The sequence below is a fragment of the Sphingomonas sp. AAP5 genome, assembly GCF_004354345.1.
GTDB lineage: Bacteria > Pseudomonadota > Alphaproteobacteria > Sphingomonadales > Sphingomonadaceae > Sphingomonas > Sphingomonas glacialis.
The window spans coordinates 3,511,730-3,627,072 of the sequence record NZ_CP037913.1 but is presented as its reverse complement, the minus strand read 5'-3'; the positions used below and the strand labels follow the sequence as shown (position 1 = coordinate 3,627,072).

Here is a 115,343-nt window from a genome sequence, read left to right as displayed (position 1 = left end):
AGCTCGACGACGGACGCCGTATCGACGGCGATCTGTTCGTCGATTGCTCGGGCTTTCGCGGGCTGCTGATCGAGCAGACGCTCAACGCCGGCTATGAGGATTGGAGCCACTGGCTGCCGACCAACCGCGCGCTCGCGGTACAGACCAAGGCCGTCGCGCCGCCCCGACCCTACACACGCGCCATCGCGCATGAGGCAGGCTGGCAGTGGCAGATCCCGCTCCAGCACCGCGTCGGCAACGGGCTGGTCTATTGCAGCGACTATCTGTCGGACGACGCCGCGCGCGAGAAACTGCTCGCGCAGGTCGACGGCGAGACGATCACCGAGCCGCGGGCGATCCGCTACGTCACCGGGCGGCGCAAGCGCGTGTGGGACAAGAACTGCGTCGCGCTCGGGCTCGCCAGCGGCTTTGTCGAACCGCTCGAATCGACCAGCATCCATCTCATCATGATCGGCATCACGCGGCTGATCCAATCCTTCCCCTTTGCCGGGATCAAGGATTCGGTCGTGCGCCGCTACAACGATCTGGCGGAGACCGAACTCGAGCGCGTGCGCGACTTCATTATCCTGCATTATCATCTGAACGAACGGCGCGAGCCGTTCTGGCAGCGCTGCGCGACGATGGAGATTCCCGATACGCTCGCGCAGCGGATCGCGCTGTTCGCCGAATCCGCGCTCACGCCGCAGACCGCCGACGATCTGTTCCAGGCGGATTCGTGGTTGCAAGTGATGCTCGGCCAGCGGCTCGAGCCCGGCGGCTATCACCATATGGGGCATGTGCTGAGCGACGCGCATCTCGCGCGCGCCTTTGCCGATCTCAAGTGCAATATCGCAGGGGCGGTCGGCCGGATGCCGACGCATCAGGCGTTTCTCGACGGCTATTGCGCACGCTGAGCGCAAGCGCCGTCGCGATGCGACGGTTCGAGCTCAAGCAGCGCCAACTGTGCTAAAGGCGTGCGCATCGGCACACTTCGAACAGGGGCTTTCGCATGAGCACGATCGACACGCGTCAGGCACAGGCCTTCCCGGTGCTCACCCCGGCGCAAGTCGAAACCGCGTCGCGCTTCGCCAGCGGCCCGGCGCAAAGCTTCGCGCCCGGCTCGCCGATCTTCGCGATCGGCGACGAGCATGCCCCGACCTGGCTCGTCCTCAGCGGCGGGATCGCGGTGCACCGCCGCGACGGGTTGAGCGATGAAGCGCCTGTCACGGTCCACGGCCCCGGCCAGTTCAGCGGCGAAGTCAGCCAGCTTGCCGGGCGCCCATCGCTCGCCGGCGGCACGGCGGGCGAAGCCGGATGCACCGCGCTGCCGTTCGATTCGGCGCATCTGCGCGCGCTGATGGTCGGATCGGCCGATGTCGGCGAAGTCGTGATGCGCGCGCTGATCCTGCGCCGCGTCGGCTTGATCGAGGCGGGCGGATCGGGCTCGGTGCTGATCGGCGATCCCGGCAGCAAGGCGGTGCTCGCGCTGCAGGGCTTCCTGACGCGCAGCGGCTATCCCAACCTCGTGCTCGATGCCGCGGTCGACGGCGAAGGCCACGACGTGGTCGAACGGCTCGGCGTGCTCCCCGCCGAACTGCCGCTGCTGATCTGCCCCAACGGCACCGTGCTGCGCAATCCGAGCACGAGCGAAGTCGCGGCCTGTCTCGGCATGGTCGCCGAGCTCGACCCGGCCAAGGTCTATGACGTCGCGATCGTCGGCGCTGGGCCGGCGGGCCTCGCCGCCTCGGTCTATGCCGCGTCCGAGGGGCTCGGCGTGATCGTGCTCGACGAAGTGGCGATGGGCGGCCAGGCGGGCCAGTCGAACCGGATCGAGAATTACCTTGGCTTCCCGACCGGCATTTCGGGCCAAGCGCTGGCCGGCCGCGCGTTCAACCAGGCGCTCAAGTTCGGCGCCGAGGTTGCGATCCCGCTATGCGCAGAGCGGCTCGAGTGCGCCGTCGAGGAACGAAGCGCGCCCCTGTCGCTCCACTTGTCCGAGGGCCGGCAGCTGCGCACGCGCAGCGTGGTGATCGCCTCGGGCGCGCGCTATCGCCGCCCCGACGTGCCCGATCTTGCCACGTTCGAAGGCGCGGGCATCTCCTATTGGGCGTCGCCGATCGAGGCCAAATTGTGCGCGGGCGAGCAGGTCGCGCTGGTCGGCGGTGGCAATTCGGCGGGGCAGGCGGTGGTGTTCCTCGCGCCGCACGTTGACCGGCTGCATCTGATCGTGCGGCGGCCGCTCGAGGCGACGATGTCGCGTTATCTGATCGATCGGATCGCCGCGCTCCCCAATGTCGAGCTGCATGTCGGCAGCGAGATCGTCGCGCTCGATGGCGATGCGCAGGGCTCGCTCGCCGGGGCGACGTTCCGCAACCGGGCGGATGGCGCGCAATCGCATTGCGAGATGCGGCATCTGTTTCTGTTCATCGGCGCCGATCCCAATACGGCATGGCTCGACGGCTGCGTCGCGACCGATGCCAAGGGCTTCGTGCTGACCGGCGACGACTTCATCGACGAGGCCAAAGGCTATGGCCGTACCGCGCTGCCGCTGGAGACGAGCCGGCCTGGGGTGTTCGCGATCGGCGACGTCCGCGCGGGCTCGACCAAGCGCGTCGCCGCCGCGGTCGGCGAAGGCGCGGCGGTGGTCGCGCAGATTCATACCGCGCTGGCGCATCTGGCGGAGGCATAGGCTCCGATCCTCCCCGGCACGGGGGTGTGGCAGCCGAAGGCTGACGGAGGGGCTAGCCGCAAGCGTTGTCCTTCCGGCGAGCCCCTCCACCGTTCGCTTAACGCTCACGGTCCCCCTCCCCGTGCCGGGGAGGATAATTACGCGTTCAAGACCAGCGGCGGGTCGCCGGGCGTCCAGGGGGCGAAACGCAGCATCGCCTGCGCGAACAGAGGCGACGCGACATGGCGTGCGAGCCACCCCTGCACCCGCGCGATCGGCTGCGCGGCGAACCCGTCAGGGTCGACCGCCGCGAACTGCCGGACGAACGGGAAGATCGCAATGTCGCTCAGCCCGCGCTGCGCCCCGCACAGATTCGCGCTGTCCGACAGTCGCGCTTCGAGCAGCCCGAGCATCGCCACACCGGCGTCGCGATGCACGATCGGATCGGCATCGTGGCGCTCGGGATATTTGTAGCGGTCGAGATGGTGCTTGAACTGCGCGTCGAACGTCTCGACCAGCGCCGCGTCATACCCCGCCAGCCAGCCTTCTGGATCGTTCCGCCCGAGCGCCCACAGCATGATCTCGAGGCTCTCGTCGATCACGCGCCCGTCGGCGCACACCAATACCGGCACCGTGCCCTTCGGCGACGCCGCCAGCATCGCCGCGGGCTTGTCGCGCAGCACGATCTCGCGAAGCTCGAACGGCTCCCCGCTCGCCAGCAACGCCAGCCGCGCCCGCATCGCATAGGGGCAGCGGCGGAAGCTGTAGAGCAGTGTCACCGCGCCCGCGCGCGCTCCAGCGCGATCCCGGCAAGGTTCTGCGTACGCTTGATGTAGCGCAGATTGGGCATCGCGCCGTCGGCGAAGAGCGCGCGGAACGCCGCGAGATGCGGGACGCTGTCGCCGCGGCATTTGGTGCGGCCATTGGCCATGTCGATCACCGCCACCGAATCGCCGAGCAGGACGAAGTCGGTGAGGCCAAGCGCCTGTGCCCCCTTCAGCGCGGCGATCAGCGCGAGCCATTCCGAATCCATGCTCGAGCCTATGCCCGCGTCGAGCTCGGCATGCGCCACGCCGGCGATGACATAGGCATATTCCATCTTGCCCGGATTGGGGCGGCAACCGCCGTCGAAATAGACTTTTACCCGGTCGGTCATCGTAGCATCCTTTTCATGCCGCCCACGCGGCCAGATCATCCTGCTGACCGATCAAGGCCAGCCCGTGCGCGATCGAGGTCAGTTCACCGCCCGTCGCGATCCGCTCCGCGCCGAAGCGTTCGTCGAACAGCCGACGAATGCGCGGGGTGAGCGAGGTACCGCCGGTCAGGAAGACGCGGTCGATCGCGCTCGCCGGCGTTGCCGCCGTCGCCAGCGCGCGGTCGACCGCGTCGCCGATCCGCGCGATGTCGGGCGCGATCCACGTCTCGAACTCGGCGCGCGTGACATCGGCCTCGACCGTCAGCCCCGCACCGGCAAAGTGGAAATGCGCGTCCTCGCTGCTCGACAGCGCGCGCTTCACTTGCCCGACCGCGTCGTACAATTGGTAGCCGAGCTCCTGCTCGATCACCGCGATCATCCGCGTGATCGCATCCGGCTCGACCGCGTTGCGGCGCAATTTGTCGAGTTCGGCGAGCGTGCGGCGGTTGCGCATCAGCGCGAGCCGCGACCAGTCGCTGAAATCGTTGAAATAGCCCCCCGGAATATCGAGCACCTTGCCCATCGAGCGATACGACCCGCCCTTGCCGAGCAACGGCATGACGAGATGATCGACGATCCGATAGTCGAAGCGGTCGCCCGCAATCCCGACGCCCGCCGCGCCGAGCGGGGTACAGCGCCGCGCCGCGCCGGGTGCTGCGATGTGGACCACCGAGAAATCGCTCGTCCCGCCGCCGAAATCGGCGACGAGGATCGTCGCCGGGTCGCTGATCCGCGACGCATAGCTGAACGCCGCGCCGATCGGCTCATAGACATAGTGAATCTCGGCACCGAGCCCGGCGAACATCGCGTCGTAGCGCGTCCGCGCGAGCGTCTCGTTCGGGCGGCTGCCCGCAAACTCGACGGGCCGCCCCACGACGACGCGCGCCGCCTGCCCGTCGAGCGCGCCGCCGGCGCGTGCAGCGAGCTTGGCGAGGAACAACTGGCCGAGCTCCTCGAAGCGCAAGCGGCGTTCGAACACGTTGGCGAATTCGAAGCTCGCGCTCGCCACCACCGACTTGAACGATTGCAGGAAGCGGCTGTCCTGCGGGAATTCGAGATATTCGCGGATCGCCCATGGCCCGGCATCGGCGGCGAGCCCGCTCGGCACGCCGGGATGGCGCCCGTCGTCTTCCCAGAAGCACAAGGCCGAGCGGAAGACGGGGTCGCGCGCGTCGGGCGCATCGAGCGCGACAAGTTCGGCAGCATTATCCCGCGACAGCGCGACCACCGAGTTGGTGGTGCCAAAATCGAGGCCGATCGCGGTGGGGGAAGATATGGACATGACGCGAGGCGCTCTAGTCGCAAAGTCCGGGCGGCGCAAAACTCCCGCAAGAGGTGCGACTCGCACAGATCAGGCATCAGCAACGCCGATGCGCGCACGAGAGCAGCGCATGACAAGACGCCGCTGTGTGACAAGTTAGCCGCACTTGGGTAAATACGTAAATAATCGTTTCCCGAAAGGCGCGCGTAAGAGCCGGTACAGTGGCGCGCTTGCGCCGCATTTTACGCGACGTAACGATCCCGCGCGGCGGCGCCATCGATCGAAGCGCGGTTTATGACGCGAAAATGATATTTTGGTAATACGCCGATTGCAGCGAATGTAACATTCCTGACCCAATCGAGCGCTAGCCGAGCCGGACCGGGGCTAAACGGCCCGACTGGTTCAGGGGATATCACAATGATCGTTCGTTCGGGCTTCCGCCTGCAGCTGCTCATGGGCGGCGCGCTAATCGCTCTCACCGCTTCGCCAGCCCTGGCGCAGACCGCTCCGGCCACCGACGCCGCGGCCACCGCACCGGTCGCCGACACGCAGGCGACGACGCCCGCCGCAGCTCCCGAAGAGCAGGGCGCCGGCATCGGCGACATCGTCGTCACCGCGACCCGTCGTGAAACCAACCTGCAGAAGACGCCGATCTCGATCAGCGTGCTCAGCGCACAGGGCATCGCTGATCGCCACGTGCTCAGCCTGTTCAACCTCGCCGACGGCTCGATCCCGTCGCTCCGCGTCGCGACCTTCGAAGCGCGCCAGTCGGCGCTGACGATCGGTATCCGCGGTATCGTCCCCTACGATCAGAACCAGACCGCGCGCGACGGCGGCGTCGGCGTCTATATCGACGGCGTCGCGCTGGGTAAGACCCAGGGCCTGAACGCTGCGCTGTTCGACATCGAGCGCATCGAAGTGCTGAAGGGTCCGCAGGGCACGCTGTTCGGCCGCAACACCGAAGGCGGCGCGCTGTCGCTCGTCTCGAAGGCCCCGACCGGCGTGTTCGACGCGCGCGTCACCGCTGGCATCGGCAATTACGGCGCCCGCAACACCGACCTGCACCTCGACCTGCCGAGCTTCTACAACATCTCGCTCAAGTTCGACGGCGTGTATCAGCATCAGGATCCGACGGTGAAGAACCGGCTCCAGGGTGCGACCGGCTGGAATTATTACGACCGCAAGGGCGGCCGCGTCGCAGCCCGCTGGCAGCCGATCGACGGCTTCACCGCTGACCTCGCTTATGATTATGCGAAGGACGAGAACAGCCCGAACTTCAGCCAGCTGCTCAACTACAACCCCGGCAAATATGCGGTCGGCTCCTACACCAACGGCGCGACCGGCGTCCTTGGCACCTCGCTGTTCGTGCCCGGCACCGGCACTGCTTGCGGCGGCACGATCACCGCAGCGCAGTCGGCGGCCGGGCGCCCGATCTGCGTCGCGCCCAAGGCGCCGCTCGTCGGCGTCCATCCCGAGCGCCAGTACATCTCCGATGTCGGCGTCCCGCAGCAGCCGAGCGTCGACATCACGCACGGTTTCTCGGCCAATCTGAAGTATAAGCTCGCACCGTGGATCGAGTTGCGCTCGATCACCGCATGGCGCGGCGTCAAGACCGATCAGTGGGACAACTCCGGCGGCCCAGAGCGCAGCTCGTTCTCGCCGTTCGTCGTCAACACCGCGAACCCGACCGCGATCAACACGACCGGCACGTTCAGCCGCTACAGCCTCTCGTTCCTCAAGCAGAACCAGTTCAGCCAGGAATTCCAGGCGGTCGGCAGCGTACCGCAGTTCGACTATGTCGTCGGCGCGTATTACTACACCGAACAGGCGAGCGAATATGCCGCCACCCCACTGACCAACCAGTGGAACGCCGATGGCACCGCCTATACGATCCGCAGCCCGATCCCGGGCAATTCGAGCGCGATCACGGGGGCGAACTCAGGCCTTCAGCGCTATGATGCATCGTGCAACAACACGCTGGCGGCCACCGCACCGCAATTCGCCAACAGCTGCCAGTTCATCACGCGCGCCAGCGCCGCGACCGACCACAACTATTCGGTGTTCGGCAATCTGACCTTCTCGCCCGAGGCGCTCGGCAACGTGCTGCACATCACGGCAGGCGGTCGCTGGACCAAGGACGACCGTCACGGCAGCCTCTACGTCATCAACAACCGTACCGATCTTGCCGGTGCGACCGGCGTCGTTGCACCGTTCGGCTTCAAGAACAGCATCAGCCGCTTCGATCCGATGTTCAACATCGCGTTCGACGCGACGCGCGACATCCACTTCTACGCAAAATATGCGACCGGCTTCCGCGCCGGTGGTGCGAACGACCGCTCGCTGCAGTTCAACGCCTTCGGTCCGGAAGCGGTCAAGTCGTACGAAATCGGCGCCAAGGCCGACTTCTGGGATCACCGCGCGCGCCTCAACGTCGCAGGCTACATCATGGATCGTAGCAACACGCAGTTCGACTTCGACTATTTCGACACCAACGGCTCGAGCCCGACCAACGGCGCGCATATCGAGCAGACCACCAATGCCGGCAAATCGAAGATCCGCGGCGTCGAGATCGACCTGACGGTGAAGCCGATCCCGCAGCTGACGCTGACCGGTTCGTATGCCTACACCTATTGGAAGGCACCTTCGGCCGTGAACCCGCTGACGCCGGGTGCGCCGCCGCAGCAGCTCTACATCGTCTACACGCCGAAGAATGCGGCCTCCGCCGCGCTCGACTATGTGCTTCCGGTGAATATCGGGGATGCCAGCGTCCGTCTTCACCTCGACGGCAACTATTCGAGCAGCCAGTACAGCTTCCAGCTCGAGAGCACCAAGACCGACGCCAGCTTCGTGATGAACGGGCGCCTCGCGCTCGCCGACATCGCGGTGAACGACCATAACAAGGTCACCGTCTCGGTCTGGGCGCGCAACCTGCTCGACACGACCTACGTCTATCGTCGCTCGTCGGCGAACTCGACGCCGGTGCAGAACTACAGCGCGACCGGTGCGCTGATTTCGACCGCATACGGCGGCATCCTCGGCGACTATGGCAATTTCAACGCGCCGCGCACCTACGGCTTCGAACTCTCCGCCAAGTTCTGATCCTGCGGGACTAGGCGGGAAGACCCGGTCCGAGCATTGCTCGGGCCGGATTTTTCTTTGCCTGCGCGGTTCAGCCGTGATCGACCAGCATATAGCCGACGCCGCGGATCGTCTCGATCGGGTCTGGCTCGCCGGCAGCATTCAAATGCCCGCGCAAGCGCCGGATGTAGGATTCGACGACATTGGTCGCGGGTTCGCCGTCGTAGCGCCACACGTTGCGATAGAACATCGCGCGCGTGACGATCGCATTCTTGTTGCGGATCAGTTCGCACAGCATTTGGAACTCGAGCTTGGGCAAAGCGAGCACACGCCCGCCGCGTTGTGCGCGATACTTGATTTCGTTCACTTCGATGTCGCCAGCGCGCATCACGCCGTGCCCCCCGCTGCGCGTCGCCCGCCGCAGGATCGCGCGCAACCGCGCCTCGATCTCGACCGCGGCGATCGGCTTGACGAGATAGTCGTCGGCGCCGCCATCGAGCCCGGCGAGCCGGTCGGGCAAATCGCCATGCACGCTCAGCAGCACGATCGGCAGATCGAGCCCGCGCTCGCGCAGCGTACGCGTGATCTCGACCCCGCCGACATAGGGCAGCACCAGTTCGAGCAGCACCGCGTCGAACGTTTCCTGCGTCGCCCGTGCGAGCGCGGTCCGGCCATCGCCGACGATCACGACTTCGTGCGCCAGCGCGCAGAGATCGCTCGCGAGCTGGCGCGGCGCGCGCGCATCGTCATCGGCAATCAGGAGACGCACCGCTAGACTCCCGCTCGAGGGTTCGTTTCTGCCCAGCGACCATAACCGAACCGCGCCGCATTGCACGGGCGGCGTAGCGCGACCGCGCGAGCTGATCCAGGTGATTGACCCGTTTCCGTCCCCCCGCTACGCGCCGTCCTGCGACAGGTTCCCCGGCGACGGGGATGAAAAGGGAACGGGAAAACCCCGGCTGCCCCTGCAACTGTAAGCGGCGAGTTGCCCGGCCATTTGCCATTGGGACCTTCGGGTCCTGAGAAGGCGGCCGGAACGACGGTGACCCGTGAGCCAGGAGACCTGCCCGTCGCAGTCGTCTTTCGACCGGCCAGGGTGCGCCGAGCGAACGGGGAAGACCCCGCGTGACGACATCGCCGACCTGCATCGTGCAGGCGGGATGGTTCGCGCCCTCCCCCTTGCGCGCTTCAGGTCTCCGACTGTCTACAAGCGGGGACTGCCATGAAACGATTCCACCCATCGACCTCGGGCCTGCTACTCGGCCTGCTGATCGCGACGCCGGCCTTCGCCGACACGCCGCCACGCCCCGACGATGCCCAGCAAGCGCCACGCCCCGATGCGGCGAGCGACATTCCGACCGACGCGAGCGCCGACATCGTCGTTACGGCGACACGCGTGCCGACCGCGATCGACCGCGTCGCAGCTTCGGTCACCGTGCTCGACAAGGCCGCGATCGACCGCAGCCAGGACATCGGCGTCACCGAAATCCTGGTCCGCACGCCCGGCGTCAGCATGTCGCGCAACGGCGGCTATGGCACCAACACCTCGCTGCGCATCCGCGGCGCCGAGACCGACCAGACCGTCGTCGTCATCGACGGGGTCAAGCTCAACGATCCCTCGTCGCCGGGCGGCGGCTATAATTTCGCAAATCTCCTCACCGGCGACGCGAGCCGGATCGAAGTGCTGCGCGGGCCGCAATCGATCCTGTGGGGCAGCCAGGCGATCGGCGGCGTCGTCAACATCGTCACCGCGCTGCCGCAAAAGCCGATCGAGGGGAGCTTCGACGTCGAGGCGGGATCGCGCGAGACGGTCAGCGCGCGCGCGGCGATCGGCGGCAAGACCGGGCCGCTGACCTTCCGAATCGGCGCGCAGAGCTTCACCACCGCCGGCATCTCCGCGATCGCGCCGGCGTTCGGCGGCACCGAGACCGACGGCTATACCAACCAGAGCGTGACCGGACGCGCCGAACTCAAGCTCGCCGACGGGATCAGCGCCGACGTGCGCGGCTATTATGCGCGCGGCCGCGTCGAGCTCGATGGCTTTGCCGGCGATTCGGCGGACTATTCGGTCGATACGCAATTCGTCGGCTATGCCGGGCTCAACGTCGATCTGTTCGGCGGGCGGCTGCGCAATCGCGTCGCCTATGGCTATACCGATATCCAGCGTGACAATTACAGCCCCGAGTTGCCACAACCGCTGACCTTCGCCGCGAACGGCCGCAACTCGCGGCTCGAATATCAAGGCAGCCTCGGCATCGCGACCGGCTGGGACGCGGTGTTCGGCGTCGAACACGAGGTTTCGCGCTTCCGCACCGTGTCGCCCGACGGCACGCTCGGCACGCCGATCCCGGCGCCCGACCGGGCCCGCGCCGCACTGACCGGCGTCTATGCCAAGCTCACCGCGACGGTGGCCGACGGGCTGACGCTCAGCGGCGGGGTGCGCAACGACGATCATAGCCGCTACGGCAGCAAGACGCTGTTCGAGGCGGGCGCGGTGTGGGCGCTGCGCAGCGGCACGACGCTGCGCGCGAGCTATGGCGAGGGCTTCAAGGCACCGACGCTGTACCAGCTCTTTTCCGAATACGGGAACCAGACGCTCCGGCCCGAACAGGCCAAGGGTTGGCAAGCCGGCGTCGAACAGCGGCTGCTCGGTGGCGCACTGACGCTCGGCGGCAGCTATTTCGAGCGCCGCTCGACCAACCTGATCACTTTTGCCAGCTGCCCTGACGTTCCGACGACGGCGGTGTGCTTTCAGCCCGGCACGACGATTGCGCGCTTTGGCTATTACGCCAACGTGTCGCGCGCACTCGCCCGCGGCGTCGAGGCGCAAGGCGCGCTGCGGCTCGGGCAGCGCCTGCTGATCGACGGCAATTACACCTATTCGCTCTCGGAAGACCGGTCGCCGGGCGCGACCTATGGCCTGCAACTCGCACGGCGCCAGCGCAATGCGGCGAACGGATCGGCGACCTATACGCTGCCGAGCGGGATTTCGGGCGGCGTTGCGGTCCGCTGGTCGGGCGAGACCTTCAACGACGCGGCGCACTTCACGCGGCTTGCCCCCTACACGCTGGTCGATTTGCGCGCCGAGCTGCCGGTCACCCAGCATGTCGCGCTGTTCGGGCGGATCGAGAACCTGTTCGATGCGCAGTATCAGACGATCTATCGCTACGGCACGCTCGGCCGCAGCGTCTATGCCGGCTTCCGTGGCCGGTTTTGAGGGGGAGATGCCGATGACCACCGACCTTCACGCGCGTCAGGCCGATCTGCTGTGGATCCTGCTCTTCACCATCGCGAGCACGCTCACCACGCTGATCTTCGCTTGCGCCACGCCCTTTCCCGCACTCGCCGCCTTGGCGGCGGTGCATCTCGACCGCCGCGACGGCGTCGCGCTGATGGTTGCCGCCTGGGCGGTGAGCCAGGCGGTCGGGTTTTGCGTGTTGGGCTATCCGTGGGACGCCGCGACCGCGCTGACCGGCGTCGCGATCGGCACCGCTGCGGTGGCGGGCGCGATCGTATCGAGCCTCGTCGATAACCGCGTTCCGGCGCGCTCGACCGTCGCGCGGCTCGCGATCGCCTATGTCGCGGCCTTCGCCGTGTTCAAGCTGGCGATCCTGCTCTGGGCCCCGGTGATCGGCCATGCCGATGTCGCGCTGTCGCTGCCGATCCTGCAACGCCAGTTCGTGCGCTACGCCGCGATCCTCGCTGCGTTCTACGCGCTCTACCGCGTGCTGACCGCGGCGGGCGTGCCAGCCCCGGCGGCCGCGCCGCAGCCGGTGACGGCATGACCTTGCGCGAAGTGACCGACGGCCCAGCGGTCGTCGCGTGCAACACGTGCCGCTTTTCCGCCGACGCCCGCGACGATGCCGCCAATGTGCGCGGCGGGGCGCGGCTGGTCGAGGCGTTGCGCGCGGTCCAGGCCGAGCCCGGCTATGACGGCGTCGCGGTGCAGGAAATGCCGTGCCTGTTCGCCTGCCAGGATTTCTGCACGGTGCATCTGCGCGCGCCGGGCAAGGTCGGCTATGTGCTCGGGCGCTTCGAGCCGAGCGCAGAGGCCGCGCGCGCGATCCTCGATTATGCGCTGCTCTATGCCGAGAGCGACGCGGGCCAGGTGCCCTATCGCAGCTGGCCCGCAGGGGTGAAGGGGCATTTCATCACGCGCACGCCGCCGGCCGGCTTCGTCGTCGAATGACCGGATTCGAGTCGGTCGCCGCGTTCGAGGCCGCGCTCGCCGCGCTGCCCGGGCCCGATCGTAGCGCGCAAGCCGAAGCGGCCGAACGGCAGGGACAATTGACCAAGCCGCCGGGTTCGCTCGGGCGGCTCGAAGATCTCGCCGTGTTCGTTGCCGGGTGGCAGGGCCTCGGCGCGCCGCGGATCGCGCATGGGCGCGTCGCGGTGTTCGCGGGCAATCACGGAATCGTCGCGCACGGGGTCAGCGCGTTCCCGGCGGCAGTGACGGCGGAAATGGTCCGGAACTTCCGGAACGGCGGCGCTGCGATCAACGCGCTGGCCGCGGCGGCGGGGCTCGAACTGGTCGTCGTTCCGCTCGACCTCGACCGACCGACCGCCGACTTCACCCGCGCACCCGCAATGTCGGCCGACGAATGCCTCGCCGCGCTCAACGCCGGCGCGGCGGTGGTGCGCGACGACGTCGATCTGCTCGTGCTCGGCGAGATGGGGATCGGCAATTCGACCGCTGCCGCGGCGCTATGCGCGCGCAGCTTCGGCGGGGCGGCTGCCGACTGGGTCGGGCCCGGGACGGGGGTCGATGCCGCGGGCGTCGCGCGCAAGGTCGCGGTGGTCGAGGCCGCGCTCGCCTGTCATGCGGATGCCCCGACGACCGCGTTCGAGACGCTCCGCCGTGTCGGCGGGCGCGAGATTGCGGCGATCGCCGGCGCGGTCGTCGCCGCGCGGCTGGCGGGCGTGGTGGTGGTGCTCGACGGGTTTATCTGCAGCGCAGCACTCGCGCCGATCGCTGCGGCGCATCCCACGATTACCGACCATTGCATCGCCGGGCATTGCTCGGCCGAGCCGGGGCATGCGCGCTTGCTCGCGCGGCTGGGGCTTACGCCGCTGCTCACTCTGGGCATGCGGCTCGGCGAGGCGAGTGGTGCCGCCGTGGCCGCGGGCGTGATCCGCGCTGCACTTGCCGCGCATGCCGAGATGGCGACCTTTGCCGAAGCCGGCGTCTCGGGCGCGTGAGCGCGCCGGTCCTGCTCCACCTGCTGCGCCACGGCGCACCCGAGTTGACGGGCACGCTGCTCGGGCGGATCGACAGCGCGGTGACGGCGCAAGGCCTTGCAGACTGCGTGGGCCGGGCCGTCGGACTCGATGTCGCGACCGTCGTAAGCTCCGACCTGATCCGCGCGCGCGCCTGTGCGGAAACGATTGCGCGCGACCACGGGCTTGGCGTGTCGGTCGACCCGCGCTGGCGCGAGCTCGATTTCGGCGCGTGGGACGGGCAAGCGCCCGCGACGATCGACCCCGCCGCGCTCTCCGCCTTCTGGGATGATCCCGACGCCAATCCGCCGCCCGAAGGCGAGCGCTGGTCGAGCCTCGCCGCGCGCGTCGGCTCGGCGTGCCGCGACATCACCGTGCCGACCTTGGTGGTGACGCATGCCGGCGCGATGCGCGCCGCGCTCGCCACGCTGTGCGGGTTTTCGCAAGCGCAGACCTGGTCGATCGACCTTCCCTACGCCGCCCTGCTGTCGCTGCGGGTATGGCGCGAACCCAGCCTTGCCGCGCAGATCGTCGGACTGTCGGCATGAAGCGGCTGATCGTCGCATTCGGTTTCCTGACTCGCCTGCCGGTGCCGCAGGTCTCCGCCGACGGAAACGATTTTGCCGCGGCGATCCGCGCTTATCCGATCGTAGGACTGGCGATCGGCGGGCTCGTCGCGGCGAGCGGCTGGGCGGGAAGCCAGATCGATCCGTGGGTCGGCGCGCTCGCCGCGCTGGTCGCTTGGGTGGCGGTGACCGGCGCGCTGCATCTCGATGGGCTTGGCGATCTCGCGGATGGGCTCGGCGCGGCGCATCGCGACCGGACGCGGCTGCTCGCGGTGATGGCCGATCCGCATATCGGGAGCTTCGGGGTCGTCACGATCGGGCTGCAGCTGCTTGCCAAGCTCGTCCTGCTCCATGCGCTCGCGGGCATCGCGTGGTGGCCCGTGATCTTCGTGCCGTTTGCGGCGCGGATCGGGCCGCTTGCCTGGGCGCGCTGGCTGCCGCCGCTGCGTGATGGGCTCGGCGCGCGCGTCGCCACCGCAGTGCGATCGCGCGATCTGATCGGCTGGGCGCTCGTGCTTGGCGCCACGGCGGTCGCGCTCCCCGCTGTGCTCGTCACGCCAGTCCTGATCCTCGGTTTCGGCCTGTGGCTGCGCTGGCGCGTCGGCGGGGTGAGTGGCGATTGCCACGGCGCGGGGATCGAACTGGTCGAGACCGGGCTATTGCTCGCGATCGTCGCGTGCGGTCTTCGATAGCGCGATCAGCGCGTCGATATCGACATGGCGCTCGAGCGTCGCGGCGATCGCATCGAGCGCGGCATCGATCGACGCGCGGTGATCGGGCCCGGCACCGTCGACACCGATCCGCGCGAGCCACGCCGCGCGCTGGCGCGCATCGCCGAGCAAGCCGTGGACATAGCTGCCGCACACCAGCCCGTCGGCGCTCATCGCCCCCTCGGCGCGGCCATCGCCGAACTGGCCGACAGGCCGAGCGGTATCGGGGCCGGTGGTGCGCCCCATATGGATCTCATAGCCATCGAACGCCGCACCGAGCGCCGTCCCGCTGACCGCGCCGACGGTCTTGGCGCGCCCGATCTCGGTCTCGACGTCGAGCAGGCCGAGCCCCGCGACCGCGCCGACCGGCCCCTCGATCCCGTGCGGATCGGATACGACGCGCCCGAGCATCTGATACCCGCCGCACAGCCCGAGCACCGGCCGCCCGCGCCGATGGTGCGCGAGGATGTCGATATCCCACCCTTGCGCGCGCACGAACGCGAGGTCGGCGATCGTCGCCTTCGATCCGGCGAGCACGATCAGCGCCGCATCGGGAATCGGCTGACCGGGCGGCACCATCACCAGTTCGACATCGGGCTCGAGCCGCAACGGATCGAGATCGTCGAAATTGGCGATGCGCGCGGTGATCGGACACGCGATGACGATCCGCCCGTCGCCACTGACACTGCGGCGTTCGAGCACGACTGCATCCTCGCTCGGCAAGCGCACCGCTTCGGGCAGCCACGGCACCACGCCGAACCCGCGCCACTCGCTGCACGCTTCGATCGCGCGATAGCCGTCGTCGAACAGCGCGGGATCGCCGCGAAACTTGTTGACCAGAAAGCCGTGGATCATCGCCGCGTCTGCTGGGTCTATCACCGCGCGCGTACCGACCAGGGAGGCGATCACCCCGCCGCGATCGATATCGCCGACGAGCACCACCGGCACACCGGCGGCGCGCGCAAACCCCATATTGGCGATGTCGCCGCTGCGCAGGTTGATCTCGGCGGGGCTCCCGGCGCCTTCGATCACGACGATATCGGCCTGCGCGCGCAAGCGGTGATAGCTGGCGAGCACATCGTCCAGCAGCCCGGCACGCCCCTCGCGCCAGTTCGCCGAGCCGAGCGTCCCGCGCACGCGCCCGTGAACGATGACCTGCGAGGTGCGGTCGCCCTGCGGCTTGAGCAGCACCGGGTTCATGTCGACATGCGGCGCGACGCGCGCGGCGAACGCCTGCGTCGCCTGCGCGCGGCCGATCTCGCCGCCATCGGCCGTGACCGCGGCATTGTTCGACATGTTCTGCGGTTTGAACGGCCGGACGACGAGCCCGCGATTGGCGAGCGCGCGACACAGGCCGGCGACCAGCACCGACTTGCCGACGTCCGACCCCGTCCCCTGCAGCATCACAGCACCCATGCGATGCCCCCTGCCACGATCCACAGCAGCGCGCACCCCCGCCGATAGACGCCGAGCGCGCGACGGATCTCGCGCGCGCCGATCACCACGGCGCCAGTCCCGATCCACGGCTTTTCGGCGACCACGCCATCATAGGCGATCGGCCCGGCGAGCCGGACGTCGAGCACCCCCGCCATCGCCGCCTCGGGCCAGCCGGCGTTGGGCGAGGCGTGCTTCCCCGCATCGCGCCACAGCGTCGCCCAGCCGCCCCCGCCGACCGCGCACAGGATCATCCCGGCGAGGCGCGCGGGCACCAGGTTCGCCACGTCATCGCTCCGCGCCGCGCCCCAGCCGAACATCCGCCAGCGCGGCTCACGGTGGCCGATCATGCTGTCGGCGGTGTTGAGCGCCTTGTAGATCCACAGCCCCGGCAGTCCCCCCAGCAGCAGCCAGAAGAACGGCGCGACGACGCCGTCGCAGAAGCTTTCGGCGAGACTCTCGATCGCGGCGCGCGCGACGCCGGCTTCGTCGAGCGCGGCGGTGTCGCGCCCGACGATCATCGCCACCGCACGCCGCGCCGCAGGAAGATCGCCCGCCTCGAGCGCCGCCGCGACGGGGCGGACGTGATCGTCGAGGCTGCGCTGCGCCAGCCCCGGCCAGGCAAGCACCGCAATCCCGATCCATGCCCAACCGCCTAGCAGCGCCCGCAGCGCCAGCGTCGTTCCCCAGGTGATGCCGCCCACGCTGCCGACCAGCAGCAGCACCGTCAAAATTCCGCCAATCCACCGCGCCTGCGGCGACCGCGTTGCACCATTCCAGCGCGCCTCGCACGCCGCGATCAGCCGCGCGCACCACCCGACCGGATGGCCGATCCGCGCATACAGCCCGCCCGGCCAGCCGAGCAGCGCGTCGAGCGTGAGCGCGCCGAGCGCTATGGGCTCAACCACCAGCCAGCGCCCGATCGAGCCTTGCCAAGGCAGCCGCGCTCCCCGGCAAACCGATCCGCAGCCAGTCGGGGGCGTAATCGAAGGGCCGCGTCAGTATCCCCGCCGTCGCGAGCCGCTCGAACACCACCGCAGCATCATGCGTCTCAACTAACCGGAACAGTGGGCAATCCCCCCGCGGCGTGAGGCCGTGCCTGCGCAACACCTGGTCGAGCGCAGCAGCAGCTGCAGCAAGATCGATCCGCATCGCGTCGCGCCACTGCGTATCGCGATATGCGCCGATGCCGAGCTCGATCGCGGCCGATGAAACCGGCCAGCTTCCGAGCCGCTCGCGATACCCCGCAACGATCGCCTCGGCCCCGCAAACGAAGCCGAGCCGCACCCCGGCGAGACCGTAGAATTTCCCGAACGAGCGAAACACCAGCACGCGGTCGTCGTCGCGCAGCAGCGGCAGCACGCTCGCCCCAGCGACACAATCGGCGAACGCCTCGTCGATCACCAGCCAGCCGCCATCCGCAGTGCGCGAGCGAGCAAGGTCGAGCAGCGTTTCGGGCGCGATCACCCGCCCGTCGGGATTGTTGGGATTGGCAAGCAATGCGCTGCGCCAGTCCGCGTCGGCCAGCGCCTCGCTCTTAACCGGCGTGGCGAGGGGCAAAGCGGCAAAGTGCGAGCCATAGCTCGGCGCAACGACACAGGTCGGCCCCGGCAACCCCATCGTCGCGAGCAAGCGCAGCCCGATCTCGCTCCCCGGCAGCGCGGCGATCGCCCCGCACGGCATGCCGAACGCCGCCGCCGCCGCATCCTCGAGCGCTGCCAGCCGGCTCGGCGAGGGCAGCACGCGCGGATCGGCCAGCGTCAGCGCCGCAGGGTCATAGCCGTTCGGATTGATCCCGGTCGACAGATCGAGCCACGGCAAGGGCGCCGCCGGATAGCGCAGCGCCGCGGCATCGATGCGGCCGCCATGGATCGTCAATGCGGACACGGCTCTAGCTCTCGACTTGCGGCATGCCGGGTGCCATCGCCAATCCGCTTGCCGCGCGCAAGCCGCGATAAGGACGCTGCCAATGCCGACCTTTACCAAAAGCCTGTTGGTGCTCGGCGGCGCGCGTTCGGGCAAGAGCCGCCATGCGCAGGCGATTGCCGAGGCGAGCGGCGGCGACCTCGTCTTCATCGCGACGGCGCAAGCCTTTGACGGCGAGATGACCGACCGCATCGCGCGCCACCGCGCCGACCGCGACGCGCGCTGGCGCACCATCGAAGCGCCGCTCGATCTCGCCGAGACGATTGCGGCGGAGGACCGGCCGGGCGCGACGATCCTCGTCGATTGCCTGACGCTATGGGCGTCGAACCTGCTCCTCGCCGACGCCGATACCGATGCCGCGGCGCAAACGCTTGTCGCGACACTCGCGCGGGCCAGCGCGCGAATCGTCTTGGTCTCGAACGAGGTCGGCTTCGGCATCGTCCCCGACAACGCGCTCGCCCGCCGCTTCCGCGACGTAGCGGGGCTGCTCAACCAGCGCGTCGCGGCGGTGGTGAGCGAGGTCGATTTCGTGATCGCCGGGCTACCGCAACGGCTCAAGGGCTAGCGCGTCGGCGCGGTTACGCGCCGTTCCCGACCGCGCCCTCGCCCCCCGTCCCGAGCAAGTCGCGGATCCGCGCGCTCATCACGTCCATCGGAAACGGCTTGGTCAGGATGTGCATCCCGGGATCGAGATGGCCATTCCCGATCACCGCATTCTCGGCATAGCCGGTGATGAACAGGATCTTGAGATCGGGCCGCTTCTGCCGCGCCGCATCGGCGAGCTGACGCCCATTCATCCCCTTGGGCAGCCCGACATCGGTGATCAACAAGTCGATCCGCACGGGTGAATCGAGGATCGCGAGCCCCGCCGGACCATCGGCCGCCTCGAGATAGTTGCAGCCGATATCGGCGAGCAAATCGGTCACCAGCATCCGCACGGCATCCTCGTCATCGACGACGAGGACGGTCTCGCCACTCGCCAGCGGCAAGGTCGCTTCGGTCGGCAGCGCCACTTCGTCGATCGCGTGCTGGCCGACGACGCGCGGAAAATAGAGGCACATCGTCGTGCCCTGCCCGAGCTCGGAATAGATCCGCACTTGCCCGCCCGACTGGCGGACGAAGCCGTAGATCATCGAGAGGCCGAGCCCAGTCCCCTCACCGAGCGGCTTGGTGGTGAAGAACGGGTCGAATGCGCGCTCGATCGTCTCGGCGCTCATCCCCGAACCGGTATCGGTGACGCATAGCGAGACATATTGGCCCGGTGGCAATTGCCGCTCGGCAGCCGCCTTCTCGTCGAGCCATTTGTTTGCGGTCTCGATCGTGATCCGCCCGCCTTCGGGCATCGCGTCGCGCGCGTTGATGCACAGATTGAGCACTGCGTTCTCGAGCTGGTTGGGATCGATCAACGCGGTCCACAATCCGCCCGCGCCGACGACTTCGAGCTCGATCGTCGGCCCGACCGAACGGCGCAGCAGATCGTCGAGGCTGACGATCAGCCGATTGATGTCGGTCGGCCGCGGATCGAGCGTCTGGCGGCGCGAGAAAGCGAGCAAGCGGTGCGTCAGCGCCGCCGCGCGCTTGGCCGCCTGCTGTGCTGCCTCGACATAGCGCTCGACATCGCCCGACCGGCCCTGGCGCACGCGGATCTGCATCAGCTCGAGGCTGCCCGAGATCGCGGTCAGCAGATTGTTGAAATCATGCGCGATGCCGCCGGTCAGCTGTCCGACCGCCTCCATCTTCTGCGCTTGCCGCAATTGCGCCTGCGCCGCCTCGAGCTCGAGCCGCGCTTCCTTCTCGGCGGTAACGTGGCGCCCGCTGGCATAGATCAGCCCGTCGCCCGACGACGCCACCCACGACACCCAGCGATAGCTGCCATCGCGGTGGCGGATGCGGTTCTCGAACTGGCGCAAGGGTTCGACCTGCGCCTGGCGATACGCGGCTTGCGAAGCGAGCGCATCGTCGGGATGGACGAAGTCGTCATAGGCTCGCCCTTCCATCTCGCGCGGATACCAGCCGAGGATTTCGGTCCAGGCGGGATTGACCGCGACGAACCGCCCGTGCGTGTCGATCACGCCGAGCAGGTCCTGCGAATTCTGCCAGGTGCGGTCGCGCTCGCGTGTTCGCACTTCGACCTCGCGCTCGAGCGAATCCGCGAGGTCCGCAAGCGCCGTCTCGGCGTTGCGGCGTTCGATCGCCGATTGCGTGCGGTTCGCCACATCGCGGATGAACGCGATGTCCTCGGCCGACCAGGGGCGGACCTCGGCATGGTTGAGATAGAGCAAGGCGACGAACTGGCCGTTGTCGACGATCGGCATGTTGATGAACGCGCGCGCCGAAATCGCCTCGAGCGCGCTCGCGCCGCCGGCGGTGCGCGGGTCGAGCCGGGCGTCGGCGATCGCCGCGGTATCGCCACGCTTGAGATCCTCGATGTACGATCCGTAGTCGCGGAAATGGAGCGTGCCGGCGAGGCTCTCGATCCCCGGCATGTTCCAGTCGCGCTTGACGGTGATCGTCTCGCGCACCGGGTCGATCGTGCCGTACCCCGCGCGGCTGACCCCCATCGTCTCGCCGAGGATGCGCGCGGCGAGGAACGACATCTTGTCGGCATCGGTCATATGCCGCAACGCGTCGCCGAGTTCGAGCAGCGCTCGCTGGCGCAGTTCGTCCTGCCGCCGCTCGGTGATCTCGTGCGACACCCCGACCAGTCGCACGATCGCGCCCGACGGATCGCGTTCGACGCGGCCGTTGATCTGTACCCAGTGGAGCGACGCATCGCGCCACAGGCAGCGCGCTTCGAGATCGAAATCGACCCCCATCGCGACCGACTCCGCCAGCGCGTCCTCGAGGAGTGCGCGATCCTTCGGATGGACGGTGTCGATAAGGTCTTCGAAATCGAAGCGATCGTCGGCCCCGCGCCCGAAATGCGCCTTGCTTTCGGGCGCGGCGCTGAGCGTTCGCGCCGGCATCGCCAGCGTCCAGGTCCCGAGCCCGCCGGCCGACAGCGCGAGCTTGAGGCTCGCTTGCCCGTCATTGATTTCCTCGAGCCGCGCGCGCGCTTGATATTGCCGGATGCGCGCACGCGACGCGGCCTTGGCGAGGCTGACGAGCGTCGTCGGATGAAACGGCCGTTCGAGAAAGGTGACGTTACCGAGCGTCTCGAGCAACCGCACCGCACCCGGATTGCGCTCGAGCCCGCCGCCACGCTCGGTCAACAGGATAAACGGAAAGTCCGACCATTCCTGCTGATCGGCCAGGAATGCGGCAAGCTCGCGCAGATCGGCGTTGCGCAGCGCCTCCTCGGTGATGATCGCAAAGCCGGCGCCGCGTCGCAGCGCCGCCACCAACGCCGCAAGGTCGGGCACCGTCTCGGCGACGAGCCCCGCTTCCGCCAGCATCGCTCGCGCGATCGCACCATCGCGACCACGCGGCGCAAGCACAACGGCACCTTCTGCAAACGTACGGTTCAACGGTCGTTCAAGCCTTCGTGCCAAGGAGCCCTTCGTCGTCCCCCAGCAAGGTCGGCACGCCCCGCAACACGCCCTGAAAGCCCGTCAACGGCTCACCGAGCGTGATCCCGTTGTCGCCGATCATGAACTCGCGGATCGTGTCCTCGTGGGGACCGGTCCGCTTCTTAACGACCGAAATCGCTCTTCGGACCCGTCCGCGCGCTTCGAAATATCGCAGCAAAATAACGGTATCGGCGAGGTAGGTGACATCGACCGGCGACTTCATGTCGCCGACCAGCCCGTGCTGCGCGACCGTCAGGAAGGTCATCACGCCCTGCCGGTTCAGATATTGCAGAAGCTCGTGCATGTGCAGGATCAGCGCCTGCTCTTCGGGCATCGCCGCCTGATAGCCGTTGAGACTGTCGACGATCACGGTGCGCGCGGCATGCGTCTCGACACAGGCGCGGACGCGTTCGGAAAATTCGCCCGGCGTCAGTTCGGCAGCGTCGATCTGTTCGATCACCAGATTGCCCGCCGCGACCATCGCCGGCAGATCGATGTCGAGCCCCTTGGCGCGTTCGAACAGCAGACCGAGCTCTTCGTCGAAGATGAACATCGCCGCGCGTTCGCCGCGCGCGACCGCAGCCTTGACGAATCCGAGCGTCAGCAGCGACTTGCCGGTCCCGGCCGGGCCGAGGATCAAGGTGCTCGCGCCGCGCTCGAACCCGCCACCGACCAGCGCGTTGAAGGCGGGATCATCGACCCCGACGGTCTCGCGCGTGAAAGCGGTCTTGTGCTCGGCCGCAACCAGCCGCGGAAACACGCGGATCCCGCCGGTCCCGATAACGAAATCGTGATAGCCACCAAGATATTTGCGGCCGCGATATTTGAGCACGCGCAGGCGGCGGCGCTCGGCGCCGTAATTCGGCGACAGCTCCTCGAGCCGGATCACCGCATGCGCGACGCTGTGGACGCTCTTGTCGCCGACATCGGCGGTGAGATCGTCGAGCATCAGGACCGTCGCGTCGGCCTTGGCGAAATAATGCTTCAGCGCGAGGATCTGGCGACGATAGCGCAGCGAGCTTTGCGCCAGCAGACGGATTTCGGACAAGCTGTCGAGCACGACGCGCACAGGCCCGATCCGCTCGAACGATTCGAAGATCCGCTTGGTCGTCTCGCCAAGCTCGAGATCGGAGGAATAGAGCAAGCTCTGTTGCTGATCGGCGTCGAGCAGGCTTTCGGGCGGCACGAGTTCATAGATATTGAACCCGTCGGCGAAGCTCCAGCCATGCGATGCAGCGCCATCGCGCAACTCTTCCTCGGTCTCCGATAAGGTGATGTAGAGCGCGCGCTCTCCCGCCGCGACGCCCGCCATCAGGAATTGCGTGGCGATCGTCGTCTTGCCCGTACCGGGGCTTCCTTCGAGGAGAAACAACCGCCCGCGCGAAAGGCCGCCGGCCAGAATGTCATCGAGGCCCGTCACCCCGGTCGCGCAATTGTCCATCAAGCCTCACTACACCATCGTCGCTTCGCTTCGTGCCACGCGCCGACGTCTTCGATCCCTACCAAACCGTCGCCGGGGAGAGAACCACGTTCGCACTCGCGCGCGGGTCACTCAGCGGCTAGGGATAGCGCTACTATAAGAGAGGAAATCCCGATGACCGATCCTGTTCCAAGCACTGGCCTCCAATTGCTGTCGCGCGTCACCAAGGACGCGCATCTCGAGGTCTCGCTGATCGACCAGCCGGTTCCCGCGCCACGCGACGATCAAGTCGTCGTCAAGGTGCTGGCAACGCCGATCAATCCGTCCGATCTGGGATTGCTGTTCGGCGCCGCCGACATGAGCAGCGCTGTCGCGACGACGCGCGACGGCCATCCGCTCGTCACCGCCGATGTGCCGCCAGGCGGAATGCGCGCGATGGCGGGCCGGCTCGATGAAGCGATGCCGGTCGGCAACGAAGGCTCGGGGATCGTCGTCGCGGCCGGCGCCTCGCCCGCCGCGCAGGCGCTGCTCGGCAAGACCGTCGCGATGCTCGGTGGCGCGATGTACGCGCAATATCGCGTTCTGCGCGTCGCCGAGTGCATGGTGCTCCCCGACGGCACCGCGCCCGCCGATGGCGCATCGTGCTTCGTCAATCCGCTGACCTCGCTCGCGATGACCGAAGTGATGCGGCGCGAAGGCCACACCGCACTGGTCCACACCGCCGCGGCATCGAACCTCGGCCAAATGCTCGTCAAGATCTGCCTCAAGGACGGGATCCCGCTCGTCAACGTCGTCCGCAGCCCGGCGCAGGCCGAGTTGCTGCGCGGGATCGGCGCGGTGCATGTCGCCGATTCGAGCCAGCCCGACTTCCTCGAGACGCTGACCGCGATGATGGTCGAGACCGGCGCGACGCTCGCCTTCGACGCGATCGGCGGCGGCAAGCTGGCCGGGCAGTTGCTCAGCTGCATGGAGGCAGCCGCAGTCAAGCGGATGACGACCTATAGCCGCTACGGATCGGACACCTTCAAGCAAGTCTATATCTATGGCGGGCTCGACGTCGCGCCGACCACGCTCAACCGCAACAGCTTCGGGTTTAGCTGGTCGCTCAGCGGCTTCCTGCTGACGCCATTCCTCGTCAAGATCGGCGCCGAGGCGGTCCAGGCGCTCAAGGATCGCGTCGTTGCCGAGCTGACGACGACCTTTGCGAGCCACTACACGCACGAAATCTCGTTGGTCGAGGCGCTTCAGCCAGACGTGATCGAAGCGTATAATCGCCGCGCGACGGGGACGAAGTATCTGATCTGCCCGCACAAGGCTGGCTGATCGCCGCAGGGCGAACGTCAGGCACCCTCAACGGGATACACCCGCCTGACGTTCGCCCGGGCCAACCGCTGCGCATTGAGGAACCGACCTGCACGGCAAAGCGTTCGAGTGGATTAAACCCGCTCGAGGTGGAATCCGTGGCCCGACACCGAATGTCCCTGGAGTGTGCCCCCTTTGCCGAGACCGCCGGCTTGCGCGCCGATTTGGCGGAGGTGAAAGCACAGCTCCGCGCGGCACGATCCGCGCTCGACGACGAGCGCGACCGCGCGGCCCAGCTGATCACGACGATTCGATCGATCGTCTCGCAAAGCCCTGCCTCGGGCGGGCCGGCCGATACCATTGCGGACCACTTTGCCGCACGGCTCGACGTCCTGGCACGCTATCACCGCCATCCCAGCGAATCGCACGACCTGGAAATGCTGATTCGCGATGAACTGCGCGAATTCCAATTCGGATGGGATCCGCGGATCACGATCGGTGGCCAGATCACATGGGTCCAGCCCGCACAAGCGCAAGCGCTGGCGCTCGCGTTCCACGAACTGATCATCAATGCGCTCAAGTTCGGTGCCTTGTCGCACCCTGGCGGCAAGCTGCAGATCGCCTGGGTGGCGACGACCAGAGAGCTGCGGCTCGATTGGACCGAAACCGGCGGCGCCGTCGAGCAAAACGACGCCCACCATCACGGCTTCGGGCGCGAACTGATCGAGCAGGCGCTGCCCGATCAACTCGGTGCGCGCACGCACTTCGCGTTGCGCGCGGACGGACTCCATTGCCGAATCGGATTGCCGCTCGGTTCGCGCCACGCCTTCACGCACCGCATCGTCGCGAACATCCTATCGCAGAGCACCGCATTACAATAAATTTGGTTGGGGCGGTTCCGCGTCGCTGACATAGATACGGCACAGTATTGTCGAACTATTTGACGCGATTGATCTACATTATTGCCATTCTTACAGGCTTTCCGCAGTATCGGGTGTCAGCGAGTACGCCATGCCTATGGCGCTGGAGTGTTCACCCCAAATTACTCGGGCTATCATGGACCAGCAGACTGCTCCGCACGACTTCGACCAGGCGAAACGGGGGGCACACGTGCTCGAAGACCCGTTTGTACCGCTGTTGGCCAAATTACAGCGCGTCTCGCACCTCGACGAAGACGACCTCCTGGCGATTCGGGCGTGGCCGATTCGTATGCAGAACGTGCGCGGCAACGGCTACCTCCTGCGCGATGGGCAAATGGTGCGCGACTGCAGCTTGGTCCTTGAAGGGCACGCCTTTCGCAGCAAACTGACCGGCGTCGGGCAACGCCAGATCCTGTCCTTCCACCGCCGCGGCGATATCGTCGATCTCCACCATCTCGAACTGCGCACCGCCGACCATAATGTCCAGGCGCTCAACGAGGCGCGGATCGCCTGGATTCCGATCGATGCGATCCGCGCGACGATCGACGCGCGCCCGAACGTCGCGCGCGCGTTGTGGCGCGACAGCTTGATCGACGGATCGATCCAGCGCGAATGGATCCTCAACGTCGGTCGGCGCGACGCGCGGACGCGGATCGCGCATTTGCTGTGCGAGCTGATCTATCGGCGCGAAGGGCCGCCGCTCGACGACGCGCAACGCCGTTTCGAACTGCCAATGAGCCAGGAGCAGATCGCCGACGCGACCGCGCTCACCCCAGTGCACGTCAACCGCATGCTGCAAAATCTCGAGGCCGAGCAGCTGATCGCCCGCGAGCGCCGGATGTTCGTGGTGCAGGATTGGGACGCATTGTGCCGCGTCGCCGATTTCGACCCGGCGTATCTGCACTTCGATTGATCCGCGCTTAGCTCGGCGGCACGCCACCACCCGCTGCCTGGAACAAGGCGACGGTATCACTAAGCCGAGCGGCGCGTGCCTGGATGACGAGCGAGCGCGCCTGCGCATCGGTCGCGGTCGCGTTGAGCAAGGCGAGCGTCCCGACATCGCCGAGCGCGAGCTGCCGCCGGATGAAGCCGAGCGCACGCGCCGACGAATCGCCCGCGCGCGACGCCGCGTCATAAGCGTCGGCATCGGTCCGGAGCCCGGTGAGCGCATCCGACACGTCGCCGAACGCCTGGAGCACGGTCGCGCGATATTGCGCCTTGGCCGCATCGAGTGCCGCCTCGGCGGCGCGTTGCTGATGCCGCAGGGCGCCGGCGTGGAAGATCGGTTGCGTCACACCGCCGAACACCGACCAGAACGGATTGCCGCTTTTGAACATGTCGAACAAATGCTGCGCGGTGCCGCCACCGGTGGCCTCGAGCTGGATGCTCGGCAGTCGCGCCGCGATCGCCGTCCCGACATCGGCCGCAGCGCCCTCGAGCTGCGCACGCGCCGCGCCCACGTCGGGCCGTCGCGCGACCAGGTCTGATGGCAGCAGCACCGGCAGATCCTGCGGCAGCGCGAGCGCGGCCAGCGACGGCAGCGCCGGGAGCGTGCTGCCAGGGGTACGCCCGATCAGCGTGGCGATGACGACGCGCTGATGCGCCTCGGCGCGCACCAGCGCCGGCAGCGCGCTTTGCGCGGTCGCGAGCGCCGCCTGTTGCGTCGCCACATCCGCCGCGCCGACCGCGCCGAGCTGCTGCCGCTTCAGCAATTGCGCGAGGATGTCGCGATTGACCGAGACGCTCGTCTGGAGCGCCGCGATCTGGTCGGCAAGCGATGCGCGCTGGATCACCGCCTGCACGAGATTGGCGAGCACCGTGGTGCGCGCGGCATCGAGCCGGTGGCGCTGCACCTCGGCGAGCGCACGCGCCGAGCGGATCCGCGTCTTGATGCCGCCGAATAGATCGGGATTGTAGCTGACGTTGAGCTGCGCGGTGTGGAGCGTGTAGAGCTGCTGGTTCGAATCGATCACCGCGGGCGAGAGCGCATTCGACACGCGCGTGCGCTGGCCCTGGTAACTGGCATCGACCTGGGGCAGCGCGCTGCCCGCGGCGGCGGATGCCTGCTCGCGCGCCTGGCGCAAGGTCGCATCGGCGACCGCGATATCCGTGGCGTGCGCCAGTGCTTCGCCAACGAGCGTATCGAGCTCGCTGCTGCCGAAGGCGCGCCACCATTCGCGCGGAACTTCGGCAAGCCGGGTGGCCTGGGTCGGCCCCTGCGGCGGCGCAAAGCTCTGCAGCGCCGTTGCCGGGGGCAGCGCAACCGGCGGCACCACCGCGCGCGGCCCCATTGCGCAGGCGCTCACGCCAAGCGCGAGCAGGCTGATTGCGATCCGCTTCATGCCAGCGTCTCCCCCTCGGCCGCGGGATGCGGATGATGCCCGACATCGCGGCCATGCGCGCCGCGATCCTCGGGCGCGACACGATGCGAGAACAGGTCGATCAGCACCGGCAGCACGAGCAGGATCAGGATCGGCGCGAGCGTCATCCCACCGACCACGACCAGAGCGAGCGGCTTCTGAACCTGGCTGCCGATCCCGTTCGACAAGGCCGCCGGCAGCAAACCGATCGCCGCGACGAGGCAGGTCATCACCACCGGACGCAGGCTGTGCCGCACCGTCGTCGCGATCGCGCCTGAGCGCGCGACGCCCTCGTCGATCGCGTGATTGAAGGTGGTGACGACGAGGATGCCGTCCATCACCGCGATCCCGAACAGCGCGACGAAGCCGATCGCCGACGAAATGCTGAACGCCGTCCCCGACACCGCGAGCGCGAGCACGCCGCCGATGATCGCCATCGGGATCGCCGAAAAAGCCAGCAGGCTGTCGCGGATCGAGCCGAAATTGGCGTAGAGCAGCAGCAGGATCAGCAGCAGGCTGATCGGCACGACGACTTCCAGCCGCGCGACGGCATTGTTGAGATTGTCGAGCTCGCCCGCCCATTCGAGATGATAGCCCGGCGGCAGATGGACGCTCCGCGTGATCTCCGCGCGCGCCTGATCGACCGCGCCACCGAGATCGCGCCCGCGGACCGAGAATTTGATCGGGATGTAGCGCTCTTGATGCTCGCGATAGATGAACGACGCGCCCGAGGTCAGCTTCACGTCGGCGACTTCCGACAGCGGCACCTGGATCGTCCCCGTCCCGTTCGGCGAAGGCGCACCGACGGTGATGCGGCGGATCGAATCGATGCTGTCGCGCTGTTCGGCGCGGAGGCGAACGATGATCGGGAAGTGGCGGTCGGTGCCCTTCTCGTACAGATCGGCGCTCGATTGCCCGCCGATCGCCGCGGCGACGGTGGCGTTGATGTCGTCGGGGGTCAGGCCGTAACGCGACGCGCGCGCGCGATCAACGTCGATCCGCACGGTCGGCTGCCCGAGCGACTGGAACACGCCGAGATCGACGATGCCGGGGACCTTGGCCATCTTGTCCTTGATCTGATCGGCATACTTTTCGAGCGTCGCGAGGTCGGGGCCGAACAGCTTGATCGAATTGGCGCCCTTCACCCCCGAGGCGGCTTCCTCGACATTGTCCTCGATATATTGCGAGAAGGAGAAGTCGACGCCCGGGTATTTCGCCTGCAGCTTCTTCGACAGTTCCGCCGTCAGTGTCTCCTTGGTGACCCCCGCGGGCCAGGTGCCGAACGGCTTCAACGGCACGAAGAATTCGGCGTTGAAGAAGCCCGTCGAATCGGTCCCGTCATCGGGCCGGCCATGCGCCGAGAGCACCGATTCGACCTCGGGATAGGCCGCGATCATCCGCCGCACGCCGTCGACGACGGGCTCCCCGGCCTCGAGGCTGATCGATGCGGGCAAGCTCGCGCGGATGTACATATTGCCTTCCTCGAGATGCGGCAGGAATTCGATCCCGAGCGAGCGCACGCCGACCATCGCCGCGGCGAGCAGCAGCAACGCGCCCCCGACCGCGAGCACGCGGTTGCCGAGCGCGAAGGCGGCGGCGGGTTCGTAGGCGCGGCGCAGCTTGCCGACGATCCACGTCTCGACCTCGGACAGTTTGTCGGGGAGCAGCAGCGTCGCGAGCACCGGCGCGACCGTGAAGGTCGCGATCAGCCCGCCGGTGATGGCATAGGCATAGGTCTTCGCCATCGGCCCGAAGATATGCCCCTCGACTCCGGTCAGCGTGAACAGCGGCAGGAAGCTCGCGATGATGATCGCCGCCGCAAAGAAGATCCCGCGGCTGACCTCATGGCTCGCGCCGAGCACCGCCGAGAAGCGGCTCGCCAGCGTATAGTGCCCGCGCCCGTTTTCGACATGCGCCGAACGCTCGACCATGTGGCGAAAGACGTTCTCGACCATGATCACGCTCGCATCGACGACCAGCCCGAAATCGAGCGCGCCGACCGACAGCAGGTTCGCGCTTTCACCCTGAAGCACGAGGATCAGGATCGCGAAGGCGAGCGCGAACGGGATCGTCGCCGCGACGATGATCGCGCTGCGCAGGTTCCCGAGGAACGCCCATTGCAGGAAGAAGATCAGCGCGATGCCGGCGACGAGATTTTCGAGCACGGTGTGGATCGTCAGCTTGATCAGATCGGAGCGATCATAGACGCGGTCGAGATGCACGCCCGGCGGCAGCAGCCCCGAGGCGTTGATGTCGGACACTTCCTTCTGCACCGCCTGGATCGTCGGCATCGACTGCGCGCCGCGCTGCATCAGCACGATGCCCTGCACGATGTCGTCTTCATTGTTGTATCCGGCGATGCCGAGCCGCGGCTCGTTGCCGATCTGGACGCGCGCGACGTCCTTCAACAGGATCGGCTGGCCGTTGGCACTGCCGACCAGCACGTTCTCGATGCCGCCGACCGACTGGATCAGCCCGACGCCGCGCACGATTGCCGCCTGCGCGCCGAAGTTGATCGTCTGCCCGCCGACATTGCCGTCGCTCTTGGAGAGCGCCGCCAGCACCTGCGACACCGTGACGCCGTGCGCCGCGAGCCGGTCATTGTCGATCACCACGTCATAGGCGCGCAGCTTGCCGCCCCAGCCCGTCACGTCGATCACGCCCGGAATGCGCTTGAAGCGGCGTTGCAGCACCCAGTCCTGCAGCGTCTTCAAATCCATCACCGAATAGCCGGGCGGCGCGGTGATCTTGTAGCGATAGATCTCGCCCACGGGGCTGGTCGGCGACAGCGTCGGCTGCGCCCCGCCGGATAGCGGCGGCAGCTGCGACAGGCGGTTGATCACCTGCTGCTTGGCGGCCTCGTTGGTGAGATCGTAGCTGAACTGGATCTTGATGTCGGACAGGCCGAACAGCGAGATCGCGCGGATCGCGGTGAGGTGCGGGATGCCCGCCATGCCGACTTCGATCGGGATGGTGACGTTGCGCTCCATCTCCTCGGCCGACAGGCCTTGCGTCTGCGTGATGACCTCGACCATCGGGGGGACGGGATCGGGATAGGCCTCGATATTAAGGTTCCAGAAGCCGATCGCCCCCGCCACCAGCATGGCGGCGAAGATACCGACGATCAGCAGCCGCTGGCGCAGCGAGAATTCGACGATTCTGTTCATTCGCCCAGACCAGCCTCGTTGACGAACAACGCGCCCGCCGTGACGATCCGCTCGCCCGGCTTGAGCCCGCTCAGGATGACGACCTGGCCGTCCTGCTCGTCGCCGGCGGTGACGGTGCGCGCCTGCAACAGCCCATCGGGCCGGACAACCCAGACGCGCGCGCTATCGCCTTCATGGATCACCGCCGCGACCGGAACGCGCAGCGCCGCGCTCTGCTGCGCCCGCTGGATCGAGAAGCTGGCGAACATCTGCGGTTTCAGCGCGCCGTCGGGATTGGCGATCGTCGCGCGCACCGGTAAGCGGTGCGTCTGCGGATCGAGCGCGGCGCCGACCAGGTCGATTGTCGCGTGGAAGCTGCGCCCCGGCAGCGCGGGGGTGGTGACCGTCACGCTATCGCCGACATGCACTGCGCTCGCATCGCCCTCGGCGAGTTGCGCGATCAGCCAGACGTGCGACGGATCGGTGATCGTCATCACCGGCTTGTCGCCGCCTTGCGCGACATATTGCCCCGCCGCCACGTCGCGCGACGCAATCAGACCGCCGACAGGGGCGTGGAGCGTCGTGCGATCGTGGATGCCCGACACCTCGCCGACACGTTCGAGCGCGCCGATCTCGCCCGCCGACTTGCCGAGGATCGCGAGCTTGTCGCGCGCCGCGCCGAGCGCCGCCGCCGCGGTGCGCGCCGTCGCTTGCGCGGCGATCAGGTCGGTCTGTGCCTGTTGATAATCCTTTTGCGCGCCGCCTGCGGTTTCGAAGATCTGCTTCTGACGCTCGGCGTTGCGGGTCGCAGTGGCGAGTTGTGCTTGCGCGTTCTGGAACGCCGCGCGTGCGCTGAACAGGCCGCTGCGCGCATCGACGAAATCGCTCGTCTGGATCAGGAGCAGTGGCTGGCCCGGCTTCACATATTGCCCGGCATCGGCGAGCACTTTCACGACTTGCCCGGCATAGGGCAGCAGTACCGGCGTGCTGCGATCGCCGTCGACGGTGATCGCCCCGCTCGCGAGCGTGCGATGATCCGATTCGCCGACGCCGACGCGCAGCGTTTGGAGCCCCGCCATTTGCTCGCGCGTCAGCCGGAGCATGCCGGGCGGCGTCGTCGGCGGCGGTGCCGCATCGTGGTGGAACAGCGCGGCGAGCGCGCTCCACAACAGCGCCAAGCCGATCGCCACCCCTCCAACGATACCGAGCCAGCGCATTTGCGTCGCGCGCGACAGGCTACGGGTGGGGGGCAGCGCCTGGGGGGGAACGGTCGTGTGCATCGAAGGACCTGCTGTGATTTGGCTGTCAGCCCTAGGCGCGCTCGCTTACAGTCGGCTTACAGATGCCGCAGTGCACACAGAAAAGGTCCGATGCGCGTACTATTGGTCGATGATGAGCCCGCGGTCGCGACGGCGCTGGCGGATGCGCTGGTCCGGCGCGGCGTCGCGATCGACCATGCGTCGACGATCGAAGCCGCCGAAGCCTATCTCGAAGCAAGCGACTATGCCGCGGTGCTGCTCGATCTCGGCCTGCCCGATGGCGACGGGATGGGCCTGCTCACGCGAATGCGCGCGCGCGGCGATACGCGTCCCGTCCTCGTGCTGACCGCACGCGGGGCGATCGACGCGCGGATTCTCGGGCTCAACGCCGGCGCCGACGAATATATGGTCAAGCCGTTCGACCTCGACGAACTCCATGCCCGGCTGCTCGCGATCCTGCGGCGGCGCGACGGGCATGTCGGACGCGCGCTGCAATGCGGTGCGCTCAGCTTCGCGGTCGAGACGCGCGTCGCCTCGGTCGGCGAGCGCGTGCTCGGCCTGTCGGCGCGCGAGACCGAATTGCTCGAGCTGCTGCTGCGCCGCGTCGGCAAGGTCGTTCCCAAGCGGATCGCCGAGGATCATCTGTTCGGGCTCGACGGCGATCTCGGGTCGAATGCGATCGAGGTCTATGTCCACCGCTTGCGCAAGCGGCTCGACGAGGCGGCGACGGGTGCGCGAATCGAGACGGTGCGCGGCGTCGGCTATATGCTGCTCGCCACGCCGGCATGATGCGCGCGCCGCGCTCGCTGCTCGGACAATTCGTCGTGCTGCACATCGCGGTCGCACTGATCGCGACGCTGGTGTTGCTGTGGAGCGCGACCACGCTGCTCCACCAGACCGCCGATCGTTTCCAGCGCAGCTTGCTCGTTCGGCAGGCACAGGTCGTCGCGGCGGCGCGCGCGGACGGCGCTGGCACGATGGCGGCCATCCCGCTGATCAACGGCATGGCGGTCGCCACCTTCGGCAGCGATCGGCGGATCGACCGCAGCAGCGGCCCCGCGCGGCGCGCCGTGCTTGCCGCGGCACCGCTCGACAGTCGCGCGCATTTCTTCCGTCGGGGCGCGGTCGAGGGGTATAGCCTGCCGACGCGCGGCGGCTGGATCGTCGTGTCGCAGGACGACACCGACCCCGAGGTCATCACCGACGATATCGTACGGACCTTCCTCAAGCGCTTCGCCTTGCTGACGCTGCCGATCGCCGCGCTGGTGCCGTTGATCGGCGTGCTGCTCGCGCGGCGGCTGACGCTGCGGATGCGCGCGGTGTCGGCGATCGCGGCGACGATCGGCCCACAGTCGTTCGACACGCGCTTGCCGCGCGGGGTGCTTCCCACCGAGGCCGAGCCGCTCGCCGAGGCGACCAATGCCGCGCTCGACCGGCTGGTCGCCGCGCTGCACATCCAGAGCGCATTCGCCGCCGATGTGTCGCATGAACTCCGCACCCCGTTAGCCGCGATCCGGCTGCGCGCCGACGCGGTCGCCGATGCGGGCGTGCGCGCCGACCTGATGGCGTCGGTCGACCGCGCGGCGCGCGTCATCGGGCAGTTGCTCGCGCTCGCCGAGCTCGAGCAGCCGCAGGTCGCCGGAGCCGAGGCGTTCGATCTGGTGGCGCTCGCCACGCAGGTGGTCGCGGATCGGGCACCGGGCATCGTTACCGCGGGCCGGTCGATCGCATTCGAGACTGCAACCGATGTCGCCCCGGTCCACGGCTACCCCGACGCGATCATCCTCGCGCTCGAGAACCTGGTCGACAATGCCGCGAAATACACGCCCGTCGGCACGGCGATCATCGTCCGGGCGGGCCCCGGCGCGCGGCTGAGCGTGATCGATGACGGAATCGGCGTGCCAGCCGCGCAGCTTGCTCGGCTAAAGGACCGCCTCTGGCGCGGCGCCGATCGCGGCATCGAAGGATCGGGCATCGGCCTGTCGCTGGTCGAGCGGATCGCACGCGCGCATGGCGGCACGCTGACGATCACGCCCGGCCCCGCGGGGCGCGGCCTGGTGTTCGAGATCGTGCTGCGCGACCGAGCCACGCCGCACTGACCAGCCTCAGAGCAACGGCGCCGTTACCGCGTCCAGCGTGCGAAGATCGCGGTCGGCAGCAACAGCCCGCGCGCTTCCTCGCGCACCGCCATCTCGCCGACTTCGACCGTCCCGCCGAGATCGGAGAGCGCCTGGCGCAACACCTCGCCGATCGCCAATGCCGACATCCGCACGGCATAAACGGTGAGGACGAGGAACTTGCTGTCCTTGTCGAGCAAGCGGCGACAATCGGCGATCAGGCCGGGCAGGCCCTCCTCGAGCTTCCACACTTCGCCGTCTGGCCCGCGTCCGAACTTGGGCGGATCGAGGAAGATCCCGTCATAGCGCTTCTCGCGCCGCACTTCGCGCGCGGCGAACTTGGCGGCGTCGTCGACCATCCAGCGGATCGGCCGATCCGACATGTCCGACAGGAAGGCGTTGGCCTTGCCGGCATCGACCGATTTCTTCGAGGCATCGACATGCGTCATCGCCGCCCCCTTGGCGGCGAGCGCGAGCGTGCCGACGCCGGTATAGCCGAACAGGTTGAGCACTTGATCGCCCTCGGCGACCTTGCCGCGCATCCATTCCCATTGCGGCGCCATGTCGGGGAAGAACGCCAAATGGCGGAACGGCGTGTTCTGCGCGGTGAACAGCACTTCGTTCCAGCGGACATGCCAGCCGCCGCGCGGCACGTCGCGCGAGAGGTGCCAGCGGCCGCCGCCATCCTCGTCCGACGCGCCGATGAAGTCGCCATCGGCTTCCCAGCTGTCCGACGCGGGCGCCCACATCGCCTGCGGTTCGGGGCGGATGAAGCGGAAGCGGCCGTAGCGCTCGAGCTTGCGGCCGTGACCGGAGTCGACGAGGCCGTAATCCTGCCAGGGTTCGGCGATGAGCGTGAGCAAAGGGCCCATTACCGTGCGCTCGCCCGCTCGGCGATATACGCCGTCACCGCCTCGAACGTGCCCGGCAGCGAGGCGTAGCGTTCCTCGCGCTCGAACAGGTCGCCCATTCGCGCCGGCAGCACCGGGCGTTGCCCGGTCGCGCGCTCGACCGCGTCGCGGAACTTGGCGGGGTGCGCGGTCGCCAGCGTCACGATCGGCACATCGGCGGGCAGATCGGCACGGCGCGCAGCAGCAAGGCCGATCGCGGTGTGCGGGTCGATCACTTGGCCGCTCGCCTCGCACGCCCAGCGCATCGCCAGCGCCATGTCGTCGAGATCGATCCGGTCGCTCGCAAACAGTGCAGCCGCGCCCTCGCGCTGCGCGTTCGTCAGGCGCATCGCCTTCGACGTTTCGAACCCGCGCATCTGATCGGCGAGTGCATGACCGTCGCGCCCGCCGAGATCGAACAACAACCGCTCGAAATTGCTCGAAACCTGGATGTCCATCGACGGGCTCGGCGTCGGCACGACGGTGCCTTGCGAATAGTCGCCGGCGCTCAGCGCACGGTGGAGAATGTCGTTGACGTTGGTCGCGACGATCAGCTTGGCGACCGGCAGCCCCATCTTGGCGGCAACGTATCCCGCAAACACGTCGCCGAAATTGCCCGTCGGCACCGAGAAGGCGACCGGTCGCTCGGGCGCGCCGAGCCGGACGGCGGCGTAGAAATAATAGACGATCTGCGCCATCAGCCGCGCCCAGTTGATCGAATTGACCGCCGACAGCGCGAACTTGCCCGAGAAGGCCGGATCGGTCAACATCGCCTTCACCAGCGCTTGCGCGTCGTCGAAGCTCGCATCCTCGAGCGCGATGTTGTGGATGTTGGGCGCGATCACTGTCGTCATCTGACGGCGCTGAACGTCCGACACGCGGCCCTTGGGGTGGAGCATGAAGACATCGACCCCGGCGCGCCCCGCAAGCGCGTCGATCGCCGCCGATCCCGTATCGCCCGAGGTCGCGCCGACCACGGTGACCTGCTGCGTCGATCCGGTGAGGAAGCGTTCGAACAGCAGGCCCAGGAGCTGCAGCGCGACGTCCTTGAAGGCGAGCGTCGGGCCGTGGAAGAGCTCGAGCAGCCAATTGCGTTCGTCGAGTTGCGCGAGCGGTACCACCGCAGCGTGCGCGAAGCGGCCATAGGCCTGGGTGCACAGCGTGCGCAGATCGTCTTCGCTCAGCGTGCCCTCGACGAAGGGCAGCATCACCGCGACCGCGGTCTCGACATAGGACAGCCCCTGCATCGCGGCGATCTGCGCGGCCGAGAAGCTCGGCCAGCTTTCGGGCAGATAGAGTCCGCCATCCTTGGCAAGGCCCGCGAGCGTTACGTCGCGAAAGTCGAGGGTCGGCGCGGAGCCGCGCGTGCTGATATAGCGCATGGCGGTAGCGGTTAGCGGGGTGGAGGCGACTCGGCAACAGTTCGCCGCCGCAAGGCCACGGCATAGATAATTGCGGCAAGGCTCGCGAACACGAACCATTGTACCGCATAGGCGAGGTGATTGTTGGGCACCGCGTCGAGATCGGGGCCGGGATTGGGGTCGAGCCCAGCCGCCGGCGGATCGGCGACAAGCATCAGAACTTTGGGAGCGCCCTCCCCGACCATCCCGGCGATCAGCGCCGCATGGTCGGGCGCGTAGGTCAGATATCCGGTGACGGGCCCGCCCTTCCAGACGGGCTTGGCATGCGGATCGGTGCCGAATCCGAGCTGGACCGTGAAGCCCGGTCCTTCGGCACCCGTGCGACACCTTGCGATCTGGCGCCAGCCAGTGCCGCCGCGCGCGTTGCGGCCACCTTCGATCGCGAAGCTGGTCGGCTGCAGGCACAGCGCGCTCGCCCGGCGGAAAAGGAGCTTTGCGTCGGTCGGGTCGCGCGGGAATGCCATCGGTGGCAACGTCACGTTCCGCGCATAGCGGGCGAGCAGCGCGGCCTTCTCGCTGCGGCGCTCGAGCTGCCAGATGCCGAGCCCGATCATCGCGACGATCGCGAGGCCGACGATCAGTGTCGGGATCAGCGGGACACGTTTCACGGCAGCGTCTCGGGCGGCGCGATCCGCCCCTCGTGCGCGGCGGTGCGATATTCGGAGCCGAGCAACGCCGCTTTCGCGATCCGCAGCGATCCGACCACACTGACGACGGTGATCGGCAGCCAGATCAGCATCTGCAGCCAGATCGGCGGCCCGTAAGCCAGCTGGATCGTGATCGCGAGCCCGACGACGATCGCGCCGAGCACCAGCGTCAGGATCGCCGCTGGCCCGTCACCGACATTGAAGGTGGTGAAATCGAGCCCGCAGACTTTGCAGCGATCGCCGAAGTCGAGCACGCCCTTGAACAGCCCGGGCGCGCCGCAGCGCGGGCACAGGCCCTTCAGCGCTGCGGCAACGGGCGTCGGCGCCACGGCCTTCGCCCGCTGCTCGGTCACAGGCTCACCCTGCGTGGACCGGTGCGCCCCAGCCACCCCAGACATAGATCGAGACGAACAGGAACAGCCACACGACGTCGACGAAGTGCCAGTACCAGGCCGCCGCTTCGAAGCCGAAATGCTGCTTGGGGGTGAAATCGCCGCGATAGACGCGGATCTGGCAGACGATCAGGAAGACCGTGCCGATCATCACGTGGAAGCCGTGGAAGCCAGTCGCCATGAAGAACGACGCACCATAATTGAGCCCCTTGAAGGGGAACGGCGCGTCGGCATATTCGTACGCCTGGATGCAGCTGAAGATCAGCCCGAGCACGATCGTGCACCACAGGCCCTTCTTGAGCCCGTCGCGGTCGCCGTGGATCAGCGCATGGTGCGCCCAGGTGATCGTCGTACCGCTGGTCAGTAGGATCAGCGTGTTGAGCAGCGGGAAGCGGAAGGCATTGATGACCTCGAGCCCCTTCGGCGGCCAGGTGCCCGCCGTGTCGGTGACGACACTGACGGTCTTGGCGACCGAATCGTACGCGATGTGCGCGGGGAAGAGCGAGAAGTCGAAGAACGCCCAGAACCAGCCGACGAAGAACATCACTTCGGAGGCAATGAACAGGATCATGCCATAGCGCAGGTGGAGCTGGACGACCGGGGTATGGTCGCCGGCATGCGCCTCGACGATAACCTGGCGCCACCAGCCGTACATCACTGCGAGCACGCCCGCCAAACCGGCGTAGAACACCAGACCACCGCCAGCGGACGAATGCATCCACATGATCCCGCCAGCTGCCATCACGAGCGCAGCCATCGATCCGGCGAACGGCCAAATGCTCGGTGGTAGAATATGGTAATCGTGGTTCTTCGCACCGGCCATGGGTTTTCCTCTGCTCTGGTCTCTATCTCGTCCCGTGACCCTGCTCTAGCCTTCGGCCTTCGCGGAATCCACCGGGTAAAACGTGTAGCTCAACGTGATCGTCTGGACGTCGCTTGCGTCGGGATCCTGGAGGATCTTGGGGTCGACGAAGAAGATCACCGGCATCCGCGCGGTCTCGCCGGGCTTCAAGGTCTGCTGTGTGAAGCAGAAGCACTGGATCTTGGTGAAATATTTGCCCGCCTGCGACGGCGTCACGTTGAACGTCGCGGTGCCCGTGATCGGCTTGTCCGACGTGTTGGTCGCGGTGAAGAACGCCATGTCGCGCGCGCCGATATCGACCGTCTCGGACGGGTTCTCGGGCGCGAACTTCCACGGCATGTGCGGCGCGACATTGGTGTCGAAATCGATGCGGATCTGCTGGTTGACCGCACCGGGCGCGCGCAGCGCGCGCTGCGTCGTGCCGTTGAGCCCCGTCGCCTGGCAGAACATCCGGTAAAGCGGGATGCTCGCCCAGCCGAGCCCGGTCATGAAGCAAATGCCCAGAACGGCAAAGAGCGCGGTACGAAGCTTGCCGTCGAGCACCATCAGTGCGGCATCCCCGCCTTGATCTTGGCGATGGTGATTGCGAACACCAGGACGACGAACGCACCGAGAATCACGCCCAGCACCGCTGCGCGCGTGCGCTGGCGCTTGCGGACGAGGTCGGCGTGCGGGATCGACAGGTCGGGGCGCGGGTCGGGGTTCATGTCGTCAGCCGATCGATTGCGAGGGTCGCGAAGATCGCGAGGATATAGCCGATCGAATAGACGAACAGGAAGCGTTCGGCCTTCATCTCGGCCGGCGTCGCCGCGCGCTGGACGACGACCCAGGCGGTGAGCCCGACAAAGACCGCCGACGTCACCGCCGCGATGATCCCGTAGGTCGCGCCAGCCAGGCCGAGCGCCCAGGGCGACACCGCCGCGGCGGCCATGAGCACGGCGTAGAACAGCATCTGCCAGCGCGTCGTGCGCGCGCTCGCCACGACGGGGAGCATCGGCACGCCGCCCTTGGCGTAATCGTCGCGGATCAGCAGCGCGAGCGCCCAGCTGTGCGGCGGAGTCCACAGGAAGATGATCGCGAACATCAGCAGCGGGAGCGTCGAAATGCTGCCGGTCGCCGCGACCCAGCCGATCAGCGGCGGGAATGCCCCCGCGGCACCGCCGATGACGATGTTCTGCGGCGTGCGGCGCTTGAGGCCGACGGTGTAGACGAGCACGTAGAACAGGATCGATGCGGCGAGCAGCGTCGCGGCGAGCAGCCCGATCGCCATCCCCATCAACAGCACCGAGAAGACCCCGAGCCCGACGCCGAACTGCAGCGCGGTCTCGCGCTCCATCTTGCCGGCAGGAAGCGGACGCTTGGCGGTGCGCTTCATCAGCGCGTCGATGTCGGACTCGTACCATTGGTTGAGCGCCCCCGCCGAGCCTGCGGCGAGCGCGATGCACAGGATCGCGGTGAAGCCGAGCACGAACGGGAGCTGCACCGGCGCCGCGAGCATTCCGCACAAAGCGGTGAACACCACCGACCGCATGACACGCGGCTTGGTCAGCGCGAAGAAATCGCGCCAGTCGGCTGGGAGCGTCGCGGTGGGGGTAAGCGTGGTTACGGTCATTTCATTTCTACCCCCCTCCCGCTTGCGGGAGGGGCTGGGGGTGGGCTCACGCTCCAAAACGGGCGCTGAGTCGCTGGGTGAGCGCGCGCCCACCCCTACCCCTCTCGCAAGCGGGAGGGGAGAAAAAGATCGACCCTCGCCGCACGGGCGGCGAGGGTCGCAAGCTCAGTCGATCCGCGGCAGCGTCTCGAACTGGTGATATGGCGGCGGGCTCGACAGCGTCCATTCGAGCGTCGTGGCACCCTCGCCCCAGGGGCTGTCGCCAGCGGGCTTGCCCTTGGCGAGCGACCAGATGACGTTGACGAAGAACACCAGCATCGATGCCGCCATGATCTTGTAGCCGAGCGTCGCGACCCAGTTCCAATGCGCCAGCGCATCGGTGTAGTCGGGCACGCGGCGCTGCATGTTCTGCAGGCCGAGGAAGTGCATCGGGAAGAACAGCACGTTCACGCCGAGGAAGAACACGTAATAGTGAATCTGGCCGAGCGTCTCGTTGTACATCTTCCCCGACATTTTCGGGAACCAGTAATAGAAGCCGCAGAAGAGCGAGAACACCGCACCAAGCGACAGCACGTAGTGGAAATGCGCCACGACATAGTAGCTGTCCTGCATGTAATCGTCGATGCCGCCATTGGCGAGCACGACGCCGGTGACGCCGCCGACGGTGAACATGAAGATGAAACCGATCGCCCACAGCATCGGCGTCTTGAACGACAGCGAGCCGCCCCACATCGTCGCGATCCACGAGAAGATTTTGATGCCGGTCGGCACCGCGATCACCATCGTCGCCGCGGTGAAGTACATCTTGGTGTTCACGCTGAGGCCCGTGGTGAACATGTGGTGCGCCCACACGACGAAGCCGACCACGCCGATCGCGACCATTGCGTAGGCCATGCCGAGATAGCCGAAGACGGGCTTCTTCGAGAAGGTCGAGATCACCTGGCTGACGATGCCGAAGCCCGGCAGGATCATGATGTAGACTTCGGGGTGACCGAAGAACCAGAACAGATGCTGATACAGGATCGGATCGCCGCCGCCGGCCGGATCGAAGAAGGTCGTACCGAAATTGCGGTCGGTCAGCAGCATCGTGATCGCGGCCGCGAGCACCGGCAGCGCCAGCAGCAGCAGGAAGGCGGTGACGAGCACCGACCACACGAACAGCGGCATCTTGTGCAGCGTCATGCCCGGCGCGCGCATGTTGAAGATCGTCGTGATGAAGTTGATCGCGCCGAGGATCGACGAGGCACCCGCGAGATGGAGCGACAGGATCGCCATGTCGGTCGACGGCCCCGGCTCGCCATAGGTCGAGAGCGGCGCATACAGCGTCCAGCCGTTACCCGCACCACCGAAGAAGGGCGAAGCGAGCAGCAGCGTGAACGAAGGGATCAGCAGCCAGAACGAGATGTTGTTCATCCGCGGAAAGGCCATGTCGGGCGCGCCGATCATGATCGGGACGAACCAGTTGCCGAAACCGCCGATCATCGCCGGCATCACCATGAAGAACACCATGATCAGACCGTGCGCGGTGATCAGCACGTTCCACAGATGGAGCGAGTGATCGAGCCCCTGCTCGCCACCGGGCAGGAAGCTTGCCCAATAGCCGAGATACTGGATGCCCGGCTCGGCGAGCTCGGCGCGCATCAGCCCCGAGATCGCGCCGCCGATGATCCCCGCGGTGATCGCGAAGATCAGGTACAGCGTCCCGATGTCCTTGTGGTTGGTTGACATGAACCAGCGCGCGAAGAACGACATCTGGTGATCGTCATGCGCGTGCGCATCCGAATGCGGGTGCGCGTCGAACGCGTGTCCGGTGAGAGCGGAGTCGGTCATGGCTTATTGTCCAACTGTGCCGGCGCCGGCGGCATTGGCCGTCGCGCTCGTGTTTCTGACAGGTCCGGTGGCTGCGCCGTCGGCGACCGGCCCGGTGACGTTCGCGGTCACGTCGACCGCGGGCGTGGCGGTGGCGGGCTCTGCGGTGGCGGGCGCTGCTGCCGCACCCGGCATCGTGCCGCCCTTGGCCTTAACCCACTGCGCATAGACCGCGGGGGTCACCGCCTCGACCGTGATCGGCATATAGCCGTGGCGCGCGCCGCAGAGCTCGGAGCAGACGCCGAAATAGACGCCGGGCTTGTCGATCGTGAAGCTCGTCTCGTTGAGGCGGCCCGGAACGGCGTCGAGCTTGATCCAGAACGCCGGGATTTCCCAGCTGTGGATCACGTCGTTCGAAGTCGTGATCAGTCGGATCGGAACGCCGACCGGGAGCACGACGCGATTGTCGGTCGCAAGCAGTCGCGGACCGTCGATCGCGGTCCGTGCGCGCTCGCCCTTGCCGGTCTCGCCCGCTTCCTTGAGCATGTTCGCGGTGATCTCGAAACCGCCATTGTCGGGGTATTGATACGACCAATACCATTGGTTGCCGATCGCCTTGAGCGTCACCGCGGTCTTCGGCGCGGGCTTGTACTGCGCCTGCAGCAGCCCGATCGAGGGCAGCGCGAGGCCGAGCAGGATCAGCACCGGGACGCCGGTCCACAGCACTTCGAGGATGGTATTGTGCGACGTCTTCGACGCGACCGGGTTGTTGGCGCGGCGATAGCGGATGACGACCCAGACGAGCAGCAGCAGCACGAAGATTGTGATGATCGTGATCGTCGGCACCAGCAGCCAATTGTGGAACCACAGCGCCTGCTTGCCGTTCGGCGTGACCTGTGGCTGGATCGTGATCAGCCCGTCGACCGGCTGGCCGACCTTGGGGTCGATCGCCATCGCGGGTGCGCCGTCGACCGCGAGCATCGGATCGTTCGAGACAGCGGGGGCAGCGACTGCGGCGGGGGCGGCTTGCACCGTGGCGGGCGAAGCGGCGACCGGCGCGGCTTCGACGGGTTTGGCGACAGGCGCGATCGGGGCGGGTTGCGGCGCGGCGTCGGCCGCTCCGATGCTCGAGATCGCGAGGCTCGCCGCCAGCACGATCGATTTGATCCCGATCCTACGCATCGTCTGCTTCTACCCTCTGCAGCGCCGCTTTTACGGCATTATCAAGGCGGGGATACGCCTTTATCGCTTGGCGTATAGCAGGCTATGCCCTCGCCTCAACCCGCGCCGACGCCTTTTTTGGCACAATCGTTGCGCGACGCGGCGCGCGACCCTAATCAAGCGGCTCTCCCCGCAGGACGGACCCCCGATGACCGACGCCGATGTAATTGCCGAATTCCGCGCCGCCGAGGCCTTGTTGGAGGGGCACTTCATCCTGTCGTCGGGGCTGCGCTCGCCGCGCTATCTGCAATGCGCGCGCGTGCTGATGGACCCGGCGCGCGGCGCGCGGCTGGCCGAAGCGCTCGTCGCGCGCTTGCCAGCCGAACTGCGCGCGAGCATCGCCGCGGTGATCTCGCCTGCAATGGGCGGCGTGATCGCCGGGCATGAAATGGGCCGTGCGCTCGGCGTGCCGGCGATGTTCCTCGAACGGCCCGAAGGCGTGTTCGAACTGCGCCGCGGCTTCCGGATCGAACCCGGCACCAAGGTTTTGATGATGGAGGACGTCGTCACCACCGGCCTGTCGTCGCGCGAGGCGATCGCGGCGATCGCGCGCGCCGGCGGCGAGACGGTCGCGGCCGCGGCGCTGGTCGATCGCTCGAGCGGGACCGCCGATTTGGGCGTGCCGTTCTTCCCGCTGATCCGGCTCGACGTGCCGACCTATGCGGCGGACGCCTTGCCGCCCGAACTCGCGGCGATCCCCGCGATCAAGCCCGGGAGTCGCGCAGCATGAACCGCGAACTGCGCCTCGGCGTCAACATCGACCATGTCGCAACGGTGCGCAATGCACGCGGCGCGGGCTATCCCGATCCGGTGCGCGCGGCGCTGCTCGCTGCCGAAGCGGGTGCCGACGGGATCACCGCGCATCTGCGCGAGGATCGCCGCCACATCACCGACGACGATATCGCGCGGCTCTCCGAGCAATTGACGATCCCGCTCAACCTCGAAATGGCGGCGACCGAGGAAATGCTCGCGATCGCGCTGCGCCACACGCCGCATGCCGCGTGCATCGTCCCCGAAAAGCGCGAGGAAGTGACGACCGAAGGCGGGCTCGATGCTGCCGGGCGCTACGATCGCCTCGCGCCGCTGGTCGGGGCGTTGCGCGACGCCGGGATTCGCGTGTCGTTGTTCATCGAACCCGATGCGCGCCAGATCGATGCCGTGATCCGGCTCGGCGCGCCGGTGATCGAGCTTCATACCGGCCGCTACTGCGATCTCACGGGCGAAGCGCAGACCGCCGAGCTGCGCCGCTTGGCCGATGCGGCCGCGCTGGCGGCGAAGAACGGCATCGAGGTCCATGCCGGGCACGGGCTGACCTATGCCAATGTCGCGCCGATCGCGGCGATCCCGCAGGTGCGCGAGCTGAACATCGGGCATTTCCTGGTCGGCGAGGCGCTGTTCGTCGGGCTAGACCAGGCCGTGCGCCAGATGCGCGCGGCGATGGACGCGGCGCGGTGAAGCGCGCGCGACCTGCTCCCCTCCCGCTTGCGGGAGGGGCTGGGGGAGGGCCGATTCCTACGAGCGCGGCGCTGGAGGCACGCCCCTCCCCTAACCCTTCCCGCAAGCGGGAGGGGAATCTGCGATGATCATCGGCATCGGTTCGGACCTCTGTAACATAGAGCGGATCCAGGCGTCGCTCGACCGCTTCGGCGCGCGCTTCGAAAACCGCGTGTTCACCCCGCTCGAACAGGCCAAGGCCGCGCGCCGCCCCTTCACCAAGGCGGGCACGCTCGCCAAGCGCTTTGCGGCCAAGGAAGCTTTTTCAAAAGCGGTCGGTACCGGATTCAAGGCTGGCGTGTTCATGCGGGATATCGGCGTCGTCAATGCGCCCTCGGGTGCGCCGACATTGGCGCTCACCGGCGGCGCAAAGGCGAGGCTTGACGCCATCACCCCCGACGGCCACGTCGCGAAACTACATTTGACGATGACCGACGATCACCCCTGGGCGCAGGCCTTCGTGATCATCGAAGCGGTCATGAAGGATACGTATGAGTGAGGATGTGGCCCTGCGCACGCAAGACACCAACGAGCCCGTCCCCCACGAGCCCGTGATCCAGCCCAAAAAGGCGCGGACCGATTGGGCGGGCGAAGTGCGCGGCATCTTCTGGCTGATCCTGGCGGTGCTCGGCTTCCATACCTTCATCGCCAAGCCCTTCTATATTCCCTCGGAATCGATGCTGCCGGGGCTGCTCGTCGGCGATCAGTTGGTCGTCAGCAAGTTCCCGTACGGCTGGTCGTTCGTCTCGCCGACCTTCCATCTGCTGCCGTTCATCAAGGGCCGCTTGCTTGGCCATCTGCCCGAGCGCGGCGACGTCGTCATCGTCACCCCGCCGGGCACCGAGACCGATTACATCAAGCGGCTGATCGGCCTGCCCGGCGATCGCCTCGAAGTGCGCGACGGCACCGTGATCCTCAACGGCGTGCCGGTAAAACGCGGTCCGCTGCATTATGTCGACATCCCCAATTACGGCGGTGTCCAGCTCCCCGCGCCCGAACGCGCGACCTGCGATCTCGGCGACGACGCGCTGCGCACCGCCCCCGATGGCAAGACCGTCTGCCATGTCCCCGTCATCACCGAGACGCTGCCCAACGGGCGGCACTACGACACCGTCGAGCTCGGACCGTCGATCGGCGACAACTATAAGGAAGTCACGATCCCGGCGGGTCACGTCTTCCTGATGGGCGACAATCGCGATCGCAGCGCCGACAGTCGCTTCTCGCTGGCCGAACAGGGCCTGGGTGGTCCGGTCCCGTGGGAATATCTCGGCGGTCGCGCCGAGTTCATCACCTTTTCCAAGACAGGCTTGGGAAGCTGGAACCCGCTGACCTGGGGACAATCGTTCCGCGGTGGCCGCGCCGGCACCTCGCTGCATGCGGAGCGTTCCCAGTGAGCGAAGACACGGCCCAAGCCAAGATCGTGACCGAACCGGCCCCCAACGAACTGCGCGATCCCTTCGTCCGACAGGAGTTGAAGCGCGCGACCGTGTGGCTCGGGCTGGCGGGCGCGATCGCGCTCGTCGTGTTGCTGATTCAGCCATTGCTGATCATCTTCGGCGGCCTCGTTTTCGCCTCGATGCTTGACGGCGGGGTGCGCCTGCTCGGCCGCGTGCTGCCGATCGGCCGCGCCTATCGGCTCGCGATCGTCGTGGTGCTGACCGTGCTGTTCATCGCGATCGTCTTCTATCTGACCGGCGCCGGCATCACCCAGCAGTTCGAGCAATTGCGCGCGACGTTGATGACCCAGGCGACCAAGCTGATCACCTGGGCCTCGCAAAAGGGGATCATGCCGGGCAAGGCCGATCTCAACGGCATCATGCAGCAGGCGCTCGGGTCGTTCGGCAAGCTTACCTCGTATCTCGGCATTGCGTTCGGCGCGCTGGCAAGTCTCGTCATGGTGCTGGTGATCGGCCTGTTCATCGCGATGGAGCCACGGCTCTACGAAGGCGGGCTGCAGTGGATGGTGCCGAGCGACCAGCGCAAGCGCTTCTCGGGCACGATCGAGGAGATGGCCAAGACGATGCGCCGGCTGCTTGCCGGGCGCTTGTTCGGCATGGCGATCGAAGGCGTTATGACGGGGATCGCGCTCGCCATCGCGGGCGTGCCGATGGCCTTGGTGCTCGGCATCATCACCGGCATCCTCGCCTTCATTCCCAATATCGGCGCAATCACCAGCGGGATCATCATGATCTCGGTCGGCTTCAGTGCGGGGATGAATACGGGGCTCGCCGCGATCGGCATCTATATCTTCATCCAGGGGCTCGACGGCTATGTCATCATCCCAATGGTCGCCAAACGGACGGTCGATCTGCCGCCGGCGCTGACGCTGTCGATGCAGATCCTTGCCGGCACGCTGTTCGGCATCATCGGGCTGACGCTCGCCGACCCGATGACCGCGATGATCAAGGTCGCGCTCGAGCGGAGCTCGGAGGCGGAGGGGGACGCCGAGGCATGATCCTCTACGATTATTGGCGCTCCTCGGCGGCATATCGCGTTCGGATCGCGCTCAACCTCAAGGGTATCGCGCATGAGCGTGTGGCGATCGACCTCGTCCAAGGCGCGCAGCGCGCGCCCGATTACGTCGCGCGCAACCCGCAAGGTCTGGTGCCAGCGCTCGATACCGGCAGCGCTATCCTGACGCAGAGCCTCGCGATCATCGACTATCTCGACACCGCCTATCCGGCGCCGGCCATATTGCCGACCGATCCGACCGCGCGCGCGCAAGTGCTGGCGCAAGCGCTGGTGATCGCCGCCGACATCCATCCGATCGACAACCTGCGCGTGCTCAACCAACTGACCGCGCAGTTCGGCGCCGATCAAGCCGCGCGCGAGACGTGGTACCGCCACTGGATCATCGAGGGGCTGACCGCGCTCGAAGCGATGACCGCCGATCTGCCCGGCCCCTTCCTCGGTGGCACGGCGCCCAATCTCGCCGACATCTGCCTGGTGCCGCAGCTCTATAATGCCCGCCGATTCGCTGTCCCGCTCGATGCCTGGCCACGCCTGGTCGCGGCGGATGCGGCGGCCAGCGCGGTGCCGGAGATCGCCGCCGCGCATCCTGACCGGGTCAAGCCGACCGCGGCCTGATCCCGACGGCGCGGCGGCGCGTCAGGCCGCCATCGCAAAGCGGCGTTCGAGCACCACTTCGTCGAACAGATCGAGATAGGCCTCGGCGGCATGCTCGCCCGGCTGCGGCACCGGCCGCGGGCGTGCGCGACCGGGGGCAAGCCAGTCGTCAAGCGCCGCGACCAGCGCGCCCGCGTCCCCCGGCGTGACGATCGTGCCGAGCGACGGACGCGTGATGATCTCGCGCACCGCGACGCTCGAATCGGTGCTGATGACGGGTGTTCCGACCGCGAGCGACTCGCGCAGCACGCCGGGTACGCCCTCGAAATCCGAAACGAGCGCCAGCGCCGCTGCGCGCGCGATCACGGGGGTTGGGTCGGCGACATGCCCCGGCAACGAGACCCGCCCGCCAAGTCCGAGTGCGGCGATCTGCGCCTCTAGCGCGGGACGCTCGGCCCCCTCACCGACGATCATCAGCGCGACATCGCGATCGGCGATGCGATCGAACGCATCGATCAGCCGGTCCCAGCGCTTCTGCGGCGCGAGTCGCCCGACGCCGAGCAGGAACCGCCCAGCCGGCATGGCGGGCAGCACCGCATCGCGAGTGCCAAGGACCGGTGGATTGGGGATGACGCTCAACATCGCGCGATCCGCGCCCATCTCGGCACACGCTTCTTCCGCCATCGCGGGGCTCATCGCGACCAGCCGGTCGACAAAGCTCGGATGCCAGCGCAGCCAGCGGCGATAGGCCATCGCAAAGGCAGGACCGTGGTCGCGCCGAACCAGCGCGTTCGAAATTTTCGCAACAATCGGCGGACACGCGCTGCCGAGCCGCAACTTGGTCCAGGCCGCAAGCGCCGAATAGTGGTTGCCGGGGCAGAACAACACGTCGGGGCCAATCTCGTGCGTCACTGCGGCGAGGCCGCCCATCCCGATCATCGAGGACCGTCCGAGCAGCCGAGTCTCGACATTATCGGGCAGATCGCGCGACAGCGGGCCCGTGGCGTCGCCGATCACCAGCGTCACGCGCCGGCCGAGATCGCTCCATCCCTTGACGAGCCGCAGCAGCGCCTTTTCGACACCACCCCCCTCAAGCGTTTGGGCAAAAGCGAGAATATGCGCGGCGGGGGGTCTGGGACTCAACATGATGAGCGACGCTAACGTCACTTTGTAGCAAAAGTTTCCCCGGAAACGAGGAAACGCGGTGTTCGTGCGATGACGCACGCCGTCGCGTTGCTCGACATACGGACGCGCCCGCGCCACACTTCTGCCGCTAAGCCGGGCCAATGCAGCGCTTCGACCGGCTTGAACCAGCGGACAAACGCGCCACGTGACACAGATGAAGACCGGCCCCGGACCTGGCGCTACGACCCCCGGGTCGGGACCCTACGCCCCTTTGCCCCCCTTGCCGGGATTGACCGGCAGCGCTGACCTTGCCGGATTGGAGCCGATGGCCCCGCTCAAGCGCCGTTGGCCGTCGTATCTTGGCGCCGCGGTTACGGTGGTGATGATCGTCTGGCTCGGGCTCAAGCTGCGCGCGCTCGGGGTCGACAGCCTCTTGGCGGCGATGCCGACCAACCCGCTCTTCTACCTCTTCTTCGCGCTCCTCTATATCGCGCCGGTGACGGGCGACTTCATCATCTTCCGGCGGCTGTGGGGGATCCCCGCGGCCGGCTTCGTCGCGCTGACGAAGAAGCGAATCGCCAACGACATCCTCAATTATTCGGGCGAGGCGTATTTCTACGCCTGGGCACGCCAACGCTCGTCGATGGTCGCCGCCCCGTTCGGCGCGGTGAAGGATGTCAGCATCCTCTCGGCGATCGCCGGCAACATGGTGACGCTCGCGATGATCGCCGTCGCCATGCCGCTCGGCATCGGCCTGCTCACCCCGCACGGTCTGCACAACGCGATCTGGTCGGTGGTCGCGGTGTTCGCGATGTCGCTGCCGTTCCTGATCTTTTCGAAGCGCGTCTTCTCGCTGCCGCGCGCGACCTTGTGGTGGATCTTCGGGGTCCATTGCCTGCGGTTGATCGCCGGCTGCGTCCTGATCGCCTTCACCTGGCATTTCGGCCTGCCGACGGTCACGCTCGGTATGTGGCTGTTGCTGTCGGCGGCGCGGATGATCGTCGGACGCTTGCCGCTGGTGCCGAACAAAGACCTCCTTTTCGCCACCTTCGCCACCTTATTGATCGGGCAAGATGCCGAGCTGTCGGTGCTGATCGCAGTGACGGCGGCGCTGCCGCTACTCGTCCATGTCGTGCTGGTCGCGATCTTCGGGCTGGTCGGCCTGGTGAGGAAGAATTGAAAATGCGCAAGATTCTGGCTGGGGTGACGGCGCTGCTCGCAGTGACAGGACTCCCCGCTGCGGCTCAGGCTGCGCAAGTGCTCGGCAGCGATGCCTCGGCGTGCAGCACCGGGGGCCCCGCGATTCGCGTCAACGTCGAAGGGTTGAAGGACCGCACCGGCGAGTTGAAGCTCGAACTCTATCCCGCGACCGAGGCCGATTTCCTCAAGGACGATCGCGACCTGATCAAGGAAGGCAAGTTCTTCCGCCGCGTCCGCCTGCCGACGCCGCAGACCGGCCCGGTGAGCCTGTGCATCCGCGTGCCGACGCCTGGCCCCTATGCGCTGCTCTTCACGCACAATCGCGACGGCAAGAACAAATTCAATTTCTGGAGCGACGGCGCGGGTTTTGCGAGCAACGTGAAGCTCGGTCGGACCCGCCCCAAGCTCGACATGGCGCGGATCGTCGTACCCGAGGGGGTTGTTACGACGACCATTCGTGCCCAATATCTGCGTGGGCTCGGTGGTTTCGGCCCGCTCGGGAGCTGATCCTGCGATGCGTATCGTCGACGTCAACGAATTCTACTCGCCGACCGGTGGCGGGGTGCGGACCTATATCGATCGCAAGATGGGGATCATGTCCGACCTCGGGCATGAGCTGATCGTGCTCGCGCCCGGTCGCGAAAACGCGATCGAGGAACGCCCGGGCGGCGGCAAGGTGATCTGGATCCAGACCGGCCATTTGCCGCTCGACCAGAATTACGGGCTGTTCTGGGACGCGGCGCCGATCCTGCGCTGGCTTGACGAACTGCAACCCGACGTCGTCGAGACGTCGTCGCCGTGGCGCTTGCCCTGGGTGATCGGCAAGTGGCAGCCCAAATATCCCGAGGGCGTCGTCAAGGCGTTCTTCATGCACAACGACAACATGGCGGCCTATGCGCTGCGCTGGTTCGAAGGGATGGCGCCGCAGGAGCGCCTCGAACAGGCGTTCGATTGGTACAGCCGCTACATGTCGCGCTTCCTCAAGCATTTCGATGCGGTCGTCACCAACGGCCCGGCGCTCGAAAAACGCCTCAAGGGGCGCGGCGTGCATATCGACGCATCGATGCCGCTCGGCATCGAACGCGGCCATTTCTCGCCCGATCTGCGCGACGACCGGCTGCGCGCGGCGCTGCTCGCGCAGTGCGACTTGCCGCCGAGCGGGCATTTGCTGCTCGGACTTGGACGCCATCATCCCGAGAAGCGCTGGCGCCTCGTGATCGACGCGGTCGAACGTGCCGGTTCCGAACTGCCGGTCGGGTTGATCCTGCTCGGCACCGGCGTCGAGAGCCGCCAGATCGAAGCGCGCATCGCGGGATCGCCGCACATCCGCATGTTTCGCCCGGTCTATGACCGCGAGCGGCTCGCGCGGATCGTGGCGAGCTGCGACGCGCTGATCCATGGCTCGGAGGCCGAGCCGTTCGGGCTCGTCGCGTCCGAGGCGATGGCGGGCGGGCTGCCGCTGATCGTTCCCGACACCGGTGGCTGCGCCGAAGTCGCCGACCGTCACGCGTCCGAATTCTACACCGCACGCGATGCGCAAAGCGCGGCGATGGCGATCCATCGGCTGTTCGCGCGCGATCAGCGCGTGCTGCGCCGCGCGGTGCTGGTGGCCGCGACCAAGGTCCGCAGCGACCGCGACCATGCGATCGACCTGATGGCCTATTATCAGGGCTTGGTCGACGACAAGCGGGCGCTACCGCTTCAGCGCAGCGCGTAGACCGCAACCCTGCCGCGACCGAGCGGCAGATCGGCACGCTGGCGATAGCGCGCGGCGACATAGCGCTCGAACAGCGCGCGCAAATCGGCGCGTTCGCCGCTATAGACGGGCCCGAGCACGACGATTTCGGGCCGCTGCGCCATGATGCGTTCGAGCTCGGCCTGCTGATCGACGCCGATCGCGCCGCGTTCCTTGGCCTGGCCGATATGGCGCGGGAATCGGTAGCGCGTCACGGTGCAGCGATCCGCCAGCGGGTAGAGCATCGGCGAACCGGAAAAGACATAGAGACAGCCGGGCCCGTGGCCGATCGCGCGCGTGATCGCAGCGAGTTCGGCGGGCGTTCCGCGCTCATGGCGCTTGGCGAGCAGGACGATCTGCGACGCCAGCAGGACGACGATCAGCAGCGGCACTCGGACCCGCGTCGCGCGATGATGCTGCGCGAAAAAGCCTGCCGCGCAGACGCAGAACGGCACCAGCAATGGCAAGCCGTAATGGTCGAAATAGCCGCGAAACACCAATACGCCGAGCGCCGCGACGATCGCCCAGCCGACGAGCCAGCGGCGCAATGCTTGGGTGTCGTCGCGCGCCGGCAACCGCGCCGCGAGGATCGCCATCGCGCCTAGCGGCGACACGATCAGCAGCATCAGCGCAAGGTTGCCGAGCTCGCGCGGTATCGGATCGCTCCCGCGCGCGCCGATCGATTCGAAATTGGCGTAGAGAAAGGCGTCGCCCAGCCCGTGCGCCCCGAACCACGCCCACACCGCCACCGTCGGTACAGCGGCAAGCACCGCAAGCGGCGTGGCGAGCAGCACGACGCCCCACCATGATCGTCCGAGCCGCCACTCGCGCGCCATCCACCACAGCCCGAAGAACGCGCCTTCGAACACGACGGTATATTTGATCTGCAGCGCCAGCCCGACGAGCGTCAGCGCGGCGCAGCCGTGGGCGAGGCGGCGCGCCGGATAAGCAGCATCGTCGGGCCGCGGTGCGAGCAAGCTCGCCGCGCCGACCATCAGCAGATTGTAGAACACCGGGGTCTGCCCACCCTCGCCTTCGAGCAGATTGAGCCACAGCAGATACGCGATCGCCGCGGGCATTGCGCCCTTCGCCCAGCCTGCGCGATCGGCCAGTCGCGCGATCAGCGTCGCGGTCGCGGTGACACTCGCCAGCGCCATCGCCTGATACGCCCAGATCCCGAGCGGCAGCCCCAGCGCGGCGGCGGGCACGTAGAGCAGGAACAGCCCGACCGGCTTGCGGTCCCACACATCGACATAGGGAATCGCGCCGTGCACGATCGCGTGCGCGGTGGCGTAATAGAATTCCTCGTCGACATGCAGGATCGGGTTGCCGAAGGTCAGCGCGCGGACAAGCAGCGCGACCCCGAACAGCAGCACCCAACGCGGAACGCGCGTGACCGACGATCGGAACGAGGAAGCGGCGATATCCGTCACGGCTGCGTCGCTAGGTCGACATTCGGGCGAAACGAGGGCGCAGGGGGGTTAGCGGACGTACAACCGGAAGCGCGCGCTCGCGATCGGCACCGCGCGATAGTGCCGCATCAGCGCCCACCGCTCGAGCCGCGCATCGAGCGTCGCGTCGCCGCTGCTCCAGCCGCCCTCGCCCCCGACCAGGATCGCTGCGGGCGGCGCCTGGTCGAGCCCGACTAGACGATCGGCCGACACGAGATGCATCGCGGCCTCGCGGGGCGCGGGAAGCAAGGCATGGCTGCGGAAATAGAACGGCCCGGTCGCGAAGCGACGATCGGGCAGCGCGTGCGTCGCGCCCAGAAATTGCGGCGAGAGCGTCGCGACCGGGCCGCGGACGCCCGCTTGGTCGAGCGCAAGCGCGATCGCACGCCCCTCACCCACGGCCGCGAGGAGCGAAGTTGCGCCGCGCGACTGTGCCGCTTCGATCAGCGTCGGGGCGAGCCCCGCGCCAACGCTCACCGCCGCCGCTACGCGCATCCAGCGCGCAGGTCGTGCGCGCTGCCATTCGAGCGCGAGCAAGACGAACAGCGGCGGCAGCGCCGGCAACAGATATTGCCGCCAGGTCGGCAGCGGCAGCAATGCCGCCACCAGCCCCGCGCCCAGCAGAACCGTGAGCACATCCGGCCGCCACAGCCGCTTGCGAATGGCGACCAGCGCCAGCAGCGCCGGCCCCAGCGCGAGGAATTTGAGGCTGTCGATCGCCTTGCCCAGCAGCGACAGCTTCCACGGTCGATCGGCGTAGAATTCGGCAGGCGCCACCGCGGGAAAGGTGATCGTCTCGAACACGAATGCCGCGGGCGCGAGCGCCCAAAACCACGCCACCAGCCCCGCCACGGGCATCGCCCCGAGCAGCACCGATACCGGGCGATGCCGCCGGTCGAAGAGCGCATAGCCACCATAAGCCAGCGCCGGGAGCGCATAGGACAGCTTGGCCGCCGCTGCCGCCGCAAGCAGCACCCCGACCAGCACCGCAGACCCCTGCGTCGCGCCGTCGCGCTCCGCCCGCCCGATCGGGATCAAAGCGGCGGCGAGAAAGGCCGCCGGAAGCGCGTCGTTGCGCGCGGTCGAAAGGCTGAACAGCAGGATGTCGCAGGCGCCGAGCAGCCCGGCAGTCGCCAGCGCAGCACCTGCCCCCGCCCCCGCCTCGCGCGCCGCGCGCCAGACGCAGCCGAGGATGCACACGCCGAGCAGCGCATTGGCGAGCCGCAACGCGAGCCACGCATGCCACCCCGCCGCCCACGCGATCGGCGCGAACACCAGTGGCTGCAACGGTGTCTGGAGATAGGCATAGTCGCGATACGGCAGCTCGCCTTGCGCGCTCAGCAACGCCGCGGCGACATATTGGCTTTCGTCATGGTCGATCGGGTGGAGCAAGGCGAGCGCTGCGAACACCACCAGCGCGGCCGCCAGCCAGCGCCACGGCAAACCCACCAATCGTGTCATCGCGCCCTCATCGACGCGGCTTACGCTGCACGATTGCCGCTGTCACGAACGCGCCATATCCCGGTGGCAGGGAATCGCAATCTTCTGGAGATCCGCGCATGACCATCCGTATCGACCGCCGCTCGTTCCTACTGACCGGCTCGCTCGGGATCGGCGCGTTTGCCGTGCCGGGCTTCGCGCAGACGCCCTCGGTGACGAGCACGCGCGGCTTTACGCATTCGGTCGCCAGCGGCGAGCCTGCCAGCGATTCGATGCTGCTGTGGACGCGCTACGTTCCCGCCGCCGGCGACACCGCCGAAGTCCGCGTCGAACTGTCCGAAACCCCCGATTTCGCGCGCGTCGCAGCCGGCGGATCGCAGATCACCGGCGTGTGGCGCGATTTCACCGCCAAGATCACCGTCGACGGATTGAAGCCCGCCACGCGCTATCACTTCCGCTTCGTCGCGCCCGACGGTAGCTTCTCGCCCGTCGGCACGACGCGCACGCTCCCGGTCGGCCCGGTCGATCGCTTCCGCACCGCGACCTTCTCGTGCTCGAACATGCCCTATGGCTATTTCAACGCCTATGCCCACGCCGCCGCGCGCGACGACATCGACCTCGCGATCCATCTCGGCGACTATTTCTACGAATATCGCGCGGGCGACTATCCCGCGCTCAAGGACCAAGTCGCCGGCCGCGTGCCCTTGCCCGCGACCGAACTGCTCCACTTGGCCGACTATCGCATCCGCTACGCCAGCTATCGCAGCGACCCGGCGTTGCAGGCGCTCCACCAGAAGCTGCCGATGATCGTGCAATGGGACGATCACGAATCGGCGAACGACAGCTGGGAGGGCGGCGCCGAGAATCATCAGGCCGACGAAGGCGACTGGAATGCGCGCCGCGCCGCCTCGATCCAGGCGTATCGCGAGTGGATGCCGGTGTCGGACGAGCCGTGGAAGGCGTATGAGATCGGCACGCTCGCCACGCTGTTCCGCACCGAGACGCGCCTCCTCGCGCGCACCAAGCAGCCCGACGTGGCGCCGCTGTTCAAGGAAGCCGATCCGACCGCAGCGCTGAAGGCATTCCGCAACGGCGCGTGGATGGACCCGGCGGTGACGATGATGGGCAGCCAGCAGGAAAGCTGGCTCAGCCACGCGATGGCGCAATCGGTCCGCGCCGGGCAACGCTGGCAAGTCGTCGGCTTCGGCACGATCATGGGCGAAACGATGATGCCGCAGGACGCGCTGAGCTGGGTTGCCCCCGATGCCCCGGCACGCGCGAAGAACTACATCCTCGCCGGCGTTGCCGCCGCCAAGGTGGGCCTGCCGTTCAACTACGACAATTGGGGCGGCTATCCCGCCGCGCGCGCACGCTTCCTCAAGGGCGCGCAGGCGCTCGGCGCGAACCTCATCGTGCTGTCGGGCGACAGCCACAATGCCTGGGCGTACGATCTCGGCCAGGACGGCAAGCCCGCCGGCGTCGAATTCGCCGGCCACGCGGTCAGCTCGCCCGGCTATGAGGCCGCTTCGCGCACCGATCCCAAGGTGATCGCAGCGACGCTCGTCCGCGCCAATCCCGAGCTCAAATGGTGCGACACCTCGCGCCGCGGCTATATGGCGATGACGCTGACGCCGACCAAGGCGAGCAACGACTGGATCATGCTCGAAACCATCAAGGCCGCGAACACCAGCGCGAGCATCGGCCACACCGCGACGATCGAGCGCGGCCGCAACACGATGGCATAACACGCGCCCGGGGTGGATGCGTATTGCCGACCCGGCCCTGCTGCGGCACACCCCGCGGCAGGGCAATGGGGAGCCGGCATTTTGCGCGTGACGATCAAGGACGTGTCGCGAGTTTCGGGCGTATCGATCAAGACCGTCTCGCGCGTCCTCAACAAGGAGCGCTATGTCGGCGTCGAGACGCGCGCCAAGGTCGAGGCCGCGGTCGCCGAGCTCAACTTCCGCCCGAGCACGGCGGCACGCTCGCTCGCGGGAAAGCGCAGTTTCCAGATCGCTTTGATCTGCGACAATCCCAGCCCCTATTATGTCTATGAGATGCAGTCGGGGATCCGCGATCGCTGCGCGCAGGACGGCGTGCGGATGATCGCGCAACCGTATGACCGCAACGCGGCGACGCTGCTCGACGATATCGAGAATCTGGTCGATGCGACGCACGTCGACGGCCTGATCCTGACCCCGCCGGTGTCGGATCACCCGCAAGTGCTCGACCTGCTCGAGCGGCGTGGTGTGCGCTTCGTTCGCGTCTCGCCCGGGAGTGCGGTCGATCTGGCAAGCTCGACCTTCATCGACAATGAGCGCGCGGCGCGCGTGATGACGGCGCATCTGCTCGAGCTCGGCCATCGCCGGATCGGCTTCATCGCGGGGCATCCAAGCTATGCGACGAGCGGGCAACGGATGCGCGGCTATGCGCGTGCGCTCGGGCAAGAAGGACTTTCGCTCGATCCGATCCTGGTGCGCGAGGGGAGCTACGACTTCGCCTCGGGCGCACGCGCAGCGGAGGCGTTGCTCGCGCTCGACGCGCCGCCGACCGCGATCTTCGCATCGAGCGACGATATGGCGGCAGGCGTACTCACGGTCGCGCATCGCCGGGGGCTGGCGGTGCCGGGGCAGCTTTCGGTCGCCGGGTTCGACGATGCCGCGCTCGCGGGCTTCGTCTGGCCGCCGCTCACCACGATCCGTCAGCCGACGCGCGAAATGGCGTATCAGGCCGCCGACCTGCTCCTCGCCCCCGCCGATGCGCCGATCGAGCGGCGCGAAGTGGCGTTCGAACTGATCGTGCGCGAATCGACCGGGCCGGTCGCGCAGGGCTGAGGGATCGCGCCGTATCTGCTCAAGGCGTGTGCTCTCATCCGTTCGGGCTGAGCTTGTCGAAGCCCCGCGCTCCACGCACGCCGCTCGCGAGCGGCGAAGGCCCTTCGACAGGCTCAGGGCGAACGGAGAGACGATGCAAAGCCGTTCTAAACCACGCTAACCGATCAGCAGCAGCGCCGCCGCGAGCGCCAGGCCGAACGCCACCAGCGTCGCGATCAGGATCACCAGCAGCGGCTTGGGCCCCGCCTCGAGCAGCTGCGCGAGCGGCGAGCGGATTGCGGTCGCGGTGACTGCCGTCGCGAGCATCGCCGCTGCGATCTTTTCGGCACTGCCCGCAACGATCGGCGGGATCACGCCGAACGAATTGATCCCGGCGAGCACGAAGAAGCCGATCACGAACCACGGCACCCCCGGCCCCTTGGCGGCACCCTCGCCCCCGCCGCCCCAGCGCGCGAGCCCCATCGCCACCACAGCGAGCACCGGCGCGAGCAACGCCACGCGCGTCAGCTTGACGATCGCGGCGATCCCGCCTGCGCCGTCCGAATAGGAATAGCCCGCGCCGAGCGCCTGCGCGACGTCGTGGATCGCCGCGCCGAGCAGGAAGCCGGCCTTGAGATCGCTCATGTGGAAGGCGTGCGCGACGAGCGGATACAGCATCATCGCGGAAGCGCTCATCGCCGAGATGCCAACGAGCACCAGCGTCAGTTGCGCTTGCGTCGTGCGTTTCTCGCCGAGCGTCGTCGCCAGCGCCATCGCCGCGCTCGCGCCACAGATCGCGACCGACCCGCCGGCAAGGATGCCGAACGCGGTATCGAAACCGAAGCGCCGCGCGGCGAGGATGCCCGCGCCCATCGTCAGCGCGACGATCAGCACGACGCACAGCAAGGCGACAGGACCCAGCGCGACGATCTGCCCGAAGGTGATCCGCACTCCGACGAGTACGATCCCCCAGCGCAACAGCGAGCGCGAGGCGAAGGCGAGGCCCGGCGTCAACCGCGCGTCGGCGCTCAGGAAATTGAGCGCGAGGCCGATCAGCAACGCCATCAGCGTCAGCGGAATGCCGTAATGATCCGACAGGAAGCCCGCGGCGAGCGTCCCCATCGCCACCACCACGAGCCCGGGGACATAGCCGCGCCAGTCATGCTTGGGCGCGGTTTCGATGTCGCCGTACAGATCACCGTAGAGATCGGCAGCCATCGGGAGCGGACGTTTCGGTTGCTTGGTCGCCATCTTGCTCCACCCTTGCGCCGCCGCGGGCTTGTCCCGCAGTCTCCCGTACACCACAGCGCAGTCTTGGGTCTTGCGATGCGGCGATCCTCAGGACAAGCCCGAGCGAAGAAGGTCTAGCCCGAAGCGCGATTATCTGACAACGCTGTCTCAAGAAAAAGATGGGAGTGGATCGGAATGGCAATCAGGGGCGGCGCAGCGCGCTGGATCATCGTCGCGATGGTGTTCGTCGCGGTGATGCTCAATTATGTCGATCGACAGATCCTCGCGTTGCTCAAGCCAACGCTCGAGGCGCAGTTCCAATGGTCCGATCAGGACTATGCGAATATGGGCACCGCCTTCCAGATCGCGACGGCGTTCGCCTTTCTCGGCACCGGCTGGTTCCTCGACCGCGTCGGCCTGCGGCTCGGCTTCGCGCTCGGCGTGCTGATCTGGAGCCTCGCGGGCATGGCGCATGCCTTTGCGACCTCGGTCCCCGCCTTCTTCGCCGCGCGCATCGTGCTCGGCATCGCCGAATCGGTCGGCACGCCGGCTGCGGTCAAATCGGCGGCGACCTATTTCAACCACAAGGACCGCCAGATCGCGCTCGGCATCGGTAACACCGCGCCCAATATCGGCGCGATCATCACGCCGCTGTTCATCCCCGCGCTCGCGGTGGCGTTCGGCTGGCAGGCGGCGTTTCTGCTCGCGGGCGGGCTCGGCGTCGTCTGGGTGGTCGTGTGGTTCGGGGTCCGCATCAAGCCCGTCGCGCTCGACGCAGTCGCGCCGGCGCCAGTGCCGTGGCTCAGCGTTCTGCGCAGCCGCGAGACCGCCGCGATCGCGATCGCCAAGGTGCTGTCGGACCAAGTGTGGTTCTTCATGCTGCTGTGGCTGCCCGATCTGTTTCACCGGCTGTTCGGCCTCCCGCAGGGTACGCTCGGGCTGCCGGTGGCTTTGGTCTATGTGCTCGCGGCGTGCGGTGCGTTGACCGGCGGCTTCGTTCCGTCGCGGCTGATGGCGATGGGCTGGAGCGTCAACCGCGCGCGGAAAACCGCGATGCTGGGCTATGCCTTGCTCGTGCTGCCGGTGGTGTTCGTCCAGTCGGTGTCGAGCCCGTGGAGTGCAGCGCTGCTGCTTGGCCTCGTGCTGTTCGCGCATCAGGGCTTCTCGACCAACGTGTTCGGCGTGACGACCGACATCACCCCGGCGCGCTCGGTCGGCTCGCGGATCGGGATCGCGGCGTTCTGCGGCAATCTCTGCTCGATCGGGATGATCCAGTTCCAGGCCTATGCGCTCGCGCATGGCTGGGGCTACGCGCCGGCGCTGGCGATCTGTGCGGGATCGTATCTGGTGGCGCTGCTGGCGATCCACCTGCTGATCCCGGTGATCGTGCCGGTCGACGAGAGCGAGCGCGGCGACGGCTTGGTGGCCGCACACTAAATCCTCCCGCGCGACGCGGGGGAGGAGGAGGATGCGCATTTAGCGAATGGTGGAGGGAGCGCCACCGCATGCGCATCGCTTGCGGAGCGGCCCCCCCGTCAGCCTTCGGCTGCCCCCTCCCCCGCTGCGCGAGGGAGGATTTGACAGATCAGAACGTAACGCGCCCGGTCACACCATAGTAGCGATCGGCGTCGCGGGGGATCTGGTAGCGATACGCACCGCCCGGCCCACCATTGATGATCGACGCGGCAAAGCTCTGGTCGAACAGGTTCCGCACCTGGAAGGTCAGCTTGTAATGCTCGTCCTTGCTGACGAGCCCGGCCGACAGATTGACCAGGCCGTACGCCCCGATCGTGCCGAGCCGCCGCTGGACCGCATCGGCCGAGAACAGCCCAAGCTCGCTGCTCTGGTACGATCCCTGCGCGCCCAGCAGAATATCGGCGAACCCGCTGGTGCGCACGCGATAGTCGGCGCTGAGATTGCCCTTCCACTTCGGCGCGAAGCCAAGCGGCGTTCCGTTGGGTACCGCGGCGGCGCCCGGTGCCGGCACGCGGAAATTGTCGACATGCGCGTCGGTATAGGCAAGCCCGCCGGTCAGGCTGAGATCGCGGACCGGGCGGAAGGTCGTGTCGAGCTCGACCCCGCGCGTCGAGACGTCACCCGCATTGGTGAAGCGCGTGACGACCACACCCGCGACGAGATCGGGATTGTTCGCCTGGAAATTATGATATTTGGCGTAATAGGCGGCCAGATTGAGCGTCAGCTTGCCCCCGAAGAAGGTGTTCTTGAGCCCGATCTCGTACGAATCCGACGTCTCGGGCGCGATCACGTTGGTGCCGGTCGCAGTCAGGTTGAAGAAAACGTTGAACGCCGGCCCCTTATAGCCGCGGGCGTAGGTCGCATACGCGGTCGAACCGCGCGAAATGTCGAACTGGACGCCGGCCTTGCCCGACAGATTCTCGTTGGTCGCCTTGCCGCGGAACGGCACGCCGTTCGAGACACCGCCGCCAAGACCGTTATTGTACACGCCCGCGTCGAAATTGGTGTTGATGCCGGGGCCGTTGAGCGCCGTGCGGCGGATGTGGAACACGTCGAGCTGGTCGACCGTATAACGCAACCCACCGATCACGCGGAAGCGCGACGCGATGTTGATCGTCCCCTGCCCGAACAGCGCGAAATTCTTGAACACCGATCCGAAATCGGCGGTGCCGGTCGGGAAGGTCGAGGGTGCGGCGAGCGGGCTCGAGCACGGCGTCAGCACGGTCGGCGCGGGCGTGGCCAGCGAATTGCAGACCTGATCGTTGCGCGTGAAGATCCGCTCGCTTTCGGCGCGCGAATAATAGGCACCAAGCACATAGGTCAGGAACTGGTGCCCCGGCGAGGTCAGCCGCAATTCCTGGCTGAAGGTATTGCCGGTCTGCGGCCCGAAATCATGCAGCTGATTGAAGCCGATATAGGCGGCCGGCAGGAAATCGCCGTCGCGGATCTCGGTGTTCTTGTAGTCGCGATAGGCGGTGATCGAGGTGACGGTCTGCGTCCCCGCCTGAATATCGGCCTGGAGCGAGAAGCCGTAGCCCGTCTCGGTCGTGCGCGTGACGAGGTTCTGCGCGAGCTCGCGCGTGTTGGTACCGCGCGGCGTCGGCAGCACGCTGAACGCCGGGTTGGTCGTCGTGAACCCGGTCACGGTCGTGCCCGACACCACCGGGGTGCCGGTGGCGATCACCTCGCCGCAGCAATCGTCATTGTTCTTGTGATAATCGGCGATGAAGGCGAGCTTCACGTTCGGCCCGGCATCGGCATCGACCTGCAGCCGGCCGCCATAATGTTCGAAACCGTTGACCAGCTTGCCATTGGCGGTGTTGCGGATGTTGCCGTCGTAATTGGTGTAGAAGCCGGTCAGGCGCGAGCGCACACTCTCGCCGAGCGGCACGTTGAGCACCGCGCGGCCGCGATATTCGCTGTCGGTGAAGAACCCCGCCTCGACATAACCGCCGAAGGTGCTGGTCGGCTTCTTCGAGATGATGTTGATCACGCCGGCCGAGGCGTTCTTGCCGAACAGCGTGCCCTGCGGCCCGCGCAGCACTTCGAGCTGATCGATGTCGACCAGGTCGCCGAACGCCTCGCCCGCGCGCGCGAACACCACGCCGTCGACTACCGTCGAGATCGACGGCTCACCCGCGATCGAGAAGGTCGAGGTGCCGACGCCGCGCAGGAACAGCGACTGGTTGAGCGTCGTGCCCGATTTGAGGAAGTTGAGCGACGGCACGAGATATTGCGCGCCCTCGAGGCTGGTCTTGCCCTGCGCGGCGAGCGCGTCGCCCGATACGACCGTCACCGCGACGGGAACGTCCTGCAGGCGCTCGGACCGCTTCTGTGCGGTGACGATGATGTCACCGGGGGCGGCGTCTTCGGGGGCAGCCGGTTCGGCTTGCGGGGCGGGTTCGGGCGCAGTCTGCGCATAGGTCGGCGTGGCGGCGAGCAACGCGAGCGTGGCAGCGCCAGTCAGGTAAAGAGCTTTCATCATCATCCCCTTCGGTAAAATCCCATCTTGGCGATGGGTATTATCGTCTTGATCATTCTGACAGCGTGATCAGGCTTGCCAGCAGTAAAGTTCCGCTTCGCGCTCAGACTCCGAGCTCGGCCATTTCGACGACGCGATGTTCGCGCGCGCTGATCTCGGCGGCGGTGCCGATCGCGACCGCCATCATACCATCATGCGCGGTGACGTCGACTGGTCCCGCCCCGCGCACCGCGGCGTTGAAGCGCTGATGCTCGTAGAAGGTCGATCCGTGATGGCTGCCCGCGTTGAGCGCGGTCTCGTCGGTATGAACAACGCGGCGCGTCGCCTGCTTGGGATTGCGGAAGCCGACGCGCGGGGAATGGACCAGCGCGCCCTCGGGGATCAGCACGTCAAGCCGCGCATCGCTGCCGACCGCGGTGATCTCTTCCTGATTCTCCGCGCCATCGGCGAACATCGACAGGTCGAGCATCGCGCGTACGCCATTGGCGAAATCGACCGTCGTATAGCTGTTGTCGATGATGTCGGGCCGTTCGCCGCCATACGTCTCATCGAGATGGTTCACGTCCATCGCGCCCGAGCAATAGACACGCACCGCCTCGCTCTGCGTGATCAGCCGCATCAAGTCGAAGAAGTGGCAGCATTTCTCGACCATCGTCCCGCCGGTGTTGCGGTTGAAGCGGTTCCAATCGGCAACCTTGACGAGGAACGGGAAGCGATGCTCGCGGATCGACAGCATCTGCAGCCGCCCGATCTTGCCGCCATGGATGTCGGCGATGAACTCGGCCGCGGGCGGCATGTAGCGATATTCCATCGCGGTCCAGAAGACCTTGTCGGTGGCGCCCGCGCGATCGACGATCCAGCGGCAATCGTCGAGCGTCGTCGCGAGCGGCTTTTCGCACAGGATGTGAAGCCCCGCATCGAACAGCGGCTCGAGCACCGAACGGTGCGTGAAATTGGGGCTGGCGACGATCACCGCATCGCACAGTCCGCTGCTGGCGAGCGCCTCGACCGAATCGAACGCGGCCGCCTGCGCGGCCTTGTCGCCGAGCGCGTCCTTCGCCCAGCCGAGCGACCCTGCCGCGGGATCGGCAAGCGCGGTCACCACCGCACCCGGCGTGATGGCAAGGTTGGTGATGTGCTCGACGCCCATCATTCCAGTGCCGACCAGGCCATATCGCACTTGCTCTACCACGGGATTCGCCTCATATGACAACGATGTCTGAAATCACACTTACACCCGAAATGCGTCCGCTCGGCAAGAGCGGAATCATGGTCTCGCCGATTGCCTGGGGGATGTGGCGTTTCGCCGGCGTCACTCCGGCCGAGGGCAGCGCGCTGATCGAGGCGGCGTTTGCCGCTGGCGTCACGCTGTTCGACACCGCCGACATCTACGGCTTCAACGGCAGCGGCGGGTTCGGCGATGCCGAGTCGCTGCTCGGGCAGATCTTCAGCGCAACGCCTGGAATGCGCGACCGGATGGTGCTCGCGACCAAGGGCGGGATTACCCCGCCCGTGCCCTATGATTCGAGCCGCACCTATCTGATGCGCGCGCTCGAGACCTCGCTCAAGCGGCTGCAGGTCGAGCAGGTCGATCTGTACCAGATCCACCGCCCCGACATTCTCGCGCATCCGCAGGAAGTGGCGCGCACGCTCGAGGAAATGGTTTCCAGCGGCAAGGTCCGCGCGGTTGGCGTTTCGAACTACACGATCGCACAAACGCAGGCGCTCGCCGCGCTGCTGACGATCCCGCTCGCGACCGTCCAGCCCGAATTCTCGCCGCTCGAGCTCGAGCCGATCACCAACGGCCTGCTCGATCTTGCGATGGAGCGCGACATGGCCGTGCTCGCCTGGTCGCCGCTCGGCGGCGGGCGGCTTGGCGCACCCGAGGACGATCGGTCCAGGAATGTCGCAGCGGCGCTCGATGTCGTCGCCAACGCGGCAGGCGTGTCGCGTGCGGCTGCGACCTATGCCTGGATCATGGCGCATCCGGCGCGCGTGATCCCGATCGTCGGCACGCAGAATGTCGCGCGGATCGGCGAGATTGCCGACGTCTTCAAGGTCAAGTTCACCCGCCAGACGTGGTACGACGTGCTCGTCGCCGCGCGCGGGGAGAAGCTGCCATGAGCGCGCTCCCGCCCTGCGAGATCAGCTGGTTCTCGGCGCTGTGCGATGACGATTACGAGTTCCTCGGCGTCCCCGATGCCAAGCTCAAATCGAGCTGGGAGCATTGCCGCGACATCGTGCTCCAGGCCGAAAGCGGCGGGTTCGACAATATCCTGCTCCCCTCGGGCTATCAGCTCGGCATCGACACGACCGCCTTCGCCGCGGCGATCGCACCGATGCTCACGCGCATGGCGCTGCTGATGGCGGTGCGGATCGGCGAGACCTGGCCGCCACAGCTCGCGCGCCAGATCGCGACGATCGACCGGCTGCTTGGCGGGCGGCTCACCGTCAACATCATCTCGTCGGACATGCCCGGCGAAACGCTCGGCTCGGCGCCGCGTTATGCGCGCACGGTCGAGGCGATGCAGATCCTCAAGACGCTGCTCAACGGCGAGCCGCTCGACCATGACGGCGAGTTCTGGAAATTGAAGATCGATCCGCCACGCATCGGCACCGTTTCGGGCAAGGCACCGCTGCTATACTTCGGCGGACTATCGCCCGACGCGCGCGAAGCAGCGGCCAAGGGCTGCGACGTGTTCTTGATGTGGCCCGACAAGCAGGAAGTCGTCGCCGGCATCATCGCCGACATGACCGCACGCGCCGCCGCGCACGGCCGGACACTCAAGTTCGGCTATCGCGCGCATGTCATCGTGCGCGATAGCGAAGCCGAGGCGCGCACCGCGGCGGACCGCTTGCTGTCGAAGCTCGACGCCGCCGAAGGCGCGGCGATCCGAGCGAAGTCGCTCGATTCGACCTCGGCTGGCGTCGCGGCGCAGGCCGCTTTGCGCGAGGGCGCGTCGGACGACGGCTATGCCGAGGCCAATCTGTGGACGGGCGTCGGGCGCGCGCGCTCGGGCTGTGGGGCTGCGATCGTCGGCGATCCCGACCAGGTGCTCGCCAAGCTCAACGCCTATCGCGAGATGGGGATCGAGGCGTTCATCCTCTCGGGCTATCCGCATGCGGCCGAGGCCGATCTGTTCGCGCGGCATGTCCTGCCCAATATCGAGCACGCGCCCCTCGCGCGATAAGCCGGTCGGTAGCCGGCTCGCTCGGGTCCATGAGCCGGTCGTCCCCAAGAAATAATATGTGCCGCCGTCGGGGATCGCTCCTCCCCGCCCGCTTGCGGGAGGGGGTAGGGGGTGGGCGCGCGCTATGCAGGGACCGTTCGCTTGACGCGGCAGGACCCTCCACGACCCAGCCGCGAGGGCGATAGCGCGCGCCCACCCCCAGCCCCTCCCGCAGGCGGGAGGGGAGCGCGAAGGGTTCGATCGAACGTCCAGACTAAGCGGTAGCAAGCCTCCGCCCGCGCGCCGCACTCTCGCGCGCAAGCGAAATCAAACGCATGACGCTCAGCGCTTCCTCCGCCGGGACCGGCGCCGCCGCGCCCATGGTGATCGCCGCCAAGACCCCTGCATAATAGCCCCGCCAATCGCCCCGTTCGCTCGGCATCGCGCGCGCGACGCCCTCGGCATCGGTCAGCGTGCCATAGGCCTCGGGCGCATCTTCGCCAAAGCCCGCCGTCGTCGGCGGCAGCCCCGCGCGCAGCACGGCTTCCTGCGGGTCGATGCCATGTTTGACGAAGCTCCCGCCCGTCCCGTGCAGCGCGAAGCGCGGCCGCGCTGCCGCGAGCAAGGTTGCCGCCGAGACGATCACCCGGCGCGCGCCATAGTGCAGCGTGAGTTCGAAATAATCCTCGGTCGTCGCCGCCGCACGCTGTGTGGCGAGATCTGCGGTCAGCGCCTCGGGCATGCCGAACAGCTGCAGCGCCTGGTCGAGCAGATGCGGGCCGAGATCGTTGAGCAGCCCCGCCCCCGCGGTTTCGCGCCAGCCGGGCTTGATCGCCGGGCGAAAGCGGTCCCAGCGCAATTCGGCGAGCGCGATGTCGCCGAGCGTCCCGGCATCGACCAGCGCTCGCGCGGTCAGGAAGTCGGCATCCCAGCGGCGATTGTGGAATGCCGACAGCATCAGCCCCTTCGCCTCGGCGAGCGCGATCAGCGCCGCGCCATCGGCGGGATCGGTGACGAACGGCTTGTCGATCACGACCGGCTTGCCCGCTTCGAGCGCCGCCTTGGCGAGCGGGGCATGGAGATGGTCGGGCGTGGCGATCACCACCAGGCCGATATCGGGATCGGCGAACAGCGCCTCGGCATCGCCCACCGCCTTCGCCTGCGGCCAGTCACGCGCCACCGCCGCGGCACGCGAGGTCACCACGCCCGCCAGTCGCAGCCCCGGCACCGCGCGGATCAGCGGCGCATGGAAGGAGGCTCCGGCGAGCCCGTACCCGATCAGTCCGACATCAATCATCATACTCTCCTAGCCGAGCCGCCGCGCCCGTGCCCAGACCGGAAACGGTCCGACAAACTCGCGACCGTCGAGCCGCGGCGTGCGCCCGAAACAAAAACGGACGATGCCGAACCCGGCACCGTCCGCGAGGGGAGGAAACGCGCTCTAGGTCAGAGCTTCATGCGCGCGCCGAAAATGATCGTGCGGCCGAAATGGTTGTTCTCGTAATTCCGGTTCGCATCGAGATCGGTATAGCGATCGCGATAGGTATCGGTGAGGTTGGTGCCCTCGATCGACAGCTCGAGCCATTTGGTGAAGCGATAGCGCACCGACGCATCGATATTGGTCGTGGCGTTATAGCCTTCGAACACGTTGCCGGTGCCGCTGTTCTGGTCGACATACGGCCCGCGATAGCTGATCGAGCCGCGCGCGCTGAACTTGCTGTCCTCATAATAGAGCGTGCCGTTAAACGCCTTTTTCGACAGCCCGAACAGCGTCGAGGTCCGCTGCACCGCGGCCGGCGCGACGAGCCGGCAAGTGAACTGCGTCGCGCACACCAGCGTCGATGGCCCGACCACGCCGTAGCTCGCCGTGCTGTCGATGAAGGTCGCGTTGGCGATCCCACCGAAATTCTTGAGGAAGCCCGGCAGGAATTTGAACGGCGCCTGCACCGACAGCTCGATCCCCTTGAGCGATGCCCCGGTCCCGTTGATCGTGTTCGAGACGGTGTAGAGCTGGGTCGGATCGTTCCGAATGTAGCCAGCCGAGCTCGGCAGCAGCACGTCGCGCGTCAGCCCCGCCTCGGCGAGCGTCTGCGTGACGCTGTTCGACACCGGGAAACTGTCGATCGATTTCTTGAACACCGCGACCGATGCGATCGACTGCGGCGCGAAATACCATTCGATCGCAAGATCATAGGCAGTCGCGCGGAACGGATCGAGGAACGGGTTGCCGTTGGTGATCCGGAAGTTGTTGCCATCGGCCGAGCCGCCCGGCGTTAGATTGCCGAGCGTGGGACGCGTCATCACCTTGGCGACCGCGCCGCGCACGATGATGTTCTCGGTCGGATACAGCGCCACGTTAAGCGATGGCAGCCAGTCGTCATAATCGCGCTTCACCGTCAGCGTCGCGCTGTTGATGATGCCGGTCGAGACCTGATTGGTCTTTGCATAGCGCACGCCTGCGTTGAAGGCGTAGCGCAGGCCGAAAAGCTCGCCCTTGGTGTCGAACTCGAGATAGGCGCCCTTGACCTCTTCCGAGACGCTGCGCGTGTTGCCCGGATCGACGACCGGGGTTCGGCTGTAGAGGTTGGTGTAGGCCGCCGCCGCAGGGATGTTGGCGATCGCAAATTGCGTGGTCGTACCCGCCGGCTGCCCGGCCGAACCGAGGCTTACGATATCGGCCAATGCCGAGGTCACCGGGAAGCCGTACACCGACCCCGGCGCGATCGCGCTCGTCGGCGAGCAGTTCAGCGTGCCGAGTACGAGATCCTTGCCGCCATTGCCGCACACCACCGTGTCGCGCGTGAAGCCGGCGGTATCGAAGCTGAACTTGCGATAGACGCCGCCCGCCTTGATCTGGAAACCCTCGGCGACGTCCCACTCGCCGCGCAGCTGCGCGGTGCGGAATTTGTTGACCGTATCGGACGGGCGATCGCGGATTTCGGAGAGCTGGTAGCTGGTCGGATCGGCGACATTGCCGCCGAAGGTCAGCTTCGGGCTCCTCATGTTGGTATAGTCGTACTGATACCCCTGCGCCGCCTTGTTATCGAACAGGATGGTGGTCTCGACCGGAATGCTTGCATCCGACTTCGACACGCCGCCGAGCAGCGTGAAGCGGAGTTTGTCGGTGACATCCTGGTCCCAGGTGCCGCCGATCTGGTAGAATTCGGTGCTCGACTTGCGCAGATAATGTTCGTTGCGGTTGTAGGCGTCGTTGAGCGTCGAGGAGATCAGATTGTTGTTCGCGTCATAGACCGGATTGACCAAGTCGATCGACCGCTCGTTGCTCCGCAAAAGCACCTCGACCCATTGCTCCTCGCGCGTTTCCTTGAACTTCGAATAGAGCCCGTCGATCGAGATCTTGGTCTTCTCGGTCGGCGCGAACTGGACGCTCCCAGTAAGCCCGAGCCGTTCGCGGTTGTGCTTGATCACCCCGTAGCGCGGGATGCGCGGGTGGAACGCCAGCGACGCCTTGTCGCACGCCGCGCTCGAACGATAGACGCCGCCGCTGTTCGCCGCGGGCGTGGTGAAGACCTGCGCCGCCCCCGTACCGCTCGTATTGTAATAGCACGGCGTGCCGTTGACCGAGTCGAACTGCGCCTGCGCCCAGCGCGTCGTGTTGTTGCCGAGCTCAAGCGTATCGAGCTTCGAATAGGCGCCCGAAACCGATGCGCCGAAGGTGCCGGCATCGTTGCGCCACGACAGCAGGCCAGCGACCCGTGGGCCGGTCGTCTTCGACAGCGTATTGTACGATCCCTGCACCGACAGCGCGCCGGTGAATCCGGCCTTCTTGCCGCCGAGCGGGTTGCCGGTGTTGAGATCGACCACCGCGCCGAGCGAGCCTTCGTCGAGCGAAGCCTCGGCGGTCTTGTGGACGACGAGCGAGCTGAACAGCTCCGAGGCGAAGACGTTGAAATCAAACGCGCGGTCACGGTTGGCGCTGGCGCCATCGGTTGAAGTGGCGACTGTCTCCATCCCGTTGACGCGGACGCGGGTGAATTGCGCGCCGAGGCCGCGCACGGTGATCGCGCGGCCTTCGCCCGCGTCGCGCTGGATCGAGATGCCGGGGATGCGCTGGAGCGACTCGGCGAGGTTCTGATCGGGGAATTTGGCGATGTCTTCGGCGACGATCGAATCGACCGCGGCGACCGAATTCTTCTTCACGTTGAGCGCCGCCTGGAGCGACTGGCGGAAGCCGGTGACGACGATGTCCTGCCCGGTCGCATCGGCGGCCGTGTCGACAGCCTGGCTTTCGACCGGGGGCGCGCCAACCGGCTGCGCGGGCGAACCCGGCGCGGCTTGCGCCAGCGCGGCGGCGGGGAGCAGCAAGGCGGTGACGATCGCGCCGACCGAGACACCGTGCTGCAGCTTCAGGCCCTTGGAAAGCGTGCTCATTTCTCATCCCCCCTAACCGCCATGCGTCGTCGCGCGGCGGTGATTGACACCGGTTGCTGGGCCGGCTCCGCGGTGGAGCGTCGGATCAGCGAACAGGAGAGGAAAATGCGCGCCTGTGCGGCGCATGGCACCTCTCCTGCCCGACGGTCGCTCTGCGGCGATCTCGTCCTGACGCTTAAATGTCGCCTTTGGTAACCGGTGTCAACGGCGTTTTTGAGTCAGCTGCCCGGCTGGATATAGGGCACGCGCGCAAACAGTTCGCGCTGCCAGCGGCGGGGGTCGTCGGCGCGCTGCGACACGCCGTCGATCATCATCGTCGCGCGCTGCGTCAGGTCGTAGCGCGGCCAGGCCGGCAAGCCGGCATGGTTGGGATCGCCGCTCTTGGCGAGTGCGACGAAACTGTCCTGCAGCGCCTGCGATGCAGCGCGCGCGTCGGCGCCCGTGCCCGTCTGCGACCCGCGTGCACCGAGCGTCCCGAACACCAGCGGAATGTCCATCGTATGGAAGGCACCGCGCCGCGGATCGGTGCGTGACCCGAAATTGACTTGATAGACCCAGGCCGGCGCTCCGGCACGCGCGCGCGCCTCGGCCTCGATCACTTGTCCGCGCCAGCTCCGCCCCGCCGTGGTCGCGCCGTAGAACACGTCGACCGGCGACCAATCGGGGAAATGCGCGCGATATTCGGACACGACCCATTCGGGGAGCACGTCGATCCGCAATTCGGGTGCCATCCGTGCGGCGATATTGTCCCAGCTGAGGCCCTTCAATTTGGGACCGTCGATCGCGATGAAGCCGCGCGTCTCGTCGCGGACGTTGCCGAGGATCAGCGGAATGCCGAGCCCCTGCGGATTGGCGTCGGGCCAGAACGGGTGGCGCACCAGCCATTTCATGTCGAGCACCGGCCCGAAATAGACCCCGCCGCCGAGGATCGGATCGGTCGCGTCGAGCGCGGCGACGAGCCGTTCGGGCGGCATGGCGAGCAATGGCGCGAGGTTGCGCTCGTCGACGCCGAGCTTGGCGAGATAGGCGCGTGTACGCGCCGTCGCGTTGAGCGGGCCCGAGGCGGTGACTTGCTGGCCGCTCATCGTCGCGGCACGCTGGAACAGGCCGCGTGCGGCGGGCATCCCCATCATTGTGGCGATCTTCGCGCCGCCACCCGATTGGCCGAACACCATCACGCGGTTCGGATCGCCGCCGAATGCCGCGATATTATCGCGTACCCATTTGAGCGCGAGGATCAGGTCGAGCTGCCCGGCATTGCCGCTGTCGGCAAAGCGCGGACCGAGCCGCGCAAGATAGAGATAGCCGAGCGCATTGAGCCGGTGGTTGACCGTGACGACGACGACATCGCCGCGCGCCGCGAGCGCTGCGCCGTCGTTGAGCGGATCGGTGACGCTGCCGTTCGAATAGGCCCCGCCATGGATGTAGAGCAGCACCGGCTTCGCGCGCGCCGCGCCCGGGCCGGTCCAGATGTTGAGGAACAGGCAATCCTCGGATTGCGCGCCATAGCCGGTCCCGCTCTGCGGCGCGACCGGGCCGAACTGATCGGCGCGGTGGACGTCGCTGCCGTAGCGGAACGGCGTCGGCGCGCAAAAGCGCTCGGCGCGGCCGTAGCGGATGCCGCGATACGCAACCGCAGTGCCATCCCGGACGCCCTCGAAGCGGCCAGCCTGACACGCAATGCGCGTCGCGGCTGGTCCCGCCGCGCGCAACCCGCTCGCCCCGAGCGCCAGCGTCGCCGCGCCGCTGCCGAGCAGCGCGCGGCGCGTCAGCTCAGCGGCGGACATCGAGCCCGCCCGCCAGATACGCGTCGATATCGGACTGGCGGAACAAGGATGCGTCGCCCGGCAGCGAATGCTTCAGCGCGGCCAGCGCGAGGCCGGTCTTTGCCGCCTCGCCAATGTCGCCACCACGCCGCAAGGCGTGGAGCACGCCGGCGGCAAACGCATCGCCGCCACCGATCCGGTCGACGATCCCGGCGAGCACGACTTCCTCGGTCTGCGCATGCCCCGCGCGCGTATCGATCCGCGCCGAGAGGCGGTGGAGGTCGACGTGTTCGACGTGGCGCGCGGTCGAGGCGATCGTCTGGAGCTTGGGGAAGGCCGCGAACGCCGCGTCGACGGCTTCGCGTCGGCGATCCTCGCCATCGCTGCCGAAATCGCGATCGAGCAGCAGCGCGATGTCGCGGTGGTTGCCGAACATGAGGTCGGCATGCGCGACCAATTGCGTGAGGATACCGCGCGGGTCGCTGTCCCAGCGCTCCCACAATTTGCCGCGCCAATTGCCGTCGAACGAGATCGCGATGCCCTTGGTCGCCGCCGCTTCCGCCGCGGCGATCGCGCTGGCGGCAGGGACGGGTCCGAGCGCGGGGGTGATGCCCGACAGATGCAGCCGATCGACACCGTCGAGCAGCGCATCCCAGTCCCACGCTTCGGTCGGGGTTTCGGCAAAGGAGGAATAGGCGCGGTCGTAGATCACTTCGGTCGCGCGCAGGCCCGCGCCCGAGGTGACGAAATACAATCCCATCCGCTCGCCGCGCAGCAGGATGCCCTCGGTGTCGACCCCCGACCCGCGCAGGCTGGTCAGCGCGGCGCGACCGAGATCGTTGTCGGGCACCGCACTCGCGACCGCGACGTCGTGGCCGAGCCGGGCGAGTGCGCTCGCGACATTGGCCTCGGCGCCCGCGATCCACACGTCGAGCTTGGGGGTCTGCATCAACAGCTCGCGCCCCGGCGGCGACAGACGCAGCATGAGTTCGCCGAAAGCCAGAAACGTCATGTCACCCAATCCCCAACCGTCAACCCGGCCTCGTGCCGGGGTCCACTCCTAAACTCGACCCCACGCGTGCGGCACGGTGGACCCCGGGACAAGCCCGGGGTGACAGTCGCGGCTCTTTACCGTGCGAGCCAGCCGCCATCGACCGCAAGGATATGCCCTTGCACATAGGCCGCCGCCGCGCTGCACAGAAACACCGCCGCGCCGCCGAGATCGCTCGCATCGCCCCATTTGCCCGCCGGAATGCGCTCGAGGATCGAGCGATTGCGGCTTTCGTCGGCCTGCAGTGCCGCGGTGTTGTTGGTCGCGATATAGCCCGGCGCGATCGCGTTGACGTTGATCCCCTTGCTCGCCCATTCGTTGGCGAGCAGCTTGGTGAGGCCGCCGATCCCGCTCTTGGACGCAGTGTAGCTCGGCACGCGAATGCCGCCCTGGAAGGTCAGCATCGAGGCGATGTTGACGATCTTGCCGCCGCCATTGGCGATCATGTGGCGCCCGGCCGCCTGGCACAGGAAGAACACCGACTTGAGGTTGGTGTCGATCACCGCGTCCCAATCTTCCTCGGTGAAATCGACCGCATCGGCGCGGCGAATGATGCCGGCATTGTTGATGAGAATGTCGAGCCCGCCAAGCTTTTCCACGGTTTCGTCCACGACTCTTTGCACAGGCGCGATCGTCGAGAGATCGGCCGAGACGATTTCGGCGCGGCGGCCGAGCGCGCGGATCTGCTGGGCCGTCTCCTCGGCGGGGGTGCGGCCGACACAGGCGACGTCGGCGCCGGCAGCAGCAAGCGCGACGGCGATCGCCTGGCCGATGCCGGTGTTGGCGCCGGTGACGATGGCGACCTTGTCGGTGAGATCGAAGGGATTGGTCATTGTTCTTCTCCTCCCCTCCCGCGTGCGGGAGGGGCTAGGGGAGGGAATGGAGAGGGCGCGCTCCTTTGCGACTGCCCTCCCCCCGCCCCTCCCGCAAGCGGGAGGGGAGCAGGCTGCGCTACGCCAGCTGGCAGATATCCAGCACGTTCATGTCGGTATAATCCTGGTTCTCGCCCGCCATCGCCCAGATGAAAGCGTACGCCTTGGTGCCCGACCCCATATGAATCGACCACGGCGGCGAGATCACCGCCTCCTCGTTCGCCATCACGATGTGGCGCGTCGCTTCGCCCTCGCCCATGTAGTGGAACACGCGATCCTTCTCGAGATCGTCGAGCTCGAAGTAGAAATAGATTTCGCTGCGGCGCTCGTGGATGTGCGGCGGCATCGTGTTCCACACCGAGCCCGGCTTGAGCACGGTGAGGCCCATCACCAGCTGCGCGCTGTCGCAGATGCCGGGAATGACCATCTGGAAGATCGTCCGCTCGTTCGATTCGGCGAGGGTACCGCGCTCGAGCGCGGTCGCGTCCTTGGTCGAGATCAGCTTGGTCGTGAACGCCTTGTGCGCCGGGCACGACGCCAGATAGAAGCGCGCGCCTTCGCCCGAGAATTGCACGTCCTTCGCGCCCATCGTCACGTACAGGCAGTCCTTGTTGCCGAGCGTGAACGCCTCGCCATCGACGGTGACGGTGCCTTGCGCCGCGCCGACATTGACCACGGCCAGTTCGCGCCGCTCGAGGAAGGGATGCCCTGCCGCCGAGGCCGGCTCAGTCTGGTCGGGCAGCTTGACCGCGCCGCCCGCCACCGCGACGCCGCCGATCACGAAGCGCTCGGCATGCGTGTAGTTGAGCACGCATTCGCCCGCGCGGAACAGGTCCTGGATCAAGTAGCGATCGCGCAATTCGTCATTCGAGACGCATTCCATCATGTCGGGATGCGTGGCGTAATAGGTACGGTCGAACATGGGGAGGCTCTCCGGGGTCAGGCCGCTTTGGCGGCGGCTTCGGGTTGGTCGATACGGTAGGCGCGGCGGACGAGGCCGCTGGTCAGCTCGTGCGCGAGCTCGACGGCTTCCCAATCCTCGAGCCGGTGCTCGGCGACGAGCTGCGCGAGGAAGCCGCAATCGATCCGCCGCGCGACATCGTGCCGCGCGGGAATCGACAGGAAGGCGCGCGTGTCGTCGTTGAAGCCGACGGTGTTGTAGAAACCTGCGGTCTCGGTGGTCATCTCGCGGAAGCGCCGCATCCCCTCGGGGCTGTCATGGAACCACCACGACGGCCCGAGCTTGAGGCACGGATAATGCCCGGCGAGCGGCGCCAATTCTCGCGCGTAGACGCTTTCGTCGAGCGTGAAGAGGATGATCGACAGCGCGGTCGAGGTGCCGAAGCGATCGAGCAGCGGTTTCAGCGCATTGACGTAATCGGTGCGCATCGGAATGTCGGCGCCCTTGTCGCGGCCGTGGCTCGCGAACAGGCCGGCATTGTGGTTGCGGAAACTCCCCGGGTGGAGCTGCATCACCATCCCGTCCTCGACCGACATCGCCGCCATCTCGGTCAGCATCTGCGCGCGGAACAGCTCGGCATCGGCCGGGGTCCAGCTGCCGCCGACGATCTTCGCGAACAGCGCCTCGGCCTCGTGCGCCGACAGGTTGGCGGTGGCGGCGGTCGGATGGCCGTGGTCGGTCGCGGTTGCGCCCGCCGCGCGGAAATCGGCGCGGCGCTTGCGGTGCGCGGCGAGATAGCCGGTCCAGCTATGGACGTCCTCGCCGGTCAGTTCGGCAAAGCGCGTCATCGCGCGGCCGAACTGCTCGTGCTCGACGTCGATCACGCCATCGGGGCGATACGTCGTGACGACACGGCCCTGCCAGCCCGACGCGCGGATGCGGTGATGCGCGCCGAGATCGTCCTGCGGGCCTTCGGTCGTCGCGAGGAAATCGATCTTGAAGCGATCGAACAGCGCACGCGGCCGGAACGCCGGGCTGGCGAGCTTTTCGGCGATCGTGTCGTAATACAGATCTGCGGTGGTCGCATCGAGCGCGACGTCGAAGCCGAACACCTCGGCAAAGACATGGTCGAGCCAGAGGCGCGACGGCGTGCCGCGGAAGAGGTGGACGTTCTGCGCGAACAGCCGCCACGCTTCGCGCGGATCGGTCGCGGGGACGCCCGCGCGGCTCGGGATCGCGAGCGCGTCGAGGTCGACGCCCTGGCTGTAGAGCATGCGGAAGATGTAGTGATCGGGCGCTAGCAGCAGCGCGGTCGCATCGCTCCACGCCGCGTCGTCGGCGAACCAGCCGGCATCGGTGTGGCCGTGCGGGCTGACGATCGGCAGGTCGGCGATTTCGGCATACAGCGTGCGCGCGATCGCGCGCGTCGCGGGGTCGCTCGGGAAGAGGCGATCGGGGTTCAGGTCGAGTGGTCGTGTCATCATCATCTCCCTCCCCGCTTGTCTTTGCGGGCTTGGTAACCGGTGTCAGGGTGCGTCGCAAGATCGCGCCGCAAATTCGCTAATGGCTCGGCGCCGCCACCGACGCGCGGCGGATCAGCGTCGACAGGAAGAGCGACGGCTCCTCGACGATATCCTCGCCGTCGAGCCCTGCGGTGAGTTTCAGCGCGGCGGAGCGCGCCATCGAGGCGATCGGCCAGCGTACCGTCGTCAGCGGCGGCCAGACATGCGCGGCAACGGGCGTATCGTCGAACCCGACGATCGACAGATCCTTCGGGATATCGAGCCCGCGTTGCCGCGCGGCGTGCATCACGCCCGCCGCCATCTCGTCGTTGCACGCGAAGATCGCGGTCGGGCGTGGCATCAGGTCGAGCAGCCGCTCGGCCGCGGTCAGCCCCGATTCGAAGGTGTAATTGCCGTCGGCGATCATGCTGCGCGGCAAGGCGATCCCGGCATCGGCCAGCGCTTGCTCGAAGCCCAATCGCCGCTCGCGCGCCGAGCGGAAGCCGTGCGGCCCGGCGATCAGCCCGATCCGGCGATGCCCCTGCGCAATCAGATATTCGGTCGCGCCGCGTACCGCCTCGCAATCGTTCGATGCGACCATGTGATCGTCATCGTCGAGCCGCGCCGAGCCCATGCGGACATAGCGACAGCCGATCTCGGCGCACAGCTTGGCGATCGTGTCATTCTCGCTGATCGGCGGGAGCAGGACGAGCCCGAACAGCCGCTGGCGTTCGAGGAAATGGCGCAGATCGACCAGCATCGTCGCCGATCCGCGATCGACCGGGCGGACCACCAGCTCGAATTCGGTGCCGTGCAGCGCTTCGAGAATGCCCTGCTGGACGTTCATCACCATCTGCGCGTTGGGATTGTCGTGGACGAGCCCGATCAGGAAATTGCGCCGCAGTGCCAGAGCGCGCGCCTGCGGATTGGGGATGTAGGCGAGCTCGGCGATGACATCTTCGACACGGCGGCGCGTATCGTCGTTGAGCAGCGGCGAGCGGTTGATCACCCGGCTGACGGTCTTCTTCGAAACGCCCGCGATCCGCGCGACATCGTTGATCGTCGTTTGTCCGCTGCTCTTCATCGGCCATGACATAATCGCCCCGGGGCGGGCTTGGCTAGTGGCCTGACCAAAACACGGGCAAGCCTTGCCAAGCGCGCGCCCGCTGGGGCACAGCGCTGATACCGGTTACCGAAAGACCTTTGCCGTGCCCAAAGCGCTTCTGATCCATCCCGACGACACCGTGGCGACGCTGGTCGAGCCCGCGTTTTCCGGCGATACGCTCACCTTCGGAACGCAGCAGGTGACGGCGCTGGCCGACACACCGAGCGGCCACAAGATCGCCATTCTGCCGATCGCCAAGGGCGCTCCCGTGATCAAGTTCGGCTTCCCGATCGGCACCGCCACCGCCGACATCGCGGTCGGCGCGCATGTCCATTCGCACAATCTTGCGACCGCGCTCGACGGGACGCTCGACTATCGCTTCACGCCCGGCGCAGTCGCCTCGCCGCCGGCCGACCCCGACCACGCGACCTTCCAGGGCTATGTTCGCGCCGACGGCCGAGTCGCGACACGCAACGAAATCTGGGTGCTGCCGACCGTCGGCTGCGTCGCGCGCACCGCGACGCGAATCGCCGCGCTCGCCGATGCGGCGCTCTCCCACGCGAGCGGCGACGGCGCGATCGACGGCGTCCATGCCTTCACGCATCCGTTCGGCTGTTCGCAGCTCGGCGACGATCTCGACGGGACGCGCAGTATCCTCGCCGCGCTTGCCTGCCATCCCAACGCCGGTGGCGTGCTGATCGTCGGGCTGGGCTGCGAATCGAACCAGATCGCCGCGCTGCTCGAGGAAATCCCGGCGGCGCGGCGCCCGATGGTCCGCACGCTGGTGACGCAGCTTGCCGGCGACGAAATCGACGAAGGCGTCGCCAAGGTCGCCGAGCTCGTCGCGCTCGCGCGCGCCGAGCGCAGCACGGTCGGGCTCGACCGGCTCGTGCTGGGCGTGAAGTGCGGAGGGTCGGACGGGCTGTCGGGGCTGACCGCCAACCCGCTCGTCGGGCGGATCAGCGAGCGCGTCGTCGCGGCGGGCGGCAGCGTCGTGCTGACCGAAATCCCCGAAATGTTCGGCGCCGAGCGCCTGCTGATGGACCGCGCGGTCGATGAGCGCGTGTTTGACGGGATCGTGACGATGGTCAACGATTTCAAACGCTACTTCCTCGACCATAATGAGCCCGTTTCGGAGAACCCCTCGCCAGGCAACGTCGCCGGCGGGATCACCACGCTCGAGGAAAAATCGCTCGGCGCGGTGCAGAAGGCGGGCCGCGCGGCGGTGTCGCAGGTGCTCGGCTATGGCGGGCGGGTTTCGGCGACCGGGCTGACGCTGCTCGAGGCGCCGGGCAACGATGCCGTCTCGTGCACCGCACTCGCCGCAGCAGGGGCGACCGCGATCCTGTTCACGACCGGCCGGGGCACGCCGCTCGGCTTCCCCGTGCCGACGCTCAAGATTGCGTCGAACAGCGATCTCGCGACGCGGAAACCCGGCTGGATCGACTTCGACGCCGGCGCGGTGCTCGAGCACGGTTTCGCGCCGGTTGCCGAAGCGCTCGCCACGACGCTATGCGCGATCGCCTCGGGGGCTGCGACCGCGGCCGAACGCAATGGCGAGCGCGAGATCGCAATCTGGAAACGGGGTGTCACGCTGTGAACCGACTTGAGTATGCCGCGCTCGACGCGCTCCCCGCCGCGATCGCTCGCCCCGCGCGCACCGCCCCGCCTGCCACCGGAATCGTCCATTTCGGCCCGGGCGCGTTCCACCGCGCGCACCAGGCGAGCTATATCGACACGCTGCTCGATGGCGACCCGAGCTGGGGAATCGCCGCGGTCTCGCTGCGCAGCGCTGGCACGGTCGAGGCGCTGTCGGCGCAGCAGGGGCTCTACACGCTCGCGATTCGCGATGCCGCGCCGGGGTTCCGCGTGATCGGCGCGCATAGCCGCTTCCTCGGCCCCGACGATGCTGCAGAAACGCAGGCGCTGCTCGCCGATGCCGAGGTGAAGCTCGTCACGACGACGGTGACCGAGAAGGGCTATTGCCTCTCAGCCGATGGCAGCCTCGATCTCGCGCATCCCGATGTGGTGCACGATCTCGCCGCGCCGGCAGTACCACGCAGCGTGATCGGCTGGATCGTCGGCGGTCTCGCCGCACGGCGCGCGGCGGGCACCCCGCCGTTCGTGATGATGCCGTGCGACAATCTCGCCAATAACGGCGCCAAGGTGAAGGCCGCGCTGGTGGCGTTCGCCGCCGCGACCGACGCCGATCTTGCCGCCTGGATCGAAGCGCAAGTGCTCGTCCCCGGGACGATGGTCGATTCGATCACCCCCGCCAGCGACGCGGCACTGTACGAAACCGTCGCCGCCGCGCTCGGCGTCGAGGACCGCGCCGCGGTCCAGCGCGAGGCCTTCACGCAATGGGTGATCGAGGATGTCGGCTCCCCCGTCTGCGCCGCCCTCGCGCGCGCCGGGGCGACGCTGACCGACAATGTCGCGGGCTATGAACAGGCCAAGTTGCGCGTGCTCAACGGGTCGCATTCGACGCTCGCTTATGCCGGTTTGCTGCGCGGCCATGCCAGCGTGTCCGAGGCGATGGGCGACGCCGCGCTCGCGAGCTTCGTCGACGCGATGATCCGCGAAGACATCATCCCGACGCTGCAGCCGGTCGCCGGGCTCGACCACGACGCGTATCGCGAAGCCGTGCTCGCGCGCTTCCGCAACCCCGCGATCGTCCACCGGCTCGACCAGATCGCCGCCGATGGCAGCCAGAAGATTCCGTATCGGCTCGGCGATACGCTCGCGGCGCACCGTGCGCGCGGCGACATGCCACAGCATGTCGTCATCGCGCTCGGCTGCTGGGTCACCTTCCTGATGCAGCGCGCACGCGCCGGCGTGCCGATCCTCGACCCGGCGGCCGCCGCACTCGCCACCGCCGCTACCGAGGGTGGCGCCGCGACCGTGCTCGATCGGCTGATCGCCGCCAAGCTCGGTTTTTCGGGCGAATTGGCTGGCGATCCCGCCGCCGTCGCAGCGATTGCCGCCGCCGCACAAGCTGCGTTCGATGGCGATTGGGCGATGCTTTCGTCCGATTGAGCGGCGGGCGCGACGCGATCCGTCGCACCCCCTCTTGTCAATGACACCGGTTTCCCATACCCAGTCGCGACAAGCCGATCGAACGGCACGAGGGGGGATTGCGGCACGTGACGTCCGAAACCGGTCAAACGAATATCACGCGGATCGCCAGCGAATTCGTCACGGCGCGGCGTAATGCCACCGCCCTGGCCGAATATCCCGGCACGATGCCAGCAGCGCTCGCCGAAGCCTATGCGATGCAGGACGCCGCGATCGCGCTGACCGACAAGCCGATCGCCGGCTGGAAGGTCGGACGGATCAACCCGCCATTCGAAGGCACCGACCGCCTCGCCGGCCCGATCTTCGCCGACCAGACGTTCGACGAGGGCGACACGCCGCGCGCGATGCCCGTCTTCGCCGGTGGCTTCGCCGCCGCCGAGGCCGAGTTCCTGCTGCGCATCGGCACTGCGCCCGACCCGGCCAAGCCCGACTATACGCTCGCCGAGGCGACCGCGCTGATCGACCGCGTCTGTGTCGGCATTGAGATCGCGAGCTCGCCTTTCGGCGGGATCAACGATCATGGTGCAGGCGTCACCATTTCCGACTTCGGCAACAATAACGGGCTCGTCATCGGCGCCGACGTGTCCGACTGGCGCGACATCGACGTCAACGCCTGGCCGGTCGAACTGACGATCGACGGCGTCACGACCGGCGTCGCGACCGCCGCGACGATGCTCGACGGCCCGTTCGGCGCGGCGCGCTTCCTGTTCGAGCTGATGGCGGCGCGCGGGATCGCCTTGTCCGCGGGACAATGGATCTCGACCGGCGCGGTCAGCGGCGTGCATCCGGTCGCGATCGGTGCGAAGGTCGTCGCGATCTTCGATAACCGCCTGCAGGTGGCGTGCAGCATTTCCGCGCAATAGCGAGACCCCGACGATTTTCGGAAAAAAGGCCCAGCATAGGGCCGCCGACAGGAGAGCGATGATGGCGACGGCCGAATTTCCGATCGACAGCACGGGCAGCGCCGCGGTGGCGGGCGCGAGCGGGCGGTATCGCTGGCTGATCTGCGGGCTGCTGTTTGCGGCGACCGCGATCAACTATGTCGACCGGCAGATGATCGGGCTGCTCAAGCCCAACATCTCGGGCGAATTCGGCTGGGACGAGAACGCCTATGCCGACATCGTCTTCTGGTTCCAGGCGGCCTATGCGATCGGCTATATCAGCTTCGGGTCGATCGTCGACCGGCTCGGCGCGCGCGTCGGCTATTCGCTGGCCTTCATCATCTGGACCGCGGGCCACACGCTGTGTGGTTTTGCCGGATCGACCTTGCAGTTCGCCGCCGCGCGCGCGGTGCTGGGGCTCGGCGAATCGGGCAATTTCCCGTCGGGGATCAAGGCCGTGTCGGAATGGTTTCCGGCACGCGAACGCGCCTTTGCCACCGGCCTGTTCAACGCCGGCGCCAATATCGGCGCGGTGATCACGCCGCTGATCGTTCCAGCAATCACGCTCGCCTTCGGTTGGCGGATGGCGTTCATCGTCACCGGCGTGGCGAGTCTGGTCTGGCTCGTCGCGTGGATCGCGATCTATCGCCGCCCGCGCGAACAGCCGCGCGTGTCGGCGGCCGAGCTTGCGTATATCGAGAGCGACCCCGCCGATGCGAGCGGAAAGATGCCGTGGATCCAGCTGCTCGGCTATCGCGAGACCTGGGCCTATGCGCTCGGCAAGTTCCTGATCGACCCGATCTGGTGGCTCTTCCTGTTCTGGACGCCCGATTTCCTGTCGAAAGCGTACCACCTCGATCTCAAGAGCTTCGGCCCGCCGCTCGTCGTGATCTATCTCATCTCCGATTTCGGCAGCATCGCGGGGGGCTGGTCGTCGTCGAAACTGATGAAGCGCGGCTGGAGCGCCAATCGCGCGCGCAAGACGGTGATGCTGGCGTGCGCCTTCCTCGTCATGCCGATCTTCTTTGCGCAATATGTCGCCAATCTGTGGGCGGCAGTGGCGATCGTCGGGCTGGCGACCGCGGCGCACCAGGCCTTCTCGGCCAATCTCTACACGATCCCGTCGGACATGTTTCCGCGCAAGGCGGTCGGCTCGGTCGTCGGGATCGGCGGGATGGTCGGCGCGATCGGCGGGATGGGGATGGCCAAGTTCACCGGCTACATCCTCCAGACGACGGGCAGCTACACGCTGATCTTCGCGGTCGCGGGCAGCGTCTATCTGATCGCGGTCGGCGTGATCCATCTCCTCTCCCCGCGCCTGGCTCGCGTCGATGCGCTGTAAGGTCGGACTGGCGAGCCTGATCGCGATTGCAGTCGCGTCGCCGGCAATCGCGCAGGACGCGCCAAGCCACGGGGACGGCCTGCTGTTCCGCGTCTCGGCCGATAAAAGCCTGACCGCCGACGTGGCGGCCGGCGACCCAGTGCCTAATTTCCGCAGCAACGTGACGGTCGTACCCGACGGCGCGATCGGCGGCGCGGCGCGTTGGGCGGATGACGGCTATGTCGCATGGAAGGCGCCCGGCAACATGCGCGCCGAGCGCGGCACGCTGAGCTTCTTCTGGCGGCCGCGCGAACCGCTCGGCCAGGCGCCGTTCGTGATCTTCCGCACAGGGTTCGCCGATCACAGCAGCTGGGACATGGCGTTCCTGCGGATCGACTGGAACGGCCACGGCTTCGACGCCTTCGTCACCGACGCCAATTTGTCGCGAATCCGCGTCTCGTGGACGATCCCGCAAACGCCTGCGGCCGATGCCTGGAAGCACATCGCCTTCGCCTGGGACGAGACCAAAGGCGTCCAGCTGTTCGTCGACGGCGCGCTCGTCGCACGCAAGGATCAAGTCGCCGATCTCGATTCGGGGCTCGACCAGTTCGGGCTCGCCGGCCGCGTGATGTCGCCGCACCAGGTGCAGAGCCGCTATCATTTCATGCGCGGCAGCGATCTCGACGAGATCCGCGTCTACGACCACATGCTGCAGGCTGCGGATGTCGCGGCGCTGGCCGACAAGCGCGAGCCTACCCCGTCGCCACCACCGGAGACGGCACCGCGCCGCACCGCCTGGCTCCACCGCTACGGCTGGGACAAGACGCTGCCGCCGCTGCTCGACGCGCCCGTCACCACCGTGCGCAAGGTCGAATTCGCCGACGCGAAGGATCTCAAGCAATGGATGTGGAAGGGCGTCGACGGCATCGCCGAGACGACCTGGCCCGGCGTCTACAATCGCTCGAAACTCCCCGGCCGCGACGATTACTTCGAGCTCCCCGACTGGAACGTCTATGTCGAGGGCGGCAAGCGCTACGATCTGACCGTCCCGGCGGGCGAGCGCTTCAACCGCGTCGAGATCCGCGGCGCGGCCTACGGGTCGCTGCTGTGGTCCGAGGGCGGCGCATCCTCGACGCTCGCGACGCGGGCGAAGGGCGTCGTGCGTAGCGTCACCAGTACGCCCGAGCGGCAGGGCGGCACGCTGAGCTTCGTCAACACGATGCAGGAGCAACCGATCCAGGAGCTGTGGGCGTATGACGTCCAGGCCGGGGCCGAGCCGGCGGGATGTTTCAAGCTGTCCTACACGCTCGATGCCAACGCCTCGACCCGGATCGCGTCGCTTGCCCCGCTCGAGAGCTTCATCGCCGGGCGATACGCGCCCGATGAGCGCAGCACCGTCGTCGCGCTGCCGAGCGCGGGGATCAAGGCCGCGGTCGGTGCGGGCGCGGCGGGTGCCGGTGCGCCCGTCCAGCCGCGCAGCGCGGGCCTGCCGATCGTCCACATCCTCATCCCGGCAAGCCTCGGCGACGCCTATCCCGACAAGCCGCTCGCGCGCGCGTTCGATTATGGCTGGCAGAACCTCCATGACGGGCTCGACGGCATCGCGCTCGACTTGCCCGCGCTGAAAGGCACCGGGCCGATCGCGCTGAACATCCGCGTGAAGGACCCGATCTGGCCCGCGCGCGACATGATCGATCTGTCGGTCTCGGTCCGCCCCGGCGAGGCGCGCACGCTGTGGCTCGACCTGCGCGACCGCATCCTGTCGAACGACAGCCTCTATCTCAGCATCGCGTCGAGCGACGCGGGCTTCGACGCCGCCGCGCTCAACGGCGCCAAGATCCGCCTGGTGTTCAAGGACCGCGCCGCAGCGCTCCCCGAACACATCGCCGACCGGCTCAACCAAGTGAAGGACAATTGGGGCTTCCTCGTCGAGGAACATACCGCCTCGAAGCGCGAGGCGCTCTACGCGCGCGTGTTCGGTGACATTACCGATTTGCTGCGCGTCGATCCCGACAATGTCCTCGTACGGCAATATTGGGCCGACATCGATTATCGGCCCGAGAACATGCCACCCTTCGTGCAGCCCACCGCCCCCGCGGGGGTGCCGCTGTGGGCGTTCCGCCAGCTAGAGGATCTCAAGCTCACACGGCAGTTCGTCGACTGGTGGATCGACCATCGCCAGGTCCCGTACGGTGATTTCGGCGGCGGCATTTCCGACGATACCGATCTGACGCAGCAATGGCCGGGCCTCGCGCTGATGGGCGTCGAGCCCGACAAGATCAACGCCTCGCTGCGCGCGCTCGCCGACGCGTCGTACAAGAACGGCATGCGCGTGAACGGCCTCGGCTACATCACCACCGACGAGCTCCACGCCTATGAAGAAGGGCTCAACTCCGACGCCGAGCGGCTCTATCTGAACTGGGGCGAGCCGATCGCGGTCGAGCGGCTGATGGCGACCGCCAAGGCGCTGCAGGGCGTGATCCTCAGGAACCCCGCGGGCCATCTCCACTTCGCCAGCAACTGGTATGGCGGGCGCACGATGTACCGCGAAGGCGCGTGGGAATGGCAGAAGCCGTATAGCTGGACGGTGATGCACGCGCCGATCCTGCTCGGTCTCTACAACGGCAACGCCGCTGCGCGCGGACTCGTCACCGGCACGGTCGATGGCTGGATGGCGCATGGCAAACAGGGCGACGACGGGCTGTGGTCCTACCCCAACGAGATCAACTGGCGCAGTGACGCCACGCGCGTCGGCGATGGCGGTGGGGTGACGACGCCGCTGCAATCGGCGTGGGCGGCATGGCGCTTCACGGGCGACGCGAAATATCTCCGCCCGATCGAGGCGCGCGCGGCGAAGGGCGGCGGCGCGGCGCTCGCCGAGTTCAACGAAAACGCCTTCACCGCGCTCCCGCAAGGCTCGGCGTTGCTCGCACGCGCGGCGAAGGGCGACGAGGCGTTCGCACGCTACGCCGCCTGGTCGGCAAGCGGCGATCTCGGCACGCTCGCCGCGCTCCACGCCGACGCGATCGCCGACAAGTCGCAGCATATGGCGATGTACACCGAGGGGCATTGGTGGTCCGACCGTGTCGAGCAGCCCAACGAAATCCTCCAGCGCGAACGGCTCGGCGGAATCGCGCTCAAGCGCAACCAGACCTGGCCGGGCAACACGGTGAGCTGGCGCTTCGCCCAAGCCGGGGCTGCGGAGCACGTCGCGATCCTGCTGCCGAACGCGACGCCGACGCACTTCCGCGTGCTCGGCTACAATATCGGCGCGACGTCACAGGCCGCGACGATGACGACCTGGAATGTCACCGCCGGCCGCTGGTCGATGACGCGCGGCACGACGACCGACTACGGCAAGACGATGATCGCGGTCGGCCCAGCGGAGGCGATCACGCTCGAACGCAGCGCGAGCGTGCCCGTGGCGTTCGCCCCCACTGCGATGACGGTCTACGATTTCGCGCTCGTCACGCCATCGGCGCCCGTCGAGACGCGGCCCGATCTCGGCATCGGCCGCGACGACATCCGGGTCGAGGGGCGCACCGTGCGCGTCACCGTCCATAGCCTCGGCGCGGTCGCGACGCCGCGAGCGCGCGTCTCGCTGTGGGGTGACGCGATGCTCGCCAGCGTCCCGCTTGCCCCGCTTGCCGCGCCGAGCGATCTGTTGCCCCGCACCGCCACCGTCACGCTGACGATCCCCCCCGGCCGCGACCCGCAACAGCTCGCGGTCCAGGTCGATCTGCTCGACGACACAGCCGAAGTGACCCGCCAGAACAATCGCGTGGCGCTCGCCGACCGCGCGCGATGACGACGCGGCGTGCGGTCCTCGCCGGCGGCGCGGCGCTCGCCTTGCTGCCATGGCGCGCGCGTGCGGCCAGCGACGCCTTGCGCGCGGCACTCGACGCCGCACGCGCCGAGCGCGATCCGGTCACAGCATTGCGCTTCCTCGCGTCCTTCGATGCAGCCGCACTCTCGCCGGCCGCGCGGCTCGATCTCGTAACGGCGCGCGCAGGGCTCGCGGTCGATGCCGCGATCGTCGCGCGCGGGGTCGATCCGCGCGCCAAGCCGAGCGCCACCCGCGATGCCGGCCTGCTCACGCTCCTGCTGCGCCGCAAGCTGGGCGACGGCGTCACGCTCGACGCCGCGGCGCACCGGCTCGAGCGCGAACGCGTTCGCTGCGAGGTACAGGCGGCGCGACTGTTCGCTGCGATCGGCATCAGCGGCGCGACGACCGGCGCAGGCTTCACGCGGCTATGGCAGGACGAGCGCGAGCTCTACCCCGATTCGGACGCCGGTCGCGATGCCGCGGTGGCCGACATGAACCGCTGGCTCGCGATGTTCAGCGCGCAAGTGCCGGCGCTGATCGGTCCCGTGCCGCGCTACGCGCTCGACGTCGCCGCGATCCGACCGAGCGCCACCGACATCGCCGCCGGCCGGATCGGTGCGCGCACGCTGCCAACGCCCGGTCATCCCGGCGGCTACCGAGTCGACCTCACGCATGTCCACGATCGACCGCGCTGGACGCTCCCCAGCGTCGTCGCGCACGAACTCGTCCCCGGGCACATGGTCCAGCTCCCGATCGAGGCGATCGCCGATCCGCATCCTATGCGGCCCGATTATGCACCGTGCTTCCCCGAAGGCTGGAGCATCGCGATCGAGCAGCGGATCGCGCAGGACGGGGGCTACGCACACGACCGCCGCGCCGCGCTCGGCCAGCTCCACTGGCGGCTGTTCCGGATCGGGCGCGCGCTCGCCGATCTCGCGATCCACCGCGACGGCCAGTCGATCGACGAGGCGCGCGCGCGGTTGGTCGCCTGGCAAGGCGAGCCCGTCGCCTTCGCGCCGTTCGACGCCGATCTCGCGCGAATCGCGCAGGATCCGATGACGCGCACCGCCGAAATGCTCGCCGCGCTGGCGATCGAGGACGGCGCGCAGCGGCGCAGCGGCGCTGCGCTGCGCCGCTACCATCAGGCGATTCTCAAGGACGGGCGGATGCGCCGCGAGGAGATCGCCCGCCGCGCGCGGCACTGAAGACCGCTCTCCCGTGCCGCTGCGGATCGCAAACCAGTGTCAATTCCGCTGGACAGGCATGCGGCGATAGTGTCGAATATGCCGGGCGGGAGAGACTTCAGACCAACAGGAGCAGGATCATGCGCACACCATCAACGATGCGGATTGGCCATATTATCTTCGGCGTGTCATGCGCCGCGCTTGCGCTGACGGCGTGCGCAAAGAAAGCCGAAACCGAACAGACCAGCACCACCACGACGACCGAGACTGCGGCTGCCACCGCGCCGGCCGCCGCGCCTGCGACGGCACCGGGTGCCGCTGCGCCCGCCGCCGCGGCTGCGGTCGCTGCAGACAATGTCGACACGATCGCCGGGGTCAAGCTCGCCGCCTATACCGGCGACGCCAAGAAGGGCGAGGCTGACTTCATCACCTGCAAGACCTGCCACGCGATCGAAGCGGGCGTGAACAAGATCGGTCCGTCGCTGCACGCCGTCGTCGGGCGCAAGGCCGGGATCATTCCGGGCTTCGTCTATTCGACCGCCAACAAGAATAGCGGCATTACCTGGACCGAGGAAAAGCTGTTCCAGTACCTCGAAAATCCGCAGCGCATCGTCCCCGGCACCAAGATGTCGTTTGCCGGTTGGCCAACCGACCCGCAGAAGCGCGCCGACGTCATCGCCTATCTCAAGGCAAATTCGTAAACACCGCTTGAGCGATCGTCACTCCGGACCTTGGCCTGGGGTGGCGGTCACCCGCCCCGATTACCGCGCTTGCCGCGCGCGCCCACCGCGATCACGCAGCATCAGATCGGCAAGGTGCGCCGGAAACGACAGCACCAGCGCGAGCGCGATCCACGGCCACGCCATCCCGACCAATGCCGCGCGCAATGCCAGCAGCAGGATGACACCGGGCAACAGACACGCCAGCGCCGCGCGCAGCGTCCAGCCCTGCCACCGCGTCAACCACATCGCCTCGAGCAGCACGATGCCGAGGATCAAGTCGATCGCGTGCCCCCGCGCATAGAGCCAGTCGGCAATCGCGCTCACCCAAACGGCCCGTTGAGCCGTGCAATCGTCATCGTGAGATAGCCGGCGAAGGTGACCACACCGAGATACGGCAGCAGCAGCAAGGCCGCCGCGAGCGAACGCGGCCACAGCGTGTAGATCCACACCACGATCGCGACCCACCACGCCACCGCCTCCACCGCCGCCCAATCGGGGCGATGCAGCCGGAAGAGCAGCACGCTCCAAACGATGTTGAGGAAACCGGTGAGCGCGAAGAGCCCGATCATCCACTCGGCGCCGTGCCGGTCGGGGATCGCGCGCCAGCCGGTGACCGCAGCGCAAGTGGTGATCAGGTAGATCGTTGTCCACACGACGCCATACGCCGCCTCGGGCGGGGCCCAGCGCGGCTGCACCAAGCCGTGATACCACGGCCCGATCTCGGTGATCGTCCCCCCCATCACCGCGACGAGCAGCGCGGCACACGCCGCAACCGCGATCGGCAAGCCCCAGGCGGGGTGCACGACGGATGGTGTGCGCCTCATGCCGGTGCGAGCCCGAGCAAATGGCGCATGTCCTTGAGGAAGATGCGGACATGCGCGACCGGCTTCGCGCGAACGAGTCGCTTGTGCATATAGGCGTCCCAGGTCAGCCGCTGGACGTCGGGGTCCTCGCAGATCTTGACGAAGCGCTCGCGCCGCTTGTCGTTTGCGTACCAGAAATATTGCATGATCCCGAGGATCCAGAACACCCGGCCGTGCGCGCGCAGGAAGCGCTTGCGCGCTTGCCGCAGCACCGCCGCCTTGCCCGTCACGAGATACGCCTCGATCGCCTCGGCGGCATAGCGCCCCCCCGCCATCGCATAATAGATGCCCTCGCCCGACGCCGGCGCGACGACGCCGGCCGCATCGCCTGCAACCAGCACGTCGCGGCCATTGTCCCAGCGTTTGAGCGGCTTGAGCGGGATCGGCGCGCCTTCGCAGCGCAGCGTCTCGCATGCATCGAGCCCGGTCTGCGCCCGCAGCGCCGCGACCGATGCGCGGAGCGCGAAGCCCTTGCGTGCGCTGCCCACGCCGACGCTTGCGGTGTCGCCGTGCGGAAACACCCATGCGTAGAAATCGGGCGAATGCTTGCCCTGATAGAAGACGTCGCAGCGCGCCGGGTCGAAATCGGCGCTGCCATCGGCAGGAGCGGCGATGATCTCGTGATAGGCAAAGACGCACGGTACCGGCGGAACCCCCGTCAGCTCGGTCCGCGCGACCTCGGAGCGTGCGCCATCGGCGCCGATCACGCAGCGCGTCGAAATGCGCTGCTCGGCCTCGCCGCGCGCACCGCGCAGCACGACCACCGGATGCCCGGCGTCGCGTTCGATCCGCGCGAAGCTGCCGGTGCGCCGCTCGGCCCCCGCCAACGCAGCGCGTGCGCGTAGCCATTCGTCGAAATCGGCGCGATCGACCAGCCCGACGAACCCGTCGCCGACAGGCATGTCGACCGACTTGGCCGATGGCGCGACCATCCGTGCGGCGGTGGCACGCGCGACGAGCAAATGCTCGGGTATCTCGAAATCGAGGATCGCGCGCGGTGGGATCGCCCCGCCGCACGGCTTGATCCGCCCGCCGCGGTCGAGCAGCAGCACGCGGCGTCCGCTCCGCGCGAGGTCGGTCGCGGCGGTTGCGCCCGCGGGCCCGCCGCCAATCACAACACAGTCGAAATCGGGTGTCATATCGTCACCTCGCGGCCAATCGCGCCGGCGCGGCGCGGTGCGTCGATCGAAACAGCGGCGGCAATGAGGAACAACAGCGCCTCCGCGCCGAACACGAGCATGAAGGTCTCGGGCAGCGAGCCGAGCATCGCACGCCCGACGTCGACCGCGACTGCACCGGTCAGCCCGCCAAGCCCGAACGCGATCGCTTGCGCCGCGCCCCACACGCCCATCCGCAACCCCGCTTGCGCTTCGCCGTCCGCGCCCGCCAGCGCCATCATCGCGCCGATCGCGGCGACTGCGAACACGCCATTGGCAAAGCCAAGCGCAAAGATGTTGGCAAGGATCGGCCAGCCCGGCCCGACGCGCGCCGCCAGCGCGAGCCCCGCCAGCGCCAGCGCCGACCCGATACACCCGCCGACGATCCAGCGTTGCAGCGTAGTGCCGCGCCGCGCATCGAACGCACCGCCGGCAAGCCCGACCACGATCATGCCGAGGAGCACGCCACCATGCTGGATCCCCGAAACCTGCGTCGACTGGCTCGGCGTCATCCCGAAGCGCAACCCGGTAAAGGGCTCGAGGATCAAGTCCTGCATCGCGTACGCGAGCATCGACAGGAAGACGAAGCCGGTAAACCCGCGCGCGCGGCGATCGGCCCACAGCGCTGCGAGCGCCGGGCGGAGCGGAACGCGCGCGGCAAGAGTCGCTGGACGCGGTGTCCCGCCCGCCGCTTCGACGCCCCAGATCGCCACCGTCGCGAGCAGGAAGGCGGCGCCGGCGATGCCGTCGACCACCAGCTGCAACCGCGCGAACGAGAAGGGATCGATGAGCTTGCCCGCCACGCCCGCCGACACCACGATCCCGACGACCATCATGATCCAGGTGATCGACGCCGCCGCCGCACGGCGCTCGGGTGCAACGCGCGTGGCGAGGACCGCGAGCAGCGACGTCCCCGCTGCCCCGACACCTGCGCCGATCAAGCTGAAGCCGAGCACCGCGACCGCGATCCCCAACGCGGCCGACTGCGCGACCACTCCGACCGCCGCGACCGCGAGCATCGCCCCGCATGCCAGCACCGCCATCCCGCCAATCACCCACGGCGTCCGCCGCCGGCCACTGTCCGAGCGATGCCCCCATAGCGGGCGCGAGAGCTGCACCGCATAATGCCACGCAACGAGCCCGGCGGGCAGCGCTGCGGGCAAGGCGTATTCGACCACCATCACACGATTGAGCAGCGACGTCGCCAGCATCACGATCGCGCCGATCGCGCTTTGCACCAGCCCCAACCGGACGATGCCGACCCAGCCGAGCCCCGCCTGCGGTGCCGCGCGCGTCATAGCCCGAGCACTCCGCCGAGCCCGAGCGCCGAGGCCAGCATGCCGAGGACATACAGGCTCGTGCCCGTCGCATTGTACCACGGCGTGAAGCGCAGCGGATCGCGCATCAGCCGGGTCATCAACGCCAGCTGCCCGACGAGCAAGGCGGTGACGCTCGCCGCGACGAGCGCGTGCTGCCACAGTCCGAGCAGCACGATCACGCCGATTTGCGGGAGGATCATCACGCTACAGGCGAGCCGCGCCGCACGATCGACACCGAGCGTCGCCGGCAGCGAGCGGATCCCCATCGCGCGATCGCCTTCGACCGCCTTGAAATCGTTGAGCGTCATGATGCCGAACGCGCCGGCACTGTACAGCAGCAGAATCGCGAGGATCTGCGGCGACGGGAACGCCCCCGCCATCACCGCCGCGCCGGTAAACCAGGTCAGCCCCTCATAGGTCAGCGCCACCGCGATCGGCCCCCAGACCCCGCTTTGCTTGAGCCGGAACGGCGGCGCGCTGTACGCCCAGGCGAAGACCAGCGCGAGGCACGTCGCAGCGAACACCCAGCGGTCGGTCGCCGCCGCGACGACAAGCGCCAGCACGGTGCCGATGATCGCGATCCACAGACCCCATTGGCCGGCGATCCGGCCCGAGGGGATCGGTCGTCCAGGCTCGTTGATCGCGTCGACGTGGCGGTCGAACCAATCGTTGACCGCTTGGCTGGTGCCGCACACCAGCGGCCCGACGAGCAGGATCCCGGCGATGAGAAACGGCAATCGGCTCGCTACCGGCACGCCCGCCGACGCCACGCCACAGCCGAACGCCCAGATCGGGGGAAACCACGTGATCGGCTTGAGCAGCTCGAGCACGTCGCGGAGCCGCGGAAGCTGCGGAGCAGCGAGCGAAGGAGTCGTCACACGTGCCATGCCACAAAGCTATGGCGGACACGTTCCAACGTCAAATGATTTTGACACTCGCCGTGTCAAGCAGGACTGTCAGTGCGTCAATTGTCGCCCGAGACGAGATTGCCCAATCCGTGCCGGTGCAGCTTGGAATAGAGACTTTGCCGACTCACCCCGAGGATTTCCGCGGCTGATGCGCGATTGTCCGAGGTATAAGCAAGCGCCGCCTCGATGCAGAGCCGCTCGATCAAATCAGTCGATTCGCGGACGATATCCTTGAGCGACATCCGCCCGACCAATTCGGTCAGTTGCTCGACCGATCGCGGCGCGGCGCGCTCCTCGGGCGCTACGCTGCTCAAGCGCCGCGCGACATTGCGGATCGTGAAGCCGTAGCATAGCGAATCGCCTTGCGGCGCGACGACGCCCGACAGCTCGATCTCTTCCTGCGCGCCGTTCTGACCGCGCAGAATCGTCGCGACGTTGCGGACGGCGGTATGATCACGGATCTGCGCGAGGATCAGGTCGAGATCGATACCGGGACGCCCGAGCCATGTGCCGAGCGGCGCGCCGATCACGCGCTCGGCCGACGCAACGCCCGCCAGCTCGACGAACGCGGCGTTCGCGACGAGGATAGTGAGGTCGGCATCGGTCAGCACGAAGGCGTCGGGCATGTGCTCGATGACATCCTCCACCGCCGCGGCATGCGAGGCGAGCACCGGCTGCGGCGCAGCAGCGACGATCCGCACGAGCAACAGCGCCGCGCGCCCCTGGCGGAACAGCCGCGCCGAGATTTCCGCATTGCCGTGTTCGCCAGCGAGCCGGACCGCGATCGACGGGAGATCGTCGGTCGCGCTCGCCGCGCCGAGATGCGCGATGAAGCTGTCCCGATCCTCGGCTGCGACGATCGCCCCGATCGACTGGTCCGCAAGGGCCCCGTCCGTGACGCCAAGCAGATTGAGCGCCGCCGGATTGCTCTCCCGGATGCGGCGCGTCGCGGCATCGACGATCAGGATCGGCTCGGTGCCGAGATCGAACAGCATGCGATAGCGCGCCTCGGCCTGGCGCAGCTTGATATAGTCGCGTTCGAGCGACTGCTGCGTCTGGAGCAAGCGCTGCTGGAGCGCCGCCGCCGCGCGCATCTCTCGACCGATCGCGATGATGCTGCCATCGGCACCCGTTTTCATGACGAGATAGCGGATCGGCACGTCGCCGCTGGGCAGGATGTGATTGACCTGCCGCCAGCGCGTCGACTCGCCATGCTCGGCAAGCATGTCGATGATCTTCGGCTGGCTTTCCGACGTGACGACATCGTGCCACCGCTGGCCGACCCAGTCGCGCACGCCCTGCGCGTCGAGCTCGGCATTGGGGACCGCGATGTCGCGGATCACGCCAGCGGAATCGAGCACCAGCGCGACATCGCCTACCGAGGCAAGCAACGACACGGCTGCGTGGGGCGCAAGCGTGCGCACCACCGTTTCGGGATCGCAAAAGGCATTGGGTGCAGGATGGGGGGGACGATCGTTCATCGCCGAACCGTTCATACTCCTGAAGTCCTTCGTCCCGCGGGGTGCCCGCCCCGCGCGACCCGAAATTAGATCAGCCCGTCATCGACGCAACAGCCTCCCGTGCCACCGCATCGACCAGCTCGCCAGCGACGCGAACCGCCGCACGCGCGTCGGGTGCCGTCCCGTCGGCACCGACCGCGGCCGCGCGGCTGGCATCAAGGGCAAACACTCGTCCGCCGACCATCACGCAAATCCGCGGGTTACAAGACGCCGCACGGATAGCGCGCACGATCGAAGGCAAGGGCGCGATATGGCAGTCACACGTGATCGTCAATCCGACCAGGTCGAACCAAGTGTCGCGAACGCGCTCGAGCAACTGCGCCGTTGTCGCTTCGGCGATGCGATCGGTCATCCAGCCATTGGCGCAGAACAGCTCGTCGATGACGACGGTGCCGAAGCTGTGCTGGTCGCCCTCGAGCGACGCGAACAGCGCGCGCCGTGCGAGATGCGGGATATGGCCATCGGGGGTGGTACGCCCGAAGACTTCGTGGACGACCTCCTGCAGCCGCCACAGGCCCATCGTCACATCGACGAAATCGCAGCGATCCTCTTCCCAGAACTGCCCGAGCATCCGCGCCGCGGGGGCGAGCAGATCGACCAGCAGCGTCTCGCGCGACACGCCGCGGGCCAGCAGCGCCTCGACATGCGCGAGCAGTTCGTCGGCCTCGACTTGCAGCGCGAGCGGCGCGAACGCCGCGACCTCGGTCTCGGCGATCCGATCGCAGTGCATGCCCTGGGCCGCGGCAATCGGCGCGGCGTGCGCAACGAGCAAGCGCGGGATGATCTCGCATTCGATCAAGTGATTTAGCGCGCGCGCCTTGTCAGCCGGAGGCGCGGGCTGCGTGGTATCGCGCCTTTCGGGCGTAGATCGATCGCGCAAGCGACTTAACCGCGCACGACCGCGCTGCACGAACTCTTCGAACCTGAGCACCGAAGCCACCCCGACTCTCCCGGTCTGGTTGATCACGCGACGTACGTCGGCGGCCATGTTTGGCTGGTCCGGCGACTCGCAACCTATGCCTCTCGGAAGTCCATGACAACGCACTATCGATGCGGCACCGCACCATTATGTCATAAATATTGGACGTCAATTTATATTGACACTCTGAATGGGCTGGCCCAGTCTTTCCTCACGACAAGTGGAGCGGGGAAATGCAGCAGAGCGGGCGTTCCGGCACGACATTGAGCCCCCCGGCAGCGGTGGGGCTCTACACGCCCGAACAGCGGCTGCGGCGCGACGCGACTCGCTGGACGCTCGTCCAGGGCCTGCTTGCGCCGCTGCAATTCCTCGTCTTCCTGGTCAGCACGGTGCTGGTTCTGCGCTATCTCGCGACCGGACACGGCGCGACCGCGGCGACCGTCTCGATCGTGCTCAAGACGCTGACGCTGTATACGATCATGATCACCGGGTCGTTCTGGGAAAAGGCGGTGTTCGACCGCTGGCTGTTCGCCGACGCCTTCTTCTGGGAGGATGTCGTCAGCTTCCTCGTGCTCGGCCTGCACACCGCTTATCTGGCGATGCTGGCGTTCGGGCTCGGCAGCGAACGCGGGCGGATGCTCCTCGCGCTCGCCGCCTACGCCACCTATGTCGTCAACGCGACGCAATTCCTGCTCAAGCTGCGCGCCGCCCGGCTGCAGAGCAACGGCCACGCCGCGCGCTTGCAGGCGGTGACGGCATGACCGCGCTGACCCTGCCCGCGAGCAGCGACTGCGCCCCCGCCCCGCGCGCCGTGTTGCGCGAGCGCGGCCAGCGCGAAGTGTTCTGCGGGCTGACCGGCATCATCTGGCTGCACCGCAAGGTGCAGGACGCGTTCTTCCTCGTCGTCGGCTCGCGCACCTGCGCGCATCTGCTGCAATCGGCGGCGGGTGTGATGGTGTTCGCCGAGCCGCGCTTCGGCACGGCGATCATCGAGGAGCGCGATCTCGCCGGGATGGTCGATTGCAATGCCGAGCTCGACCGCGTCGTCGACCGGCTGCTTGCGCGCCGCCCCGATATCAAGCTGCTCTTCCTAGTCGGCTCGTGCCCGTCCGAAGTGATCAAGCTCGACCTGTCGCGCGCGGCGCAGCGGCTGTCGGTCAAGCATTCGGGCACGACGCGCGTGCTCAATTATTCGGGTAGCGGGATCGAAACGACCTTCACCGAAGGCGAGGATGCGTGCCTTGCCGCGCTGGTGCCCGAGCTTGCCGCGACGGCACCTGGTGCGGCGCCCGAGCTGATGATCGTCGGCGCGCTCCCCGACGTGGTCGAGGACCAGTTCCTGCGGCTGTTCGCGCAATTGGGGATCCCGCGCGTCCACAGCTTCCCCGCGCGGCGCGCCGGCGCGATGCCGCCGGTCGGGCCCAACACGCGCTTCCTGCTCGCGCAGCCCTTTCTCGGCGAAACCGCGCGCGCGCTCGAAGATCGCGGCGCGGTGCGGCTCGATGCGCTGTTCCCGTTCGGCGCCGAGGGCACGACCGCCTGGCTCCACGCCGCCGCGGTCGCGTTCGGGATCGACGAGATGCACTTCCGCGCGGTGATCGCCCCCGGCCGCGAGCGTGCCAAGCGCGCGATCGCCCATGCGCGCGAGCAACTTGGCGGCAAGAGCATCTTCTTCCTCCCCGATTCGCAGCTCGAACTGCCGCTCGCGCGCTTCCTCGCCCAAGAGCTCGGCATGGTGCCGCTCGAAGTCGGCACGCCCTACCTCCACCGCGCCCACATGGCGCGCGAACTCGCGCTGCTGCCCGCTGAGACGGTGATCAGCGAAGGGCAGGACGTCGACCGCCAGCTCGATCGCGTCCGTGCGGCGCGGCCCGACCTGACGGTATGCGGGCTCGGGCTCGCCAACCCGCTCGAGGCCGAGGGGCTGACGACGAAATGGGCGATCGAACTCGTCTTCTCGCCAATCCACGGCTTCGACCAGGCGGGCGATCTCGCCGACCTCTTCGCGCGTCCGCTGCGGCGGCGCGACGTGTTGAAGGTATGACGTCGGTGTCCGCGTCCGCTCCGCTCGACCGGGGGCTGCCATGCAGCTGACCGTCTGGACCTACGAAGGCCCGCCGCATGTCGGCGCGATGCGGATCGCGACCGCGATGGAGGGCGTCCACTACGTGCTCCACGCGCCGCAGGGCGACACCTATGCCGACCTGCTGTTCACGATGATCGAACGCCGCGGCAAGCGCCCGCCGGTCACCTACACGACCTTCCAGGCGCGCGATCTCGGCAAGGATACCGCGGCGCTGTTCCAGACCGCGGTGCGCGAGGCGATCGATCGCTTCGCGCCGCAGGCACTGCTCGTCGGCGCGTCGTGCACCGCCGAGCTGATCCAGGACGATCCGGCCGGGCTCGCCTCGGCGCTGCGGCTGCCGATCCCGGTGATCGCGCTCGAGCTGCCGAGCTATCAGCGCAAGGAGAATTGGGGCGCGGCCGAAACCTTCTACCAGCTGGTCCGCGCTTTGTGTCCGTCGGCAAAGGCCGAGGCCGAGCCGCGCAAGGATGGCCAACACACGCCGAGCGCCAACATCCTCGGCCCGACCGCGCTCGGCTTTCGCCACCGCGACGACGTCGTCGAGATCACCCGGCTGCTCGGGACGCTCGGCATTGCCGTCAACGTCGTCGCCCCGCTCGGCGCGACGCCGGCCGACCTCGCCCGGATCCCCGACGCCGATTTCAACATCAGCCTGTATCCCGAGATCGCCGACACCGCGTGCCGCTGGCTCGAGCGCACGCACGGCCAGAAGACCGTCCGCACCGTGCCAATCGGCTACGGCGCAACGCGCGACTTCATCGCCGAAGTCGCCGCGCTTGCCGGCGTCGATCCGACCGCCGCACTCGATACGTCGCGGCTGCCATGGTGGAGCCGCTCGGTCGATTCGACCTATCTCACCGGCAAGCGCGTCTTCATCTTCGGCGACGCGACGCACGCCGTTGCCGCCGCCCGCATCGCCCGCGACGAGTTCGGCTTCGAAGTCATCGGGCTCGGCTGCTACAATCGCGAATTCGCGCGCGAGATTCGCACCGCCGCTCAGCTGTACGGGCTCGAGCCGCTGATCACCGACGACTATCTCGAAGTCGAGGATGCGATCGCCAAGCTCCAGCCCGAGCTCGTGCTCGGCACGCAGATGGAGCGCCACATCGCCAAGCGGCTGCGCATCCCGTGCGCGGTGATCTCGGCGCCGGTCCACGTCCAGGATTTTCCCGCGCGCTACTCGCCGCAAATGGGGTTCGAGGGTGCGAACGTGCTGTTCGACACCTGGGTCCACCCGCTGGTGATGGGGCTCGAGGAACATCTGCTGACGATGTTCCGCGACGATTTCGAGTTTTCGGACCATGCGGGGGCGAGCCACCTGGGGCATGGCGCCGCTCCAATCTTCCCCCGCGAACCGCAGGAGGCGGCCCCTACGCCGTCAGCGAATGGTGGCGGGGAAGCAACGGCAGGTGTCGCGCCCGCCCCCCTCCACCCCTTGGCTGAAGGCGCCGAGCTGTCCCCCGCCCCCGCCCCCGCCGAACCAGGGAAGGATCAGGAGGGCTGGTCCGCCGAGGCCGAGCGCGAGCTGCTGAAGATCCCGTTCTTCGTCCGCGGCAAGGCGCGCCGCAACACCGAGCGCTATGCCACCGAGCACGGCATCGCCGCGATCACGCTCGACACGCTCTATGACGCAAAGGCGCATTATGCCCGCTAGCGCACCCAGTCCCGCCGGCTCTGGATCGACCGCGGTCCACGTCGTCATCGTCACGCTCGACAATCACTTGGCGGGCGCGGTCCAGCGCGCGCAGGCGCGGCTCGCGCGCGAAAATCCCGGGATCACGATCGGCTTCCACGCCGCCGCCGATTGGGAGGAAAAGCCCGAAACGCTCGCCGCCGCCCGCGCCGACATCGCGCGCGGCGATATCGTGCTGGCGACGATGCTCTTCCTCGAGGATCATATCCGCGCGGTTCTGCCGCAGCTCGAGGCGCGCCGCGAGGACTGCGACGCGATGGTCGGGCTGATGTCGGGCGGCGATGTCGTCAAGCTCACGCGAATGGGCGACTATCGCATGGACCGCCCGAGCGGCGGAATGCTCGCCTTGCTCAAGAAATTGCGCGGATCCCCCAAGCCTGCGGCAAGCGGCGGCGCCAAGCAGATGGCGATGCTGCGGCGCCTGCCCAAGATCCTGCGCTTCGTCCCCGGCACCGCGCAGGACGTCCGCGCCTATTTCCTGACGATGCAATATTGGCTCGCGGCGTCGGACGACAATGTCGTCGAAATGATCCGCGCGCTGGTCGACCGCTACGCAGACGGCCCGCGCCGCGCGCTGCGGGGGACGATCAAGGCGCAGGCGCCGCGCGAGTATCCCGAAGTCGGCGTCTATCACCCCGCGCTGCCCGGCCGCATCGCCACCACCGCGACCGAGCTGCCGCGCCGGCGCGATGCGCACGGCACCGTCGGGCTGCTGATGCTGCGCTCGTACATCCTCGCCAAGGATGCCGGCCATTATGACGGCGTGATCGCCGCGCTTGAAGCGCGCGGGCTCGACGTGATCCCGGCGTTTGCCGGTGGGCTCGACGGGCGTCCGGCGATCGAGGCGCTGTTCCAGCACGACGGTGTCGCGACGGTCGATGCGGTGATCAACCTCACCGGGTTCAGCCTGGTCGGCGGCCCCGCCTATAACGATGCCGCGGCCGCCGAGACGGTGCTCGCCAAGCTCGACGTGCCTTACATCGCCGCGCACCCGGTCGAATTCCAGTCGCTCCAGGCCTGGGCGGCGAATGCACAAGGGCTGCTCCCGCTCGAATCGACGATGATGATCGCGATTCCCGAGCTCGACGGCGGCACCGTGCCAATGCTGTTCGGCGGCAAGTCCGACGGCACCGCCTGCACCGGCTGCGCACGTCACTGCAGCTTCCCCGACGCCACGACGCCGCGCGCAATGCAGCCCTGCAGCGAGCGCGCCGACATGCTCGCGGCGCGCGTGCTGAAACTGATCGCGCTGCGCCGCGCCGAGAATGCCGAGAAGCGTATCGCAATCGTGCTGTTCAACTTCCCGCCCAACGCCGGTGCCGCCGGGACCGCGCAATTCCTCAGCGTCTTCGCCTCGCTCCACGCGACGCTCGCGCGGCTCGGGCGCGAAGGCTATCAGGTCGAGCTTCCCGCAACCGTCGATGCGCTCCGCGAGGCGATCCTCGGCGGCAATGCCGCGCGCTTCGGGACCGAGGCCAATGTCCACGCCAAGGTCGGCGCCGACGCGATCGTCGCACGCGAGACCTGGCTTGCCGAGATCGAGGCGTCATGGGGCCCTGCGCCGGGCAAATTGCAGTCCGACGGCACTTCGGTGCAGATCCTCGGGCGGCAGTTCGGCAACGTGTTCGTCGGCCTGCAGCCCGCTTTGGGCTATGAGGGCGATCCGATGCGGTTGCTCTTCGCGGGCCGCTTTGCCCCGACGCATGCCTTCGCCGCTTTCTACCGGTGGCTGCGCGAGGATTTCGCGGCGCATGCGGTGCTGCACTTCGGCACGCATGGCAGCCTCGAATTCATGCCCGGCAAGCAGACCGGGTTGAGCGCGGCCTGCTGGCCCGACCGGCTGATCGGCGACTTGCCCAACATCTATCTCTACGCCGCCAACAACCCCTCGGAGGGCGTGCTCGCCAAACGCCGCTCGGGCGCGACGCTGGTATCGTATCTCACGCCCGCGCTGACCAACGCCGGCGTCTACAAGGGCCTCGCCGCGCTGAAGGCGTCGGTCGAGCGCTGGCGTGTCGCCGCACCGGGCAGCGACGAAGCGCGCGACCTGGCGGAGCTGATCCGCGACCAGGCGAACGACCTCGACCTCGCGCGTGCTCCGGCCGATGCCGGGGCTGCGCCGGCGCAGGACGACGCATGGATCGCCGATCTCGCCGCGCGCCTCTACGAAATCGAGCGCGAGCTGATCCCGCAAGGCCTCCACGTCGCCGGCGAAGCGGCGAGCCGCGAGGAGCGGATCGCGATGATCGCCGCCACGCTCCAGGCGCGCGGCGAAACGCTCCCGCCCGAGACGATCGTCGCTTTGGTCGATGGCACGCGCGCCGCCGACACGCCGTTGCTCAAGGACATGGCCGCGCTCGACGCCGCGCTGTCGGCCAATGGCGAGATCGACGGTATCGTCACTGCGCTTGCCGGGCGCTACATCCACCCGGTCACCGGCGGCGATCTGCTGCGCAATCCCGAGATCCTGCCGACCGGGCGCAACATCCACGGCTTCGACCCGTTCCGCATCCCCTCGGCCTTCGCGGTCAAGGACGGCGCAGCACAGGCGCAGCGGCTGATCGAGCGCAGCCTCGCCGATTCGGGGCATCTGCCCGAGACGGTCGCGATGGTGCTGTGGGGTACCGACAATCTCAAGAGCGAGGGCGCGCAGATCGCGCAGGCGCTCGCGCTGCTCGGCGCGCGCCCGCGCTTCGACAGCTATAACCGGCTGGCGGGCGCCGAACTGGTCCCGCTGGAAGAGCTCGGTCGCCCGCGGATCGACGTCGTCGTCACGCTGTCGGGGGTGTTCCGCGATCTGCTGCCGCTCCAGACGCGGATGCTCGCGCAAGCCGCCTTGCTCGCGGCCGAGGCCGACGAGCCCGACGCGCAGAACTTCGTCCGCCGCCACGCCCGCGCACACGCCGCGGCGCAGGGCTGCGACCTCGAGACCGCGGCGCTGCGGGTCTTCTCGAATGCCGAGGGCGCATATGGCGCCAACGTCAATCTGATGATCGACACCGGCGCGTGGACCGACCCCGACGAGCTCGCCGACAGTTTCGAGCGGCAAAAGGGCTATGCCTACGGGGTCAAGGGCGCGCCGGTACGCCAGCCCGAATTGCTCAAGGCCGCACTCCAGACGGTCGATTGCGCCTATCAGAACCTCGAAAGCGTCGAGCTCGGCATCACCAGCATCGACCAATATGTCGACACGCTCGGCGGGATCAGCCGCGCGGTAACGCGCGCCAAGGGCGGGCAGACCGCGCCGGTCTATATCGGCGACCAGACGCAAGGCACCGGCAAGGTGCGATCGTTGCAGGAGCAAGTCGCGCTCGAAACGCGGACACGCGTGCTCAACCCGGTCTGGACCGAGGGGCTGCTGCGCCACGGGTATGAAGGCGTCCGCCAGATCGAGGGCAGCGTCACGACGACGATGGGCTGGTCGGCAACGACCGGCGAGGTCGATCCCTGGGTCTATCAGCGGATCAGCGAAACCTATGTGCTCGACGTCGAAATGCGCGAGCGGATCGCGGCGCTCAATCCCAAGGCTTCGGCGCGTGTCGCCAACCGGCTGATCGAAGCCTCCGAACGCAAATACTGGACTCCCGACGCGGCGACGCTCGCCGCACTCCATGCCGCCAGCGATGAACTCGAGGATCGTCTCGAAGGCATCGTTGCGGTGGCGGCATAAAGGAACACATGATGGCCCTGCTCGACCCACCAATTCGCGGCTTGGACGGCGAAGGCTCGCTCCAAGTCGGGCTCGACCCCAATGACCGGATCGGCAATGCGAAGGTGTTCGCGGTGTACGGCAAGGGCGGGATCGGCAAGTCGACCACGTCGTCGAACCTCTCCGCCGCTTTCTCGCTGCTCGGCAAACGCGTGCTGCAGATCGGCTGCGACCCCAAGCACGACAGCACCTTCACGCTCACCAAGAAACTGATGCCGACGGTGATCGACGTGCTCGAGACGGTCGAATTCCATGCCGAGGAATTGCGGCCCGAGGATTATATGTTCGAGGGCTATAACGGCGTGATGTGCGTCGAGGCGGGCGGCCCGCCGGCCGGCACCGGGTGCGGCGGCTATGTCGTCGGGCAAACGGTCAAGCTGCTCAAGCAGCACCATCTGCTCGAAGAAACCGACGTGGTGATCTTCGACGTGCTCGGCGACGTGGTGTGCGGCGGGTTCGCCGCCCCGCTGCAACATGCCGAGCGCGCGGTGGTTGTCGCGGCGAACGATTTCGACAGCATCTTCGCGATGAATCGCATCGTCGCGGCGATCAAGGCCAAGGCCAAGAATTACGACGTGCGGATGGCGGGCGTCATCGCCAACCGCTCGGCCGCGACCGACGAGATCGACCGGTTCAATGCGGCCACGGGGTTGAAGCGGCTCGCGCATTTCCCCGATCTCGACGCGATCCGCCGCAGCCGCCTCAAGAAATGTACCTTGTTCGAGATGGACTCGACCCCCGAGGTCGATGCCGCCTGCCTCGAATACAAACGCCTCGCCGCGCAGATGTGGGCCGGCTGCGAGCCGCTCGATGCGCAGCCGATGAAGGATCGCGAGATCTTCGAATTCCTGGGGTTCGAATGATGCGCTCCTCCGCCTGCTCCCTCACCGTCATCCCCGCGCAGGCGGAGATCCATACGGGCGAACGTCTCCTGTCGCTTGCGGGCGTTGCTGCAATGGATTCCCGCCTTCGCGGGAATGACAGCGGTGTGAGGCACGCGCGATGAGCACGGCGAGCTACACCCACTTCCGCGGCAATCTCGAAACCTATTTCGATCGCACCGCAGCCAAGGCGTGGGAGCAGCTCACGTCGGACGCACCGGTCAGCGGGATCCGCGCGACGGTGCGCGCCGGGCGCACCGCGATGCGCGACACGCTGCTGTCGTGGCTTCCCGCCGACATGACGGGCCTGCGCCTGCTCGATGCCGGCTGCGGCACCGGCGCACTCGCGGTGGCGGCGGCCGAGCGCGGCGCGCAAGTGGTGGCGATCGACGTCGCGGGCAGCCTCGTCCAGATCGCACGCGACCGCGCGCCGGCGCATCTGGCGATCGACTGGCGCGTCGGCGATCTGCTCGATCCCGCGCTCGGGCATTTCGACCATGTCGTCGCGATGGATTCGCTGATCCACTACCGCGCGTTCGATATCGTCGCGGTGCTGCAACAGCTCGCCGAACGCACGCACGGCTCGATCGTCTTCACCTTCGCGCCGCAAACCCCGCTGTTGATGGCGATGCTCGGCATGGGACGGCTGTTCCCGCGCAGCGACCGCTCGCCCGCGATCCTGCCGGTGCGCGACCGCTTGCTCCGCACGCTGATCACCAACGCGGTCCCGACGAGCCGGATCGGGCGCGACCGGCGCATCTCGGCGAGCTTCTATACCAGCCATGCGCTCGAGCTGGTGACGGCGTGAGCGACCTCTCCGCCTTGAAAGCCTCGCTCGCACCGCGCGCAGCGGCGGAGCCCGGACGACTCGCGACGGTGCGGAGCGGCGCGTTCTGGGGACGGCTCGGCACGCGCTTCCTGCCCTTTGCCGATGCCGCCACCACCGAACTCCCGCTCGGACGGCTGCTGCGGCTGTCGCTGTTCCAAGTCTCGGTCGGGATGGCGGCGGTGTTGCTCACCGGCACGCTCAACCGCGTGATGATCGTCGAGCTCGGCATGGCGTCATGGGCGGTTGCAGCGATGGTGTCGCTGCCCTTGCTGTTCGCACCGCTTCGCGCGCTGATCGGCTTCAAATCGGACCGGCACCAGTCGATCCTCGGCTGGAAGCGCGTTCCCTATATCTGGTTCGGCACGCTGCTCCAGTTCGGCGGCTTCGCGTTGCTCCCCTTTGCTTTGCTGGTGATGACGGGGCTCGGCCACGGCCCGACGATCGTCGGACAGATCGGCGCCGGGATCGCCTTCCTGATGGTCGGCGCGGGGATGCACACGACGCAGACCGCCGGCCTCGCGCTCGCGACCGATCTTGCGCCAGCCGAAAGCCGGCCGCGCGTCGTCGCGTTGCTCTATGTCATGCTGCTGCTCGGGATGATGGTCAGCGCGATCGTCATCGGCCGGCTGCTCGATCATTTCACCCCGACGCATCTGGTCCAGATCGTCCAGGGCGCAGCGGTGCTGACCGTCGTGCTCAACATCACCGCCTTGTGGAAGCAGGAAGCGCGGCGTCGTGGCGGCACCGCACCCGAGGAAAACTCCGCCCCCTTCCGCGAGATCTGGGCGCTGTTCATCGCGCGCCCGCGCACGCTGCGGCTGCTGGTCGCAACCGGGCTGGGATCGGCCGCCTTCTCGATGCAGGACGTGCTGCTTGAACCTTACGGCGGGCAAATCCTCGGCCTGTCGGTCGGCGCGACGACGTCGCTCACCGCTTTGTGGGCGGTTGGCATGCTCAGCGGCTTCGCGCTCGCCGCGCGCAGCCTGGCGGATGGTGGCGAACCGCACCGCCTCGCGGGCTTCGGCGGCGTCGCGGGGATCGCGGCGTTCCTCTGCGTGATCTTTGCAGCGCCGCTGCATGCGAGCGCTTTGCTGGCGATCGGCGCGACGATCATCGGCTTTGGCGGTGGCCTGTTCTCGGTCGGTACGCTGACTGCGGCGATGGCGATCTCCGACAGCGCAGAGCTCGACGGTCGCAACGGCCTTGCGCTCGGTGCGTGGGGTGCGGTGCAGGCGACCTGCGCGGGTGCGGCGATCGCGATCGGCGCGATCGTCCGCGACGTGACCAGCGCCGCTGCGACCGCGCGCGACCTCGGCCCGACGCTCGCCGATCCGGCGACCGGCTACGGCGTCGTCTACGGCGTCGAGATCATCCTGCTGCTCGCCACGCTCGTCGTGCTCGGGCCGCTCGTCCGCCCGGTCGCACCCTCGCAGACCATTCGCTTCGGCCTGGCCGAATTTCCGGCTTGAACCCAGGGGAGACCGCCCATGCACCCGACCCTCACCCCCGGCATCGATGTGGCGATGCTCGTCTTCTACGCCTTCGTGCTGTTCTTCGTCTGCCTGGTCTTCTACCTGCGCCGCGAGGATCGCCGCGAGGGCTATCCGCTCGAGCATGAGCTGACCGGGCGGGTCGAATCCGAAGGCGGCCCCTTCCACACCGCGATCGCCAAGACCTTCAAGCTCTCGTTCGGCCGTGGCACCGTCACCACGCCGACCAAGGGCCGCGAACCCTTCCAGATCGCCGCACGCCAGACCGACCGCTTTACCGGCGCGCCCTATGCGCCGACCGGCAACCCGCTGGTCGACGGCATCGGGCCCGCCGCCTACGCCAACCGCGCCAAGCACCCCGACATCGACATGGAAGGTCATCCACGCATCGTCCCGCTCGGCGCCGCGCTCGACATCACGATCGAACGGCGCGATCCCGATCCGCGCGGCATGCCGATCTTCGGCTGTGACGGACGCCAGGCCGGCATCGTCACCGAACTGTGGATCGATCGCGCCGACCGGCTGGTCCGCTATCTCGCTGTTGACGGCGCCGCCGGGACCGGCGCGATCCTCGTGCCGATGATGATGGTGACGATCGACCGCCGCCGCGGCCATGTCGCCTGCGACGCGATCACCGCCGCGCAATTCGCCGACGCGCCGCGCATCGCGACCGACACGATCACCCTGTACGAGGAGGATCGCGTGCTCGGCTATTTCGGCGGCGGCTATCTCTATGCCACCCCAGCCCGTCAGGAGCCTTTCCTGTGACCGAACATGATTACGAGCCGATCCCGGGGCTGCCCGGGCTCCTCCCGCCAGGCGAGCGGATCGTGTGGCAGGGTGCGCCCGACTGGCGCGTGCTCGCACGCCGCGCCTATCATACGCGCGCGGTGACGGCCTATTTCGGCGTGCTCGGGGTGTGGGCGGCGGTCGCCGCGGTCGCGCGCGGCATTCACGGTCCCGCCGACCTTTCGGGCGTCGCGCTGATGGCGATGTTCGGGATCATCGCGGTCGGCCTGTTGCGCGCGCTCGCTTGGGGCGCGGCGCGCACCACGCTCTATACACTGACCAACCGGCGCGTCGTGCTCCGCATCGGCGTCGCGTTTCCGAAATGCATCAACTTGCCACTGGCGATGATCGGCACCGTCGGTCTTGCCGTTCAGGGCGACCGATCGGGCGACATCCCGCTCGCGCTGGTCGGCGAGCGTCGGCTCGGGTATCTCGCGCTGTGGCCGCACGCGCGGCCGTGGCATGTCGCCGCGGCGCAACCCATGCTGCGCGCGCTTCCCGACGCGGCGCAGGTCGCGTCACTGATCGCGCGCGCGTGCCTCGAGGTGCAGCCGGGCGGCCAGGTCGCAGTGCCGGTAACTTCAGCAGCGCAAGGTCACGGCTTGCGCCAGGCGGTGGCGGCATGACCCACGCCCATCACGCCGAGCGGCTCCCGCGCGGCGCGCTCATCCTTGCCGGGTCGCTCGTCGGCTTTGCCTTTTTGCTGACCGCGACGGTTCGCATCGCGCATATCCCGCCCGCCGGCTCGCCTGCGGCTTTGCGCGAAACGACGCATGTCGCAGCGGTGCAAACGCGCACGCTGCGCTTCCTCGATGCGGCCGATCGCGGCGTGCGGATCGAGGATGTCGGCACCGGCCAGACTGCGGGGACGATCGTCCCGGGCCAGGAAACAGGCTTCATCCGCGGCGTGATGCGCGGGCTCGCGCGCGAGCGGCGGATGCACGGGATCGGCAGCGACGCGCCCTTCACGCTGACACAGTGGCGCGACGGCGAGCTGACGCTGACCGACAGCGCGACCGGGCGCTCGATCGAGCTCAATGCCTTTGGCACCACCAACCGCGCTGCCTTTGCCGCACTGCTGCGCGCGCCGGAGTTCCCCCGATGAGCCCGTTCCGCCGCAGCTGCTTCGACACGCCATGCCGGATCGAGGTCGAGCATAGCGACGAGTTCCTCTGCGCGCATGTCGAGCTGGCCGGCGGTGTCGCGATCAATCCGGGCGACCGCGTTCGCGTCCATGGCGATCCGATCCACGTCGCCTTTGGCAGCGCGCGCGTGTTCGAGCGGATCGCGACGGTCGAGCGCGCCGGGCCGATCGAGCGACTGTGGACCAAGCTCTGCGGCCATTTCGAGATGAACGAACTGTACGAAGTCAGCTTTTCGGATCGGAAACTGTCATGAACGCTATCACGCCGATCACCCCCCACGGCGCCGACACGCTCGCGATCGCGCGCGAGGATACCGTGCTGTCCCCCCGCTTCTACACCACCGATTTCGCCGCGATGGACCGGATCGACGTCTCGCCGGTGCGCGCCGAATGGGACGCACTGATCGCCGAGATGGTCGCCGACCCCAACCGCCGCCATTTTCGCCGCACCAATGCCTTTGACGGCGTGATCGAAAGCTTGCCCGATGGCTTGCGCGAGGAATTCATCGATTTCCTGGTGAGCTCGCTCACCGCCGAATTCTCGGGCTGCATCCTCTACGCCGAGATCCAGAAGCGCGCGCAGAATCCCGACATCAAGGCGCTGTTCCGGCTGATGAGCCGCGACGAAAGCCGCCATGCGGGCTTCATCAACGATACGCTCAAGGACGCCGGGATCGGGGTCAACCTCAGCTTCCTGACCAAGACCAAGAAATACACCTATTTCCGCCCGAAATTCATCTTCTACGCGACCTATCTGTCGGAGAAGATCGGCTATGCGCGCTACATCACGATCTTCCGGCACCTCGCGCAGCATCCGGAATGGCGTTTCCACCCGATCTTCAACTGGTTCGAGGAATGGTGCAACGACGAGTTCCGCCACGGCGAGGCGTTCGCGATCCTGATGCGGACCGATCCCAAATTGCTGCGCGGGCATAACGTGCTGTGGATCCGCTTCTTCCTCGTCGCGGTGTACGCGACAATGTATGTCCGCGACCACAACCGGCCGGCGTTCCACAAGGCGCTCGGGATCGATCCCGACGTCTATGACCACCGCGTCTTCACGGTCTGCTCGCAAATCACGCGGCAGGTCTTTCCGCTCGTGCTCGACACCGACTCGCCGCGCTTCCGCGCCGGGCTCGTGCGGATGCGGCGGATCGCCGCGAGGATCGATGCCGCCAAGGCGCAGGGCGGCGTGATCGGCGCGATCAAGCGAGTCGGGCTGATCGGCGCGGCAGCGGTCAATTTCGCGCATCTGTATTTGACGCCCGTCCAGCGCAACGCGATCCCCGCCTCGGCCCGGCTGGTTCCGGCCTGGTGACGATCCCGCCGCTCCTGTTCGCGCTCGTGATGTGGTTCATCGGGACCGCGGCGGTGGTGTGGCTCGACAGCCGCCCGCGCGCGACCTTCCGCACCAGCTTCCGCGTGGCAGGTGTCGCGGCAGTGGCGGCGACCGCGGCGGTGTGGTGGTCGGCGAATGATGCGAGCTGGGGCGGCGCCTATCTCGGCTTCGCAAGCGCGATCGTGATCTGGGGCTGGCATGAAATGGGCTTCCTGATGGGGTTCGTCGCTGGCCCCAATCGCGCGCCCTGCCCGCCCGCGGCGACTGGCTGGACGCGATTGAAGCTCGCCACCGCGACGGTGATCCATCACGAAATCGCGATCGCGGCGACCGCGCTGCTGCTGTTCGCGCTGACCTGGCGCCAGCCCAACCAGAGCGCGCCGCTGACCTTCCTCTTGCTGTTCGGCTTGCGGCTTAGCGCCAAGTTCAACCTGTATCTCGGCGTGCCCAATCTCAGCGACGAAGTCTTCCCGCCGCATCTCGCCTATCTCAAGAGCTATTTCCGCACCCGCGCGGGCAATGCGCTGCTGCCGGTGTCGGTGATCGGCTCGGGCGCGCTTGCCGGGTGGGCGTGGAGCGTCGCCGAAGCCGCGCCAGCGCAAAGCGGCGCAGCCGTCACCGCGACCTTGCTCGCAGCGCTCGCGGCATTGGGGCTCGTCGAGCATCTTTTTCTTGTGTTGCCGCTGCGCGATGCCAAACTGTGGCAGTGGGCGTCGGCAAAGACCCAAGCGGCAAAAGCCGCGATAAGAGAGTAGGAGGGGTACGCCATGGATTATGAGGCATTCTTTCAGGTCGAGCTCGACGCGCTGAAGGAGGACGGGCGCTACCGCATCTTCGCCGAGCTCGAGCGCAAGGCCGGCAGCTTCCCACGCGCGAACCATTATGCCGAGGACGGCATCGGCGATGTCACCGTATGGTGCTCGAACGACTATCTCGGCATGGGCCAACACCGCAAAGTGCTCGACGCGATGCACGCCACGCTCGATGCGTGTGGCGCGGGCGCCGGCGGCACGCGCAACATTTCGGGCACGACGCACGCGCATGTCGTGCTCGAGGCCGAACTCGCCGATTTGCACGGCAAGGAAGCGGCGTTGCTGTTCACCTCGGGCTATGTCTCGAACTGGGCAGCGCTCGGCACGCTCGCGGCAAGGATGCCGAATTGCGTCGTGCTGTCGGACGAACTCAACCACGCCTCGATGATCGAGGGAATCCGCCACAGCCGCGCCGAGTGCATCCGCTTCAAGCATAGCGACCCCGAGGATCTCGACCGCAAACTGTCGCAGATCGACCCGTCGCGGCCCAAGCTCGTCGCGTTCGAAAGCGTCTATTCGATGGACGGCGACATCGCACCGATCGCCGAGATCCTCGACGTCTGTGAAAAACATGGCGCGATGTCGTATCTCGACGAAGTCCACGGCGTCGGGCTGTACGGCCCGCGCGGCGGCGGCGTCGCCGAGGAGCGCGGGCTGATGGACCGCATCACCGTGATCGAAGGCACGCTCGGCAAGGCGTTCGGCGTGATGGGGGGCTATATCGCCGCCTCGGCCGCGCTTTGCGATTACGTCCGCAGCTTTGCGAGCGGCTTCATCTTCACCACCGCGCTGCCGCCCGCCCTCGCCGCTGGCGCGACCGCGAGCATCCGGCATCTCAAGGCCAGCGGGTGGGAGCGCGCGCAGCACCAGGCGCGCGTCGCGCAAGTCCGCCGGCGGCTCGACGCGATCGGCATCCCGACGATCGACAATCCCAGCCACATCATCCCGGTGATGGTCGGCGACGCCAAGAAGTGCAAGATGATCAGCGACTGGCTGCTCGAGCAGCACGGCATCTACGTCCAGCCGATCAACTATCCGACGGTCCCGGTCGGCACCGAACGGCTGCGGCTCACGCCGTCGCCGGTCCATTCGGACGGCGATGTCGACAAACTGGTCAACGCGCTGTCGGAGATCTGGTCGCAATGCGCACTGGCGCGGCGCGCCATGGCGGCGTGAGGGCGGCCAACCGAAAGGCTGAGATTTCTCGCAATACTCTCCTTCCGTCACCCCGGCCTTGTGCCGGGGTCCACGGTCGAGCGCGACACGGCAGCTGATGCGATCGGGGCACGGTGGACCCCGGGACGAGCCCGGGGTGACAGGTTTTAGTGGAACAGCGCAGGCGTAGGCGAAAAACCTCGGACAGTTCGGCGCCCGCGTCTACTCTTCCAGCCGCCTGCGCACCCGCCGCGCGAACAGCCACGCCGCGCCGAACACCAGCGGCACCGCGCCGACCATCACCCATTCCTTCCAGGCATGCGCCGGCGCAGCGAGATAGCCGATCAGCGCCACGGCATAGTAACTGATCGCCACCACAGAGAGCCCCTCGACCGTCTGCTGCAGCCGCAATTGCAGCTGCGTGCGCGTGTCCATCGATTCGAGCAAATCGCGATTCTGCTTGGCGAGCGCGATGTCGATCCGCGTGCGGAGCAGCTCGCTGGTCCAGGCGGCGCGTTGCGACAGATCGTCGAGCCGCGCCGAGAAGCTGTCGCACGTCCGCACCGCCGGCGTCAGCCGCCGCTCGGTAAAGTCGGCGAGCGTCTGATAGCCCGCGATCCGCCCGATCCCGAGCGTCTCGAGCCGATCGAGACTGAGTTGCGCATAAGCGCGCGTCGCGCTCATCCGATAGCGCGTCTCGGCGAGCAGCCGCGCGAGCTCGGCCGACAGATAGGTCAGCTCGTCGAGCAGATTGTCGTCCTGTGTCCGCCGCTCGGATACTGCGTGCGTCAGGTCGGCGAGTCGCGCCTCGAGCCGCGAGACGTCGGGGGTGAGCCGCTGTGCAAGCGGCAGGCCGAGCAGCGCCATGTTGCGATAATTGCCGAGCTCCTGCAGCCGCAGCACGAGCTGCGAGGGCTCGTCGCGCTCGAGGCCATGGTCGATCAGCAGCAGGCGTCCGAACCCGTCGGTGTTGAGCCGGAAGTCCGACAGCATCGTCGCCTTGCCCCCGGCAATCTGGCAGCGGATCAGCGCATCGGGCGCGAACAGCCGGTCGAGCTGCGCTTCGGCGGGCGGATCGGTGCCGGGCGGATAGACCGCGATCTGCGTCGCGCGGATCACCGCGCCGGGCATATCGGCGGCGATGTCGGGCGCCAGCGGATCGAACAGGTCGGTCGCGAACGGCTCGTCGAACGCCCCTTCGCTGAGGAAGGTATAGCTGGCGAACTCGGTATGCCGTTCGAGCACGAGCTTGGTGGTGCCGAAGTCGACCACCGCATAGCGCGTATCGGGAGCGACGCGTGTCCCGATGTGCCGCGTGATCCGCTCGAAATGCGCCGCCGCACCGCTCGCGCCCTCTTCGCCGAGCACGGTCACGATCTGCATCAACCGGCACGGCGCGGCGAACCGCGGCAGCCGGCGGACGTGCATTTCCTCGGCGAGCGCGGCGCGCAGCGGATGGTTGTGGAAGCTCAGGCCGTCCATGCAGACTGCTCCCGACCGGACACACGCCCGCAGCCAGGCGGCTGCGGCGCGCGATCCATCATTGCCGCCGCGTCATAGCCTGCGGGTCGGCCAGCACCGCGGGCACCGCCTTCCCGGCGGCACCACCCTCGGGTGCAGCGGTTGGCATTGGCGGCGCCTTGAGCGTCGGGTTCGCCGCGAGCATCGAAATCCCGCCGAGCGGCTTCGACTGGCCCTGGTGACACGTCTGGCAATTCGCCTTGTACGGGTCGCCATGCGGTCCCTTGCGATAGGCCGGGAACACGCTTGCCAGCGAGTCGATATATTGGCCGTTGATATCGCGCACCATGCGGATCCCGTAATAGGCGGTGACGCGCTGCGGCCGGCTGATCGTCCACGAGCGGAACGACTGCGTATTGTGGCAATAGGTGCAGTTGACGCCGAGCGCAGTGCTCATGTGCATCATCAACCCATAGCTCTTCTCGGCCTCCTTGATCGACACGACATGGCCCGGCGAGGGATATTGGCTGCTCGCCGCGACGCGGATCTGCGCCTTGCCGTTGAGATAGGTGGCAAACGGATCGTAGGGCAGCGAGGCATAGCCGACGCTTACGTTGGGCGTGTTCTGGCCATGCTTGTTGCGCACGATCGAATTGGGATCGGCGACTCCTTCGGCGATCGCCCATTTGTACGCGGGCACCGCATTGCCGCGATGGCAGGTGTAGCACGTTACGCCCGTCGCCTTGACATGGCTCGACCATTTGCCGTTGATCTGCCGCGTCATCTGCAACATCCGCCGCGCGACGACCTTGGTGTATTTCTCGTCCGACGCCATGTTGTTGGGGTTGTGGCAATAATTGCAACCCTGTTCGGGCGGCGCGACCCATTGGTTGATCGACGCCATCAGATGGTTGAAGCGTTCGGTCGAGACGTCGCCGAGCACCTTGACGTTCTGATAGGTTTCGCGCGCGCGCGGCCCGCTATCGTCGGGGAGCGCGTAAGGCGGCGCGGGGATCGCCGACGCCTTCACCATATGGCGGACGTCGATGATCTGGTCGCCGCCGGTGCCGCGATACCCGGTCTGCTGCGTGATCTTCGGTCCGACCTCGCACCCGCCGAGCAGCATTGCGCTCGCCAGCCCCGCGACACCAAGGATCTTGTTGACGCCGCTCATTGCGATGCTCCCGGAAGCGTAGCGGGATCGATCACGCCCGTGCCCGGATAATTGGGCGCATAGCCGTGCTGGATTGCCCACAGATACCAATTGTCGACCACGGTGCCGGTCAGCAGGATACCGATCCCGCCGGTCAGCGTGGTCAGCACCGCGAACCACCAGGCCCAGCGATGGATCGATTCGTAGGTCGCGTTGAACCCCATCGTCCAGCGCCAGAACAGCGCCGCGCGTTCGGCCGCGGTGCCGCGATCGGTGATATGCTCGAGCTCGCGCTCGCCGCCATAGCGCCCAACCGCGAGGATCGTCGCGCCATGCATCGCGAACAGCAGCGTCGATCCGTACAGGAAGACGATCGAGAGGCAGTGGAACGGGTTGTAGAAGAGGTTGCCGTAGCGGATCGAGAAAGCCGCGGTCCAATCCAAGTGCGGGAAGATGCCGAACGGCACCGCCTCGGCCCAGCTCCCCATCAGCATCGGGCGGATGAAGCCGAGTACCAGCATCAGCCAGATCGCACTCGCAAAGGCCCAGGGCACGTGCGTGCCCAGCCCCAGCGCCTTGGCGCGCCGGAACGTACGCAACCACCACAGCAGCACCGAGGTCGACATCGAGAAGCCCGCGATCTGCCACCAGCCGCCTTTCGCCAGCGGCACGAACAGCTGGAAGCCATATTCGGGCCCGGGCGGCTCGAGCGCGAGCCACGGCAATTGCCGTGCGAACTGGATCGGGTCCCAGCCGACCGACGCCCACATGTTGAGCCCGATCACCTCGAACGCGAGGAAGCCGAACATCAGCGACAGGATGCCGAGCCCGCCAAGATAGATCGGCCCGATCTGCGCATTGCCGATCTTGCCCATCCAGTAGGAGAAGCCGGGCTTGCCTAGCCGCGGGAAATCATAGGGTCCAAGGGCGGGGCCCATTTCGGGCGCGCCGCGCAATTGGATTTGGGTGAAGATGTTCTGATAGCTTGCCACGCGACGTCTCCCCTCAGGACCAGATCGGCAGGTTGAGCCACCAGCTCCACCATTCGGGCCAGCCGCGTGTCCACAGCGGCCCCGAGATGATGATGCAGATCGCGCTCCAGAAACCTGCGCTCAGCGCGAGGAACAGCCCGAGCCGGTGGATGCCGAGCGTGCCGACCGAATAGCCGATCGTGTCGCGGAAGAAGGCGTCCTCATATTCGGGGGAGCGCACCTCGCCTTGCGTCCCGTCGGGGTTCTTCGCGGGGTTCGCCGCCGACAACACCAGGCCGCCGTGCAGCGCGAGCGCGAGCGTCGTCGTGAAGAAGAAGCTCACCGCGAGCATGTGCGCGGGATTGTAGTGGAAATGGAGATATTGGTAGCCGGTGTTCGACACCCAATCGAGATGGCTGAAGATGCCGTAGGGAAAGCCGAAGCCCCACGCGCCGAGCAGCATCGGGCGGATCACGACGAGCGAAACATAGGCGAAGATCGCGACGCCGAACGCGGCCGGCACGTGATAGCCGATGCCGAGCTTGCGGCAGATCTCGACTTCGCGCAGCGCCCAAGACACGAACGATCCGACCGCGCAGATCGTGATGATCTGCCAGAAGCCGCCCTCGCGGAGCGGCGCCAGCGACAGGCCATAGCGGAGGTCGGGGGGCGCGATGCTGATCAGCCAGATGTTCCAGGTCGGCCCGAGCGACGCGGCATAGACGATCAACGCCGTGCCGAGCCCCGCGAACAAGGCGGTCGTCACCCCGAAGAAGCCGACGAAAAACGGCCCGACCCAGAAATCGAAAAGATCCCCGCCAAGCAGCGTGCCGCCGCGGACGCGGTATTTTCGTTCGAAACTCAGCAGCGCCATGACGCCATCCTCCATCGCCAGCCCGCAGCGTCGTGCTGCGGCGGGCGCCATCCCTCCCCAATACCGGCAT

The 115,343-nt window shown here is 67.5% G+C and carries 97 protein-coding genes and 1 riboswitch (1 of these 98 cut by a window edge); of the genes, 50 read left to right on the top strand and 47 right to left on the bottom strand.

Annotated features, from left to right (window positions below; genetic code table 11):
• Both E2E30_RS16765 and E2E30_RS16760 read left to right on the top strand, forming a co-directional pair.
• Positions 1 to 893, top strand: the 3' portion of a protein-coding gene (locus E2E30_RS16765; RefSeq protein WP_133191519.1) for a tryptophan halogenase family protein. The gene continues 601 nt to the left of window position 1, outside the view; only the last 893 of its 1,494 coding nucleotides appear in the window; the start codon falls outside the window, past its left edge; it ends in the stop codon at positions 891 to 893.
• Positions 894 to 988: 95 nt separating this feature from the next.
• A complete protein-coding gene (locus tag E2E30_RS16760) occupies positions 989 to 2,668 on the top strand; it encodes an FAD-dependent oxidoreductase (protein WP_133191518.1) in 1,680 nt (559 codons plus the stop codon).
• Between the two features lie 137 nt (positions 2,669 to 2,805).
• Here the strand turns inward: E2E30_RS16760 and E2E30_RS16755 are convergent, their stop codons facing one another.
• Genes E2E30_RS16755 through E2E30_RS16745 form a run of 3 tightly spaced genes read right to left on the bottom strand, consistent with a single transcriptional unit; the run spans position 2,806 to position 5,124 of the window.
• The gene (locus tag E2E30_RS16755; protein WP_272482935.1) at positions 2,806 to 3,426 is read right to left on the bottom strand and encodes a glutathione S-transferase; all 621 of its coding nucleotides are present in this window, start codon (positions 3,424 to 3,426) and stop codon (positions 2,806 to 2,808) included.
• On the bottom strand, positions 3,423 to 3,803 hold the full coding sequence (locus E2E30_RS16750; protein ID WP_189676327.1) for a reverse transcriptase-like protein: 381 nt from the start codon (positions 3,801 to 3,803) through the stop codon (positions 3,423 to 3,425). Before E2E30_RS16750 ends, E2E30_RS16755 begins: the two co-directional genes overlap by 4 nt.
• 13 nt (positions 3,804 to 3,816) lie before the next feature.
• Positions 3,817 to 5,124: an Hsp70 family protein gene (locus E2E30_RS16745; protein WP_133191516.1), complete on the bottom strand. Its 1,308-nt coding sequence runs from the start codon at positions 5,122 to 5,124 to the stop codon at positions 3,817 to 3,819.
• A gap of 396 nt (positions 5,125 to 5,520) precedes the next feature.
• On the opposite strand from E2E30_RS16745, the gene E2E30_RS16740 reads away from it, so the two are divergent.
• Complete coding sequence (locus E2E30_RS16740; protein ID WP_189676329.1) at positions 5,521 to 8,202, top strand: TonB-dependent receptor; 2,682 nt, start codon at positions 5,521 to 5,523, stop codon at positions 8,200 to 8,202.
• Between the two features lie 70 nt (positions 8,203 to 8,272).
• Here the strand turns inward: E2E30_RS16740 and E2E30_RS16735 are convergent, their stop codons facing one another.
• Positions 8,273 to 8,950, bottom strand: a complete 678-nt coding sequence (locus E2E30_RS16735; RefSeq protein WP_133191515.1) for a response regulator transcription factor — start codon at positions 8,948 to 8,950, stop codon at positions 8,273 to 8,275.
• A 128-nt stretch (positions 8,951 to 9,078) separates the two neighbouring features.
• A riboswitch (cobalamin riboswitch) is annotated at positions 9,079 to 9,266 on the top strand.
• A 137-nt stretch (positions 9,267 to 9,403) separates the two neighbouring features.
• Between E2E30_RS16735 and E2E30_RS16730 the strand changes: the two genes are divergently transcribed.
• From E2E30_RS16730 to cobS, 6 genes are read left to right on the top strand one after another with little or no spacing between them, the layout of a single operon-like run.
• Positions 9,404 to 11,398: a TonB-dependent receptor plug domain-containing protein gene (locus tag E2E30_RS16730; RefSeq protein ID WP_133191514.1), complete on the top strand. Its 1,995-nt coding sequence runs from the start codon at positions 9,404 to 9,406 to the stop codon at positions 11,396 to 11,398.
• A gap of 13 nt (positions 11,399 to 11,411) precedes the next feature.
• Positions 11,412 to 11,966, top strand: a complete 555-nt coding sequence (locus E2E30_RS16725) for a hypothetical protein (RefSeq protein WP_133191513.1) — start codon at positions 11,412 to 11,414, stop codon at positions 11,964 to 11,966.
• On the top strand, positions 11,963 to 12,370 hold the full coding sequence (locus E2E30_RS16720; protein WP_133191512.1) for a DUF1636 domain-containing protein: 408 nt from the start codon (positions 11,963 to 11,965) through the stop codon (positions 12,368 to 12,370). The genes E2E30_RS16725 and E2E30_RS16720 overlap by 4 nt, the downstream gene beginning before the upstream one ends.
• Positions 12,367 to 13,380 (top strand): nicotinate-nucleotide--dimethylbenzimidazole phosphoribosyltransferase, encoded by a 1,014-nt coding sequence (cobT, locus tag E2E30_RS16715; RefSeq protein WP_133191511.1) that lies wholly within the window; start codon positions 12,367 to 12,369, stop codon positions 13,378 to 13,380. Before E2E30_RS16720 ends, cobT begins: the two co-directional genes overlap by 4 nt.
• Positions 13,377 to 13,946: a histidine phosphatase family protein gene (locus E2E30_RS16710; protein ID WP_133191510.1), complete on the top strand. Its 570-nt coding sequence runs from the start codon at positions 13,377 to 13,379 to the stop codon at positions 13,944 to 13,946. The genes cobT and E2E30_RS16710 overlap by 4 nt, the downstream gene beginning before the upstream one ends.
• Entirely contained in the window at positions 13,943 to 14,656 is a 714-nt protein-coding gene (gene cobS, locus E2E30_RS16705; RefSeq protein WP_133191509.1) for an adenosylcobinamide-GDP ribazoletransferase, read from the top strand. The genes E2E30_RS16710 and cobS overlap by 4 nt, the downstream gene beginning before the upstream one ends.
• On the opposite strand, the gene E2E30_RS16700 is transcribed toward cobS, so the two are convergent.
• The 3 genes from E2E30_RS16700 to E2E30_RS16690 are packed head-to-tail and all read right to left on the bottom strand — an operon-like array spanning position 14,621 to position 17,995.
• A complete protein-coding gene (locus tag E2E30_RS16700; protein ID WP_133191508.1) occupies positions 14,621 to 16,090 on the bottom strand; it encodes a cobyric acid synthase in 1,470 nt (489 codons plus the stop codon). The genes cobS and E2E30_RS16700 overlap by 36 nt on opposite strands.
• On the bottom strand, positions 16,078 to 17,016 hold the full coding sequence (gene cbiB, locus E2E30_RS16695) for an adenosylcobinamide-phosphate synthase CbiB (protein WP_133191507.1): 939 nt from the start codon (positions 17,014 to 17,016) through the stop codon (positions 16,078 to 16,080). The genes E2E30_RS16700 and cbiB overlap by 13 nt, the downstream gene beginning before the upstream one ends.
• The gene (locus E2E30_RS16690) at positions 17,009 to 17,995 is read right to left on the bottom strand and encodes an aminotransferase class I/II-fold pyridoxal phosphate-dependent enzyme (protein WP_165954553.1); all 987 of its coding nucleotides are present in this window, start codon (positions 17,993 to 17,995) and stop codon (positions 17,009 to 17,011) included. The genes cbiB and E2E30_RS16690 overlap by 8 nt, the downstream gene beginning before the upstream one ends.
• Before the next feature lie 82 nt (positions 17,996 to 18,077).
• Here E2E30_RS16690 and cobU point away from each other — a divergent pair, with 82 nt between their 5' ends.
• Complete coding sequence (gene cobU / locus E2E30_RS16685; protein ID WP_133191505.1) at positions 18,078 to 18,599, top strand: bifunctional adenosylcobinamide kinase/adenosylcobinamide-phosphate guanylyltransferase; 522 nt, start codon at positions 18,078 to 18,080, stop codon at positions 18,597 to 18,599.
• A 13-nt stretch (positions 18,600 to 18,612) separates the two neighbouring features.
• On the opposite strand, the gene E2E30_RS16680 is transcribed toward cobU, so the two are convergent.
• Positions 18,613 to 21,501 (bottom strand): GAF domain-containing hybrid sensor histidine kinase/response regulator, encoded by a 2,889-nt coding sequence (locus E2E30_RS16680; protein WP_133191504.1) that lies wholly within the window; start codon positions 21,499 to 21,501, stop codon positions 18,613 to 18,615.
• A gap of 7 nt (positions 21,502 to 21,508) precedes the next feature.
• On the bottom strand, positions 21,509 to 22,984 hold the full coding sequence (locus E2E30_RS16675) for an ATPase domain-containing protein (protein ID WP_206365598.1): 1,476 nt from the start codon (positions 22,982 to 22,984) through the stop codon (positions 21,509 to 21,511).
• Positions 22,985 to 23,137: 153 nt separating this feature from the next.
• On the opposite strand from E2E30_RS16675, the gene E2E30_RS16670 reads away from it, so the two are divergent.
• From E2E30_RS16670 to E2E30_RS16660, 3 genes are all read left to right on the top strand, one after another.
• Positions 23,138 to 24,286: a zinc-binding dehydrogenase gene (locus E2E30_RS16670; RefSeq protein ID WP_133191502.1), complete on the top strand. Its 1,149-nt coding sequence runs from the start codon at positions 23,138 to 23,140 to the stop codon at positions 24,284 to 24,286.
• A 152-nt stretch (positions 24,287 to 24,438) separates the two neighbouring features.
• The gene (locus tag E2E30_RS16665; protein WP_165954552.1) at positions 24,439 to 25,146 is read left to right on the top strand and encodes a hypothetical protein; all 708 of its coding nucleotides are present in this window, start codon (positions 24,439 to 24,441) and stop codon (positions 25,144 to 25,146) included.
• A 229-nt stretch (positions 25,147 to 25,375) separates the two neighbouring features.
• Positions 25,376 to 26,098, top strand: coding sequence for a Crp/Fnr family transcriptional regulator (locus tag E2E30_RS16660; RefSeq protein ID WP_240698964.1), 723 nt, complete (start codon positions 25,376 to 25,378; stop codon positions 26,096 to 26,098).
• Positions 26,099 to 26,105: 7 nt separating this feature from the next.
• On the opposite strand, the gene E2E30_RS16655 is transcribed toward E2E30_RS16660, so the two are convergent.
• From E2E30_RS16655 to E2E30_RS16645, 3 genes are read right to left on the bottom strand one after another with little or no spacing between them, the layout of a single operon-like run.
• Positions 26,106 to 27,527, bottom strand: a complete 1,422-nt coding sequence (locus E2E30_RS16655) for an efflux transporter outer membrane subunit (protein WP_133191499.1) — start codon at positions 27,525 to 27,527, stop codon at positions 26,106 to 26,108.
• Complete coding sequence (locus E2E30_RS16650) at positions 27,524 to 30,712, bottom strand: efflux RND transporter permease subunit (RefSeq protein ID WP_133191498.1); 3,189 nt, start codon at positions 30,710 to 30,712, stop codon at positions 27,524 to 27,526. The genes E2E30_RS16655 and E2E30_RS16650 overlap by 4 nt, the downstream gene beginning before the upstream one ends.
• Complete coding sequence (locus tag E2E30_RS16645) at positions 30,709 to 31,971, bottom strand: efflux RND transporter periplasmic adaptor subunit (RefSeq protein ID WP_133191497.1); 1,263 nt, start codon at positions 31,969 to 31,971, stop codon at positions 30,709 to 30,711. Before E2E30_RS16645 ends, E2E30_RS16650 begins: the two co-directional genes overlap by 4 nt.
• 90 nt (positions 31,972 to 32,061) lie before the next feature.
• On the opposite strand from E2E30_RS16645, the gene E2E30_RS16640 reads away from it, so the two are divergent.
• Together E2E30_RS16640 and E2E30_RS16635 are read left to right on the top strand one after the other, a co-directional pair.
• Positions 32,062 to 32,739: a response regulator gene (locus E2E30_RS16640; protein WP_133191496.1), complete on the top strand. Its 678-nt coding sequence runs from the start codon at positions 32,062 to 32,064 to the stop codon at positions 32,737 to 32,739.
• Positions 32,736 to 34,049, top strand: coding sequence for a sensor histidine kinase (locus tag E2E30_RS16635; protein ID WP_240698963.1), 1,314 nt, complete (start codon positions 32,736 to 32,738; stop codon positions 34,047 to 34,049). The genes E2E30_RS16640 and E2E30_RS16635 overlap by 4 nt, the downstream gene beginning before the upstream one ends.
• Positions 34,050 to 34,072: 23 nt before the next feature.
• Here the strand turns inward: E2E30_RS16635 and E2E30_RS16630 are convergent, their stop codons facing one another.
• The 10 genes from E2E30_RS16630 to coxB all read right to left on the bottom strand — a co-directional run bounded on the left by E2E30_RS16630 (position 34,073) and on the right by coxB (position 42,882).
• A complete protein-coding gene (locus E2E30_RS16630; RefSeq protein WP_133191495.1) occupies positions 34,073 to 34,939 on the bottom strand; it encodes a class I SAM-dependent methyltransferase in 867 nt (288 codons plus the stop codon).
• Complete coding sequence (thrC, locus tag E2E30_RS16625) at positions 34,939 to 36,339, bottom strand: threonine synthase (RefSeq protein WP_133191494.1); 1,401 nt, start codon at positions 36,337 to 36,339, stop codon at positions 34,939 to 34,941. Before thrC ends, E2E30_RS16630 begins: the two co-directional genes overlap by 1 nt.
• Before the next feature lie 11 nt (positions 36,340 to 36,350).
• Positions 36,351 to 36,986 (bottom strand): SURF1 family protein, encoded by a 636-nt coding sequence (locus tag E2E30_RS16620; protein WP_133191493.1) that lies wholly within the window; start codon positions 36,984 to 36,986, stop codon positions 36,351 to 36,353.
• Entirely contained in the window at positions 36,983 to 37,378 is a 396-nt protein-coding gene (locus tag E2E30_RS16615; RefSeq protein ID WP_165954551.1) for a DUF983 domain-containing protein, read from the bottom strand. Before E2E30_RS16615 ends, E2E30_RS16620 begins: the two co-directional genes overlap by 4 nt.
• A 4-nt stretch (positions 37,379 to 37,382) precedes the next feature.
• Entirely contained in the window at positions 37,383 to 38,240 is an 858-nt protein-coding gene (locus tag E2E30_RS16610) for a cytochrome c oxidase subunit 3 (RefSeq protein WP_133191492.1), read from the bottom strand.
• 45 nt (positions 38,241 to 38,285) lie between these two features.
• Positions 38,286 to 38,825 carry a cytochrome c oxidase assembly protein gene (locus E2E30_RS16605; RefSeq protein ID WP_133191491.1) on the bottom strand — a complete coding sequence of 180 codons (540 nt, stop codon included), beginning with the start codon at positions 38,823 to 38,825 and terminating at the stop codon, positions 38,286 to 38,288.
• Positions 38,825 to 38,986: a hypothetical protein gene (locus tag E2E30_RS20835; protein ID WP_165954550.1), complete on the bottom strand. Its 162-nt coding sequence runs from the start codon at positions 38,984 to 38,986 to the stop codon at positions 38,825 to 38,827. The genes E2E30_RS16605 and E2E30_RS20835 overlap by 1 nt, the downstream gene beginning before the upstream one ends.
• A complete protein-coding gene (locus E2E30_RS16600; protein WP_133191490.1) occupies positions 38,983 to 39,891 on the bottom strand; it encodes a heme o synthase in 909 nt (302 codons plus the stop codon). The genes E2E30_RS20835 and E2E30_RS16600 overlap by 4 nt, the downstream gene beginning before the upstream one ends.
• A 165-nt stretch (positions 39,892 to 40,056) precedes the next feature.
• Entirely contained in the window at positions 40,057 to 41,721 is a 1,665-nt protein-coding gene (ctaD, locus tag E2E30_RS16595) for a cytochrome c oxidase subunit I (RefSeq protein ID WP_133191489.1), read from the bottom strand.
• Positions 41,722 to 41,724: 3 nt separating this feature from the next.
• A complete protein-coding gene (gene coxB, locus E2E30_RS16590) occupies positions 41,725 to 42,882 on the bottom strand; it encodes a cytochrome c oxidase subunit II (RefSeq protein ID WP_133191488.1) in 1,158 nt (385 codons plus the stop codon).
• Between the two features lie 187 nt (positions 42,883 to 43,069).
• Here coxB and pyrE point away from each other — a divergent pair, with 187 nt between their 5' ends.
• The 6 genes from pyrE (at position 43,070) to maiA (ending at position 47,502) form a co-directional block, all read left to right on the top strand.
• Positions 43,070 to 43,651 carry an orotate phosphoribosyltransferase gene (gene pyrE / locus E2E30_RS16585; RefSeq protein WP_133191487.1) on the top strand — a complete coding sequence of 194 codons (582 nt, stop codon included), beginning with the start codon at positions 43,070 to 43,072 and terminating at the stop codon, positions 43,649 to 43,651.
• Positions 43,648 to 44,376 carry a pyridoxine 5'-phosphate synthase gene (locus tag E2E30_RS16580; RefSeq protein ID WP_133191486.1) on the top strand — a complete coding sequence of 243 codons (729 nt, stop codon included), beginning with the start codon at positions 43,648 to 43,650 and terminating at the stop codon, positions 44,374 to 44,376. Before pyrE ends, E2E30_RS16580 begins: the two co-directional genes overlap by 4 nt.
• 124 nt (positions 44,377 to 44,500) lie before the next feature.
• On the top strand, positions 44,501 to 44,914 hold the full coding sequence (gene acpS / locus E2E30_RS16575; protein ID WP_133191485.1) for a holo-ACP synthase: 414 nt from the start codon (positions 44,501 to 44,503) through the stop codon (positions 44,912 to 44,914).
• A complete protein-coding gene (lepB, locus tag E2E30_RS16570) occupies positions 44,907 to 45,809 on the top strand; it encodes a signal peptidase I (RefSeq protein ID WP_133191484.1) in 903 nt (300 codons plus the stop codon). Before acpS ends, lepB begins: the two co-directional genes overlap by 8 nt.
• Entirely contained in the window at positions 45,806 to 46,870 is a 1,065-nt protein-coding gene (locus E2E30_RS16565; RefSeq protein ID WP_133191483.1) for an AI-2E family transporter, read from the top strand. Before lepB ends, E2E30_RS16565 begins: the two co-directional genes overlap by 4 nt.
• Positions 46,867 to 47,502, top strand: a complete 636-nt coding sequence (gene maiA, locus E2E30_RS16560) for a maleylacetoacetate isomerase (protein ID WP_133191482.1) — start codon at positions 46,867 to 46,869, stop codon at positions 47,500 to 47,502. The genes E2E30_RS16565 and maiA overlap by 4 nt, the downstream gene beginning before the upstream one ends.
• Positions 47,503 to 47,523: 21 nt before the next feature.
• Here maiA and E2E30_RS16555 read toward each other — a convergent pair whose 3' ends face one another.
• Entirely contained in the window at positions 47,524 to 48,627 is a 1,104-nt protein-coding gene (locus tag E2E30_RS16555; RefSeq protein ID WP_133191481.1) for a glycosyltransferase, read from the bottom strand.
• A gap of 304 nt (positions 48,628 to 48,931) precedes the next feature.
• On the opposite strand from E2E30_RS16555, the gene E2E30_RS16550 reads away from it, so the two are divergent.
• From E2E30_RS16550 to E2E30_RS16540, 3 genes are read left to right on the top strand one after another with little or no spacing between them, the layout of a single operon-like run.
• Positions 48,932 to 49,786, top strand: a complete 855-nt coding sequence (locus E2E30_RS16550) for a hypothetical protein (protein ID WP_240698962.1) — start codon at positions 48,932 to 48,934, stop codon at positions 49,784 to 49,786.
• 2 nt (positions 49,787 to 49,788) lie between these two features.
• Entirely contained in the window at positions 49,789 to 50,313 is a 525-nt protein-coding gene (locus E2E30_RS16545) for a DUF2141 domain-containing protein (protein WP_133191480.1), read from the top strand.
• 7 nt (positions 50,314 to 50,320) lie between these two features.
• On the top strand, positions 50,321 to 51,523 hold the full coding sequence (locus E2E30_RS16540; RefSeq protein ID WP_133191479.1) for a glycosyltransferase: 1,203 nt from the start codon (positions 50,321 to 50,323) through the stop codon (positions 51,521 to 51,523).
• Here the strand turns inward: E2E30_RS16540 and E2E30_RS16535 are convergent.
• Both E2E30_RS16535 and E2E30_RS16530 read right to left on the bottom strand, forming a co-directional pair.
• Positions 51,508 to 52,974, bottom strand: coding sequence for a hypothetical protein (locus E2E30_RS16535; RefSeq protein ID WP_240698961.1), 1,467 nt, complete (start codon positions 52,972 to 52,974; stop codon positions 51,508 to 51,510). The two genes, E2E30_RS16540 and E2E30_RS16535, sit on opposite strands and share 16 nt — an antisense overlap.
• 48 nt (positions 52,975 to 53,022) lie before the next feature.
• The gene (locus E2E30_RS16530; RefSeq protein WP_133191478.1) at positions 53,023 to 54,453 is read right to left on the bottom strand and encodes a DUF2029 domain-containing protein; all 1,431 of its coding nucleotides are present in this window, start codon (positions 54,451 to 54,453) and stop codon (positions 53,023 to 53,025) included.
• Positions 54,454 to 54,551: 98 nt separating this feature from the next.
• Between E2E30_RS16530 and E2E30_RS16525 the strand changes: the two genes are divergently transcribed.
• Both E2E30_RS16525 and E2E30_RS16520 read left to right on the top strand, forming a co-directional pair.
• Entirely contained in the window at positions 54,552 to 56,177 is a 1,626-nt protein-coding gene (locus E2E30_RS16525) for an alkaline phosphatase D family protein (RefSeq protein ID WP_133191477.1), read from the top strand.
• Between the two features lie 81 nt (positions 56,178 to 56,258).
• On the top strand, positions 56,259 to 57,266 hold the full coding sequence (locus tag E2E30_RS16520) for a LacI family DNA-binding transcriptional regulator (RefSeq protein ID WP_133191476.1): 1,008 nt from the start codon (positions 56,259 to 56,261) through the stop codon (positions 57,264 to 57,266).
• Positions 57,267 to 57,422: 156 nt separating this feature from the next.
• Here E2E30_RS16520 and E2E30_RS16515 read toward each other — a convergent pair whose 3' ends face one another.
• A complete protein-coding gene (locus E2E30_RS16515) occupies positions 57,423 to 58,463 on the bottom strand; it encodes a YeiH family protein (RefSeq protein WP_133192156.1) in 1,041 nt (346 codons plus the stop codon).
• A 207-nt stretch (positions 58,464 to 58,670) separates the two neighbouring features.
• On the opposite strand from E2E30_RS16515, the gene E2E30_RS16510 reads away from it, so the two are divergent.
• Positions 58,671 to 59,912, top strand: a complete 1,242-nt coding sequence (locus E2E30_RS16510; protein ID WP_133191475.1) for an MFS transporter — start codon at positions 58,671 to 58,673, stop codon at positions 59,910 to 59,912.
• A gap of 148 nt (positions 59,913 to 60,060) precedes the next feature.
• On the opposite strand, the gene E2E30_RS16505 is transcribed toward E2E30_RS16510, so the two are convergent.
• Together E2E30_RS16505 and E2E30_RS16500 are read right to left on the bottom strand one after the other, a co-directional pair.
• A complete protein-coding gene (locus E2E30_RS16505; protein WP_206365597.1) occupies positions 60,061 to 62,433 on the bottom strand; it encodes a TonB-dependent receptor in 2,373 nt (790 codons plus the stop codon).
• A gap of 103 nt (positions 62,434 to 62,536) precedes the next feature.
• The gene (locus E2E30_RS16500) at positions 62,537 to 63,613 is read right to left on the bottom strand and encodes a Gfo/Idh/MocA family protein (protein WP_133192155.1); all 1,077 of its coding nucleotides are present in this window, start codon (positions 63,611 to 63,613) and stop codon (positions 62,537 to 62,539) included.
• A gap of 35 nt (positions 63,614 to 63,648) precedes the next feature.
• Between E2E30_RS16500 and E2E30_RS16495 the strand changes: the two genes are divergently transcribed.
• Positions 63,649 to 64,557 carry an aldo/keto reductase gene (locus E2E30_RS16495; RefSeq protein WP_133191473.1) on the top strand — a complete coding sequence of 303 codons (909 nt, stop codon included), beginning with the start codon at positions 63,649 to 63,651 and terminating at the stop codon, positions 64,555 to 64,557.
• Complete coding sequence (locus E2E30_RS16490; protein WP_133191472.1) at positions 64,554 to 65,624, top strand: LLM class flavin-dependent oxidoreductase; 1,071 nt, start codon at positions 64,554 to 64,556, stop codon at positions 65,622 to 65,624. The genes E2E30_RS16495 and E2E30_RS16490 overlap by 4 nt, the downstream gene beginning before the upstream one ends.
• A gap of 253 nt (positions 65,625 to 65,877) precedes the next feature.
• Here the strand turns inward: E2E30_RS16490 and E2E30_RS16485 are convergent, their stop codons facing one another.
• The 8 genes from E2E30_RS16485 to E2E30_RS16450 form a co-directional block, all read right to left on the bottom strand.
• Complete coding sequence (locus E2E30_RS16485) at positions 65,878 to 66,900, bottom strand: oxidoreductase (protein ID WP_133191471.1); 1,023 nt, start codon at positions 66,898 to 66,900, stop codon at positions 65,878 to 65,880.
• A 149-nt stretch (positions 66,901 to 67,049) separates the two neighbouring features.
• A complete protein-coding gene (locus E2E30_RS16480) occupies positions 67,050 to 69,995 on the bottom strand; it encodes a TonB-dependent receptor (protein ID WP_133191470.1) in 2,946 nt (981 codons plus the stop codon).
• 218 nt (positions 69,996 to 70,213) lie between these two features.
• Positions 70,214 to 71,782 (bottom strand): carboxylesterase/lipase family protein, encoded by a 1,569-nt coding sequence (locus E2E30_RS16475; RefSeq protein WP_133191469.1) that lies wholly within the window; start codon positions 71,780 to 71,782, stop codon positions 70,214 to 70,216.
• Positions 71,769 to 72,773 (bottom strand): sugar kinase, encoded by a 1,005-nt coding sequence (locus tag E2E30_RS16470; RefSeq protein WP_133191468.1) that lies wholly within the window; start codon positions 72,771 to 72,773, stop codon positions 71,769 to 71,771. Before E2E30_RS16470 ends, E2E30_RS16475 begins: the two co-directional genes overlap by 14 nt.
• Positions 72,774 to 72,889: 116 nt before the next feature.
• Positions 72,890 to 73,645 (bottom strand): 2-dehydro-3-deoxy-D-gluconate 5-dehydrogenase KduD, encoded by a 756-nt coding sequence (kduD, locus tag E2E30_RS16465; RefSeq protein ID WP_133191467.1) that lies wholly within the window; start codon positions 73,643 to 73,645, stop codon positions 72,890 to 72,892.
• Between the two features lie 118 nt (positions 73,646 to 73,763).
• A complete protein-coding gene (gene kduI / locus E2E30_RS16460; RefSeq protein WP_133191466.1) occupies positions 73,764 to 74,606 on the bottom strand; it encodes a 5-dehydro-4-deoxy-D-glucuronate isomerase in 843 nt (280 codons plus the stop codon).
• Between the two features lie 17 nt (positions 74,607 to 74,623).
• Positions 74,624 to 76,066 (bottom strand): glucuronate isomerase, encoded by a 1,443-nt coding sequence (gene uxaC / locus E2E30_RS16455; RefSeq protein WP_133191465.1) that lies wholly within the window; start codon positions 76,064 to 76,066, stop codon positions 74,624 to 74,626.
• Between the two features lie 79 nt (positions 76,067 to 76,145).
• Entirely contained in the window at positions 76,146 to 77,171 is a 1,026-nt protein-coding gene (locus E2E30_RS16450) for a LacI family DNA-binding transcriptional regulator (RefSeq protein ID WP_133191464.1), read from the bottom strand.
• Positions 77,172 to 77,295: 124 nt separating this feature from the next.
• Between E2E30_RS16450 and E2E30_RS16445 the strand changes: the two genes are divergently transcribed.
• The 7 genes from E2E30_RS16445 (at position 77,296) to E2E30_RS16415 (ending at position 88,180) form a co-directional block, all read left to right on the top strand.
• A complete protein-coding gene (locus E2E30_RS16445) occupies positions 77,296 to 78,792 on the top strand; it encodes a UxaA family hydrolase (protein ID WP_133191463.1) in 1,497 nt (498 codons plus the stop codon).
• On the top strand, positions 78,789 to 80,228 hold the full coding sequence (locus E2E30_RS16440; protein ID WP_133191462.1) for a mannitol dehydrogenase family protein: 1,440 nt from the start codon (positions 78,789 to 78,791) through the stop codon (positions 80,226 to 80,228). Before E2E30_RS16445 ends, E2E30_RS16440 begins: the two co-directional genes overlap by 4 nt.
• Before the next feature lie 107 nt (positions 80,229 to 80,335).
• Positions 80,336 to 81,130, top strand: coding sequence for a 2-keto-4-pentenoate hydratase (locus E2E30_RS16435; RefSeq protein ID WP_133191461.1), 795 nt, complete (start codon positions 80,336 to 80,338; stop codon positions 81,128 to 81,130).
• 61 nt (positions 81,131 to 81,191) lie between these two features.
• Positions 81,192 to 82,490, top strand: coding sequence for an MFS transporter (locus E2E30_RS16430; protein WP_133191460.1), 1,299 nt, complete (start codon positions 81,192 to 81,194; stop codon positions 82,488 to 82,490).
• Positions 82,480 to 86,277: a LamG-like jellyroll fold domain-containing protein gene (locus E2E30_RS16425; RefSeq protein WP_133191459.1), complete on the top strand. Its 3,798-nt coding sequence runs from the start codon at positions 82,480 to 82,482 to the stop codon at positions 86,275 to 86,277. The genes E2E30_RS16430 and E2E30_RS16425 overlap by 11 nt, the downstream gene beginning before the upstream one ends.
• On the top strand, positions 86,274 to 87,500 hold the full coding sequence (locus tag E2E30_RS16420; protein WP_133191458.1) for a DUF885 family protein: 1,227 nt from the start codon (positions 86,274 to 86,276) through the stop codon (positions 87,498 to 87,500). The genes E2E30_RS16425 and E2E30_RS16420 overlap by 4 nt, the downstream gene beginning before the upstream one ends.
• A gap of 119 nt (positions 87,501 to 87,619) precedes the next feature.
• Positions 87,620 to 88,180: a c-type cytochrome gene (locus E2E30_RS16415; protein WP_229839376.1), complete on the top strand. Its 561-nt coding sequence runs from the start codon at positions 87,620 to 87,622 to the stop codon at positions 88,178 to 88,180.
• Positions 88,181 to 88,240: 60 nt separating this feature from the next.
• Here the strand turns inward: E2E30_RS16415 and E2E30_RS16410 are convergent, their stop codons facing one another.
• The 7 genes from E2E30_RS16410 to E2E30_RS16380 form a co-directional block, all read right to left on the bottom strand.
• On the bottom strand, positions 88,241 to 88,525 hold the full coding sequence (locus tag E2E30_RS16410; RefSeq protein WP_229839377.1) for a hypothetical protein: 285 nt from the start codon (positions 88,523 to 88,525) through the stop codon (positions 88,241 to 88,243).
• Positions 88,522 to 89,025 carry a TspO/MBR family protein gene (locus E2E30_RS16405; RefSeq protein WP_133191457.1) on the bottom strand — a complete coding sequence of 168 codons (504 nt, stop codon included), beginning with the start codon at positions 89,023 to 89,025 and terminating at the stop codon, positions 88,522 to 88,524. The genes E2E30_RS16410 and E2E30_RS16405 overlap by 4 nt, the downstream gene beginning before the upstream one ends.
• Positions 89,022 to 90,203 carry a geranylgeranyl diphosphate reductase gene (locus E2E30_RS16400; protein ID WP_133191456.1) on the bottom strand — a complete coding sequence of 394 codons (1,182 nt, stop codon included), beginning with the start codon at positions 90,201 to 90,203 and terminating at the stop codon, positions 89,022 to 89,024. The genes E2E30_RS16405 and E2E30_RS16400 overlap by 4 nt, the downstream gene beginning before the upstream one ends.
• Positions 90,200 to 91,519: a BCD family MFS transporter gene (locus E2E30_RS16395; protein ID WP_133191455.1), complete on the bottom strand. Its 1,320-nt coding sequence runs from the start codon at positions 91,517 to 91,519 to the stop codon at positions 90,200 to 90,202. Before E2E30_RS16395 ends, E2E30_RS16400 begins: the two co-directional genes overlap by 4 nt.
• Entirely contained in the window at positions 91,516 to 92,427 is a 912-nt protein-coding gene (gene chlG / locus E2E30_RS16390; protein ID WP_133191454.1) for a chlorophyll synthase ChlG, read from the bottom strand. The genes E2E30_RS16395 and chlG overlap by 4 nt, the downstream gene beginning before the upstream one ends.
• 77 nt (positions 92,428 to 92,504) lie before the next feature.
• A complete protein-coding gene (gene ppsR / locus E2E30_RS16385) occupies positions 92,505 to 93,929 on the bottom strand; it encodes a transcriptional regulator PpsR (protein ID WP_133191453.1) in 1,425 nt (474 codons plus the stop codon).
• A gap of 70 nt (positions 93,930 to 93,999) precedes the next feature.
• Entirely contained in the window at positions 94,000 to 94,767 is a 768-nt protein-coding gene (locus tag E2E30_RS16380) for a cobalamin B12-binding domain-containing protein (protein WP_240698960.1), read from the bottom strand.
• Positions 94,768 to 95,120: 353 nt separating this feature from the next.
• Here E2E30_RS16380 and bchF point away from each other — a divergent pair, with 353 nt between their 5' ends.
• The 14 genes from bchF to hemA all read left to right on the top strand — a co-directional run bounded on the left by bchF (position 95,121) and on the right by hemA (position 110,835).
• On the top strand, positions 95,121 to 95,648 hold the full coding sequence (gene bchF / locus E2E30_RS16375) for a 2-vinyl bacteriochlorophyllide hydratase (RefSeq protein WP_133191451.1): 528 nt from the start codon (positions 95,121 to 95,123) through the stop codon (positions 95,646 to 95,648).
• On the top strand, positions 95,645 to 96,931 hold the full coding sequence (locus E2E30_RS16370; protein ID WP_133191450.1) for a ferredoxin:protochlorophyllide reductase (ATP-dependent) subunit N: 1,287 nt from the start codon (positions 95,645 to 95,647) through the stop codon (positions 96,929 to 96,931). Before bchF ends, E2E30_RS16370 begins: the two co-directional genes overlap by 4 nt.
• Before the next feature lie 40 nt (positions 96,932 to 96,971).
• A complete protein-coding gene (gene bchB, locus E2E30_RS16365) occupies positions 96,972 to 98,627 on the top strand; it encodes a ferredoxin:protochlorophyllide reductase (ATP-dependent) subunit B (RefSeq protein ID WP_133191449.1) in 1,656 nt (551 codons plus the stop codon).
• On the top strand, positions 98,617 to 102,336 hold the full coding sequence (locus E2E30_RS16360) for a magnesium chelatase subunit H (protein WP_133191448.1): 3,720 nt from the start codon (positions 98,617 to 98,619) through the stop codon (positions 102,334 to 102,336). Before bchB ends, E2E30_RS16360 begins: the two co-directional genes overlap by 11 nt.
• Positions 102,337 to 102,347: 11 nt before the next feature.
• Positions 102,348 to 103,238, top strand: coding sequence for a ferredoxin:protochlorophyllide reductase (ATP-dependent) iron-sulfur ATP-binding protein (gene bchL, locus E2E30_RS16355; RefSeq protein WP_133191447.1), 891 nt, complete (start codon positions 102,348 to 102,350; stop codon positions 103,236 to 103,238).
• A gap of 139 nt (positions 103,239 to 103,377) precedes the next feature.
• Complete coding sequence (bchM, locus tag E2E30_RS16350; protein ID WP_133191446.1) at positions 103,378 to 104,064, top strand: magnesium protoporphyrin IX methyltransferase; 687 nt, start codon at positions 103,378 to 103,380, stop codon at positions 104,062 to 104,064.
• On the top strand, positions 104,061 to 105,554 hold the full coding sequence (locus tag E2E30_RS16345; protein WP_133191445.1) for a BCD family MFS transporter: 1,494 nt from the start codon (positions 104,061 to 104,063) through the stop codon (positions 105,552 to 105,554). Before bchM ends, E2E30_RS16345 begins: the two co-directional genes overlap by 4 nt.
• 18 nt (positions 105,555 to 105,572) lie before the next feature.
• Entirely contained in the window at positions 105,573 to 106,343 is a 771-nt protein-coding gene (gene puhA, locus E2E30_RS16340) for a photosynthetic reaction center subunit H (RefSeq protein WP_133191444.1), read from the top strand.
• Positions 106,340 to 106,990, top strand: coding sequence for a photosynthetic complex putative assembly protein PuhB (gene puhB / locus E2E30_RS16335; RefSeq protein WP_133191443.1), 651 nt, complete (start codon positions 106,340 to 106,342; stop codon positions 106,988 to 106,990). The genes puhA and puhB overlap by 4 nt, the downstream gene beginning before the upstream one ends.
• A complete protein-coding gene (gene puhC, locus E2E30_RS16330; RefSeq protein ID WP_133191442.1) occupies positions 106,987 to 107,469 on the top strand; it encodes a photosynthetic complex assembly protein PuhC in 483 nt (160 codons plus the stop codon). Before puhB ends, puhC begins: the two co-directional genes overlap by 4 nt.
• Positions 107,466 to 107,762 carry a hypothetical protein gene (locus tag E2E30_RS16325; RefSeq protein ID WP_133191441.1) on the top strand — a complete coding sequence of 99 codons (297 nt, stop codon included), beginning with the start codon at positions 107,466 to 107,468 and terminating at the stop codon, positions 107,760 to 107,762. The genes puhC and E2E30_RS16325 overlap by 4 nt, the downstream gene beginning before the upstream one ends.
• Complete coding sequence (gene acsF / locus E2E30_RS16320; RefSeq protein ID WP_133191440.1) at positions 107,759 to 108,826, top strand: magnesium-protoporphyrin IX monomethyl ester (oxidative) cyclase; 1,068 nt, start codon at positions 107,759 to 107,761, stop codon at positions 108,824 to 108,826. The genes E2E30_RS16325 and acsF overlap by 4 nt, the downstream gene beginning before the upstream one ends.
• Positions 108,823 to 109,602: a putative photosynthetic complex assembly protein PuhE gene (gene puhE / locus E2E30_RS16315; RefSeq protein WP_133191439.1), complete on the top strand. Its 780-nt coding sequence runs from the start codon at positions 108,823 to 108,825 to the stop codon at positions 109,600 to 109,602. The genes acsF and puhE overlap by 4 nt, the downstream gene beginning before the upstream one ends.
• Positions 109,603 to 109,614: 12 nt before the next feature.
• Positions 109,615 to 110,835 carry a 5-aminolevulinate synthase gene (gene hemA, locus E2E30_RS16310; protein WP_133191438.1) on the top strand — a complete coding sequence of 407 codons (1,221 nt, stop codon included), beginning with the start codon at positions 109,615 to 109,617 and terminating at the stop codon, positions 110,833 to 110,835.
• 201 nt (positions 110,836 to 111,036) lie between these two features.
• On the opposite strand, the gene E2E30_RS16305 is transcribed toward hemA, so the two are convergent.
• The 4 genes from E2E30_RS16305 to pufL are packed head-to-tail and all read right to left on the bottom strand — an operon-like array spanning position 111,037 to position 115,273.
• Positions 111,037 to 112,296: a DUF3422 family protein gene (locus tag E2E30_RS16305; protein ID WP_133191437.1), complete on the bottom strand. Its 1,260-nt coding sequence runs from the start codon at positions 112,294 to 112,296 to the stop codon at positions 111,037 to 111,039.
• 58 nt (positions 112,297 to 112,354) lie between these two features.
• Positions 112,355 to 113,449 carry a photosynthetic reaction center cytochrome PufC gene (pufC, locus tag E2E30_RS16300; RefSeq protein WP_133191436.1) on the bottom strand — a complete coding sequence of 365 codons (1,095 nt, stop codon included), beginning with the start codon at positions 113,447 to 113,449 and terminating at the stop codon, positions 112,355 to 112,357.
• The gene (gene pufM / locus E2E30_RS16295; protein WP_133191435.1) at positions 113,446 to 114,420 is read right to left on the bottom strand and encodes a photosynthetic reaction center subunit M; all 975 of its coding nucleotides are present in this window, start codon (positions 114,418 to 114,420) and stop codon (positions 113,446 to 113,448) included. Before pufM ends, pufC begins: the two co-directional genes overlap by 4 nt.
• A 13-nt stretch (positions 114,421 to 114,433) precedes the next feature.
• Positions 114,434 to 115,273 carry a photosynthetic reaction center subunit L gene (gene pufL, locus E2E30_RS16290; RefSeq protein ID WP_133192152.1) on the bottom strand — a complete coding sequence of 280 codons (840 nt, stop codon included), beginning with the start codon at positions 115,271 to 115,273 and terminating at the stop codon, positions 114,434 to 114,436.
• Between the last annotated feature and the right edge of the window lie 70 nt (positions 115,274 to 115,343).

Excerpts from the sequence above, each read along its gene's own strand:
- E2E30_RS16645 (WP_133191497.1), bottom strand. The coding sequence starts at position 31,971 with ATGCACACGACCGTTCCCCCCCAGGCGCTGCCCCCCACCCGTAGCCTG.
- E2E30_RS16470 (WP_133191468.1), bottom strand. The coding sequence starts at position 72,773 with ATGACGTTTCTGGCTTTCGGCGAACTCATGCTGCGTCTGTCGCCGCCG.
- bchL (WP_133191447.1), top strand. The coding sequence starts at position 102,348 with ATGGCCCTGCTCGACCCACCAATTCGCGGCTTGGACGGCGAAGGCTCG.
- E2E30_RS16530 (WP_133191478.1), bottom strand. The coding sequence starts at position 54,453 with ATGACACGATTGGTGGGTTTGCCGTGGCGCTGGCTGGCGGCCGCGCTG.
- acsF (WP_133191440.1), top strand. The coding sequence starts at position 107,759 with ATGAACGCTATCACGCCGATCACCCCCCACGGCGCCGACACGCTCGCG.
- coxB (WP_133191488.1), bottom strand. The coding sequence starts at position 42,882 with ATGCGTAGGATCGGGATCAAATCGATCGTGCTGGCGGCGAGCCTCGCG.
- kduI (WP_133191466.1), bottom strand. The coding sequence starts at position 74,606 with ATGTTCGACCGTACCTATTACGCCACGCATCCCGACATGATGGAATGC.
- E2E30_RS16510 (WP_133191475.1), top strand. The coding sequence starts at position 58,671 with ATGGCAATCAGGGGCGGCGCAGCGCGCTGGATCATCGTCGCGATGGTG.
- E2E30_RS16525 (WP_133191477.1), top strand. The coding sequence starts at position 54,552 with ATGACCATCCGTATCGACCGCCGCTCGTTCCTACTGACCGGCTCGCTC.
- E2E30_RS16490 (WP_133191472.1), top strand. The coding sequence starts at position 64,554 with ATGAGCGCGCTCCCGCCCTGCGAGATCAGCTGGTTCTCGGCGCTGTGC.
- E2E30_RS16740 (WP_189676329.1), top strand. The coding sequence starts at position 5,521 with ATGATCGTTCGTTCGGGCTTCCGCCTGCAGCTGCTCATGGGCGGCGCG.
- E2E30_RS16580 (WP_133191486.1), top strand. The coding sequence starts at position 43,648 with ATGAACCGCGAACTGCGCCTCGGCGTCAACATCGACCATGTCGCAACG.
- E2E30_RS16750 (WP_189676327.1), bottom strand. The coding sequence starts at position 3,803 with ATGACCGACCGGGTAAAAGTCTATTTCGACGGCGGTTGCCGCCCCAAT.
- E2E30_RS16475 (WP_133191469.1), bottom strand. The coding sequence starts at position 71,782 with ATGTCCGCCGCTGAGCTGACGCGCCGCGCGCTGCTCGGCAGCGGCGCG.
- ppsR (WP_133191453.1), bottom strand. The coding sequence starts at position 93,929 with ATGAACGATCGTCCCCCCCATCCTGCACCCAATGCCTTTTGCGATCCC.
- bchB (WP_133191449.1), top strand. The coding sequence starts at position 96,972 with ATGCAGCTGACCGTCTGGACCTACGAAGGCCCGCCGCATGTCGGCGCG.
- bchF (WP_133191451.1), top strand. The coding sequence starts at position 95,121 with ATGCAGCAGAGCGGGCGTTCCGGCACGACATTGAGCCCCCCGGCAGCG.
- E2E30_RS16700 (WP_133191508.1), bottom strand. The coding sequence starts at position 16,090 with ATGGGTGCTGTGATGCTGCAGGGGACGGGGTCGGACGTCGGCAAGTCG.
- E2E30_RS16550 (WP_240698962.1), top strand. The coding sequence starts at position 48,932 with ATGGCCCCGCTCAAGCGCCGTTGGCCGTCGTATCTTGGCGCCGCGGTT.
- uxaC (WP_133191465.1), bottom strand. The coding sequence starts at position 76,066 with ATGACACGACCACTCGACCTGAACCCCGATCGCCTCTTCCCGAGCGAC.
- E2E30_RS16635 (WP_240698963.1), top strand. The coding sequence starts at position 32,736 with ATGATGCGCGCGCCGCGCTCGCTGCTCGGACAATTCGTCGTGCTGCAC.
- lepB (WP_133191484.1), top strand. The coding sequence starts at position 44,907 with ATGAGTGAGGATGTGGCCCTGCGCACGCAAGACACCAACGAGCCCGTC.
- E2E30_RS16360 (WP_133191448.1), top strand. The coding sequence starts at position 98,617 with ATGCCCGCTAGCGCACCCAGTCCCGCCGGCTCTGGATCGACCGCGGTC.
- cobT (WP_133191511.1), top strand. The coding sequence starts at position 12,367 with ATGACCGGATTCGAGTCGGTCGCCGCGTTCGAGGCCGCGCTCGCCGCG.
- E2E30_RS16725 (WP_133191513.1), top strand. The coding sequence starts at position 11,412 with ATGACCACCGACCTTCACGCGCGTCAGGCCGATCTGCTGTGGATCCTG.
- pufL (WP_133192152.1), bottom strand. The coding sequence starts at position 115,273 with ATGGCGCTGCTGAGTTTCGAACGAAAATACCGCGTCCGCGGCGGCACG.
- E2E30_RS16540 (WP_133191479.1), top strand. The coding sequence starts at position 50,321 with ATGCGTATCGTCGACGTCAACGAATTCTACTCGCCGACCGGTGGCGGG.
- puhC (WP_133191442.1), top strand. The coding sequence starts at position 106,987 with ATGACCCACGCCCATCACGCCGAGCGGCTCCCGCGCGGCGCGCTCATC.
- bchM (WP_133191446.1), top strand. The coding sequence starts at position 103,378 with ATGAGCACGGCGAGCTACACCCACTTCCGCGGCAATCTCGAAACCTAT.
- kduD (WP_133191467.1), bottom strand. The coding sequence starts at position 73,645 with ATGACCAATCCCTTCGATCTCACCGACAAGGTCGCCATCGTCACCGGC.
- E2E30_RS16450 (WP_133191464.1), bottom strand. The coding sequence starts at position 77,171 with ATGAAGAGCAGCGGACAAACGACGATCAACGATGTCGCGCGGATCGCG.
- thrC (WP_133191494.1), bottom strand. The coding sequence starts at position 36,339 with ATGCGCTATATCAGCACGCGCGGCTCCGCGCCGACCCTCGACTTTCGC.
- pufC (WP_133191436.1), bottom strand. The coding sequence starts at position 113,449 with ATGAGCGGCGTCAACAAGATCCTTGGTGTCGCGGGGCTGGCGAGCGCA.
- E2E30_RS16650 (WP_133191498.1), bottom strand. The coding sequence starts at position 30,712 with ATGAACAGAATCGTCGAATTCTCGCTGCGCCAGCGGCTGCTGATCGTC.
- E2E30_RS16760 (WP_133191518.1), top strand. The coding sequence starts at position 989 with ATGAGCACGATCGACACGCGTCAGGCACAGGCCTTCCCGGTGCTCACC.
- E2E30_RS16720 (WP_133191512.1), top strand. The coding sequence starts at position 11,963 with ATGACCTTGCGCGAAGTGACCGACGGCCCAGCGGTCGTCGCGTGCAAC.
- E2E30_RS16555 (WP_133191481.1), bottom strand. The coding sequence starts at position 48,627 with ATGTTGAGTCCCAGACCCCCCGCCGCGCATATTCTCGCTTTTGCCCAA.
- chlG (WP_133191454.1), bottom strand. The coding sequence starts at position 92,427 with ATGGCACGTGTGACGACTCCTTCGCTCGCTGCTCCGCAGCTTCCGCGG.
- E2E30_RS16420 (WP_133191458.1), top strand. The coding sequence starts at position 86,274 with ATGACGACGCGGCGTGCGGTCCTCGCCGGCGGCGCGGCGCTCGCCTTG.
- maiA (WP_133191482.1), top strand. The coding sequence starts at position 46,867 with ATGATCCTCTACGATTATTGGCGCTCCTCGGCGGCATATCGCGTTCGG.
- cobU (WP_133191505.1), top strand. The coding sequence starts at position 18,078 with ATGCCGACCTTTACCAAAAGCCTGTTGGTGCTCGGCGGCGCGCGTTCG.
- ctaD (WP_133191489.1), bottom strand. The coding sequence starts at position 41,721 with ATGACCGACTCCGCTCTCACCGGACACGCGTTCGACGCGCACCCGCAT.
- E2E30_RS16425 (WP_133191459.1), top strand. The coding sequence starts at position 82,480 with ATGCGCTGTAAGGTCGGACTGGCGAGCCTGATCGCGATTGCAGTCGCG.
- E2E30_RS16515 (WP_133192156.1), bottom strand. The coding sequence starts at position 58,463 with ATGGCTGCCGATCTCTACGGTGATCTGTACGGCGACATCGAAACCGCG.
- E2E30_RS16605 (WP_133191491.1), bottom strand. The coding sequence starts at position 38,825 with ATGGTGCTCGACGGCAAGCTTCGTACCGCGCTCTTTGCCGTTCTGGGC.
- pyrE (WP_133191487.1), top strand. The coding sequence starts at position 43,070 with ATGACCGACGCCGATGTAATTGCCGAATTCCGCGCCGCCGAGGCCTTG.
- E2E30_RS16305 (WP_133191437.1), bottom strand. The coding sequence starts at position 112,296 with ATGGACGGCCTGAGCTTCCACAACCATCCGCTGCGCGCCGCGCTCGCC.
- E2E30_RS16640 (WP_133191496.1), top strand. The coding sequence starts at position 32,062 with ATGCGCGTACTATTGGTCGATGATGAGCCCGCGGTCGCGACGGCGCTG.
- E2E30_RS16495 (WP_133191473.1), top strand. The coding sequence starts at position 63,649 with ATGTCTGAAATCACACTTACACCCGAAATGCGTCCGCTCGGCAAGAGC.
- E2E30_RS16430 (WP_133191460.1), top strand. The coding sequence starts at position 81,192 with ATGGCGACGGCCGAATTTCCGATCGACAGCACGGGCAGCGCCGCGGTG.
- E2E30_RS16630 (WP_133191495.1), bottom strand. The coding sequence starts at position 34,939 with ATGGGCCCTTTGCTCACGCTCATCGCCGAACCCTGGCAGGATTACGGC.
- E2E30_RS20835 (WP_165954550.1), bottom strand. The coding sequence starts at position 38,986 with ATGAACCCCGACCCGCGCCCCGACCTGTCGATCCCGCACGCCGACCTC.
- E2E30_RS16505 (WP_206365597.1), bottom strand. The coding sequence starts at position 62,433 with ATGAAAGCTCTTTACCTGACTGGCGCTGCCACGCTCGCGTTGCTCGCC.
- cobS (WP_133191509.1), top strand. The coding sequence starts at position 13,943 with ATGAAGCGGCTGATCGTCGCATTCGGTTTCCTGACTCGCCTGCCGGTG.
- E2E30_RS16665 (WP_165954552.1), top strand. The coding sequence starts at position 24,439 with ATGTCCCTGGAGTGTGCCCCCTTTGCCGAGACCGCCGGCTTGCGCGCC.
- E2E30_RS16405 (WP_133191457.1), bottom strand. The coding sequence starts at position 89,025 with ATGAGGCGCACACCATCCGTCGTGCACCCCGCCTGGGGCTTGCCGATC.
- E2E30_RS16655 (WP_133191499.1), bottom strand. The coding sequence starts at position 27,527 with ATGAAGCGGATCGCAATCAGCCTGCTCGCGCTTGGCGTGAGCGCCTGC.
- E2E30_RS16415 (WP_229839376.1), top strand. The coding sequence starts at position 87,620 with ATGCGCACACCATCAACGATGCGGATTGGCCATATTATCTTCGGCGTG.
- E2E30_RS16675 (WP_206365598.1), bottom strand. The coding sequence starts at position 22,984 with ATGGACAATTGCGCGACCGGGGTGACGGGCCTCGATGACATTCTGGCC.
- E2E30_RS16545 (WP_133191480.1), top strand. The coding sequence starts at position 49,789 with ATGCGCAAGATTCTGGCTGGGGTGACGGCGCTGCTCGCAGTGACAGGA.
- E2E30_RS16400 (WP_133191456.1), bottom strand. The coding sequence starts at position 90,203 with ATGACACCCGATTTCGACTGTGTTGTGATTGGCGGCGGGCCCGCGGGC.
- E2E30_RS16730 (WP_133191514.1), top strand. The coding sequence starts at position 9,404 with ATGAAACGATTCCACCCATCGACCTCGGGCCTGCTACTCGGCCTGCTG.
- hemA (WP_133191438.1), top strand. The coding sequence starts at position 109,615 with ATGGATTATGAGGCATTCTTTCAGGTCGAGCTCGACGCGCTGAAGGAG.
- E2E30_RS16670 (WP_133191502.1), top strand. The coding sequence starts at position 23,138 with ATGACCGATCCTGTTCCAAGCACTGGCCTCCAATTGCTGTCGCGCGTC.
- E2E30_RS16395 (WP_133191455.1), bottom strand. The coding sequence starts at position 91,519 with ATGACGCGCGCGGCACCGCAGGCGGGGCTCGGCTGGGTCGGCATCGTC.
- E2E30_RS16480 (WP_133191470.1), bottom strand. The coding sequence starts at position 69,995 with ATGAGCACGCTTTCCAAGGGCCTGAAGCTGCAGCACGGTGTCTCGGTC.
- E2E30_RS16485 (WP_133191471.1), bottom strand. The coding sequence starts at position 66,900 with ATGATTGATGTCGGACTGATCGGGTACGGGCTCGCCGGAGCCTCCTTC.
- acpS (WP_133191485.1), top strand. The coding sequence starts at position 44,501 with ATGATCATCGGCATCGGTTCGGACCTCTGTAACATAGAGCGGATCCAG.
- puhA (WP_133191444.1), top strand. The coding sequence starts at position 105,573 with ATGCACCCGACCCTCACCCCCGGCATCGATGTGGCGATGCTCGTCTTC.
- E2E30_RS16745 (WP_133191516.1), bottom strand. The coding sequence starts at position 5,124 with ATGTCCATATCTTCCCCCACCGCGATCGGCCTCGATTTTGGCACCACC.
- E2E30_RS16610 (WP_133191492.1), bottom strand. The coding sequence starts at position 38,240 with ATGGCCGGTGCGAAGAACCACGATTACCATATTCTACCACCGAGCATT.
- E2E30_RS16600 (WP_133191490.1), bottom strand. The coding sequence starts at position 39,891 with ATGACCGTAACCACGCTTACCCCCACCGCGACGCTCCCAGCCGACTGG.
- E2E30_RS16325 (WP_133191441.1), top strand. The coding sequence starts at position 107,466 with ATGAGCCCGTTCCGCCGCAGCTGCTTCGACACGCCATGCCGGATCGAG.
- E2E30_RS16370 (WP_133191450.1), top strand. The coding sequence starts at position 95,645 with ATGACCGCGCTGACCCTGCCCGCGAGCAGCGACTGCGCCCCCGCCCCG.